This window comes from Phycisphaerales bacterium (assembly GCA_040217175.1).
In the GTDB taxonomy this organism is placed as follows: domain Bacteria; phylum Planctomycetota; class Phycisphaerae; order Phycisphaerales; family UBA1924; genus JAHCJI01.
In genome coordinates this window covers 1432393-1547094 of record JAVJNT010000002.1, presented here as the reverse complement: position 1 = coordinate 1547094, position 114702 = coordinate 1432393, and the positions used below count along the sequence as shown (strand labels likewise).

The following is a 114702-nucleotide window of genomic DNA, read 5'->3' as shown; positions in this document are numbered from 1 at the left end:
TGCGCAGCTTCCTGACGGCCCTGGGCATCATCCTGGGCGTCGCGGCCGTGATCTGTATGGTGTCCATCGGCGAGGGCAGCAAGCAGGAGGCGTTGCGCCAGATCGAGCAATTGGGCGCCCGCAACATCATCATCCGCAGCCAGCGGCCGCCCGAGACCCAGCAGCAGGGCCAGGAGCGGTCGTTCGTCGTCAATTACGGCATCACGTGGAACGACCTGCGGATCATCTATGACAACTTCTCGGACGATGCGCGCATCGTGGCGCTCAAGGAAGTCGGTTCGGAGATCATCCGCGGACCGCAGAAGCAGACCAGCCAGGCGTACGGCGTCGACCCGCTGCTGGCGGAGGTCGCCAACCTGCGCGTAGCGCGCGGCCGGTACCTGACCGAGAGCGACAACGCCGAGCGGGCGATGGTGTGCGTCATCGGCAACGAGGTATCGCGGCAGCTCTTCCCGCTCGAAGACCCGCTGGGCAGCACGATCCGCATCGACGACAAGGCGCTTCGGATCGTGGGCGTGCTCTCGCCCGTCGGCCTGGCCGGCGGCGCTGGTTCGGCCCTGGTCGGCCGAGACCTGAACCAGGACGTGCACGTGCCCATCGAGACGGCGCGGTACGTCTTCGGCGACACCGTCTTCCGCCGCACCAGCGGCTCGTTCAACGCGTCTGAGGTGCACGTGAGCGAGCTGTACCTGACCGTGCCCGAGCGCGAGCAGGTCGTAGGCCTGGCCCAGCGCCTGGAGCGGGTGCTCGAGACGCGGCGCGACGGCATGACCGACGTGACCATGGTCGTGCCCTTCGAGCTGCTGGAGAACGCCGAGCGGGCGGCCCTCCGCGGCACGCTCATGCTCATGGCCATCGCGGGCATCAGCCTTCTGGTGGGCGGCATCGGCATCATGAACATCATGCTTGCGACGGTAACCGAGCGAACGCGAGAGATCGGCATCCGCCGGGCATTGGGCGCGACGCGCAAGCACATCGTCTGGCAGTTCCTCGTCGAGACCAGCGTGCTGAGCCTCATCGGCGGGCTCATCGGCGTCGCGATCGGCGTCGGGCTTAGCCTGCTGCTGGGCTGGGCGGTGCCGCTGCTGCCCAACGTGCCGCTCGTCGGCCGGTTCATTCCCTCCGACGCGAGCCTGCCGACGCAACTCGCGTGGTGGTCGGTGATCGTGGCGATGACCGTGGCGGTACTGACGGGCCTGATCTTCGGCCTCTACCCGGCGCGCAAGGCGGCCAAGCAAGACCCGATCGTCGCACTGCGCCACGATTAGCGACGAAGGTCACTCCATGGCGCCCGGCGTCTTCGGTCCAAGCGGCGCCGGAAACCTGCCGTTGCTCTGCTTGAGCAGCTCGAGACGAAGTTCCAGGCGCTGCGCGTCGATGCGGTCGTGCAGCATCGTTAGCAGCGGCTCGGCGTGCCGCGGCAGCTCGTCGGGCATGATGGGCTCGCCGTAGTGGACGCCGATGGGGCCCTTGAACAAGCTCGGCCGCTTTTGCCCCGGCGGGAAGACGTCGAAGACGCCGTCGATGGCGACCGGCAGCAGCGGGCAGCGGGCCTTTCGCAAGATGAGCGCCATGCCGCGTTTCAGGGGCATGACGTGGCCCTGGCGCGTGCGGCGACCCTCGGGGAAGAGCAGCACCGCGCCGCCGGCTTGCAGGCGATCGATCACGGTATTGAGGGCGGCCCGGTCGCCCGTATCTTCCTTGATGGGGAACGCGTTGAACGCGCTGATGAACCGGGAGAACAGCGGGTTCTTGAAGAGGCCCGCGCGCGCCAGGTAGTCCAGCGGTCGATTCGTGATGCCGCCGCCGATCAGCGGCGGGTCGTAGTAGCTCTGGTGGTTTGCCACGACGAGCAGCGGGCCGTCGGCGGGCACGCGCTCGGGGTGCATCCAGCGGACGTCGTGGAAGCCGCGGAAGTACGCGCGCGTGATCGGCTGGCCGATGCGGTAGGCCAGCGTCTTCTGCGGCGGGGCATGTGCGTCCGGCTCGCTCACGGGCCCGGTCCGGCTAGGCGACGCCCACGCGGTCGAGCACGTCGCGCTCCAGCCGATCGACGACGCCGTCGAAGCTCAGGCTGGTGGTGTCGACGGTGGTCGCGTCGTCGGGACAGATCAGCGGGCCTTCGTCGCGGCTGCGATCGAGCTCGTCCCGCCGCGCGAGGTCCTCCATCAGTTGCTCGGCCTCGACGGGGTAGCCCGCCTCGCGGAGCTGGTCGGCCCGCCGCTGGGCACGCACTTCGAGGTCGGCGTCGAGGAAGAACTTCACGAGTGCATCAGGAAAAACGACCGAGCCCTGATCGCGGCCCTCGGTCACGAGGCGCGGGTGCTGCTGGCCGATGAGCCGCTGCTTGCGGACCATGTGGCGTCGCAGCTCGGCGATGCCCGCGACGATCGAGACGGCCTTGGTCACGTCGGGCGTGCGGATGCGGTCGTTGAGCGGCTCGAACTTCTTATGCTCGGTGATCCAAGCCATGATGGCCGGTGGATCGGTGTTCCAGTCGAAGTGCAGGTCGGCCTGGGCGATGACGTCGACGAACTTCGCGATGGTCTCGGCGTCGCCCGCCTCGATGCCGTCGATCATGCCGCGATCGATCGCGATGGCCGCCGCGGCGCGATACATGGCTCCGGTGTCCAGCAGGTCGAGCCCCAGACGCTCGGCGAGGGCCTGGGCGACGGTGCTCTTGCCGGTGCCGGCGGGCCCGTCGATGGTGACGATGATGTCCACGTCGTGGGGGATCACGCTGGCTCGCTTGGCCGAGGGCCGCCGATCGCCTGGAGTGCCTGATTCACCGGGCCGCCCCTCTGGCCCGGAGGCGACCTCGACCGCGACGGCCGCCGAACGGAGCGTATCCCCCTGGCGGCTCATGCCTCGTCTCCGTCGTCGGTGGCCTTCTTGGCGGTCTTCTTTGTGGTCTTCTTGGCGGGCTTCTTCGTCGTCTTCTTGCTGGTCTTCGTCGGGGCCGGCTCGGCGGGAGCAGCGTCATCGGCCGCCGCGTCGCCATCGTCCGAGTCGCGGTCGACGGCGTCGCCCGAATCTCCCTCGTCGTCGTCCTCGCCTTCGTCGTCTTCGCCGCCGTCATCGCTCAGGATGGCGTCAAGCAGCGCGGCGGCGGCGGCGTCCATCTCGTCGTCGAACTCTTCCTCGTCCTGAACCAGGCTGAACGGGCCGCCCTTGCCCTCCATCGCCAGCGCAAAGCCTTCACGGCTGCGACGCAGGCCCATTCGGAGATCGCCCTCGCCGTGGTAGTCGAGGCCCACGGCGCCGTCGTAGCCGACCGCGGCGATGGCCTCGACCGCGGCGGCCAGGTCATAGCCCTGGTGCTCCACGATCGCCCGCTCGTCGTCGAGCTCGCCCTCGATCACCTTGAAGCCAAGCGTCGAGCCCAGCACGGCCGAGGCGTAGGGCGTGACCTTCCGCAAGTACGCGGGCGGGTCTTCTGCCTCGGCGGCGTGGGCGAAGTCGGGCATGGTGCCCACGCGGAAGCCGCCGATCTTCTTGAGCAGCTCCGTCAGGCGATCGGGCGACGAGGTCAGCCCGGGACGCTTGCTCGAGCCGGGCATGATGAGCAGGTTGAGCTCGCGCTGCTCGGCCTCGCCCATGAGGGCCTTGAACCGCTCGGCCACGATCTCGAGCGCCTCGGGGGAGTCGGGTGCGTCGACCGCGACGCTCGCGGCGTTGCAGCCCAGCAGGCTGGCGGCGGCCATGACCCGGCGGATGCGCTCGGCCGCGGCGCTCGCGTCGGCGGCGGCGAGCTTCTGGGGGTCTTCCTCGAGCAGGACGAGGCACGAGCATCGGGCCCGGTCGGCCGCGTCGCGCAGGCGGGAGAGATCGTCCCGGGTGCGGCCGGCCAAGAGGTCTGCCGACAGCATCAGCCCGTGCAGGCCCAGTTGCTCGTGGGCGAAGCGGGGCAGGTCGGTCAGTGGCAGGCTTGCGTCCTTGCCGGCGAGCATGGAGCGCAAGGAGCGGGCGGCGAGGGCGAGCAGCATCGGGGCACTGTAGTCGCCCGATCGGCGGGCATCCCCCGTCGCAACGCCCGAGGGTGGCTTCGGGAGCCTTCGCCCATAGCATTGCCGTCCCGGCGGATCGCCCATCGACCAAGGGCGACCGCCACGTCGATCCGCACGCCCTGCCCGAGGACTTGTTCACCATGGCCGCACCCGACGACCGCCGCTACAGCGACTCCCACGAATGGCACAAGCTCGAGGGCGACACGGTGGTCATCGGCATCACCCAGTTCGCCGTCGATCAGCTCACCGACGTGACGTTCGTCGAGATGAAGCCGGCCGGCACGAGCCTGGGCAAGGGCGACGCCGTGGGCGAGGTCGAGTCGGTCAAGACCACCAGCGACATCTACAGCCACGTCGACGGCGAAGTCGTCGAGGTCAACGACGCGCTGGGCGACAACCCGGGCCTCATCAACGAAGACTGCTACGGCAAGGGCTGGCTGGTGAAGGTCAAGGCCAGCGACGCCGGCCAGCTCGACGACCTGATGGATGCTGCCGCGTACGCCGACAGCGGCGGCGCATGAAAGACCCCCGGCCGGCGGCCCAACAAGTAGCATGATCCGCTGCCACGGACTGCACAAGCGATACGGCCTTGGCGGGCGCACGGTGCACGCCCTGCGCGGGCTCGACCTGTCGATCGACGGGCCGGGCTTCTTCGCGATCATGGGCCAGAGCGGCAGCGGCAAGAGCACGCTCCTGCACCTGTTGGCCGCGATGGATTCGCCAGACGAGGGCGAGATCGAGGTCGCCGGCGTCCGGGTCGATCAGCTCGGCGAGCGCGAGGCCAACGCGTACCGGCGCAAGTCGATCGGCATCATCTTCCAACAGTTCAACCTCATCCCGACGCTGACGGCGCGCGAGAACGTGTCCCTGCCCGCCGCGCTCGCGGGCGAGGACACGCCCCAGATGCGCGAGCACGCCGCGAGCCTGCTGGACCGCCTGGGCGTGGGTGACCGCGGGGACCACCGGCCCGATGCGCTCAGCGGCGGCGAGCAGCAGCGCGTGGCGATCGCGCGGGCGCTGCTGTTCTCGCCCCGGGTCATCCTGGCCGACGAGCCAACCGGGGCGCTCGACTCCCAGACCGGCGAGAAGCTGTGGAACCTGCTGGGCGAGGTCGCGCGCGAGCAGCAGGCGACGGTGCTCATGGTGACGCACGAGCCGGCGGCAGCGTCGCACTGCCAGCGCATCTTCGTGCTGCGCGACGGCCAGATGGACGGACACATCGAAACGGAGGGGCTCGATGCGGCCGGCGTGGCGGCTCGCTATCACCAGCGCGTGGCGCAGGCGGGCTAGGACCGCGCTGCTGACCGCGGCGGTCGCGCTCTCGGCCGCGCTCATCGCCGCCGTGGCGTGCGCGCTGTCGTCGGCCAACAACGCCGTCGGGGCGCGCATGGACGCGACCTTCGGCGCTGCCCAGCTCCGACTGGAGCCGACCGGCCGCGGCGGGATGATGCCCGCCAGCGCGCTTGACGCCGTCCGCGCGTGGCCCGAGGTCGAGGCCGCCGCGCCGCGGCTGTCGCGAGACCTGGCGCTCCAGATCACCCGCGAGGTCTACACGCCGCGCGAGGACGACCCCGAACGCCGCTACTTCCGTCGACAGGCCAACTTTCGCGTCAACGCCATGGGCATCGGCGTGGATCCGCAGGCCGAGGCGCGGCTGCGGCCGATCCGCATCATCGCCGGCCGCGCCCCCGAAGGACCAAACGAGATCGTCGTCGACGCGACGCTCGCGGGGCGATTGACCTGGCAGGGCAGCCTGGAGCAGGTGCGCAAGCTCGGCGTGTTCGACCGAGCCGACCCGCTGATTGTGCGCACGGGCGAGGATCCGGTCGACCCAGCCCCGACCGATGCGCCGACGAACGAGGCCGAGGCCGAAGCGTTCAACGACCTGCAGGGCCTGCGGCTGGGCGACACCGTGAGCGTGCGCCGGCTGTTCGGCTCGAGCGAGCTCACCGTCGTCGGCATGAGCGAGCCGCCGCCGCTGGGCGGAAGGCCGCAGGCGTTCCTGACGCTCGAGGGCCTGCGTGCCGCGACCGGCCGCGGGGCCGACGAGCTCACGCAGGTCGACATCACCGTGAGGCCCGAGTTCGACCCGCAGGCCGTCGTCGAGGCCCGGCAGGCCGACGCGCCCGAGGGCGCGATGCTCCAGACCACCGAGCGCATCACCAGCGGCCTGGACCGCAACATGAAGAGCGGGCAGTTCGGGCTCTCGCTTGCAATCTTGCTGGCACTGCTGTCGGCGGCGTTCATCATCGTCACCGGCTTGGGCGCGGGCGTGGTCGAGCGGCAGCGTGAGCTCGGCATGCTGCGGTGCATCGGCGCGTCGCGCGGGCAGATCGCCCAGGCCCAGCTCGTCGAGGGCATCCTCATCGGCGTGGTCGGCGCATGCGTCGGCGTACCGCTGGGCGTGGGCGTGGCGGCCGCGGGCGCGTGGTACTTCCGGGAGGTGCTGCCCAGTGGCCTCGCAACGCCGCCCGGCATGCTGGCGCTGGCGTTCTTCGGCTCGATCGCCGCGGGGCTGCTCGGCGCGACGTGGCCGGCGGTGCGCGCGAGCCGTACGAGCCCGATGGGTGCACTCTCCAGCCGGGCGGCCTCGCCGCGACCGCGCACGCTGGTGGTGCTGACGGTCGCCGGGCTCGCGCTCGTGTCCGTCCAGGCCATCGCGGTGGGCGTGCCAGACGATGGGCAGGTCGTGTTCTGGAGCTATGCGACCTTTGGCCTGCCGGCGATGTTCGTGGGCTACTTCCTGCTCGGCCCGCCGGTGTTGCTGCTCGTGGCAGCGCTGTTCGCTGGCCCGCTATCGAAGCTGATGGGCCTCCCGGGCAAGGTCGTGCAGCGGAGCGTGCGGTCGATGCCGTATCGGCTGGGCTTCACTTCCGGCGCGCTCATGACCGGCCTGGCGCTCATGATCTCCAACTGGATCACGGGCGGGGCGATGCTGCGCGACTGGCTGGGGCAGATCGACTTCCCCGATGCGTTCGTGAGCGGCATGCGGCTGACCGAAGAGAGCCGCGACGCGCTCGAAGACCTTCCCTTCGTCGAGCGCACCTGCGCAGTCACGCTCTTTCCGGTCGAGACCGACGCCTTCGGCATCCGCGCGTTACAGACGTATCAGACGACGTTCGTCGCCTTCGAGCCCGAGCCGTTCTTCGTGATGACCCGACTGGTGTGGGTCGAGGGCGATGCCGATGAGGCCAAGCGCCGGCTGGCCGAGGGCGGGGCCGTCATCGTGGCGCGCGAGTTCAACGTCGCCCAGGGTCTGGGCGTGGGCGATACGTTCACCTGCACCGTGCAGGGCCAGACGCACGACTTCGAGGTCGTGGGCGTCATCGCCAGCCCGGGGCTGGAGGTCGTGGGCCAGTACTTCAACGCGGGCGAGGATCTGGCAAGGCAGGCCGTGCACGCCGTGTTCGGCACGCGGCGCGACCTGGTCGAGCGGTTCGGCGTGAATGCCATCCACCTCATTCAGATCGATCTCGACGAAGAGACGAACGACGAGGTCGCCGTCGCCGAGATCCGCGACGTCTTGTTCGGCAGCGGCGTGCTCGACGCGGGCAGCGGGCGGCAGATCAAACGAGAGATCGAGACCGTCGCGGGCACGACGCTGGCGGTGTTCTCGGCCGTCGCCGTCATGGCGATGCTGGTCGCGTGCTTTGGAGTCGCGAACCTCGTCGTCGCGGGCATCCATGCCAGGCGCTACGAGCTGGGCGTGCTGCGCGCGATCGGGGCATCACGCGGCATCGTGGCGCGCCTCATCCTTTCCGAAGCGATCCTCATTGCCCTCGCGGCCATCGTGCTGGGCACGCTCTTGGGCTTCCAGGCCGCATGGGCGGGGCAGCGGCTCTATGCGTTGCTGGTGGGGCTCACGCTGTCGCTGCGGCCGCCCGTCGGGCCGCTCGCGTTCAGCTGGGCGGTCACGATGGTGCTGACGCTACTGGCCGCGGCGCCGGCGGTGCTCTCGCTCGCGCGACGCCGGCCGCTCGAACTCTTAGGAGCGCGCGGTGGCTGACGGCCGATACCATCATCGGTGAGCGAGACCAAGGCAACCACGGCGACGACCGAGCGGCCCACGAGCTATCCGAAGGACAAGATCCGCATCGTGCTGCTCGAGGGCGTGCACGACAGCGCCCGCGAGCAACTGCAGGCCGAGGGCTTCGCCGTCGAGTGCCTGCGCGATGCCTGCACCGGGGCGCTCATGGCCGAAGCGATCCGCGGCGCCCACGCCATCGGCATCCGCAGCAAGTCGCAGATCGACGCCGGGGCGCTTGATCAGGCGGGCTCGCTGCTGGCTATCGGCTGCTTCTGCATCGGGACGAACCAGGTCGACCTGGGGGCCGCGGCGGCGAGGGGCGTTCCGGTCTTCAACAGCCCCTTTAGCAATACCCGCAGCGTGGCAGAACTGGTGATCGCGGAGGTGATCGCGTTGCACCGGCGCTTGCTGGATCGCTCGACGCAGATGCACGCCGGCCGATGGCGCAAGACCAGCGCGGGCAGCCACGAGGTCCGCGGCCGCACGCTGGGCATCGTGGGCTACGGCCGCATCGGCTCGCAGGTGAGCGTGCTGGCCGAGGCGATGGGCATGCGCGTGATCTTCCACGACGTGCGGCCCACGCTGGCCTTGGGCAACGCGCGACCGGCGGCCTCGCTCGACGACCTGCTCCGCGAGAGCGACGTCGTGACCCTGCACGTGCCGGCGACCGACGGGACCGCCAACCTGATCGGCGGACGAGAGCTCGGCCTGATGCACGGTGGCGCGATGCTGCTCAACAACTCGCGCGGCAGCGTCGTCGACATCGACGCGCTGAGCGAGGCGTTGCACGGCGGGCATCTCGCCGGAGCCGCGGTCGACGTGTTCCCCCAGGAGCCGTCGAGCAACGACGAGCCGTTCGCGAGCCCGCTGCAAGGGCTCGACAACGTGATCCTGACGCCGCACGTCGGCGGCTCGACGGGCGAGGCCCAGGAGGCCATCGCCCAGGACGTCGCCACGAAGCTCACGAGGTTCATCAACGTCGGCTCGACAACGGGTGCCGTCAACGTGCCGAACGTCGAACTGCCCGCACAAGCGGTGAATGACCGTGCCCGGCCACACCGCATCCTGCACTTCCACAAGAACGTGCCGGGCGTGCTCGGCAAGCTGCACCAGGCGCTCAGCGCCCACGGCGCGAACGTCAGCGGCGAGGTGCTCGGCACGAACCAAGACCTGGGCTACGTGGTCGTCGACGTCGACCCGGGCGACTCGCGGCCGGTGGTCGCCGAGCTCGAGGCCATCCCCGAGACGATCCGGGTGCGCGTGCTGTGGTGAGGTGGGAAAGTGGCGAGGGAGGGACTCGAACCCTCGACCTCCGGGTTATGAATCCAGCGCTCTAGACCAGCTGAGCTACCTCGCCGAAGTGCGGCCACGCCCTCTACGGACGCGGCGGGTCGGGATGATAGCGGGGCTCGCTCGACCGTGCCGAGCGATGATGGCCTCAGCTCGTGCGTGGCTGGCCGTCGCCGGGCGTGTGCGGCGGCGTCTGCTGCTGGGGCACGGGGTCGGGCCGTCCGACGTCGCCCGCGGGCGGCTCGTGGAAGGCATCGTCGCGGTAGGCCGTGCCCTTGGGGGCCTCGAGCTCTGGGGCTGGGCGGCCCTGGTCGCGCGAGTCGGGCTTGCGAGACTCTTCCTCGATGTCGTCGGTGATGCCCTTGACGCCCCGCTTGAACTCGATGATCGCCTTGCCCACGTTGCGGCCCACGTCGGGCAGCCGGCGGCCGAAGAGCAGCACCGCGATGACCAAGATGGCCCCGATCTCGGGCCAGCCCAGCGGACCGATCAGGGCGAGGGGGAGGTTCAAGATGGCGTCACTGGGCATAGCGGTCCTCTTGGCAATCCAAGCCGTTCGGGGGCTGCAAGTCAACCGGCAGCGCCCCTGACGACCCTGCGTACGACTGCATAACGCGATGCAAACAAGGAACTTGCATCGAAGCCGCGCTCAGAGCCCCAGACGCCGGAGCACGTCATCGAAGATGGCCCGGGCCGCGACCTCGTCGCCGGCGGGCTCGAGGGTGATCTTGACCCCCACCGCCGCCGGCGTCAGGGTGGTGCGAACGACGACGCGTCGGTACCCGCCCATGACCGTGTCATCGGGCCCGCGGGCGGCCAGGTATCCGCGGTCGGCGGTCGTCTCGTCGGCCACCACGGCGTAGCCGCGGGCCTGCAGGGCCTCGACGGCGGCGTAGTGGGCCCCGGGCACGCCGACCGCGTCGGGCACCTCGGCCGATAGGGTGCGGCCCTGCCACGTCGCGACGGTGCGGCTCTCGCCTTGGTACCGCTCGGACGATTGGCAGCCGGCCGCGAGCGCGAGCACGGCTAGGAGGAGGGAGGCGGCGTGTCTTGCTGTGGGAGCCATCGGTCCATGTCCAGATCGGCCGGGTCGATGGACAGGCCGGAATCTTTGAGGAGGTCCTTCACGTCGGCGGGCAACTCGTCGTCGGCCGGCGGCGGCGGCGGGGGCGGCTCTACGCGAGGCTTCGGTGGAGGTGGCGGTCTGTCCTTCGATGCGCTCGGCTTGCCGTTGGCACCCAGCAGATCCTTGGGGATCTTCAGCCGCTCGTGGGCGTGCGGGCTGCTGGCACGCTTCCGGGCCTGCTCACGCTGGCGTTCCTCGTCGAGGCCGCGCTGGGCGGCGCGGGAGACGTCCGAGACGGGCCGCTCGCCCGGCGGGGCCTCTTCGGCCATCGAGCCGTAGCCGAAGAGCGACATCCAGTAGCCGACCGCGTATTCGTTCAGCGGCACCTGCGTGGCGTACCCGGGCAGCGGCTTGGCCCTGGGCTTGCTTGCGTCGCTGGCCAGGTGCCGAAGGAATGCCTCGCTCGTGATGCTCTGTGCGCGTCGTCGCCGGGCGGCCCTGATGAGCCGGCGATCCGTCGAGACGACCAGCAGTCGCCTCGGGGCCGTGTCGCGCGCGAGCAGCAGCTCGATGACGTCGTCGGCCTCCTGGTTCGCCCCGGCGTAGACGACGTCGAGCCCCGCGACTTCCTTGCCCGAGGGTGCGGTGTTCGTCGCTTCGGGCGCGCCCGTCTCGGAAGCGAGTGCGGCGTCGTTCGCGCGGCTCGGTCCCACCCCGTCGCTCACCAGCACGGCCCGCCGCCGGCCGTACCGGCTCGTCGAGATCAGCCGCGCGAGGCCCGGCAGGTCGAGCCCGGCCCCGTCACCCATCATGTGCTGCGGCAGCACGCCGGTCACGTAGAGGACGTTTGACGTATCGACGAGCAGCATTGTTCAGGCCGGCTGCCCGCCGAGGACCCGACGCGCGTGGTCGGCCACCAGCTCGCGCCATGCCGCGGCGTCGAGCTCGCTGGCCCGCTTGCTGGGCACGAGCGAGGCGATGCGGGCGATCGTGTCGTCGAGCTGACGGCCGCGGCGGAGGGCCTCGGCGTAGGGCACGTTGGTGAAACTCACCAGGTTGTACAGCGGCGTGGCACGCTCGGGCATCTCGTCGCCCAGCTCGGCGTGGACGGCCTGCTCGACCTTCTTGTGGTACAGGAACTTCTCGTCGGCGACCTTCTCGCGCATCTCGACGAAGTTGGCGATGGCCATGTCGGCGATGGCGTTGGCGTTGTCGACGCGGGCCTTCCAGAAGGGGTCCATGACGCCCTCGATGTCGCCGCCCGCGCTCTCGATCATTTCCGCGAACACGCGGCAGTCCTCGAAGGCCGCGTTCATGCCCTGGCCGAAGAACGGCACGATGGCGTGGGCCGCGTCGCCCAGGATGAGGCTCTTGCCGCGACGCCAGGGCCGGCAGCGCACGGTGACGAGGCTGCTGGTCGGGTTCGCACGGAAGTCTTTGACGAGCGTCGGCATGAGCCAGCGCGTGTCGGGGTAGTGCTCGTCAAAGAACAGCCGCAGGGCGTTGTCGCTGAGCGCTTCGACCGCGTCGAAGCCGTGGGTGCCGGCGTAGGGCCAGAACAGCGTGCACGTAAAAGACTTGTCGGGGTTGGGCAGCGCGATCATCATCGAGGCCCCGCCGCCGCGGCCGGCCCAGATGTGCAGGCCCTTGGGCTCCATCGCGAAGCCGCCAAACTCGTCCGCGACGCCGTCGGGCAGGTCGGGCAGGTCCTGGGGCGCCGGTATGTGCAGTTCCTTGTAGCCCGCTTCGAGGTAGCTCTGGGAGTAGTCGAAGCGGTCGGTGACCTGCATGGCCTGCCGCACCGCGCTGAACGCGCCGTCGGCGCCAATGAGCACGCGGCCCTGCAACGTGACCTCGCCATCGGGGGTGTCGAAGGTCGCGCTGGCTTCGTCGAGATCGACGTTCGTGCAGCGGTGCTCAAATCGCAGCTCGACGCCGGGCGTCTGCCCTGCCGCGTCCAAGAGCGCAACGTTCAGACCGCCGCGCGAGACGCTCAGGATCGCGTCGGCCGGGTCCTGGCTGTAGGGCTGGTAGACGGTGCCCTCGCCCGTCGCGTCGGTCAGGCTCTCGGGGTGCATGATGCGGCCGGGCATCGGCAGCGCGTCGGCAAGGACCTGGTCGGCGATGCCCGCGGCCTTGAGCGCCGTGATGCCGCGAATGGACAGCGCGAGGTTGATCGACCGCCCGCCGACGTAGCCCTTGGCCCTCGGATCGCCCCGCCCTTCGGCGACGACGACGCGGAAGCCCTGCCTGGCAAGCAGGACGGCGAGGAGCGAGCCGGCGAGACCGGCGCCGATGAGGAGGACGGGCTTGTCGGAATCGACCATGATGAATGGTAACGGCAGCACCGTTGCGAAAGGCGATGGCCCCAGGGTCTCCCCCGGGGCCATCATGTGGTCGCGTGCGGCCTATAAGCCGAGTTCTGTACCCATTCCCGGTGCGAACGGCCCTCCGGGGTGGGCGACGGCCATTTCTCTGGCCACGCCGTTGCCGGCGTGATCGGAGCCGGAGCTCCAGCGGTCTACCCGCCGCCTGCCGCCCGGGCCGGGCGTCGATGACCGAGATCATCGCGACGGCTGCGTGACCTTGCACGCGGTGGGGTTTGCCGTGCCCCGATTGTCACCAATCGGGCGGTGCGCTCTTACCGCACCATTTCAACCTTACCTGTGCGCCGCAAGCGGCGCCATCGGCGGTGTGTTTTCTGTGGCACTGTCCCTCGCCGGCTCGCGACCTGATCGAGATCCGACGGGTGGGCGTTACCCACCACCGTTGCCCTGTCGTGCTCGGACTTTCCTCGAACGACGGGATCGCTCCCCCCGCCCGCGACCGTCCGGCCGCACCACTCGTACACTGCATGGTACGCCGGCGGCTCGCGGAGGCTTCGCGTGGAAGAAACATCAGCCGATTCCCGAGCCAACTCGATGGCCATCTGGGCCACGCCCGAGCAGGCGCCGCTGCTGGCCGCGCTCGCCAATGAGCTCGACGCGAGCGTGACGGCCGCGGCCTCGCCCGTCCGCGCTCACGGCACGACGCTGGCCGACGAGCTCGGGGCCACGTTCGCCGGTGACCTGCTCGACCTCTTGAACACCGACGCCCGCGTCGTGCTGCTGGCGACCGCGTGCGATGGCTACGGCGATGCGCTGCCGCAGGCCATCGCAAGGGCCGCTGCCGAGGGCAAGCGCATCGCGACGCTCTCGCCGCTGCCCATGCCGCCCAGCGACGCGGCCGAGGCCTGGCACCGGCCGATCCAGGGCCGCGTGCCCACCGAGGCCGTCCGCTTCGGGCCATTGCTCCGCCACGGCCTTGCCGCGCAGGAAGCGGAGGAAACGCTGGTCGCCTTCGGCGAGATCCGCAGCGCGATGTTCGCGGGCTTCCGCGACCCGACCATGGCCGGAGAGGGCGCGACGGGCGCGCTGCTGGTCGACGCGCTCGACCTGCTCGTGGGCGTGCTGGGCGAGGCCGAGCGCGTGGAGGCGGCGCTGAACGGGCCAATGAAGCCGAGCGCGAGCCTGTCGCTCGGCGCGCTCACGGGCGACCTGACCGCCCACGCCCGCTTCGAGGGCGGTGCCGCGGCGTGCATCATGCTGAGCGACCGGGCCGGCGGCTGGCAACGCCGGGCCACGCTGCTGGGCGAGGCGGGGAGACTGGAACTTGGCGACGACGGCCACCGCTGGATCGACCCGACGGGCAAGACCATCGACAGCACCGAACGCAGGGCACGATCGAAGGCTGAAGCCCAGCACCGCACCGCGCTCGATGCGCTGGTCGCGTTCGTCTCGCCCCTCCTCGACGGCCGCGCCACGCCCCCGCTGGACGCCCAGCACCTGGGGCCGATGGCGGCGGCGGTGTTGCTGAGTGCGCGGACCGGGCAGGCGGAGAGCCCGAGTACGTTGCGGGCGATGGCTTAATCCACCCGCGTCAACCTCGCATACTCCAGGATCAGCGTCTTCACCCCGATGCCCGTGAACTCCACGCGCGCCCGCGCGCCGGGGCCCGTGCCGCAGCTCAGGACCTTGCCCACGCCGAACTGGGGGTGGCGAACGCGTGAGCCGACCTTGAGGGCGGCGGTCTTGGGCTCGTCGTCTTCGCCCCAGGGGTCGAAGTCGGCGCCGCCTCCACCGCCGTAGTCGCTGAAGTCGTCGGCGCGATCGCTGAACTGGACGTGGCCGTCGCCCTCCTGGCCGATCTCGCTCAGGAATCGGCTGGGGATCGTGCGCTCGGGTACGCCGCGGACGGCGCGCACGCGGGCGCTCGTGATCAGCAACCGCTTCATGGCTCGCGTGATGCCGACGAACGCGAGGCGGCGCTCCTCTTCGAGCTCGGCCTCGCTCTCGCGGGCCCGGCTGTGCGGCAGCGTGCCTTCTTCGAGGCCGATCATCGCGACGGCGGGGAACTCCAGGCCCTTGCTGGCGTGCAGCGTCATGAGCGTCACGGCCCCACCCGCCGCGTCGACGGCGTCCTGGTCGCTCACCAGCGCGACGGTCTCGAGCCAGGCGCGGAGCATCGCCAGCAGCGGCGGCACTTCCGCGTCGTTGCCCTGGCTGGCTTGCTCGGCGTCGGTGAAGGCGAACGGATCGCCCGCCGGGTCGTACTCACGCTCGAACTCCGCTGCTCCCGTGATCAGCTGGTCGAGGTTGTCCAGCCGGCTCTCGTCTTCCTCGCCGCCCGACTTGGCGCGTGCCTCGTACATGGTGCGCAGGCCGCTGTCGTCGATGACGCGCGCCACGAGGTCGGCCAGCGTCGCGCTGACTTCGGCACCCATGAAGCTGCCGTGCCCGGTCCAGCCCTCGATCATCTGCACGAACTCGCGGCAGCTCTTGCCCGAGCGAGCCGTGACCTCGGGGTGCTTGTCGGGCTCGCGGAGCATCTCGAACAGCGGAACGCCGGCCATGTTCGCCGCGGCGTCGAGCTTGTTCAGGCTCGTCTTGCCGATGCCGCGAGTAGGCGTGTTGACGATGCGAAGCAGCGAGATGTTGTCCGCCGGGTTGGCAACCACCCGCAGGTAGGCGATGGCGTTCTTGACCTCTTCTCGGTCATAAAAGGCGGTGCCGCGGGCGATGCGGTAGGGCACGGCGTGCGATCGCAGCGCATCTTCCATCACGCGGCTGAGCGCGTTGGTGCGGTAGAAGACCGCCATGTCGCGCCACTCGAGCCCGTCCTCGGCGCGAGCCTTGAGCCAGTCGGCAACCAGCTCGGCCTCGTGACGCTCGTCCTGGCACAGCACGGCCTCGACCGCGTCGCCGCCCTCGCGCTTCGTGAACAAGTCTTTGTGCTTGCGGCGGACGTTCTTGGTGATCAACGTGTCGGCGGCCTTCAGGATCGGCGCCGTGCTGCGGAAGTTCTCGCCCAGCGGGATGACCTCGCACGCCGGGTACTGCTGCTCGAACTCCAGGATGTTGCTGATGTCGGCCCCGCGCCAGCCGTAGATGGACTGGTCGGGGTCGCCCACGACGCAGAAGTTCGGGCCCGCCTCGCCGCGGCCGTCCTGGCCCGCTTCGCCGGCCAGCAACGCGGCGATCTCGAACTGGGCGCGATTCGTATCCTGGTACTCGTCGATCAGCAGGTACTGCCAGCGCTCGCGGAGCTCTGCTCGGGCCGCGTCGCTCTTCCTCAAGAGGCGCGCGGTCAGCAACAGCAGGTCATCAAAGTCCACCGCCCCCGCGGCCCGCATCGCCTGCTGGTACGCCGAGTAGATGCGCGCCACCTGCTTGCTGTAGAAGTCCATCGCGTTGGCGGCGTACGCGTCGGCGTCCTGCAACTCGTTCTTGGCTCCGCTGATGGCGTTCAAGACGCTCCTCGGAGCCCAGTTGCTCGTGTTGAGGTTGAGGTCCTTGATGGTCCGCTTCATGAGCGCGACCTGGTCGGACGTGTCGTAGATCGTGAAGTCGGGCTTCAGGAACTCTAGTGCCGGGTCGTCGGCGTATCGGCGGAGGAGCCGCGCGCACAGGCTGTGGAAGGTCCCGATGGTCAGCCCGCGCGTGCGCCTCGGGTCGTACCCCGCCTGCCCCGGCTCGGCCCCCTCGAGCAGCACGCCCACCCGCTCGCGCATCTCGGCGGCGGCCTTGTTGGTGAACGTCAGCGCCAGGATCGACCACGCCGGCACGCCCAGCCGGATGAGGTGCCCGATGCGCCGCGTGATGACCCGCGTCTTGCCGCTGCCCGCCGCCGCCAGCACGAGCACGGGCCCCTCGGTGGCCAGCACGGCCCTCCGCTGGTTCTCGGTCAGGTCTGCCAGCAGCGGGTCTGCGTTGGGATCGGCATCGGCATCGTGCCCTGACCCGTAGGTGTGCGGGTCGTAGGGGTTGTGGTCGTGGGGCTGGGCGTTGGGCTCGGTCATGGCGCCTTCCGTGGCGTGGGGCTGGGTCATGGTTCAGCTTACGTCACCTCGTGCCCCCGGGTTGTCGGCTCTCTTCAGTGGATACTCGTAGACAACCACCGCCGGGTCCTCGCTACCGCCGCGCTCCTGCAGGATCTTCCGGTACACCGCTCGCGCCGCCGCGTTGTCGTGCTCGGTCGCCAGCCACGCCTGGCGATAGCCGCGTTCGGCCAGCAGTCCGAGCATGCGTCGCACGAGCGCGGTCCCGATGCCCCGGCCGCGATACGCCTCCAGCGTCGCCAGCTCGTTGATCCACGCCTGCGGCGGCTTGTCGGGGTGCAGATAGCCGTTAGCGCTCACGAACGCGATCGGTCTGTCCGTCGCTGCATCGATCGCCACGATGATCTCGTGCCGCGGATCACCGAGGAACGCCGCCGTCTGCTCCGAGTCGATCGGGAAATCGAACAGCCCCGGCGGTGCTCGGTGCAACACCGAGGCGTCGCCGGGGCCGAGGATCTGATAGTCGATGCCCATGCACCATCGTTGGACGGTGCGGGTCACGCCGTCTCAGGAGCAGCCGGCGTCGAAGGCGTTCTGGAACGCCAGGAAGTCGAACAGCGTCAACTCGCCATCCTGGTCGAAGTCGGCCCGGGCGTCGCCCGAGTCGAACGCGTTCTGGAAGTCGAGGAAGTCGAACAGCGTCAACTCGCCGTCGCCGTCGAAGTCGGCCGGGCACGGGCCGGCCTGGCCGCCGGCGAACTCGATAGCACCGAGGTCGACGATCGGGGCGGTGCCGGCGCCGGTGTCGGGCGTGGCGGGGTCGTCGACGAAGCGGTCGCCGCCGAAGAGATCCATCGTGACGCCGCTGGGAACGGCCGCGTTATCGCCCGCGTCGATGGCGGGCGAGCCGGGCAGCGGCGCGAACGAGTCATCGAGCTGCGGATCGGCGAAGATCACGCCATCGCCGATCGTCTCCGAGGCGGTGCCGTCGATGACCGAGAAGGCCACGTCGACGATGCCGGGCCCGCCGATCTCGATGCTTCGCGGGTCGATCTCGTTGCCGGTGAAGACGCTATTGCGCACGACGGGCCGCGACTCGCGCTGGGCGAAGATGCCCCAGTCCTCGTTGTTGACGATCGTTGAGTTGACGATGATCGGCGCCGAGGCGTTCGTGTAGATCGCACCGGTGCCCGTGAGGCTGTCGGCCACGAGCGTATTGACGACCTCGAGCGTGCCGCCGCCGGCGATGTACAAGCCGCCACCGAAGGCCGCCTTGCTACCGATGATCCTCGCCGAATCGATGCGTCCGTTCACGTTGCTGGTGTAGATCGCGCCTCCGGCGAGCGTTCTGAAGATCCGCGTGGGCACGCTTGCCGCGCCGCCGCTATCGATGATCTCGCCGTCGCCGTTGTCGATCATCTCCAGGCCCCGGGCGTCGAGCGTCGCGCTGTTGACCGAGACGGCCCCGCCCTGGCCGCGGCCGAGATTGCCCTGGAACGTCGCGCCATCGATGGTCAGGCTGCCACCGAGCACGTAGACGCCCGCGCCGCCGTTCGCGGCCGAGTTGCCCGTGAAGGATCCGCCACGGATGGTGACGTCGGTGACGAGTGCGTCGATTCCCCGATTGGTGTTGGCCACGAAGGCCGAATCAATGACGACCAGCGAGCCGCCGTTCGCATTAATGGCACCACCGAACCCGGCGCCGGTGAACGTGAAGCCCTCGATCGTGACGCTCCCGACGGTGGTCAGGATGGGGTCGCCCAGGCCCGCGCCGTCCAGCGTCGTCGCGTCGGCGCCGTCCTCGGAGCGGAGCGTAATGGTGGTGTCGCCAACCGTCAGCGCCTCGTTGTAGACGCCGGCCGCGACGAGCACGACGTCGCCGCTCTCGGCGCGATCGATCGCCTCCTGGATCGTGGCCGCGTCGCCGGGCACTCGGATGGTGCTCTGCGCTACGGCCGTGCCCGCGGCAAGCAGCATGATCATGGCGGTCGCGGCCAACGGCTTCGTACCCTGCGTTTGCATCTGCAAGTCCTCCCCTGATCCGCCACGCCGGTCGCACGCCAAGCCAACCCATGTGGCCCGGCGCGACCCGCGCTTACGACGGGTCCACCCGAGACCACGCGGTCCGACGACCCGTCTCCGTCATGCTAATAGCGATCGGGGCGCAGCTCCGTCGCCCTACGGACATCCCGCATCGAACGCGTTCTGGAAGGCGAGGAAGTCGAAGATAGTGAACTCGCGGTCGCCGTCGAAGTCCGCCGCCGGGTCGCCAGCGCCGAACAAGTTCTGGAAGAGCAGGAAGTCGGCGACCGAGTGGGTGCCGTCGCCGTCAAAGTCTGCAACGCAGCGGCTCGGATCGCGACCATACAGGACGTACGCCCGACCCGCGTTCAAGACGCCGCCGGCGTCGACGTCGGCGGCCCCGATGATCAGATCGAGCACGCCATCGGCGTTGACGTCGCCGCCGCCGGAGACGTCGCTGCCGGCCGCGTCCTGCGTCTCTTCGCCCTGGAACCGGACCACGCCGCGACCCACGAGCGTCTCGATGTCCACCGATGCGCCAAACCCACCGCCGGAGCGACCCGAGACCAGGTACGCGAAGCCCGTGCGACGAGCACCGTCGTACGAGCCCGCCGCGCCGATGAGCAGGTCGTCCACGCCGTCTCGATCGATATCGCCGACCGATGCGATCGCGTTGGCGAGGTTGGCCCCGCCGCGCGGGCCGACGAGCTTGAAGCCGTTGTCGCCGTCGAGATCCGACAACTCGAACACCGGAGGCAGCCCGCCGGCAACGCCGTAGACCACGTAGCACGCGCCGTTGCCCCTGGCGGTGTCGGGGCCCCAGGCCGCGGCCCCGACGGCGAGATCGTCGATGCCATCGTCGTTGAAGTCGCCCGCCGCCGAGACCGCGCTGCCGCTGGCAACAAACTGGACATCGCCCAGGAGTCGTGCGCCCTCGTCCGCGCCGAGTCGCGGGAGCTCGACCATCGCCGGGAACCCGCCCGCGCGGCCATAGACCACGTAGGTCTGCCCCTGGCCCCCGGCCGCACGCACGTCGGCCTCGGGCGCACCGACGGCCACGTCGTCAACGCCATCGGCATCAACATCGCCCACGCCCGCGACCGACTGGCCCGCGCTCTCGCGCGACGCGCCAACAAGGCGGAATCCGTTCACGCCGTCCAGCATGGTGAGGTCGATCGACGCCGGGAAGCCGTCGCGCGAGCCGTACACGACGTAAGCCTCGCCGACGCCCCGCGGCGCGCCGATGATCAGGTCGCCCAGCCCATCGCCGTTCACGTCCCCGGCCGCCGAGACCGACGAGCCGCTGCCGCCGATGCCGGCCAGCGCGACCCCGTCGCTGCCGTCGAGCTCGGACAGGCGCACGTCGGCCGGGAATCCACCGGCGCGGCCGAAGACCACCCAGGTCACGCCCGAGCGCGAGCCGGCCGCCCCGTTGGCGAAGGGATCGCTGACCGCCAGGTCGTCGATGCCGTCGCCGTTGAAGTCTCCGGCCGCCACCACGACGGATCCGCTGCTGCTATCCGGTCCGATGAGCCGGAACCCAAGGACGCCGTCCAGGTCGCCGGGACGGATCTCTCCTTGCAGCGAGCCGCCGGCGGTCGGCCCGCGACCGAACAGCACGTACGTCTCTCCGCCCGCGCCGGCACCACCGGCGCCGATGGCGACGTCGTCGATCCCGTCGGCGTCGACGTCGCCCACGAACGCGACGGCATCGCCGACGCCATCGCGGGATGCCACGCCATCGAACACCGCCCCGTTGCGCCCGTCGACGCCCGAGAGCTGCTCGATGGGATCGAAGGGCTCGCTGAGCACGCCCTGCGCCCACGCGCCGGACGCGCACGCAACGATCAGCGACCCGACCACAACAAACCCCAACAACCGGCGACCACATCGCGTGTCCATCTGCAACCCTCCCTTGCCAACGCGTTCCGGCGGACTCTCCATTCGAGCATACCACGAACCGGGGCGAATCCCACGATGAACGCACCAAGAGGCGCGTGAAGAATCGACAAAGCGCCCGCTGCTGGCCGCGCGTGCACCGACGATGCCTCAGCACGCCGCCTCCTACGGGCAGCCGGCGCCGAACGCGTTCTGGAACGCCAGGAAGTCGAAGATGTCCAGCACGCCGTCGCCGGTGAAGTCCGCCCGGCACGGCACGCGCACGGCGATGACCGCCGGGTTGCTCGCCGCGCTGCCCGAGGGATTGCTGACGACCACGTCGTAGGACGCGATGTCCTCGGCCCTGGCGTCGATGGTCAGCGTGGGCGTCGAGGCGCCCGAGACGCCGCCGCCGTCAACGAGCGGCACGCCGTCGCGCCGCCACTGGTAGCTCAGTGGCGCCGAGCCGATCGCGCCGACGGCGAACTCCGCGACGCCCCCGCCCGGGGGCAGCAGCACGACGGGCGCCGGCTGCGCGGTGATCTCGGGCAGCACGATGCACCGGTTCAGCAGCACGCTCACGTCGTTGGTGTTGGAGTTGGCCGTGGCCAGGTCGGCGTCGCCGTCGCCGTCCAGGTCGGCGATCGCCACCGACCTGGGCCGGTCGCCGACCGCCAGGGGCACGCCGCGCGCGAACGTCCCGTCGCCGTTGTTTTCCAGCACGCTCGCGGTCATGCCCTCCCGGTTGGCGGTCGCCAGGTCGTTGTCGCCGTCGGCATCCAGGTCGCCGATGGCGATCGATTGCGGGAACACGCCGGTGCCGTAGAACGCGTCGGGCCCGAACGTCCCATCGCCGTCGTTGAGCAGCACGCTGGCGTTCAGGCCGCCCGAGTTGGCCACCGCCAGGTCGCCGTCGCCGTCGCCATCGAGGTCGCCGATCGCCACCGAGATGGGACGGCTGCCCACGCGGTAGCGCGCGTCTTCGACGAACGTCGCGTCGCCATCGTTCAGCAGCACGCTCAGGTCGTTGCTGGCGTTGTTGGCCACCGCCAGGTCGCCGTCGCCGTCGCCGTCCAGGTCGCCGATCGCCACCGCGATGGGCGCGTCGCCGGCGAGCATCAGCGTATCGTCGGCGAAGGTCGCGTCGCCGTTGCTTAGCAGCACGCTCACGTCGTCGCTGATCTCGTTGGCCGTGGCCAGGTCGGCGTCGCCGTCGCCGTCGAGGTCGCCGAAGGCGACCGAGTAGGGCACGACGCCCACGCCCAGGCGCACCTCGGGCGCGAAGGTCTGCGTGAGGTCGCACCCCTGGGCCGCGGCGCTGGGCGCCAGGGCGAGCACGGGCAGCGCCGCCAGGGCTGTGACAACGGTCGGCAGGACGGCGGGCAAAACGGCGGGCAAAACGGCACTGAACGCGGCATGCGCGCGGCACGCTCTCTTCATGCGGCATCTCCTCACGCCACCAGCATACCGGAAGATCGCCACCGACGCAAGGCCAACGAACTGGCGGCGGGCCGCTCCGTGGCGGGGTCTCATCGCTCCGCGCGGGGGGCGACCTTATCGCCTGCGGACGCCGCCCAGGCCCGCCGCCAGCACGAGCAGCGCGCCCACGCCGGGCGCGGGCACGACCACCACCGTCGCGCGCGCCTCGCCGATGATCCGGTCGACGGACGAGCCCGAGAACTCGCTCACGTAGAACGTGGAGCGCGTGATGTCGGTCCGCAGGTCGACGCCTCGGGGCGTGAACTCGTCGACCGAGATGGTCGCGCTCCACACCGCGATCGGGTCGCTCGGGTCGGCGAAGACGCCTGCGGCGGGGAAGTTCAACTGTCCCGACAGCGCTCCGAGCACCGCCAGTCCATCGGGGGTAACGACGCCGTCGCTCGTGCCGGGGGCATCGAAGCCGCTGGCCCGCATCGGGTCCGACCAGCGTGCGTCGAGCGCCGCGCTCGACGCCGGATCGGCGAAGGCGTCGAAGGCCACCCCTGCGACGGCGTAGAGCCCGTCGGGCACGGGTACCCACAGCGTCACCGTCGCGCTGGGCGTCGCCGGGCTCAGGTCGTTGCTGACCTCGAAGAACGCGCCGCCGGTCTGCCCCAGCGCCGGCGCACCAAGAACCACGGCGGCCGTCGCCGCCGCCCCAACTACCAATTGTCCGTGCATCGTCTCGTCTCCTCGTCTCTGGACTCCTGGCGGAGCCTACGCGCGGGTCGGGCGGGGGCGTTTCGGCCGGTGTCCCGCCGGCGCGACACCGGCAACGGCCCCCAGGCCGAGATCCAAGGCAGGCTCGTTCTACGCGGCCGAGACGGGAGGACGGGTGGCGGTGACGGAAGCTCGGATGGCGGTGACGGAAGGACCGTCAGCGGTGACGGAAGGACGGTTAGCGGTGACGGAAGAACGGTTAGCTGTAACGGAAAGACCGTTAGCGTTAACGGAAGGACCGTCAGCGGTGACGGAAGGACGCGTGGCTGTGACGGAAGAACCGTTGGCTGTGACGGAACGACGGGTGGCTGTAACGGAAAGACCGTTAGCGTTAACGGAAGGACCGTCACCGGTGTTCTCGGGCGTGGATGGGCGGCGGAAGGCCGCGGGCGCGGCGCTGCGGGCGGTCGCAGGATGATCGGGGGGCGACTCATCGCGTCCCAAGGCCTTTATCCTTTCATCCGGCGCAATTGGGGAAAATAGTTGCGTCCGTGTTGATTGACTGTGGAGCATTGGTCGATATTGTTCTGACCCGACAGGGTTGACATTTCCCGGCTATCCGAGCGCGTACCTGCCATTCTGGCGGGTGGTGATGGCGTCGATCGGGTTTTGGCAAGCGCAACAGATTACCAACATTGCTGAGAATCGGCCCTCACGAGGCGTGAGGCTGGTCTTGTTGCATGGACGTGCCATGGCCCGGCTCGGCACGCGGCCTGCACGATGGGCTCGCACTCGCTGGCGACGCTGCCGGCGACCGCGGGCCGTAAGGACGGGGCCCGGGCGGGCCAAGGCGGTGGGCCTCTCCGTGGGGGCTTGGCGGCGGGGCTCGGTGGAACCGAACGTCCATGAGGCCCCCACGCCATGAAGATAAGCATCGAACGCCCCGATCCGGGCACCCTGAACGACATGCTCAACCGCATCGTCGAGCGCATCCAACTTACGGACACGCAGCACAATCGAGCCACCAAGGTCTACGAGAAGGTTGGCCGTTGGCTGGACGAGACCGATTCGGAACTCGAGCCCTACGAGCCTCGCATCTACCCCCAGGGGTCCATGCTGCTCCAAACAACGGTTCGACCGATGGGGGAGGACGGCGAGGCGGCCGAATACGACATCGATCTGGTGTGCCAGCTCAACGTCGATGCCGACGCCACGCACGCTAACACGCTCTACAACAGAATCCGCGATCGGCTTGTTCTGCACGACGAGTACGGCGATCTCGTCGAGGAGAAGGGCCGCTGCCTCCGTCTTGGTTTCGAAGACGACCGGATGCACCTGGACGTAATCCCGGCCGCCCCCGATGACCGGGCCCAGAGCGCGACGGGCATCCTGATCCCAGACAAGCGGACGTGGACGCAGCGCAAGCTGCCAAGGGACACGTATAAGGAGACCGATCCCACCGGATTTGCCGAGTGGTTCGACGCGCAATGCGTCGTACGCGAGGCCACTGGACGTTCGATGGCTCAGGCGTCCATGGACCCGGCACCGCACCGGGAGCCGGTGTACGCCAAAGCGCCGCTCCGCAAGATCGTCCAGCTCATTAAGCACAGACGCAACCAGGAGTTCCTCGGCGAGAAGGAGATGCCCTCGTCGATATTAATCACGACCATGGCCGCCCGCGCTTATAGGGGACAGGCCGACCTTGGTGTAGGACTGGTCGATGTGCTTGGCGCGATGGACCACGACATCAAGTCGGCGCACCCGCATCGCGTCGCCGTGCCCAATCCAACCAACGAAGACGAAGACTTCGCCGATGCTATGTCCGATGAGTGCTACGACCGATTCTCGCGGATGATCTCGGACATGCGCTGGGAGGTAGTCGATGCGGCAGGGTCGGGTACACAGCGCCTGAGCATCGAGCCCAAGCTCGCCAAGTTCGCCGGCCAGGGCGTGGTCGCCAAGGCGTACAACGACCTCATGAGTGAACTGAACGAGGCGCGAGACGATGGCCGGTTGGTTGTTGGCGGTGGTGGCGCGCTCTCGATCGGCTCGGGTGCCTCTGCAAGCGGGCACGGCCGGCGGGTTCGTGACAACACGTTCCACAGCAACGGATAGCTCGTGGGCAAGCCCCTGTCCATCTTTGAGCAGGCGCGCCTGCTCCGCGCGCGCTTTCCGGGCGACAAGGTCTGGACCGATCGTTCTGCGAAGGACCGAGTGCTCATTGCCGAATTGCGCCTGCGTCCGGCGGCCTGGTGCAGTTCATACATCGTGCGTGTCGGATACGCGTACGGCATCAGCCCATATGTACTCGTCGTCGACCCCGAGCCGGTCAAGTTCAAACACGGTGAGGTCACGCCACACCTCAACGAGAATGGCACGCTTTGCTTGTACGACCCCGATGGCGACGAATGGGGGCCGGATCGGTCGATCGCGGACACGACCGCGTCCTGGGCTTCGCTGTGGCTCCTCTACTACGAGGACTGGCTCATCACCGGCGACTGGAAGGGCGGCGGGCCGCCCATGCCGGATGAGGTCGTTCGACGGATCACCAAAGCTCATCTGGAGACCGGATCATGACCCAGAAGTTTCGCATCCTCAGCCTCAGCGGCGGCGGCATTCGCGGCGTGTACAGCGCCTCGTTCTTGGCAAAGCTGGAAGAGCTCACTGGAAAGCGGGTGGCAGATCACTTTGACTTGATTGTGGGCACGTCAACAGGCGGGCTGATCGCGTTGGGGCTGGGTCTAGGCCACTCGGCCGCCGACATCCGCGATTTCTACTTTCAACATGGCGAGAAGATCTTCTCCGGTCGCCGCTGGTATCAGAAGCTGGCCAACCCGCTCGGCTTCCGCCGACCGAAGCACCAGCAAGACGAGCTTCGAGAAGCGCTCAAAAAGCTCCTGGGCGAAGACGAACTCCTCAGGGAATCGACCAGCCGCCTGGTCATCAACGCCATGTATGCCGAGGCCAGCAACCCACGATGCTACAAGACACGGCACCACGCCGACTACACACGCGACTACCTGCTGCCCGCGTGGGACGTCGGGCTTGCGACCTCGGCTGCGCCGGTGTTCTTTCCGGCCCATCTGGCGATCGACGGCCGCTACCACCTTGATGGTGGGCTGTGGGCCAACTGCCCGATCGTTGTCGGCATTGCCGAAGCGGTGGGCAAGCTCAACCAACGCCCGCAAGACCTCGACATCCTCCAAGTCGGGACGTGCCACCAAGCGGTCACGGCCAGCCGGTGGGCGCTCAACGGTGGATGGCTTCCGTACCTTTTTCTCGGCCCATCACGGCTGCACGAGATCATCATGGAGGCGCAGCGAAGGGCGGCGATCAACACTGCGGGAATCATGCTCGGACCCGACGCGATCGTCGAGATCGACAAGCAGGTGGAGCGTGGCAGATTCGGGATGGACGACACCAGCGCTGCTTGCCTGCATGGCCTCCGCACACTTGGCGAGACCAAAGCTGAAGAACGCTGCGACGAAGTTGCCGCACGTTTCTTAAACGTCCCCGCCGAACCCCTCGGGGCGGTGCCAGCCAGCCTTGAGCCCGAGCCGGATGGCGCGTCGGAGATGCTGGCCCGATAAGAGAATTTTCACCACAATCCGTACAGACCGTAAAGCCGCCCCGCGAACCACTCGATGAACCCCCTGCGACGGGGACTCTCCCCGCCGCCCGCGCACACGCCGTGGGTTCCGCGTGATGGAAGGGATTCCGATGCCCGTGCAACCTCGCAAGAAGGTCGAAAACATCGAGTTCTTCGAGCAGCGCGCCCCCATCTGGGAGGCCAACGCTGCGACGCTCAACTTGACCACGGAAGAAACCGCCCAGCTCACGAGTCTGACCGGAACGGCGCGCACCCGGTACACCGAGGCCCAGCTCAAGGCCGAGCAGTCCAAGACCGCGACCGCCAACCAGGACATCGCCATCCAGGCCATGCGCGACCTGGGCGCCGACCTCATCAAGAAGATCCGCGTGGCGGCCGAGCAGACCGGCAACCCCGAGCTGTTCACCCTCGCCCAGATCCCCGAGCCCAAGGACCCGGCGTCGATCCCGCCGGTCGACGCCAGCGACGTGGCGTTCGACCTCCTCAACGACGGCAGCCTCGAGCTCACCTGGAAGGGCAGCGTCTCGACCGGCACCACCTACATCGTCCGCCGGGCCATCACCCCCACCGGCGGCAACCAGCAGGCCTACCAGGACATCGCCTTCGCCGACGGCAAGCGCTTCGTCGACAGCACCATCCCCGCCGGCACCGAACGGGCCAGCTACGTCGTCCGCGCCAAGAAGGGCGAGACCGTCACCCCCGGCACCGTGCCCATCACCGTGCGCTTCGCCATCGGCGGCAACGGCCAGCTCGAAGCGAAGGCGGCATGAAGTTTCGACTCGTCGCGGCGGAGCCCCGACGAGTCGAGGTAGAGAAGGCCGTAGGGCTGGTAGATTGAAGGATTAGTAGAGAGGGAAGGGCTGGCTTCGGTCGGCCCTTCCTTTCTTTAGTCGAACCGCAGCGCTTTCACGGGGTCCATCCATGCGGCTCTGGCCGCAGGTACGAGCGCGCCGACCACGCTGGCCACGATGCCGCCCGTCACGATCACCACGAACTTGAACCCATCCAGGTCCGTCGGGATCGTCGTGAAGTAGTAGACGTTGGGGTCCCACACCTGCACGCCAAGCGCCCTTCCGAGCCACTCGTGGATGGGGTTGATGTTCGTGACGACCAGCGCCGCGAGGCCCGCGCCCAGCGCGCTGCCCACGATGCCGATCGCCAGTCCGTAGCCCACCCAGACCGCGGCCACGCCCGTGCCCGAGGCGCCGATCGCGCGCAGCACGCCGATATCCCGCGTCTTCTCGCTCACCATCGCCCAGAAGATCGCCAGCACCAGGAACACGCTGGTCAGGCTCACCACGCCGAAGATGAAGAGGACCAGCGTCGTCTCCTTCTGCACGGCCCCGATGAACATCGCGTTGCGCTGCTCGTAGGTCTGGATCGCGATCGACCGGATGCTCGGGACCTCGCCCGGCCGTGCATCGGCAAACTCGCCGTACACCCGCTCGGCGGCCTCCTGCAGCTCGGCGGTCGTCACGCCCTCGGCCGCGCGCACGAGCACGTCGGTCGCCCGGGCCGGGCTCTCGCCCAGGATCGTCGGCCGCACCGGGCGCTCGACGCCGTCGGGGCCGACCTCGACCGCGAACGGGTTGCTCGCCGGATCGATCCGACGGGCGGCGCCCATCTGCAAGAGGTCCTGCAGCGCCTCGAGCGGCACGAGCGCGAAGGCCGAGTCGTACGCATAGTTGCCCGTCGCCAGCTCGTTGGCGATCGGAAACTCGATGGTCCGCAGGTCGAGCGCGCCCGCGCCGTCCTGGCCGAGCGGCAGCACGGTCAAGCGCACGGTCCGCTCGGGCAGGAACGACCGGTCGATGCGCACGCCCCCGCGCGGCAGCCGCTGCTCGGTGATGCGCGGCACGTAGAAGTTGCCCGGCACGATCCGCCAGTTCCAGCCCGTCGCCGCGATGCCCGTGACCATGGCCGGCTCGCCGCCTGGCGTCCGCAGCGTGCGCCCCTCGGCCAGCCAGCGCTCCAGGTCTCGCTCGTTCTGGGCCTCCATCCTGGGGTCGCGCAGCAGCGGGTCGCCGTTCTCGTCGAGCTCCACCGGCTCGTCGCCGCCCTCGATGGGCCGCCAGTACAGGCTCTGCTCGTACACCGTCGCGTCGGCGTAGCTCGCCGCCTCGACGCCCAGCAGCCGCACGCTCACGGGCCGATCGTCGGGCATGCCCAGGATCGCCAGCGTCTCGATCATGGGCGTGGCGTGCGCGATGGCGGGGTCGGCCTCGAGGCGGTCGACCAGGTCGTCGTAGTAGCCAAAGCCCACGTGCTCCCAGGTGATCCGCAGGTCGCCGTCGGTCTTGCGGCCCTCGTTGACCAGCATCGTGAGGAACCCGCCCATGACCGACCACACGATGAGCTCGGTCGCGACGCTCAGCGTGACCGCCAGCGCCGCCAGCAGGGGGATGGCCTTGGTCGTCAGGTACTTTCGGGCCAGCACGGCGGCGTACATGGGCCCAGTGTAGAGGGGCGCGACGGCCCGGTAACGCGTAACCGAGGCCGCCGATCGGGGGTATGGTGCCCCCATGAAGCCGCTGACACCACCGCCATGCCGACCCGGCCCGCTGCTGCGGGCCGCGCCGCTCGTGCTGCTGGCCGGGCTCGCCGCCTGCGCCACCCAGCAGCCCCACGCCACCGAAGCGCACCCGCCCCGCGCCAGCGAGCCGCCGCGCGCCATCCTCACCGAGACGCCCACGGCCTCCAGCATCGTCGCCGCCGAGCGAACCGGCGGCGTGCTCGCGGTCGATCGCTTCCGGATCGGCAGCACCGCGAGCGACCAGCCCATCTATATGTACCGCGTCAGCCAGGGCGAGGGCGACCCCGACGCCAAGCCCGGCCTGCTGATCGTCGCGGGCATCGACGGCCGGCACACCACCGGCCCGATGGTGGCCCGCGAGCTGGTCGGCGTGCTCGAGCGTGAGGCCGACCTCGCCCACGCGACGGCCTACGTCATCCCCCGCGTCAACCGCGACGCCCGCGACCGCGACGACCTGGGCACGGCTGCCCCCGGCGGCACCCGCACGCCCGAGGACGGCGACCGCGACGGCCGCATGGACGAGGACGGACCCGCCGACCTCAACGGCGACGGCCACAGCACCATGATGCGCCTCGACCGCGCGGTGCCCAAGTACGGCATCGAGCTCACCCACGTCGTCGACCCCGACAATCCCCGCCTGCTCCGCCGCGCCAACGCGAGCAAGGGCGAGGTCGCCACGCACGCGATGCTGCCCGAAGCCGCCGACCAGGACGGCGACGGCAGGATGGGCGAGGACGGCGTCGGCGGCGTCGACCTCAACAAGAACTTCCCGTTCCGCTGGCCCGAGTTCGGCAACGACAGCGGCCTCTACCCGCTCAGCGAGTCCGAGAGCAAGGCGCTGGCAACCTGGCTGCTCGGTAGGCCCAACGTCATGGCCGCCATCGTCTACGGCCCGCACGACACGATCATCAACGTGCCCGCCGCCAGCGGCAACGACCAGACCGGCCGCGTGCCCAAGGGGCTCGAGAGCGCCGACAAGGAGCTCATGGACCGCCTGAGCGGGATGTATAAGGAAGCAACCGGCCTCTCGCAGGCGAACAAGCTCGGCCTCGACGGCTCCTTCGCCGGCTGGTCGTACGCCCACCTCGGGCTGGTAACGATCGCCACCAACCCCTGGCAGCGACCCGAGCAGGCCAAGGACGAAGCCGAGGACGGCGAGGCCGACGCGCAAGCCGAAGAAGTGGCACCGGACGAGCCGCCGTTCGTCATGATCGGCGACTACAAGCTCGAGCTGACGCAGAGCGGCATCCAGGGCGCGATGGCCGAAGTCCAGTCCCTCAGCCCGGAAGAGCAGGCCGAGCGGATGGAAGCCTTCGAGGCCCTGCCCGCCGCGACGCGCGAGCGCATCATGACCATCGCCCAGGGCGCGCCCGACCCGATGGCCCAGGAAGCCCGGCCCGAGGCCAGACGCCCGGCCCGCCGCGCCCGAGGCGGTGGTGGCGGCGGCTCCGACGACGCCAAGTGGCTGGCCTACGCCGACGAGGTCGGCGGGGGCTACGTCGACTGGGAGCGCGTCGACCACCCGCAGCTCGGCAGCGTCGAGGTCGGCGGCTTCGTGCCCGGCTTCAAGCTCAACGCACCCGAAGACGCCGTCGAGGGCATCGTCGAGACCCAGGGCGAATTCGTGCAGCAGCTCATCGCCATGATGCCGCGCCTGGCCATCGACGACCCGGTCGTCGAGCAGGTCGGCGAGGGCGTGTGGCGCATCACGATGGAGATCCACAACGAGGGCGAGCTGCCCACCCGTACGGCGATGGGCGTGAAGGCTCGCCGCCTCGCACCGCTCGTACTCGCACTCGACGTGCCGCAGGACACGCTCCTGAGCGGCTCGACGATCAACCGCGCAAGCAGCATCGCGCCCGGCGGCACCATGCGGGCCGAGTGGCTCGTGCTTGCCAACGAGGGCGACACGCTGAACGCCCAGTTCCGCAGCGAAGAGTTCGGCTCGACCGACATCGAGATCGAGATCGCCCAGACGCAGCCGCAGGGAGGCAACCGATGAAGCAGTTCCCCAACCTCAAGACCGCTGCGATGCTCGCGGCGCTTGCGGCGGCACCGGCGCTCGCACAGACCCAGCAGTCGCCGTCCGCGGCCGAAGACGGCACACACCGCCACAACCCCAACTACACGCTCGATATCGCGTGGAACCGCTACTACGACTTCGAGCAGGTCGAGGACATCCTGCGGCGGATGGCCGAGGCGTATCCCGAATTCTTGGAGCTACGCAGCCTGGGCAAGAGCCTGCAGGGCCGCGACGTCTGGCTGGCCATCGTCAACAACCCGGCCACCGGCGACCACACCGACAAGCCCGCGATGTACATCGACGGCAACATCCACGGCAACGAGGTCCAGGCGGCCGAGACCGTGCTGTACTCGATGTGGAAGCTGCTCGAGAGCCAGGGCACGAACGAGCGTCTCACCGAGCTGCTCGAGAACTCCAGCTTCTACTTCGTTCCCGTGGCCAACCCCGACGGCCGTGCGTGGTGGTTCGACGAGCCAAACTCACCGAACTCCAGCCGCACCAACCAGCGTCCGGTCGACAACGACGGCGACGGCCTGATCGACGAGGACGGCTACGACGACCTCGACGGCGACGGCTCGATCACCCAGATGTGGCGTGAGCGCGTCGGCGGCGGCTGGCGCCGTGACCCGGACGACCCGCGCCGCTTTACCCGCGTGGGCCCTGATCAGCAGGGCGACTGGGAATACCTCGGCATGGAGGGCATCGACAACGACGGCGACGGCCGCATCAACGAGGACACCGTCTTCGCCGACGACATGAACCGCAACTGGCCGGGCGACTGGCAGCCGACGTACACGCAGCGAGGCGCCGGCCCCTACCCCTTCAGCGCGCCCGAGACCCACGGCATCGGCCGCTTCATCATCGACCATCCCAACATCGCCGCCGGCCAGAGCTACCACAATACCGGCGGCATGGTCCTCCGCGGCCCGGGCACGAGCTACCGCGCGAACCTCTACGACCGGACCGACTCGCGCGTCTACGACGCCATCGCCACCGATGGCGCACAGATGCTCCCCTACTACCGCGACTGGGTCATCTGGGAGGATCTTTATAACGTCCACGGCGGTCAGGTCACGTGGATGGCCGAGTCCCTGGGCATCGTCAGCTTCACCAACGAGCTGTGGATCAACGCCAAGCGCTTCCAGGGCGAGGCCGCCCGCGAAACCGAAGACCAGCAGTGGCTCTGGCGAGACCACGTCGTCTTCGGCAACGAGTTCACCGACTACACGGAAGTCGAGCATCCCGAGTTCGGCACCATCCTGGTCGGCGGCAGCAACCGCTGGGGCTCGCGGCAGACGCCGCCCTTCCTACTCGAAGAAGAGGCCCACCGCAACTTCGCCTTCACCATGTTCCACGCCCGGCAGATGCCGCTGCTGCGCTTCGGCCGCGTCGACATCGAGCAACGCTCACCCGGCCTCTGGCAGGTCGACGTCGCGGTGCGCAACGAGCGGCACATCCCCACCCGCCTGAGCCTCGCACGACGAAACAACATCGGGCAGAACGACCTCATGCTCTTCGAAGGACAAGGCGCCGAGGTCGTCGCCGCCGGCCAACTGCGAGACTTCAACGACCGCCAGATGCGTGAGGTCCGCTTCGAGCCGGAGCGCATCCAGCTCAACGAGGGCATCGGCGGCATGGACCAAGCCATCGTGCGCTACGTCGTCCGCGGCGATGAGGGCGCGACCTTTACGCTCCGCTATGAAGCCGAGAAGGCCAAGGACCTCGAGCGCATGTTCACGCTCGAAGCGACGAGCGAGCCCAGCCCCCGCCCGCTCGGCCGCTAATACCTGCCCGGCTCACACCCGTCCAAGATTCCTACCGCCTAGCCGAGCGCGTCAGCGCGCTCGGCTGGGCCGGGCTGCGCACTGCGACCGGTGATCAGCCGGGCGCCGCGGCTCCACGAGACGTAGAGCCATGACCACTCGATGAGTGCGATCAAGCGATTCCGGAATCCGATCAGGAACGCGACGTGGATGACCGACCACAACACCCACGCCACGAATCCGCCGAATCGCATCGGCCCGATTTCCGCCACCGCGTGTGCCCGACCGATCGTCGCCATCGAGCCCTTGTCGAAGTAGTGGAACGCCGGCCGCTCCTCGACCGACTTCCCCCCGACCTCACCGGCGATGAGCTTGCCCACGAAACGACCGGACTGCATCGCGCCCTGCGCCACGCCCGGCACCTGCTCGCCCAGCTTCGGATCTTCGTAGGCCATCAGGTCGCCCACGACGAACACGCTCCGATGCCCCGGCGCGGAAAGATCGGATTTGACTTCGACCCGCCCCGAATCGTCCTTCGGAACGTCGAGGCCATCGACCACCGACTCGGCCTTCAGCCCCGCCGCCCAGAGCACGCAGCGCGAATCGATCCGTCGAGCGTCGTCGCCCTGTCCGATGGTGACGCCCTTGTCATCGATCGTCGACGCCATCGTCCCCAGAACGACCTCGACGCCGAGCTGTTCGAGGCTCCGCTGCGCCCGTTCGGATGAATCCGGATGGAACGCCGGAAGCACGCGGTCGGCCCCCTCCACCAGCACGACCTTGGCCGCGGTCGTGTCGACGCGTCGAAAGTCCCGTGGGATCGACTGCGTGGCGATCTCGGCGATGGCGCCTGCAAGCTCCACGCCCGTCGGTCCGGCTCCGATGACCACGAACGTCAGCTCGGCCTGCCTTGCCGCCTCGTCGGCTTCCACCTCGGCCGCCTCAAACGCCAGGAGCACCCGCCGTCGCATCTCGAGGGCATCATCGATGGACTTCAGTCCCGGTGCGACGGCTTCCCACTCGTCGTGGCCGAAGTAGTTGTGCTGCATGCCGCATGCCAGTACGAGGTAGTCGTACGCCCGCTCGCGGCCGTCGATGGTGATGACCTTCGATTCGGCGTCGACCGACTCGACCTCGCCCATGACCACCGTGCAGTTGCGCTGCCGACGCATGATCCGACGGATGGGCGCCGCGATGTTCGCCGGCGAGAGCGCCGCCGTCGCGACCTGGTACAGCAACGGCTGGAACAGGTGGTGGTTGCGCCGATCGACGAGCACGACGTCGACGGGCGCTCGCTTGAGTGCCCGTGCGCACTCCAGTCCCGCGAAGCCGCCGCCCACGATCACGACCACCGGGCGTTGGTTGTCTTCAGGCATGCACGATCATAGCAAACGCCCGAAGCGCTCCAGCGTTGCGGCCGCCAGCGACCGGACCTCTGCATCGAACGAGTGGTCATCCCGCACGCTGCGGAGCGATTCCAGCATCCTCCGAGCCACCGGATGCCCGGCCCCGAGGCGCCGGATCTCGTTGCCAGCCGCGATCACGGCGTTGCGGTGCATCATGCCCAGCTTCGACCGCTTCATCGCGCTGCCGGCGAACGCGCGGCGCCGCGCGTCCTCGTCCCAACCGAGGACCTCGACCAAGTCGAACGACGACCGCGTGCCTTGGTACGCTTCGTTGGCTTCTCCGTTCTCCGTGTTCCGAGGCGAGTTGTGCGGGCACACGTCCTGGCACACGTCGCAACCGAAGATCCAGTTTCCGATGCCCTGCTGCAAGCCGGGATCGATCGGCTCACGACGCTCAATCGTCAAGTAGCTGATGCATCGGGAAGCATCAACGGCGTAGGGCGTGATCGCGTCCGTCGGGCACGCATCGATGCACCGCGTGCACGTACCGCAATGATCTGGCTCTTCCCGTTCATCGACGTCGAGCTCGAGCGTCGTCAGCACGCCACCCAGCAGCATCCAGCTTCCCATCCTCGGGTGGATTACCAGCGTGTGCTTTCCGATCCACCCGAGCCCGGCCGCCAAAGCCAGCTCACGCTCATGCACCGGCGCCGTATCGACGAACGCCCGCGTGCGCGACCCGGGCCAGCGCTCGGCCAGCTCATCGCACAGGGCGTGCAGACGCTTCTTGATGATCTTGTGGTAGTCGCGACCGCGCGCATACCGGGCGATGCGTCCGTGTCCGTCGGCAACGTCATCCGGCTGCTCATTTCGTGTCGCGTACAGGTCGGCGACCATGATCGCGCACGTCGCGCCCTCGAGCAGCCGCGATGGATCGGCCTTGAGGTCGGCATGCTCAGCGAGGTACGCCATGGAGCCGTGCCTGCCGTCGGCAAGCCACGCCCGCATCTCTGCCTCGTGCTTCATGCGCTGAACGGGTGCGATGCCAGCCAGCGCGAAACCCAGATCGCGGCAGTGCTGCAGCACAAGGCTCGTGCGTTCGCGGCGGTTCGTGGCGTCAGACCGCCCCGGCCGCCTGCCGCGCACCGGGCTTGCTGCCGGTCGCGCCCATCCAGCCGTAGATCGTGCGGATCGCCTCGGGCAGCACGTCGTCGGCCGGTGCGAGCGAGTCGTTCCAGGCACGATCCCACTCGTAGCAAAGCCAGCCATCGAAGTGGCCGTACGACCGCAGCGCCTTCACGAAGCCCTCGGCGTCGCTCTGACCACTGCCCAGCGGCACGCACCCGTCGCTGCCCACGTCCTTGAGCCGGGCAAACTTCATGCGGCGGCCGAGCGTGCGAACGGCCTTGGCGTAATCATCACCGGCCGCGTGCCCGACCGCGTTGTTGTAGCACGCGGCCATCTGCGGGCTGTCGACCATGTCGACGATCTCGCGCAGGTCGTCGGCCGTCCGGAAGCTGCCGCCGTTCTCGAGCACGACGGTCACGCCGCGGTGCCGAGCATGGTCGGCGATCGCGCCGAGGCGGTTCGCGATCAGCCGGACCGAGGTCGTCCGCTTCTCGCCCTCGGGCACCTCGAACCCGAACACACGCAAATACGGCGCGCCCACCATCGCGGCGTAGTCCACCATGCGGGTTGCATGCCGCGTCACGCGCTCCTGGTCGAACAGGAACGTCCGACCCACGACGTGCGGCCGGATCGGGTGATCGAGCGAAATCGACGTTGCCAACCCGCAGACGTCGACGCCGAGGTCGCCGAACGTGCTGGCAACCTTTCGAGCGCTGGTCATGAGCGGGTCGCAGACGAACGTGCGGGAGTCGTACCCGAAGGTCCGCAGGTCCACGCCATCGAACCCGAGCTCGGCCGCAGTGCGGGCCACGCGCTGCAGGGTCCACGTGGGGCAGGCAACCGTACTGAACGCCGTGCGAATCATGGAGCGGTCCTCGTGCCGGATCGCCGGCGGTCCTGGGGCAGACAGCTAGGGACAACACGTACGGCGTCGTCCCGATAAACACCTGGTGAACCGCACGCCGGCAAGGATCGTACGACCCACCCCAGCCCGGTCAACGACGATGCGGACCGAGGGACGGGGCGACTTCTTCCAGTTCTACGGGCGCACGGGCGAGCATTCGTCCGATGATCGGCCCCACCGATGGCCCAGCGGCAACCGGGAACGCAAGCTCGTTCAGCCGCGCCCCGCGACACGACTCCACCGATATGCGCTCGACCACCCGCAAGGACGCACTCGCCCGTATGAGCATGACTCAACGCACCACACGCACGACCAATGACGACCGCATCGCACTCCGCACGGTGCTCTTCGGTCTTCTTGCGCTCGGCGGCGCCTGCGTGCTCGGTGGTTGCTCGTCGAGTCCGCGTCCCGATGGCCCCCCGAAGGCCCGGGCGTACGCCCCCATGGTCTGGCAGGCCACGCCCCCGGCCCTGAACGAGCCGCGCGTCGCCCGCGACGGCCGCTGAGCAGATTCGCTCAGGTCGTCTCGGTCGGCAGCCCCGCCTCGGTCCAGCCCCGGTAGCCGCCGTCCATCGAGACGACGTTGCGATACCCCATCTTCTGCAGGTTGTCCGCCGCCAGGGCCGATCGGTAGCTCCCGCCGCAGTACAGCACGATCTTCGCGTCCGGGTCGGGCAGCTTCGCCTCGGCGTCACGCTCGATCACGCCCTTGCCGATGTGCCGGGCGCCGGGCAGCCGACCCTTCGCAAACTCGCTCTCTTCACGCACGTCGACCAGCTCGAACGCTTCGCCGTCGGCCCGCATGTTTTCGACGTCGCGGATGGTGCACTCCTCGATGCGGCTGCGAGCATCGTCCACGATCGCCAGAAACTTCGCCGAGTGCTTCATTGCGCTGCTCTCCTGGCGGGCCATCGCCGCCCGCGGGCGCGGCCGCGTCGCTTGCAGTGGGCGGCCCGCCCCAATACGCTACGGCGCGATGAGCCCCTCCGTCCGCCTCCAGCCGCGCTTCGCCCGCCGAGAGACTCCGGCGCGATGAGCATCCCCGTCGCCATCGCCGGCGCGACCGGCTATACCGGGCTCGAGCTCATCCGCCTGGTGCTGGGCCACCCGCGGCTCGAGCTCGCGGGCGTCTTCGCGTCGCCGGGCGGCCAGAGCGTCGGCCAGCGCGTCGGAGACGTCTTCCCCGACCTCCGCGGCCGGACCGACGCCGTCTTCGCCTCGGGCGAGCCCGACGCCATCCTCGCCTGCTCGCCGCAGGTCGCGTTCCTCTGCACGCCGCACGAGGCCAGCGCCAGCCTCGCGCCCGCCCTGCTCGGCCCGTGCCCCGTCGTCGCCGACCTCTCTGGCGCGTTCCGCCTGCCCGCCGCCAGCTACCCCGCCGCTTACGGCTTCGAGCACCCCGCGCCCGACCTACTCGAAAGCGCCGCCTACGCCCTGCCCGAGCACAACCGCGAAGCCATCCAGCAAGCCGACCTGCTCTCGTGCCCCGGCTGCTACCCCACCGCCAGCCTGCTGCCGCTCAAGCCCGTGATCACCGGCGGCCTGCTCGCCCAAGGCCACGCGATCGTCATCGACGCCGTCAGCGGCATCAGCGGCGCCGGACGCGCGCCCAACCAACGCACCGTGTTCGGCGAGGTCAGCCTCGGACCCTACAACGTCTTCGCCCACCGCCACCAGCCCGAGATCTCGACCCACGCCGGCGTCCGCGTGCTCTTCACGCCCAGCGTCGCGCCCTTCTTCCGCGGCATGCTCGCGCTCGTGCACGTCGACCTCGTGCCCGACACCACCGAAGCTAGCCTGCGTGCGTGCCTCGAGTCGGCCTACGCCGACGCCCACTTCGTCCGCCTCTTGCCCAAGGGCCAGTGGCCGAGCGTGGCGGGCGTCGAGCGCACCAACTACGCCGACATCGCGCTTGCGTACGACGCCGAGTCGCATCACGCCGTCCTGGCCTGCTCGCTCGACAACTTGCTCAAGGGAGCCTCGGGCCAGGCGCTGCAAGCCGTCAACATCCGCCTGGGCCTTGACGAACGAGCCGGCCTGACCTCCGACCACGCCACGACGCCAGAGGAGATCGCATGAACGCAGTCGTCGTCAAGGTCGGCGGTCGCGGCGTCGACGCGGCCGCCGCCCGCGAGCCCATCATCGACGCCATTGCCAAGCTCGCCGTCCACGAGCGCCTGGTCATCGTGCACGGCGGGGGCAACGCCATCGACGACCGGCTCGAGCGGCTGGGCATCGAGGCACGGCGCGTGCAGGGCCTCCGCGTCACCGACGACCAGACCATGCGCGAGATGGTCGCGGCCGTGGGCGGCAACGTGAACCACGCCCTTACCGGCGCTCTCCTCTCGCGAGACGTCACCAGTGCCGGACTCACCCTTACCGGCGCCGGCATCCGCTGCCGCCTGCACGAGCCCGTCGAGGGCGTCGACCTGGGCCGCGTGGGCATCGTCGAACCCAGCGAGGACGCCCACGACGTCGACGGGCTGATCGCCCTCATGGGCGCTGGCGTGCTGCCGGTCGTCTCGTGCGTGGGCGCCGACGACGACGGCCAGCCCCTCAACGTCAACGCCGACGACGCCGCCGCGGGGGTGGCCGTCGCGCTCGGCGCCAGCCAGCTCGTCCTGCTCACCGACACGCCCGGCGTGCTCGACGCCGACGGCGGCCTGATCGAGCAGCTCGACCGCGCCGAGATCGAGCGTTTGATCGACTCGGGCATCATCGCCGGCGGCATGATCGTGAAGGTGCGCGCCGCCGTCGACATGGCCGCCCGACTGCACGCGCCCGTGCGCATCGCCGCCTGGGCAGATGCCGACGCCGACTGGTGGCGAGACCCCAGCGCCCCCGGCGGCACCATCATCCGCGACGGCAAGCCCGCCTCGCTCGGGGCGGGCAATGGCTGACGCGCCGGCAGCCATGCCCAAGAGCCTGCTCTCCTCGGCCCAGCTCGACGCCGACGCCATCCGCGCCGTCATCGACCTGGCCGACGAGATGCGCGCTGCCTGGCCCGCGCCAAAGCGCACGCTCGAGAACAAGGCCGTCGCGCTCGTCTTCGAGAAGCCCTCCCTCCGAACGCGCACGAGCTTCGACGTCGGCCTCTCGCGACTGGGCGCCGACGTGACCTACCTCGACCAGTCCGCCTCGCCCCTGGGCGACCGCGAGTCGATCGTCGACTTCACGCGCACGCTCGAGCGATACGCCGACGCCATCGTCGCCCGCGTGCGCCGCCACGTGGTCTTGCAAGAGATGGACCGCGTCTCCCGCGTCCCCATCGTCAACGCCCTGAGCGATCACGAGCACCCGTGCCAGGCCCTGGGCGATGCCATGACCATCCGTGCCGCCTGCGGCAAGGTCGAAGGCGTCCGCGTGGCCTACATCGGCGACGGCAACAACGTCTGTAATTCGCTGGTGCTCACCATGGCCGCGCTGGGCGCTCGCGTCACCATCGTCGCGCCCAGCGCCTACGAGCCGCAGCCGGCCGTGCTCGCGCTCGCCCGAGAGCGCGCCGAACCAGCCGGCGGCGCGGTCGAACTCGCCACCGATCCGGCCGCGATCGAGGGCCACGACGTGGTCTACACCGACACCTGGGTCTCGATGGGCAGCGAGAGCGAGCGCGACGAACGCGTCGAAGCCTTCCAGCGCTACCGCGTGACCGCCGCCGCGATGGCCAAAGCCTCCGAGGGCCGCGAGCCAGCGAAGTTCATGCACTGCCTGCCCGCCTTCCGCGGCGTCGAGGTCGACGACGAGGTCATCGACGGCGAATCCTCGCTCGTCTACGAGCAGGCCGAGAACCGCATGCACGCCCAGAACGCACTGCTGACCATGCTGCTGGGCAACCAGCGCGAGAACGGAGCCAACCCATGACCCAGCGCAAGGTCGTCCTTGCCTATTCCGGCGGCCTCGATACCTCGGCCATCGTGCCCTGGCTGGTCGAGACCTACGGCTTCGAGGTGCACTGCATCGTCGCCGACGTCGGGCAGGGCCAGGACGAGCTCGAGGGCGTCATCGAGAAGGCCCGCAAGACCGGAGCCGAGAGCTGCAAGGTCGCCGACCTCAAGCAGGAGTTCGTCGACGACTACGTCTTCCCCACGCTCATCGCGGGCTGTCAGTACGAGACGACCTACCAGCTCGGCACCGCCATGGCGCGCCCCGTTATCGCCAAGGCCCAGGTCGAGTACGCCCTCGAAGTCGGCGCCGACGCGGTCTGCCACGGCTGCACGGGCAAGGGCAACGACCAGATCCGCTTCGAGGCCGGCTACGCCGCGCTCGCGCCGCACATGGAGATCATCGCGCCCTGGCGCATCTGGGACCTGCACTCACGCGAAGACCTGCTCGAGTACCTCGCCGCCCGCGACATCAAGAGCACCGCCAGCGCCACCAAGATCTTCAGCCGAGACCGCAACCTCTGGCACATCTCCCACGAGGGCGGCCCCATCGAAGACCCGTGGAACGCTCCGCCCGCCGACGTCTGGATGATGTCGCGGAACATCGAGGACGCGCCCGACCAGCCCGAGCACGTGAGCCTGACCTTCGAGGACGGCCGGCCCGTCGCGCTCAACGGCAACACGCTCGGCGGGGTCGAGCTCATCGAGCAACTCAACGACATCGCGGGCCGCCACGGCGTGGGACGCGTCGACATCATCGAGAACCGCTGCGTGGGCATCAAGAGCCGCGGGCTCTACGAGACCCCCGCCGGAACTGTCCTCGTCAACGCCCTCCGCGGCCTGGAAGAGCTCGCCTTCGACCGCGACGTCCGCCGCTATCGCGAGCACATGGCCACGACCTTCGGCGAGCTCGTCTACTCGGGCAAGTGGTTTACGCCGCTGCGCCAGGCCATCAGCGCCGCGGCCGAGTCGATGGCCTCGCGCCTCTCGGGCGAGGTCTCGGTCCGCCTCTTCAAGGGCCACGCCACCGTCGAGCAGCGCCGCTGCGACGCGGCCATCTACGACCCGGGTCTTGCCTCGTTCAGCGACACGCCGCTGTACGACCAAAAGCACGCGGGCGGGTTCATCCGCCTGTGGACGCTCACCCAACGCGTCGAGGCCCTGCGCCTGCAGCGCGACGTCAAGGAGCCCGAGGCCCCGGCCCGGATCATCCCGTGAGTGATTCCGCAAAGCCCGCGTCGATGTGGGGCGGCCGATTCGACGAGCCGCCGGCCGAGTTGTTCAAGCGGTTCAACGACTCGCTGCCCATCGACTGGCACATGGTGCAGCAGGACATCGCCGCATCGAGCGCCTGGGCCCAGGAAATCCGCGACGTCGGCGTGCTGACCGAGGACGAGTGCGAGCGCATCACCGCAGGATTGCGCGAGATCGCCGAGCACGCCGCTTCGCTGCCGGGCGCGCCCGTCGAGTCGGGCCTCGAAGACGTGCACACCTGGGTCGAGCACGAGCTGGTCCAGCGTCTCGGCGACCTTGGCAAGAAGCTGCACACCGGCCGCAGCCGAAACGACCTGGTGTCCACCGACTTCCGCCTGTGGACGCGCCAGTGCATCGAGGTCCGCCGGCGTGAGCTGACCGACCTCCGCCGCGCCCTCATCGACCTGGCCAAGAAGCACGCCGCCGACCCGATGCCCGCGTACACCCACCTGCAACCCGCCCAGCCCGTCACCATCGGCCACTGGGCGCTCGCCTACGAGGCCATGCTCGCACGCGACAGCGCCCGCCTGCACGATGCGCTCGACCGCGTCGACGAGTGCCCGCTCGGCTGCGGCGCCCTTGCCGGCACGGCCTACGACATCGATCGCCACCGCCTCGCGCGCAATCTCGGCTTTGCGCGGCCCAGTACGAACAGCCTCGATGCCGCCAGCGACCGCGACTTCGCGCTCGAGACCCTCGCCATCTTCGCCGGCTGCGCCATCCACCTGTCGCGCCTGGCCGAGGACATGATCATCTACAACAGCGCCGAGTTCGCGCTGGTCAAGCTCAGCGACAAGGTCACCACCGGCTCGTCGCTCATGCCCCAGAAGAAGAACCCCGACGCGCTGGAGCTCATCCGCGGCAAGGCCGGCCGCATCGCGAGCGCCCACAACCAGATGCTCATCCTCCTGAAGGCCCAGCCGCTGGCGTACAACAAGGACAACCAGGAAGACAAGGCCGCCCTCTTCGACGCCGCCGCCGAGCTGAGCATGTGCCTGCGCATCGGCGCGATGGTCGTTGAGACGACTTCGTTCGACCTCGAGCGTTGCCGCGCCCGCGCCGCCGCCGGCTACGCCAACGCCACCGAACTGGCCGACTACCTCGTCGCCAAGGGCGTGCCCTTCCGCGAAGCCCACGAGGTCGCCGGCAAGGCCGTCCGCGCAGGCCTTCAGGCTGGGCTCCCGTTGGAAGAACTCTCGCTCGAGCAGCTGCGAGCGATCCATCCTCGGATCGACGACGACGTCTTCGGCGTGCTCACGATCGAGGCCACGCTGCAGAAGCGGTCGGCCTTTGGCGGCACGGCCCCCGCTCGCGTACGCGAGTCCGTCGCCGCCGCCCGGGCCCGTCTCGGCCACGAATCAGGGGATGCCGAGGCCGGCTAGATGCACGTGCTGACACCCCCAATCGGGGTGGTATCGATAACCGGCGGACTTTACGCAGATGCGCTCAGCGTAATCCTCCCAGAATACCTATTTACCCAAAAGAATGCAGGAAAATTCAACGGTTTTGGGCCAAAGGCTCGTTACTCTGTGCGATTGCCGACCGGCGTCCGCAGAGACGCTTTCGATGCGAACGAAAACCTGACCTGCGCCGATGGCTCGGAGGCCCGACGCACAGGCCCACCAGGACTACTCCCCCGATGCTGTCAGAAACATCTGCGTTGCGGGGGCGGGCGGCCTGCCTAGCTGCCACGCTCCCGCTGGCCTGTCTATCCGCTTTCGCCCAGCCCGCCATCGACGCTCGGCACGATCCCCAGACCCTCCAGCTCCGCTACGCCGCCTTCGATCCCGCGGAGGTCATTCCCGCCGTCCCGCTCGAGCTCCGCGCCGAAACACCGGGCGCGTACATCGTGCAGCTGCGCGACCGCGCCACCGACGCGTCGCGCGCCGCGATCACCGAAGCCGGCGGCCGCATTGGCCGCTTCCTTCCTCACAACGCGTACATCGTGCGCATGGACGCGCCCACCGCCGCCCGCGTGCGCACGCTGGGCGCCGTCCGCTGGGTCGGGCCTTTCCACCCCGCGTACAAGCTCGACGAGCCCTTGCTCCAGGCCATCACGATCGGCGGCAGCTACGCGACGCCCGCGCGATACTCCATCCAGATGCTTGGCCGCGGTCCGGCCGACCAGCACGCCGTGGCCGACGCCATCGCCGAGCTCGGCGGCGTCGTGCATGGTTTTGAGCCGCAGGGCTACCGCATCGAGGCGACGATGACCCTCGATGAGCTCGCCGCCGTCGCGCACCGCCCCGAAGTTCTGTTCATCGATGCGAAGGGCGCGCCCGAGACCGACATGGACATCGTTCGCCTGTTCAGCGGCGGCGATCGCTTGCATGGTCTGGGCTTCTCGGGCCAGGGCGTTCGTGGCGAGGTACTCGACGGCGGCCTGCGCACCAGCCACCTGGACTTCCAGGCCAGGCCCCCCATCATCCATACCGCCAATGGGCCCGTGACCGCACACGGCACTGCGGTCTACGGCATCGTGTTTGGCGACGGCTACGCCGACGAGCGGTACGCCGGCATGCTGCCCGAAGGCCAGGGCATCTTCGCCAGCTACCCGGAGCTTGGCTTCCTTGGAGCCGGGCCGGGGCGCTACGAGCACACGGCCGAGCTGATCGACCCCGAGGGTCCCTACCGCGCCGTGTTCCAGACCAACAGCTGGGGCGACCCGCGCTCGACGAACTACACGACGATCTCGGCCCAGATGGACGACATCGCGTTCCACAACGACATCCTCATCACCCAGAGCCAGTCGAACTCGGGCGACCGGCGTTCGCGCCCGCAGGCGTGGGCCAAGAACATCGTGTCGGTCGGGGGCATCAACCACGAGAGCACGCTGACCCGCGTGGACGACTACCACTGGGCAGCCAGCACCGGACCCGCCGCCGATGGGCGCATCAAGCCCGACTTCTCACACTTCTACGACCGCATCGAGACCACCAGCAGCGCCGGCCCGCGAGAGTACACCGTCTTCAACGGCACCAGCGCATCGACGCCCATCGTCGCGGGCCACTTCGGGATCCTCTACCAGCTCTGGAGCGAGGGCATCTTCGGCAACGCCGTCGATGCCGCCGGCGACGTGTTTACGAGCAGGCCCAGCGCCACGACCGCCCGAGCGCTCATGGTCAACACGGCCCGGCCCTGGCCCATCAGCGACGACATCGCGCGAGACGAGCAGGGCTGGGGCCCTCCGAGCGTCTCGAGCCTGTACGACGCACGCGATTCTCTCTTCGTGGTCGATCAATCCTGGACGCTGCTGCGACGGGGCGACCGCGCCGAGTTCGCGGTGGGCATGCCGCCGCAGGGGGCACCTCTCCGCGTGACCATGGCCTACCTCGATCCGGCGGGCAACCCGGCGTCGACTGTCCATCGCATCAACGATCTCGACCTCCGCGTAACCGCGCCCGACGGCACGGTCTACCACGGCAACGTCGGCCTGCACGACGGGCTGTACTCAATGCCGGGCGGCGACCGCAACCAGGTCGACACCATCGAGAACGTGTTCATCGAGCGAGCCGACGCGGGCGTGTGGACCGTCGAAGTGGTCGCGCAAGAAATCAACGAAGACTCGGATCTCTCGACGCCGGGCATGGACGCCCACTTCTCGCTGGTCATCCAGGGTGGTGGCGTTGCCCCCATCTGCGGGGTTGACTTCGACAAGGACGGTAGGCTGACCATCTTCGACTTCGTGGGCTTTCAGTCGGCCTTCACTGATGGCGACCTGGCCGCCGATTTCGATCGCGACGGCGTGCTCACGATGTTCGACTTCATCCTGTTCCAATCACGCTTCGTCGTCGGCTGCTCCTGACGAAGCGGCATCGAAGCCCAAGAACGGACCCGCCCCGCATCGGCTGACGCCGGTGCGGGGCTTCGTACGTCCTGCCCTCCATCGAAGCAGACGCCGGAGCGCCCGCGAGGATCACTTCGCTTGCGCGATCTCGCCCGTGCTCGACGCACCCTTGCCGAGGGCGATGGCGTCCAGGACCGTGCGACTGGTGTAGTTGTTGGCGACCCAGGGCGAGTCATCGGGGATGCCCGGGCCGTAGACGGCCAGCACCGGCGGGGCATTCTGGTTCAGCTCGTTCATCAAGTCCCAGGCCGGCAAGCCGCTGCTGGTCAGGTCGGCCTTCACCATGACGACGTCGTCTTCTCGCAGGCGTGACAGGACCGGATCGACGCCCAGCACGCCGCTCTCGAGCGCGCGACAGGTCAGGCACCAGTCGGCCGTGAACTTGACGACGATCACGTAACCTTCTTCGCGCGCTCGGGCCATGAGCTGGGGCGAGTAGTCGACCCACGTGCTCGTCAGGATGACGCCGTCGCCGTCGCCCGCTGCCTCGGCGATGCGCGCCTCACGCTCGAGGTAGTCGGCCTTCGCGCTGTCGGTCACGTCGTATGCGAACAGCACCGCACCAGCGGCGAGCGCGAGCCCAAGCACGCCGAAGATGCCTCGCTTCGGCACGCTCTTGGTGATCTGCATGGTGCGAACGGCGAGCCACAGGCAGCCGATCGCGACAAACACCGCCGCGGCCCACCAGTGCAGCTGGCGTCCGATCCACGGCATGTCGAGGATGAGCGCCTGCAGGCCCGACGCGACGAAGTACGCCGCCGCGCCCAGCAGCAGCAGCCCCATGACCTGCTTGACGAGCTCGCTGGCCGGCCCCGTGCGCGGAAGCACCTCGACCCACTTGGGGTTCAGCGACAAGATCAGGTACGGCAACGCCATGCCCACGCCCAGAGCGCCGAAGATCAGCATCGTGACGACCGGCGGGATGACCGTCGAGCTCGCCAGCAACGCGCCCGCGACCAGGCCGAAGCACGGCAGGCCCAGTACGCCGGTCATGACGCCGAATACGAACGAGCCCCAGGGCGAATCGGCCTTGGGATTTACCTTGTACACGGATTGTGGCAGCTGGACCGTGAACAGGCCCATCAGGCCGATCGACATGATGGCGATGATGACGCCCACGGCGAACGTGAACCACCAGATGCCGAAGATAGCGCCCACGGCCTTGCCCAGCAGCGCGGCCGGGATGCCAAGCGCGATCCAGAAGCCGATGACGCCAAGCGCCATCCAGATGCCCAGGACCAGCGTCTTGCCGGGCGAGCCCGCGTGCTGCGACAGCGTCATCACCTTGATGGGGATCACCGGCAGCACGCACGGGGTCAGGTTCAGCACGAAGCCGCCCACCAGGCCCAGCAGTACGACGACGGCGATGCCGCCGGCCGAATCGGGGCTGGGTACGGGAATGAATCCGAGGAACTTGTTGCGCGTGTCGGCAGCGCCGGCCTGGGCGGGAGCCGCGGGTTCGGTTGTGGGATCTTCATCGGCGGCGGCCGGCTCTTCGGCCCCGGGCGCGCTGCTGCCCGCGACGGCAAGGCCGATGGCCGCATCGATGGTCTGTGGCTCGAGGCTTGCGGCTTCGGCCGGAACTTCACCCGAGCCGAAGGCCGCCAGGCTCGCAGAGACGTCCACGTTCTCGGGCGGGTAGCACACCGTGTCGTCGCAGGCCTGGTAGCTCACGGCGAGGTCGAGCGTGCGGGCCTGGCCGGCTGCCTCGCGATCGATCAGCACCGGAATGAACGCGACCGCCCGGCCCGAGTAGACGGGCACCTCGATCGGATCGCCCATGCCGCTCGGGTCGGGCACCGGGTAGGGCTTGGGGTTGGGCCACTGGATCTCGCCCGTGCCCAGCACGCCCGGGCTGGGCTGGAGCGTCGCTTCGGTTCGGATGGCAAAGGACGCGACGTCCTCGGGCAGCACGTCCTGGTCGGCGCTGGGCCAGCTGTGCAGGGCCGGTGGGTGGTCGAGCGTGACGGCCACGAACGCCACGAGCGGGCCTTCATCGGCCTGCCGGGGAGACCACCACGCGGTCGCCGACACGGCAACATCGCCGCCGAAGCCAACGGGCTGGGCGGCCGCCGCGGGCGAAAGGAGTCCGAAAAGCAGGGCGATGAGGCCCAAGATGGTCGCGTGCCGCATTCGAGCTCTCCGGGGCCGTGCGGGCCGTGGGACGGGGTCTTTGGAGCGTGCCCAGTGTAATCCGCCACCGCGCGGGCGTGTTCCCGGATGCCACCGGCGATTCTGGCCCGCCGCTTGCGGCTCGTTCCTCAAGCCTCGCCCGCCGCGGGACCGATCCCTGACCGATCGCCGCTTGATCAACGGGGCCGGTGCCGCCCCAGTTCTGTCATTCGACCTCGCTTGAGAGCCCCCATGGACGTGCTGGACCAGAACGAGGTCGATGCCCTGCTTGCCGCGGTGAACTCCGACGCGGTCGAGCAGGAGCCGCCACGGGCCCAGATCTTCAGCCGGCACCTCCGCGACTTCGACGAGATCGAGGTCCGCACGTACGACTTCAAGCGCCCCGAGCGCGTCAGCAAGGACCAGATGCGGGCCCTGCAGACGCTGCACGAGCAGTTCGCGCGGAACTTCGGTGCGTCGTTATCGGGCTTTCTACGAACCATCGTCGAGGTCAAGCTCGCCACGTGCGAACAAATGACGTACGGCGAGTTCATCAGCGCCCTGCCCAACCCCACGAGCTTCAACCTCATCGAGAGCAGCATCCTCGAGGGCCAGATCTGCATGGAGCTGAGCCCGCTCATCATCTACCCGATCATCGATCGCCTGCTGGGCGGCACCAGCCAGGACCTCTTCATCCCTCAGCGGCCCATGACCCTCATCGAGAGCCGGCTCATCAGCAACGTGACCAACCGCGGCCTGGGCGCCCTGAGCGAGGCCTGGGCGGGCGTGAAGGAGATGACCTTCGAGATCAAGGCCACCGAGAGCAACCCGCAGCTCGTCCAGATCGTGCCGCCCAACGAGGTCGTGGTGGTCGTGGGCTTCGAGATCAAGATGTCCAACCGGGCCGGCACCATGAGCCTGTGCATCCCCTACAACGTCATCGAGCCGGTGATCACGGCCGTGAGCGCCCAGAACTGGTTCTCGTCGAGTCAGTCGGCCAAGTACGCCAGCATGGAGCGGGCCGTCAGCGGCACGCTCGCGGGCGCCAGCGTGTCGGTGGCCGGCGTGCTGGCCCGCACCACCATCAGCCTGCGCGACCTCGCGACCATGTCCGCCGGGGATCTGATCATGACCGAGACCCCCGCCACCCGGCCCATGGTGCTGGCCGTCGAGGGCGAGCGGACCTTCCTGGCCCACATCGGCCAGCACCGCAACAAGCGGGCCCTCCGAGTCGTCCGAGCCACGACGCAGACCGACCGGGTGTAGGCCACCTCGACCCCGGACGCCGCAAGTTTGGATCGTGCGAAGCCCGCCGGCTCTGGTTGACTCTCGCGGGCCCCGATCGCTACCATCGTGCTGCTATGAGCCACGCCGGGACTCATGTCGGACCCCCGCCCACGCCCGTTGTTGGTGTCGGAACGGGTAATGGCATGGCCCGGGCCTGGAAGGGTTGCTGCCGATGATGTGAGGTTTCGGCACAATCTGCACGCCAGCGACGATCGGGATGGCCCCTCGTCGTGCGGCTTGTGGCCGGGTCATGGGCGCGTTCAGCGGCTCGTGGCCCGGGTTGTTGTTGGCAGAGCGAACAGCGCTGCCCGAATGGTTTGGTTGGATTGGTCTCGACAAGCTGACAGCACGGACAAGGACGCCCCTCGCGGCGTCGGAGGAAGCGGACGTTGAACGGCCCCGAAATGCTCAGGATCTTGGATTCGATCGCACGCGACCGCAAGGTCGAGCGTTCGGTGCTGGTTGCCGACCTCGAGCAAGCCATGGTGAGCGCGGCGCGCAAGCACTTCGGCTCGCTCGATCTCGAAGAGTTTGCCTGCTCGGTCGACCAGCTCAGCGGCGAGATCGCCTTGACGCGTCACGGCGAGCCGGTCGAGCTCAATCCGCAGGACCTGGGCCGCATCGCCGCCCAGACCTTCAAGCAGGTCATGATCCAGAAGTTCCGCGAGGACGAGCAGACGAGCTTGTATGACCGCTACCACACCCGCGTGGGGCAGATCGTCACCGGCACCGCGCAGCGCTACGAGCGCGGCGGGCGCCTGGTCGTCTCGCTCGACGCCGGCGAGGGCGAGATGCCGCGCCAGGAGCAGATTCCTGGCGAGCAGTTCAGCCCGGGCGACCGCGTCCGCGCGATGATCCTGGACGTGAAGCGTGACGGCTCGGCCACGCGAGTCGTGCTCAGCCGAGGCCATACCGACTTCATCAAGCGGCTCTTCGAGGTCGAGGTACCCGAAGTTGCCGAGCGCATCATCGAGGTGAAGGCGATGGCGCGCGAGCCGGGCCAGCGCACCAAGATCGCCGTGAGCAGCATCGACAGTCGCGTCGACGCCGTGGGCGCCTGCGTGGGCGTGCGCGGCAGCCGCATCAAGAACATCGTCGACGAGCTCAACGGCGAGAAGATCGACATCGTCCGCTGGAACGAGAGCAGCCAGATCCTCATCCAGAACGCGCTCAAGCCCGCCGAGGTCGCCGAGATCAGCCTGTGCTTCGAGCTCGGCCGCGCGACCGTCGTGGTGCGCGAGGACCAGCTCAGCCTGGCCATCGGCAAGCGCGGGCAGAACGTGCGCCTGGCGGCCAAGCTCACCGGCTGGGACGTGGACATCCTCACGCCCGAGGAGTTCACCAAGAACCTGGAGATCATGTCGACCACGCTCCAGCAGGTCGACGAGATCGACGAGCAGATGGTCGACCGCCTGGCGGCGCTGGGCATGATCAGCGTGTTCGACGTCGAGGAGATCGGCGCCGAGATGCTGGCGACCGAGCTTGAGCTGAGCCCGGAGGTGGCCGCCAAGGCCGTCGAGCTGGCCAGCGACCGTGCGAAGATCGTGGCCGAGGAGCAGGCCCGCGAGAAGGAAGAGGCCGAGAAGCGCCGCCAGGAAGAGCAGGCCCGGATCGCCGCGGGCGAGGACCTGCTGGGCCCCGAGGGCGCGCCCGACGCCGACAGCGCGGCGGCCGCGATCCTCGGTGGATCGGGTGGTGGTGCCACAAGCGACGCAACGGAAGGCGACGCGGGCGGCGCATCGGATAGTGGTGGTGAACAGGCCTCGTCCGAGGATGCGAGCGAGTCTGCCGGCAGCGGCGACTCGACGCAAGCCGAGGGCGAGGGGAACGACAGCAACGGCGACAGCCGGGCCGCGGAGATCCTCGGCGGCTGATCCAGTGGTGCAGCGCGTCCGCGGGGCCTTGCCGGTGTGTTTGGCGGGGCTCGGGCGCATGGAGTGACGTTTGGCAAAGCGTGTGTTCGAGATCGCGAAGGAGCTCGGGGTTGCCTCGAAGGCCGTGGTGCAGAAGTGCCGCGACGAAGGCATTCCCGAGTCGAACATCAAGAACCACATGTCCACCGTGTCGGTCGGGCTCGAGGCAACGATCCGCGAGTGGTTCGCGGGTGAGGCTGCGCCCTCGGCGACCGCGGTAGAGACGTCCGAGCGCGTCGACCTGGAGAAGGTCCGCGCCAAGCCCCGCGCCCGCAAGGCCGCCGCCAAGAAGATCGGCAAGGCAAGCAAGGCCAGCAAGCCGGACGAGACCGAGAGCACCACGGGCACGGCCGTCGCCGAGCCGCCCAAGCGTGCCAGCCGGGCCACGCCCGCCGCGCCCTCGGCAGACGACGGCAACGACGCGAGCGTCAAGGAAGAGCCCCCGGTCGAGGCACCCAAGCCCGAGGCTCCGGCCAAGGCGGCCGAAGCGCCCGTCGAGCCGGCGAAGCCCGCCGCGACGGAGGCCCCCGCCGCCGACGAAGCACCGGCAACCGGCGACGCGGACGACGACGCATCGGGCAACGGCCAGCAGGCCGCCGCGGAGGCGCCCAAGTCTCCGCCCAAGCCCGCGCCGCAGAACGTGCCGACGCGGCCGACGGTCGTCAAGCCCGCCGGCCCGATGATCGACCAGCACGAGAAGACGCCGGTGAAGCTCAGCGGCCCGAAGATCGTGCGCGTCGAAGCCCCCGAGCAGGTCGACACCCGGCCGCGCGGCCGCGGTGGCCCGCGTGGTGGCGGTGGCGGCGGATTCGGCGGGCCGGGTGGCCCTGGCGGCCCGATGCCCCCGATGGACGGCGGCGGCGGTCGGCGCGGCGGGCCCAGCTCGCGGCGTCGCGGACGCAACGAGCCCCAGCAGGGCGGCAGCGGCATGTGGCGCGAGCAGGACCTCATCGAGCGTGAGGCCAAGCTGCAGCAGGCCGGCGGCTACCTGCGCAAGCGCCGCCAGGACCTGGCGCGCGGCGCGGGCCAGCAGGCCCGCCAGCAGAGCCCGGCCCAGCAGGGCGGCACGGTCAAGATCACCGCGCCGTTCACGATCAAGGACCTGTCGGCCGCGACCGGCGTGAAGGGCGCCGAGATCGTCAAGAAGCTGTTCATGCAGGGCATCATGGCCCAGATCAACAGCGGCATCGAGGTCGAGAAGGCCCAGGAAATCATGATGGACTTCGACATCGAGCTCGAAGTCACCGCCGCCAAGAGCGCCGAGGAAGCCGTTGCCGCCCAGTTCGAGGAGCGGACGACCGTTGATGAGCGGTCGCGTGGCCCCATCGTCACCATCCTGGGCCACGTCGACCACGGCAAGACGAGCCTGCTGGACAAGATCCGCGACGCGAACGTGGCCGCGGGCGAGGCCGGCGGCATCACGCAGGCTACCAGCGCCTTCCGCGTGCCCGTGCACGTGGGCGACGACACCGACCGCGAAGAGAAGCAGGTCGTCTTCATCGATACGCCGGGCCACGAGGCGTTTACGTCCATGCGCTCGCGCGGCGCCAACGTAACCGACATCGTGGTGCTGGTGGTGGCGGCCGACGACGGCGTGATGCCCCAGACCATCGAGTCGATCAACCACGCCAAGGCGGCCGGCGTGCCGATCGTCGTGGCGCTCAACAAGATCGACCGCCCGCAGGCAACCGATGCGAAGATCCAGGAGATCCTGGGCCAGCTCGCCCAGCACGAGCTGAACCCCGTCGACTGGGGCGGCGACGTCGAGGTCATCCGCACCAGCGCCCACACGGGCCAGGGCATCCAGGAATTGCTCGAGACGCTCGACTTCCAGGCCCAGCTCCTGGAGCTCAAGAGCGACTTCGGCGGCAACGCCCGCGGCACGGTCATCGAGAGCCAGATGGAGCCCGGCCGCGGCGCCGTCATGAACGTGCTGCTGCAAGAGGGCGCGCTCAACGTCGGCGACTTCATCGTCGCAGGCCGCGCGTTCGGCCGCGTCCGCGACATGACCGACGACAAGGGCCAACGCATCCGCGAGGCCCACCCGCCCATGCCGCTACAGGTCACCGGCATCGACGAGTTGCCCGACGCGGGCGACAAGTTCTTCGTGGCCAGCAGCCTGAAGGACGCCCAGAACGCCGCCGAGCAGCGCCGCGCTCGCGAGCGCGAGGAGCAGCTCGCCCAGCCGGCAATGACGCTCGACCGCATGTTCAGCCAGATGGCCGAGGCCGAGCTGAAGGAGATCCTGGTCGTTCTCAAGGCCGACGTGCAGGGCTCGGTCGATGTGCTCAAGAGCGAGATCGAGAAGGTCTCGACCGAGGAGATCAAGGTCCGCGTCATCCACGCGGCCGTGGGCGGCGTGACCGAGAGCGACGTGCTGCTGGCCGAGGCGTCCAAGGCCGTCATCGTCGGGTTCAACGTCATCCCCTCGGGCAAGGCCCGCAAGCTGGCCGACGGCAAGGGCGTGCAGATCCGCACGTACGACGTCATCTACCACATCACCGAGGACATGCAAATGGCCGCCGAGGGCATGCTCGACCCCGAGCTGCGCCAGGAGGTCCTGGGCCACGCCGAGGTGCGTGCGGTGTTCAAGGTGTCGAAGGTCGGCACGATCGCCGGCTGCTACGTCACCGACGGCGTGGTGCAGCGCGACGCGCTCATCCGCGTCACCCGCGGCGACATCGTCATCGAGAACGATCGCAAGCTGAGCCAGCTCAAGCGCTTCAAGGACGACGCGAAGGAAGTTCGCGCGAACATGGAGTGCGGCATGAAGATCGACGGCTACGACGACATCAAGGAGGGCGACATCCTCGAGTGCTACAAGCAGGTCGAGGTGAAGCGGACGCTGTGATGGGGAAGGCACGAAGGGACGAAGGGACGGAGGCACGAAGGGCAGAGCGCAAGGTCGATGCGTTCTCTCCTTCGTGCCTGCGTGCCTCCGTGCCTTCCTGCCTCTAGCTCATGGTCATCGGTGTCCTCCAGTTCGAGCTGTTCGTGCCCGGCGCGGAGTCCCTGAAGGACAAGCGGGCCGTGGTACGGTCGGTGCGCGACAAGCTGAGCCGCGAGCTGCGCATCAGCGTGGCTGAGGTCGGGGCCCACGACAACCCGACGGTTGCCATGATGGGCGCTGCGCTCGTCGCCACCGACGGACCTCGCGCCCACGAGCTGCTCGACAAGGCGTGGAACCGCCTCAAGGAACTCCGCGACGGGCAGATCGGCAGCGTACGACGCGAGATCGTGGTCCCGACGCGTGAGGAAGATGCGCCGCCCGGGCTGGATGAGTCCGGGCCGGATGCAGAGGCATTGGGGCAGGAGATGCTCGAGCACTTCAGCCACTCCGACGCGGCCGAAGGGAGCGAGACGGCATGAGCACCAAGACCGACCGCCTGGCATCCTCGCTCGAGAAGGGCGTGCAGCAGGTGCTCGCCCGGGGCCTGCAAGACCCGCGCGTCCGTGGCCTCATCACGGTCACGAGGGTCGACGTCACGCCCGACAGCAAGCAGGCGACCATCGGCATCAGCGTGCTGCCCGTCGAGCACCAGAAGCTCACCGTCCACGGCCTGCAGAGCGCCGCACGGCATATCAGGCGCGAAGTCGCCGAGCTCATCCGCACGCGCACCATGCCCGAGTTCCGCTTCGTCGAGGACTCGAGTCTGAAGAAGCAGGCAGAGGTGCTCTCGACGCTGGCCAAGGTGCGCGAGGAGCTCGACGAGAAGGGTGACGGCGAAGAAGCCGACAGCGACCAGTCCGCAAACGCGCCCGATTCGACGGACCCGCAGCCATGAACCACCCCGTCGCCGAGACGCAGCGTGTGCTGGAATCGTGGCTGGGGGGCGTGCCCTTGCCGCCCTCGCCCGATGCCGCCGCGCTGCTGCCCGGCTCGACCGACATGGCGACGGCCGAGCTCGTGTTCTCGCTGCTGGCGTGGGAGGCGGGCGTGCCCGCGGCCGTCAGCGCGGCCCGCCGGCTGGCCGACCAGTTCGTCGACCTCAACGAGGTCCGCGTCGCGCTGGAGGAAGAGGTCGAGGACACGGTGGGCATGACCGACGAGCACGCAATGAGGCGGGCCCGTGCGATCCTCGACACGCTCAACGCCGTGTTCGATCGCGAGGACGCCGTCAGCATCGACCGCGTGGCCCGCGCCGGTGCCCACGAGGGCGGGCCCTACCTCGAGGGCATCGAGGCACTGCCGGCATTCGCGATCGATCGCGTACTACTGCTCGCCTTTGGCGAGCACCGCGTGCCGGTGGACGGCCGGTTGCTGGGCGTGATCGTGGAGCGCGGCGTCGTGCCCGCCGAGACGAGCACGGCCGACGCCGCCGACCTGTTGGCCCGGTGCTGCTCGACGGGCGAGGCCAGGGATCTCTACCTGCGCCTCGAGGCCGCCGCCGGCCGCGTGGCCCGCGTCTGAGCGACACTACAATCGACCGCACGCACGGGCCGGGTCTCGCATCGGCCGCAGAACATCGTCATTTGATCGGCACTGGGCCGGGGAGACGCACGTGGCCGGACACAGCAAGTGGGCGAACATCCGTCACCGCAAGGAGCGGCAGGACAAGAAGAAGGGCAAGATCTGGAGCAAGTGCTCCAAGGCCATCATGGCCGCGGCCCGCGCGGGCGGGGGCGACCCCGACACGAACTTGGCGCTGCGCTACGCCATCGACGAGGCCCGCTACGCCAACATGCCCAAGGACACGATCCAGCGGGCCGTCGACAAGGGCAGCGGCGCCGCCGACGGTGCGGGCTTCGAGGAGATCGTCTACGAGGGCTACGGCCCCGGCGGCGTGGCGATCATCGTCGACACCCTGACCGACAACCGCACGCGGACCGTGAACGACCTGCGCTACGTCTTCAGCAAGGGCGGGGGCACGATGGGCAACGCCGGCAGCGTCGCGTTCATGTTCGAGACCAAGGGCCGCATCTACATCGAAGCGTCGAAGACGAACGAAGAGCAGCTCATGGATGTCGCGCTCGAGGCCGGGGCCGAGGACATCGAGGCCCCAGAAGCCGATGGGGATGAAGAGGGCTACTGGGTCATCACCACCGAGCGTACCGACTACCACGCCGTCCGGCAGGCGCTCGAGCAGGCCGACATCGAGGTCAGCGAGGGCGGCATCGACAAGATCCCAAACGTCATCGCCAAGCCGACCGAGGAAGAGGCCCAGAAGCTGATGAACCTCATCGACGCCATCGAAGACAACGACGACGTGCAGAAGGTGTACCACAACCTGGACGAGGACATGGCGGCGGGGGCGGCGGGGTAGGCAGGATCAACTCGCTCGGGGGTCGCGTCACGTGCGGAAGGTTGTTGACGCAATCAAGTTTGCAGCCACCGCTCGCTCGTGGGACGCGGCTGTGTGCGTGCTCCGCTTAATCGCCATTATCCTCGTTGTACGGTTCTTCTGGCGGATGGGCCAACCGATCTGGGACGCTGACATCCGAGACGAGTACGCCGAATCATTGCTCGGAGTACCCGGCGTGCTTTGCATCATCGCGTTGCTCCACCTGCTCGTCTTGGCTGCGCTCGTATGGGTGATCTATCGCAGGCTCCAGCCGCTTTTGCGTACACAACATGACTAGCTCGCACCCACGCCTATCTCTCAGTCCGCCGCTCACGCCTACACCGGCAACGAATACGACCGCCCGTCTGACCTAGCCTTTCTCATGGCCAAGAAGCGACGATCAGCGTCGGAGCCCGCCCCGAAGCTGCTCACGGGCGGCAACCCGCAGATTCCCAAGGCCGATGGTGATGCGCCGGTGCAGGCGTACATCGCCGCGATGCCAGGATGGAAGCGGTCGATCGGCGAGCAACTGGATGCGCTCGTCGAGCACGTCGTGCCCGACGTTCGCAAGGCCGTTCGCTGGAACACGCCGTTCTATGGCGTCGAGGATCGCGGCTGGTTCATGGGCATCAACTGCTGCACGAAGTACGTGAAGGTGTCGTTCCTGATGGGGGCCCACCTTCAGCCGCAGCCACCGGTTGGCTCGAAGCACCAGGACGTTCGGTACGCCCACGTCTTCGAGGGCGAACCGATCGATGAAGCGCAGTGGACCGAGTGGATCCGACGGGCGGCCGCGATGGACGGCGAGCACCTGTTCTAGAACGAGCTTGATCCTTACGACTGCTCGGCCAGACGCTGGTTGTCCTCGAGATCTTCTTCGAGGTCCTCGACCTGGGCCTGCACGAGACCCGCATACGCCCCGCCCCGCGCGAGCAGCTCCTCGTGCGTGCCGACCTCGGTGATCTGGCCCTTGTGCAGCACGACGATGGCGTCGGCGTGGCGGATGGTGCTCAGGCGGTGGGCGATGACGAAGGTCGTGCGTTCGCTCGTGAGCTGCCGCAGGGCACGCTGGATGAGCCGCTCGCTGTGCGTGTCGAGGTTGCTCGTCGCTTCGTCGAGGATCAGGACCTTCGGATCGGCCAGCACGGCTCGCGCGATGGCGATGCGTTGCTTCTGCCCGCCGCTGAGCCGCACGCCGCGCTCGCCCACGATGGTCTGGTAGCCCTCGCTCAGCTCCTCGATGAACTCGTCGGCGCTCGCGATGCGCGCGGCCTCGCGCACTTGGTCCTCGGTCGCCCACCGCCGGGCGTAGGCGATGTTGTCGTAGATGCTGCCGTCGAAGAGGAAGACGTCCTGCTCGACCACGCCCAAGAGCGCCCGGTACCGATCGACGTCGATCTCGCGGAGGTCGACGCCGTCGAGCAGCACGCGGCCCTTGCTCGGGTCGTAGAACCGCGCGACGAGATTGCACAGCGTCGTCTTGCCGCTGCCGCTGCGCCCAACGAGCGCAACGGTCGAACCCGCCGGCACGTCGAGGTTGATGTCCCTGAGGACGTACTCGGGCTCAATATTTTCGTCGGACTTCTTCTTGCTCTTCGGATACGCGAACCACACGCCCTCGAGCGCGATCCGGCCGTGCACGGCCGCGGGCATGCTGGTCGCCTCACCCCGCGTGTCGGCGAACTCGAGCGGTTCTTCGAGAAGGTCCAAGGATCGATCAAGACCAGACAGCGCGTTCTGGATCTGCGTCGCGCTGGCCGCCAGGGCCTCGATGGGCCCAAGGAGATAGAGCAGGTACACCGAGAACATCATGACGTCGCCGATGGTCATCGTGCCGCCCAGCACGGCCGCCCCGCCGTAGAGCAAGACGCCCGCCGACGCCGCGGGGATCATGACCGACCAGACGAGCTCGACGCTCCGGCTCCACCACCACGCCCGAAGCTCTTGTCGAGCCATCAGGTGCACGCCGCCGGTGAAGCGCGAGGCCTCCTGCTGCTCGCGGTGGAAACCTCGGACGACGCGGGCGCCGCCGAACGCCTCGGTGGCGTGCGCATCGATCTCGCTGCGCGTCTTGCGCACGTCGCGGTAGATGGGTCTGATGCGCCCGATCCAGGCTCGATGCGTTATCCACACCACCGGCAGCAGAAAGATGGCGCCCACGAGCATCCGCCAGTCGACCACCGCCATCGCGATGAGCGCACCCAGGAGCGTGACGGCGGCGCGCCAGGGGTTGTAGATCATGCCGAACAAGAGCTCGGCCGCGGCGCCCGCGTCCTCGCGCAAGATGCTCGAGACGCCGCCCGAGCGCATGGCCTGCACGCGATGGAGCGGCAGCCGTGCCGCGTGCTCGAACACGCGGCGTCGCAGCATCGCCTGGACGCGCTTGGTCATGCGGGTCATCTGCCAGCGGCCCCAGATGCCGAAGGCCACGCCCAGCACCGCCACGAGCATCATCGCGCCGCACAGCACCATCAGCGCCCGCCACCGCAGGGACGTCAGGCCGTCCTCGTCGAGCGTACCGAGGTGCTTGAGCGCCCGCTCGCGCTGGGGTTCTGGCAGCGTCTCGGCAAGCCCCATCAGGCCCGGTTCGGTGCTCAGGATGAAGTCGAGCGCGATCTTGGTCGAGAGCGGCAGCAGCAGCCCCAGGCCTGTCGCGATCGTCAGCGTGACGAGCGAGGCGACGACCATGCGGCGGTGGCCGCGGAGCAGGCCCCAGAACTCGCGCGCGAGCGTGCCGAAGCCGCGCGTGCGCTTGCCCTTCTTGGCCAGCGGATCGTCGGTGGGCTGGTTCGCCTCCTCCCGCCGCTCGCGTTCACGCTGGATGTAGTGCCGGTACCGCCGGCTGCTGACTTGCTGGTTCCTCGCCACGCACCATCGTATGGCGGGGGATAACAGTTTCTGAACGCGGGCCGCATAGGGTTGGCGGATTCACCATCCGACCCGCGACCACCCCGAGAAGGCATTCGCAGGAGGTTTCCATGGCCGATTCGTCCAAAGCCACCCCGCGCCGCAGGGGCCTCGCCCTGCACTGGCAGATCATCATCGGCCTGGTCGCCGGCATCGTGGTGGGCCTGATCATCAACCTGGCGTGGACCACCGGCACCTGGAACGCCATGGGCGTCGACGACGTGCCGGCCTTCCTGGCCAAGGACGCCAGCGCCCTGCTGGACGACGGCGTCACGCCGGCCAACCAGGACGCCAACTTCCTCGCCCACGCGTCCCGATTCGTCCGCAACTTCAACCTCTTCGTCGGCGACCTCTTCATGCGCAGCCTGCGCTTCATCGCCGTGCCCATCGTGCTGTTCAGCCTCATCGTGGGCGTCAGCACGCTGAACAACCTGACCAAGCTCAGCCGCATCGGCGGCAAGACCATCGGCATCTACCTCGCCACCACCGCCGTGGCGATCTCGCTGGGCCTGATCATCGCCAACGTCGCGCGCCCGGGCTCGTTCGTGCCCCAGGAAACACGCGACCGCCTGCTAGCCGACTACAGCGCCCAAGCCCAGGGCGGCGTCGATCGCGCCACCGCCGCCGAGGGCCTCAACGCCTGGGACCGCATCGTCGACCTCATCGCCGCCAATCCCTTCGCCGCCATCGCCGAGGGGAACATGCTGCAGATCGTGTTCCTCGCGCTGCTCATCGGCATCGGCCTGAGCCTGATCCTGCCATCGGAGGCCAAGCCCGTCGTCGACTTTTGCGACGGCATGACCAAGGCGGTCATCAAGCTCGTCGAGCTCCTCATGCTCACCGCCCCCATCGCCGTCTTTGCGCTCATCGTGAAGGTGGTGGCCGACCTGGGCCTGGAAGTCCTCGGCGCGCTCGCGGTCTACAGCCTGTGCGTCGTGGGCGGGCTGGCGCTCATGGTCTTCGCCGTGTATCCGGTGGTGCTCAAGGTCTTCACCGGCGTGGGGCCGGGCCGGTTCTACCGGGCCATCGCCCCCGCGCAGCTCCTGGCCTTCAGCAGCGCGAGCAGCAGCGCCACGCTGCCGGTCACGATGGAGTGCGTCGAAAAGCGGCTGGGCGTCAACGACGAGGTCTCCAGCTTCGTGCTGCCCCTGGGGGCCACCATCAACATGGACGGCACGGCCCTCTACCAGGGCGTCGCCGCCGTCTTCATCGCCCAGCTCTACAGCATGAACCTGGGCCTGGGCGACCAGCTCGCCATCGTCGGCACCGCCACGCTGGCGTCCATCGGCACCGCCGGCGTGCCGGGCGCGGGCGTCATCATGCTGGTGATCGTGCTGCAGAGCGTGGGCGTGCCGCTGGAGGGCATCGCCGCCATCCTGGGCGTCGACCGCCTGCTGGACATGTGCCGCACCACCTGCAACGTCACCGGCGACGCGATGGTCGCGACGGTGGTGGCGGGGACGGAAGGGGAGTTGGCGAGCGCCGAGGAGGTCGAGCGGCGGTTGGTGGAGGAGGAAGAGCGGGGGTTTGATGAGTCGCCGCCGAGCGGTTCCTAAAACTCGGCTCTTGTCCGGAGCACTTACTCAGAATTCTCACGCACGTATCGACTCACTGAATCTGACAGAGACTCTTCCGCCGCGGCTTCGAATGGCGTTCCGGCAAGTCTGAAGTAATCACTGTCCAACGCGCGGAGTTCTGAGAGGAGCTCTTCCATCTCATACATGATCTCACGTCGATCCTCGGTATCGCGCGGGTACTCACCGCCCAGCTTATCCATTGAGGCTTGCAGCAGTCTTGCCAAGTCCAATCGACCAATGGCGACAAGGCCTGTCACCGCGCCAGGAGCCAGCACGCCCGAGTGATTGTACAAAAACTGATGTATGCCGCCATTGCATACTTCAGAATCGCACCTCAGCACGCATACGACATTGCGAACTGCTTCGGGGAAGTTGGCCAGGTCAGCATCGACATCATTCGGGTCGAGACTCAGGTCCATGGCAGACCGAGCCACGCGGATCATTGACCACAACCCATCTTCTGTCATGCCACTCTCCCCCATGGCTCATTACCACTCCGGCCCGCCCGCATACCGCCCGTAGATATCCGCCATTGCCTGCACCATCTCGCCCAGCGTGGCGTTGGCCAGGGCGCCGTCGATGAGGTGGGGCATGACGTTCTCGCCCTTCTGGCAGGCCGTGCGGATGGCGTCGAGGGCGCGCTTGGTCTCGTCGGCGTTGCGGTTGGCCTTGAACGCCGTCAAACGCTCGAGCTGGGTCTCCTCGACCTCCGGGCCGATCTGCAGGATGTCGATCGGTCGGTCCTCGTTGTCTTCGACGTACTCGTTGACGCCGACGATGATGCGATCGTGGGCCTCGCACTCCTCGCTGAAGCGGTAACTCGCCTCGGCGATCTTGCGGCGGAAGTAGCCCTGGTGGATGCCCTCGACGACGCCGCCGTAGCCGCCGGTCGGCTTGCCGCCGTCCTGGCCCTTCCAGATGCCGCCGCCCATCTCGTCGATCTCGCCGATGTAATTGAGCGCCTGCTCCTCGACCTCGTCGGTGAGCGCCTCGACGAAGTAGCTGCCACCCAAGGGATCAACCGTTCGCGTCACGCCGGTCTCGTGGGCCAGGATCTGCTGCGTGCGCAGCGCGACGGTGACGGCCTGCTCGGTGGGCAGGCCCAGCGTCTCGTCCATGCTGTCGGTGTGCAGGCTCTGGCAGCCGCCCAGCACGCCGGCCATGGCCTGGTAGGCCACGCGGACGATGTTGTTCAGCGGCTGCTGCTCGGTCAGGCTGCAGCCGGCCGTCTGCACGTGCGTCTTCATGAACCAGCTCCGCTCGCTCTGCGCGCCGTAGCGCTCGCGCATCATGCGGGCCCAGATGCGCCGTGCCGCGCGCAGCTTGCAGACCTCCTCGAAGAACTCGTTGTGGCTGTTGAAGAAGAACGAGAGCCGAGGCCCGAACTTGTCGATGTCCAGCCCGCGCAGGAGGCACGCCTCGACGTACTCCATGCCGTCGCGCAGCGTGAAGGCCAACTCCTGCGGGCCGGTGCTGCCGGCTTCGCGGATGTGGTAGCCGCTGATGCTCACCGAATTCCACTTGGGCATGTGCTGGGCCTGGAACTCGATCGTGTCGACGACCAGCTTCACGCTCGGCTCGGGCGGATAGATGAACTCGTTCTGGGCGTGGAACTCCTTCAGGATGTCGTTCTGGAGCGTGCCGCCCAAGTCAGCAATATCGAAGCCGCGCTGCTTGGCCATCGCCAGGTACATGGCCCAGATGACGCACGCCGGCCCGTTGATCGTCTGGCTGACCGTGACCTGGTCGATCGGGATGTCGGCGTACAGCCGGTGCATGTCCTCGATGGTGTCGATCGCCACGCCGCACTTGCCGACCTCGCCGACGCTGAGCGGGTCATCGCTGTCGCGGCCCATCAGCGTGGGGAGGTCGAACGCGGTCGACAGCCCGGTGTTGGCCTTGGTCTTGGTCGTTTTGCCGGCCTGTAGCAGGTACTTGAAGCGCCGGTTGGTGTCGTCGGCCGAGCCGAAGCCGGCGAACTGCCGCATCGTCCACAGCCGGCTGCGATAGCCCTGCGGGTACAGCCCGCGCGTGTACGGGTACGAGCCCGGCTCGGCGATGTCGCGATCGAAGTTCTGCAGCGACGCCGGGAGATTATCGGGCCCGTACTTCTCGTCGAGCACGATGCCCGAGATGGTGACGGCCACCGGATCGACGCCGGCCGGCGTGCCGTCGGCGTTCAGGCCCGAGCCCGTGATGCTGGTGTTGGCGGTGGTCATGGTCGTCTCCTGGGCCCGAGGGGGCATGGGGCAGGCGGGCCCGGCTGCCAGTGGTGTGCGTGATTCGGCCTTGAAGTATACGTCCGGGGGGCGAAACGCCCAAAGCGCGCGACCTGCGCGATGGGGCTTTTCCAGACGCAACAACGCTCGTCGTTCGGACGTAATCCATGCGGTCCATCCAGGAGAAGCTTTCAAGATGCGTACCACCCTCGCCGCCGCGTTGCTTTGCACCCCCGCCTTCGCCCAGGACGCCCTCTGGATCAACCACGAGGGCGACGCCGCACTCGAGGCCACGGGCTTCGCGTCCAGCGCGGTTCGCATGCCCGACTCGCTGCGGATCGCCGCCGACGACTTCCAGATCGGATGGGCCACCACTACGAGGATCACGGAGATCGTCTTCTACTCGGTATGGATCGACCCGCCGGTCATCCTGGGCGGCGACTGGTACCTCTACGTATTCGACGACGGCACCGGCGGGCCGGGCGACCTCATCGTCGGCGAGGCCGACGCGACCATCACGGTCGAGCCCAGCGGGCTGGTGAGTTCCACCTTCGGCACCATCTATCGCAATTCGATTACGGTCGACGTGCAACTCGAAGAGGGCTGCTACTTCCTGGCCTTCCGCACGCACTGCGCTCCGGGCGCCGGCAAGCCCGTCAACGCCCCGCTCCACCCCGAGTGGACCAACGGCAACGCCACCGCTTTGTGGAACTTCTCGGTGACCGAGGGTGGCGACGTGCTCGACCCGTGGCAGCCCATGACCGTCTTCCATCCGACGCGCAAGGAGTGGGCCTTCGAGCTCTACGGAACGGTCGGCCTCGACTGCATCGCCGATCTCGACGAAGACGGCGCCCTGACCATCTTCGACTTCCTGATGTTCCAGAACCTCTTCGACGCGGGCGACCCCACCGCCGACTTCGACGGCGACGGGTCTTTGACCATCTTCGATTTCCTTGCGTTCCAGACGGCGTTCGATCGCGGCTGCGAGTAAGCCCTAGCTGTTCGCGAGCGAAGCCGTCAGCTGTCGCAGCAGCTCGCACGCGTCTCCACCCAGACGTTCCGATACTTCTTGCTGCGCTGCCCTCCAGTGCGGTAGCGCGTCGACGAGCAACGCCCGCCCGTCGTCGGTCAGCGAGTACCGTCGCACCCGCTTGTCCTGGTCGCACTCGGTTCGCTCGGCCAGCCCGCGTTCGACCAGGCGGTCCAGGTTCCGGCTGAGCGTGGTCGCGTCGGTGTACGTCGCCTCGGCGAGTTCGCTCTGGCTGGGACGGCCGAGCTTGGCGATCATGCCCAGCAGCGACATCTGGGTGCCACGGAGCCCGACGGCGCGCAGCCGCTCGTCGAAGACCGACGCCACTAGCCGGTCGGCCTGGCGAATCGCCGAGGCCAGGCACCCGGTGAAGGTGTCGGCCAGTTCTCGGTCTTGCTCGGGGGTCGGCGTGGTCATCGGAGCCTCTATCGGATGAATCGATGCAGATGCAAATATGTTCCGGCTCGCTCGCCGCGGATGTGGGCGACGTGCAACGTGTTGATCTGGGGCGTTGCCGCGAAGCACCATCGCTCGTCTGATAAGCCCGAATCCGGTGCCCGCGGCACGTCCGGCACGCGGTTATGGCCGCTCTGGCACCCTTGGCACCGGGGTTGAAGGTCTATCTTCGAACCGTCCCGGGTGCGGGCCGGCGACAAGAGCAGAAAGGCCGAAAACCATGAAGAGCGTCCTTAAGGTCTCCGACAACGGCAAGCGGGTCATGCTCCTTACGGTCCTCAGCTTCATCGCCCTGATGTAAGCAAGAAGCGGTGCTGGCTGCGGCCAGAACCGTGGACCTGCCATACTGCGCACAATGAAAAACCCGGGCTCGCGCCCGGGCTTCGTTGCGTTCCTGATGAGCTCCTACGAGATCAGAACTCGATCTTGTTGGTTCCCATCGCGTCGTGGTCGTCCATGCCGCCGCGCTGCGGGCTGGCATCGGCCGAGTAGGAGCCGTCGCCGGCGTCGCCCCACTGGGCACGCTTGAGGCTCAGGCCGATCTTGCGATCGCTGATGTCCACGCGCAGGATCTTGACGTCGACCTCGTCGCCGGCCTTGACGACCTCTTGCGGGTCCTCGACCTTGTGGTCGGCCAGCTCGGAGATGTGCAGCAGTCCCTCGAGATCGTCCTCGAGCTCGACGAACACGCCGAAGTTGGTGATCTTGGTGACCGTGCCACGGACGACCATGCCGGGCTGGTAGGCGCCGGGAATGGCGTTGAGCCACGGATCCTCGGTGAGCTGCTTGACGCCCAGGCTGATGCGTTGCTTCTCCTGGTCGACGTCGAGCACCACGCACTTGACCATGTCGCCCTTGGCGACGATCTCGTTGGGGTGGGTGACCTTCTTGGTCCAGCTCATGTCGCTGACGTGCAGCAGGCCGTCGATGCCCGGCTCGATCTCGATGAACGCGCCGTAGTTGGCCAGGTTCCGCACCGAGCCCTCGATGATGGTGCCGGGAGGATACTTCTCGGCCACCAACTCCCAGGGGTTCACCTCGGTCTGCTTCATGCCGAGGCTGATCTCCTGCTTGTTCTTGTCGATGTCCAGGACGACGACGTCGACCGGCTCGCCCACGCTGACCACCTCGCTGGGGTGGTTCACGCGGCGCGTCCAGCTCATCTCGGAGATGTGGACCAGGCCCTCGATGCCGTCCTCCAGACGCACGAAGGCGCCGTAGGACATGATGTTGACCACCTCGCCGGCGATGCGGCTGCCCACGGGGTACTTGGCCTCGATGGCCTCCCAGGGGCTGGGGTCCTTCTGCTTGAGGCCCAGGGCGATCTTCTCCTTCTGCATATCGATGGAGAGGACCTTGACCTCGACTTCCTCGTCGACCTTGAGCATCTCGCTGGGGTGGTTCACCCGGCTCCAGCTCATGTCGGTGATGTGCAGCAGGCCGTCGATGCCGCCGAGGTCGATGAAGGCGCCGAAGTCCGCCAGGTTCTTGACCTGGCCCTTGACGATCTGGCCCTCGGCGAGCGTCTCGAGCAGGCGCTTCTTGGCCGCGTCGCGTTCCTGCTCGATGAGGCGGCGTCGGCTGATGACGATGTTGCGACGCTCGGTGTCGATCTTCAGCACCATCGCGCGGACCGAACGGCCCACGAAGTCGCGCACGTCGTGCGGACGGCGGACATCGACCTGGCTGGCCGGCAGGAACACCGGCACGCCGATGTCCACCAAGAGGCCGCCCTTGATCTGCTTGACGACCTTGCCCTCGACTATGTCGTCTTCCTTGGTGTTGTCGACGATGCGGTTCCAGGCGATCTGGCGATCGGCCTGGCGCTTGGACACCTCGACCACGCCGCTGGAGCCCTCCAGGCTCCGCAGCAGCACGTCGACCGTCTCGCCGATCTTGGGCTCTTCGTCGAACTCCTCGCGGGGCACCAGGCCCTCGCTCTTGAGCCCGACTTCCACCACGACGTCATCGCCGGCAAAGCCAATAACCTTGCCCTTGATGATCTTGCCCGGCTCGAGGTCGGAGATCTGGTTGTCCAGCAGGTTGTCCATGTCGCCGCTGGCGACCGCTTCGCCCAGCGCTTCACGGACCATCGCTTCGGCCTCGCTGTCTTCCAGGCCAAGCGATGCGATCAGGGTTTCGTCCACCATAAAGTTGCGTCTCTCAAGTCGGTCGTGCTCGTCGATCTCGGGCCGCCGGGCCCCGCGATCAATCGACACGCCGCCGTACCGGCTCGCACGCCCCGCGGGCGAATCGCTCGAGTCGGCCCGCCCGAGGGCGGCTCTTGGCTCGTTCTGGGTTCCGGGGCGCCACCACAACGCCTGCGTACGACATCCGGACCGGCGGAACGGAACAGGATACTAGGCGCCGGCCCCATGGGCAGGCTCCCCATCTTCGTTCGGACGCCGGCCGGATGCAGCCGCAGAAAACCGCGCCCGCCGGGCCCCGACCACTCCGATAATGCCGCCTTCCGAGAGCGCTTTTTCGCCCCCTTCCGGCTAGCCTTACGGCTCAGCTCGACGCTCGGGCCGCGGCCGGCGGGAAGACCCCAGCCGGCACGCCGCCCGCGATGGCTGGGGCCTTGCCAGTGCCGGGCGGAATCGGCCGATATGCAAGGGAGATGGAGGCACGCGAACGAACGGAATGGCCGTTCGTTCGTAGCGTGGCAGATAGAAACGGGCCGCGGGAACCGATCCTGCGGCCGTCGGGGTTGGCGGACCCCAGCACCGGATGGAACCGCCGATTTCACCGTGAGGCAGCCGCAGCAATGACAACGATCGCGACGCAGACCCAAGGCTCCGCGGGGGCTCCCGCCCTGGACGAGGAGAACCGCAACCCGGTGTTCGACGAGCTTGGGTTTCCCAAGGATCCCAACAACCTGTACACGCAGACGGTCGGCAGCATGCTGCACGCCGCCGACATGCTCGACCTCCAGCACCGCGTCAAGATCATCCTGGCCCAGCCCAAGAACGAGATCATGGTGCACTTCCCCGTCCGCCTCGACGACGGGCACCACCACCTCTTCAAGGGCTATCGCGTCCAGCACAACAACGCGCTAGGCCCCTTCAAGGGCGGCCTGCGATTCCACCCCGACGTCCACCTCGATGACGTCAAGGCGCTCGCGCTGCTCATGACCATGAAGTGCTCGCTGGCCCGCCTGCCCCTGGGCGGCGGCAAGGGCGGCGTCAAGGTCGACCCCCGCAAGCTGAGCCCCGACGAGATGGAGCGCGTAACCCGCCGCTTCACCAGCGCCATCATGAACGACATCGGGCCGGACTACGACATCCCCGCCCCGGACGTCGGAACCAATGCCCAGCACATGGCCTGGATCGCCGACACGTACCAGATGTCCAACAGCAAGAGCGCCTACGACGGCATGCGCGTCGTCACCGGCAAGCCCGTCGAAGTCGGCGGCTCGGTCGGACGCGAGAAGGCCACCGGCCAGGGCGTCGCCGACGTCATGGCCGAGATCCTCCCGCAGATCAAGATCCCCATCGAGGGCCTGCGGTTCAGCATCCTGGGCTTCGGCAACGTGGGCTCGTGGGCCGCCCGCATCCTCCAGGACATGGGCGCCACGCTCATCGCCGTCATGGACCACTCGGGCGCCCTGCGCTGCGACACCGGCATCGACGCCCACGCACTCAGCGAGTACAGCTACGAGCACTACGGCATCGCCGGCTTCGAGAAGTCCAAGGCCGCCACCCAGAGCGGCAAGGACGGCAAGGGCGCCGACGCGATCTCGAAGGAAGACTTCTACAGCACGCCCGTCGACGCGTTCATCCCCGCCGCCCTCGAGCAGATGATCGGCCCGCAAGAGGCCGAGATGCTCCAGTGCCGCGTGGTGGCCGAGGGTGCCAACGCCCCGTGTACCCCCGCCGCCGACCGCGTGCTGCAGCGCCGCGGCATCGAGGTGCTCCCCGCCATCCTGTGCAACGCCGGCGGTGTGACCGTGTCCTACTTTGAGTGGGTCCAGAACAAAGCCTGCCAGATCTGGGACGTCGAGACGGTCGACCGCGAGCTCAACAAGGTCATGTGCATGTCGGCCCGCCGCACGCTGCTGGCCCGCCAGCGCTACGAGTGCGACATGCGGACCGCCGCCTACCTGGCCGCCCTCGATCACATCGGCCGGGTCTATAAGACCCGCGGCATTTTCCCGTAAGCTACGATCGAATCCGAACCGAGCCGCGTGCGAGAGCACGCGGCTCTTTTTTCGTTGGCTACAGCACGCCCGCGAGCGCTGCCCGCACCTGCGAGATCGTGTCGCCATTCGGGTCGACGCGCACGGCCTGCCAGCCCATCGCCCGGGCGGCCGCAACGTTTGCCTCGAGATCATCGAAGAACGCGATCTCGGGACCCGACGCCCCCACCGCTCGCTCGAGCGCTCCATAGAACCCGGCATCGGGCTTGGCCGCGCGGTGCTCGTGGCTGGCGAGCTGGTGCTCGAGCGTGCCAGCGGCGGCGAACTCGCCGCGACGCATCCAGTGCCGGGCATTGGTGTTGCTTAGCAGCGCGCTCGTCAGCGTCGCATGGCAAGCCAGTTCCTCCGCCAGCTCCTGCGCCCCCTCGTACTCGTGGAGCAACCACGCGTCGTGCAGCCGCTGAATGTCGTCGGCCGAGTACCCCGGCGAGAGCGCGGCCACCGCCGGGAAGTAGGCCTCGCAAGACAGGTGCCCGAGCTGGTACGCCTCGGCCAGCTTCCGCCGCTCGGCGCGCACGCCGTCGCCGACCGGTGCCTCGGGAAGCGGCAGCCCCGCCGCGACGCAGGCCTCTTCCCACCCGTTGCAGATGCGCAGCAACACGCCGCCCCAGTCGAGGCAGACCACGCGGACCGACTCGGGTCGATCAATGCTCACGAGCCCTTCGCTTGGTCGGGCTTCATGACCTCGGCCATCGCTTCGGTCGCGAAGCTGCCCCGCGGGAGTTCGAACCCACATCGCACGTACGTGCCGTGCGCGTCGGCCCCGCCCTCGACCTGCGGGTACCGCAACGGCACACGCAGCGGCCGGCGGTCGCCGTCCATCGAGCCGCGGTGACGCTTGGCGAAGCGCTCCAGGTGCTCGGGCGAGAGACCGAACCGCTCGAGCGCCTGCCGCTCGATGCGGGCCGGCTCGCCCGAAGCGAGCCGCATCGAAGGCCCCCACAGCGGGCCCGTCGGGCTGATCTCCAGCCGCTCCAAGCGATCCTTGAGCTCCTGGCTATCTGCCTCCTCGGCGCTCACGACGAAGGTCGTCCGACCCGCCTCGTGCACGACGGCGACGTCGCCCTCCATCAGCGTGTCGAGCGTGCCCTGCCGCATGCGCTCGCGGAGCACCTCGTTGAAGATCGCGCTCTGCAGGGCGCTGACCATGAAGGCCGTCTCGGTGCGCCCCAGCCGCTCGATCGCGCGCGCGAGCGACTTGCCCTGCACGAGCGCGCCGAGCACGCGTCGCTCGCCCTGGGCGCTGTGGGGCAGCTTCGTCAGCGCGGCATCCAGGTCACCGGCCGCGTACGCCGAGCGAGACTCGTCCGTCCCCCCGTCGGGCGTCGGGCCCAGCAGCAGGTCGCATGCTTCCTGCGCCTCGCCCAGCACCATCGCCCGGCCGACGCGGTGGTTCGTGTTCCACTGGCCGAAGCGCTGCTCGCCGACGGTGTTGGCCATGCCCTTCTTCTCGAGGATTGCCAGCGTGCGGTGGGCGTGCAGCACGCCCTGGGGGTGTACGCCCCGCACGCGGATCGAGAACCCGTTGCCCGCCAGGTGCCCGCGCCGCAACTTGCGGTCGTGCAGGTCGAGCCACAGGATGCGCACGCGGTCGTCGCGCAGGTCGGGGAAGTCTTCGGGCCGCTTGCCGGGCACGTGCACCGTCACGTGCTGGCGCGTGATGGCCGTCTTGTCCTTGAGTCCCGCGTAGCCGACGTCGGCCGGCCGCACGCCGAAGTGCCGCGCGAGGATGCCGATCATGTAGGAGGTCGACAGCCCCTTCTTCTCGACGAACATCATCAGGTGCTCGCCCTCGCCCGAGGGCTGGTACAGCGGCAGCTCGTCGACGAGGAAGTCGTCCTCACGCTGCTTGAGCTCTCCGCCGATGCCCGGCACGCCTTCGCTTCGATAGAGCGTCGCGGGCGTCTCGCCCGCGGTCGGCCCGGGCGGCATGCCGGCGTGGTGGGACAGCTTCAAAAGGGCGGCCCCTGGTCTTCGTCGCCCTCGTCCTCGTCCTCGTCGTCGGCCTCGAACTGGTCCTCGAGCGGGTTCACGCTCGTCGCCTGCGCGAGCACGTGCTCGGCCACGTAGATCGGTACGCTCAGCCCGATGCCCAGCGCGATGGCGTCGCTCGGCCGGGCGTCGACCTCCACGATCTCGCCGTCGCCGTCGCGGATGCTCAGCACGGCGTAGAACGTCGCCTCGGCCAGGTCGGTGATCGCCACCGACTCGAGCGAGGCGTTCAGCCCGTCGAGGATGTTCGCCAGCAGGTCGTGCGTCTGGGGCCGCTTCACGGGCACGCCGCTCAGCCGCCGCTCGATGGCCTGCGCCTCGGGCAAACCGATGACGATCGGGAAGGTCCGCAGCTCGTCCTGCGGGGTGCCGTTGTCGGACATCTCCCGCAGCTCGATGACCTGGTAGTCGGTCAACTCGCGGATGAGGATGCGCGACAACTCCATTCGTACCGTCATCGGCGGCTCCCTCGGCCCGGCCGCCTCGCCGGAACCGACAGGAGATCGAAGGCCCGCCGGGCCGCACCGTCAACGCGCTGGCGGGCTCCCTCTACGATCCGCCCGTGCTGAAGACCCGCCGAACCAGCGCCGAGCCGCGCATCGAGATGGCCCCCATCATCGACGTGGTCTTCCTGCTGCTGACGTTCTTCGTCTTCTCCCTCGTGCTGCTCTCCAGGGTGAGCGTGGCCGACCTCGACCTGCCTGCCATGGGCGCCGGAGAGCAGCGCCAGGGCCCCGAGGCCATCGTCGTGGCCGTCGACCGCCAGGGCATGGTCTTCGTCGACGGACAGGCCGTGGGCCCCGCCTCGGCCCAGGGCGAGCCGCTGGCCGAGTCGACCCGCACCGCCCTGCTCGAGGCCATCTCTCTGGCTTCGGGGCCCGGCTCCCAACCAGACGCCCAACCAACTCCCCAACCAGGAGCTCAGCCAGTACTTCAACCCACCATCCGCCTCGAGATCGACGAGCGCGGCGTCTCGGGCGCCCTCCTCCGCGTGCTCGACGCCCTGCGGACCCAGGGCTACGAGGCGGTCGAGCTCGTCGGCATGCCCGCCGATCGGCCCGCCCCCGCCGGCGATCCCTGATCGCGGCCCGTTCGTAGCATTCGCCGCACGTGAGCCAGGCCGACCGACCAAGCCCGTCGCCGCTGCCCCGCTGGGCCATCGCGATACCCGCGAGCCTGCTGTGCCACGCGCTCATCGCGGTGCTGCTGCTCCGTGCGGGCGTCGATCCCACGAGCATGGCCAGCGCCGCCGAACGCATGTATCCGCTCGAGATCCCCGTCAAGCTGGGCATCGAGCGCAGCGACGCCGTCACGCCCAACTGGCTGGGCTTCGCAACTCCTACGCCCCACGTGGCCGACCCCGCGCCGACCGAGCAGAGCCCGCTGACCCGGGCCCAGGGCGACCAGCGGGACAACTTCGCCAGAGCCATGGCCGCGTCGATGCAGGCGAGCACGAACCAGGCGCTGGCCGAAGCACGCCAAGTGCTCGACGCGTTCCGCGAGCGCCTGGCCCGGGCCCAGGCCGAAGCGCGCGTGCTCGCGCAAGAAACCGCCGAGCCCGAATCCCAGTCCGTCGAGCAACCCGCCGTCGAGCAAACGCCTTCGGAAGCAACGCCCGCCCAGGACGACGCCCTCGAAGGCAGCCCGGGCATCCAGGACACCCGATCGGCACCGCCGTCCAGCAAGCCCATCGAGATGCGCCGGCTCGAGCTCGGACGCGTGATCTCGGCCGAGGGCCTGAAGATCAACACGACGCGCATCCACCTCACGAGCCTGCAGCGGGCCTTTCGCGCCGACCGCAGCCCGCTGGTGGAGATCTTCTTCGCGCACGATGGTCGTGTCACGCGGGCCCGCATCCCCTCGGGCCGCGGCTCGGGCTTTTCCGATATCGATCAGGCCATCATCAACGCCATCTACGAGTGGACGGCCGAAGGCAAGCCGATCGAAGAGATGCAGCCGGGCGATGCACCACTGCTCATCCGCATGAGGATCTTGATGTGAACAGCGCGCTGCTCGGCCTGGTCGTAGCCCTTGCGTCGATTCAAGACGGCCCGGTGCCCCCGCAACGCATCGATCCGGCTACTGCGCCGACGCCACCGTCGACCGATCCGGTTCAACCCACCGATGGACGCGCTGCCGAAACCGAGCAACCCCGGCAAGGCTCGCCGCAGGCGGCCCCGCGACAGGCCGGCCGCATCGACTTCCGCCAGCCGGCATCGAGCTCCATGCGCACGCACCAGCCCGCGTCGATCTTCACCGACGAGGCCTACCGGCGTGCCCGGGTGCGTTGGCTCTTGATGGCGGCGCTGGAACGGAACTCGTAGGCCGAGACGATTCCCGAGGGCTCACTCTCCGAGGAGGGCGCTGATCTCGTCCTCGACGGGGTTGGACACCTTGCGCGTGGGCTTGGACTTCTTGTCGTCGTCCGCCTCGCTGGCCGCATCCACGTCATCGTCGTCGTCGACGCTGGTGTCGGCGGCGTCGAGCTTGGCGATCTGGGCGTCCAGCTCGGCATCGGCCTGCTTTTCGGCTTCGTCGTCCTTGGCCTTCTTCCGCTTGGCGGCCTCGACCTTGTTCTTGTCGGGCGCCAGCACGATGCTGGCCTGACGCATGACCCACCGCGGCGCCATCTCGACCTTCGAGATGTCGCCGAGCTGCTCGACGATCTCGGCCAGTCGCTCGAGACCCAGCTCCTTGTGCACCATCTCGCGGCCGCGGAACCGCTGGGTAATCTGCACCTTGTGGCCCTGCATCAGGAATCGCCGCGCCTGGTTCACGCGGATCTGCACGTCGTGCGGGTCGATCTTGACCGATCGGCCCAGGCGCACTTCCTTGATCTCTTGCTGGTTGGCTGTCTTGTTGTCCTTGCGCTTGGACTGGTCGTACTTGTACTTGCCGTAGTCCATGATCTTGCAGACCGGCGGCCGGCTGTCGGCCACGATCTCGACCAGATCAAGGCCCGCCTCTTGGGCCATACGCATCGCGTCGCGCGTGTCCACCACGCCAACCTGCTCGCCCTCGGCCCCGATCAGCCGGATGGGGCTGATGCGGATCATGTGGTTGACCCGGGTGCGTTGCACGGGGCCGGCGTCGCGGTAAAACCTTCGTCCTCGGATGGGTGTTCTCCTTCGGGTCGCCAGCGCATCGCCGGCGTCGTGCTCACGCCGAAACCACTCCGGCGATACCTATCTACTTGGCCCAGTTCGCCCCGCTCTCCCTCCAGAGAAAGCGGCGACCGGTCAATCGCTCACGCGGGGGCTGTCGCCCTCGGCGGCGTCCTTCGGGCCGGGCCCGGGGCCCAGTCCAGCATCGGTTCGAGTTGGGTGCCGCTCAAATCCAGCGGCTCATCGTGGCTGCCACGCCATAGAGAATACCAGATCGATCCACCCCGAGCAAGCCAATTTGTGCGGCTTCGTCCCCACAAACTGCGAACCAGGCGAACCGCGGGGATGTTCCCATGCTGGGCACTTCCACCCAAGCTGGCCACCACTCTCCAACTGGCAGGGGTCAAGCCATCTGGACCAGGTTGATCACCAGGCTGATGGCCAAGAGCACGCCCAGCGCGATGAGCAGCGGCGTACGGAAGTCGCTGCCGCCCGATGCGGGCTGGGCCGGCTGCATTTCTTCAGGGGCCGCAACGCTGGCGGTCTCGAGGTGGCTCAGCGACGCCAGGTCCGCCTCGTTCAGCCCCCGGTGGGCCAGCGGCGGGGCCTTGCCCTTCGTCACCGCGTCGAGGTCGTCCATCAGGTCCTTCACGCTGCGGTACCGCTGCTCGCGCTTCTTGGCGAGCATCATCTCGATGACCTCGCTGATGCCGCCGCTGAGCCGCGGGTTTGCCTGGTCGGGCGGCACCACGTCGGCCTTCAGGTGCTTGTGCATCACGCTCGTCGGGTTCTTCCCGTCGAACGGGACCACCCCTGTCACCATGTGGTACAGCGTCGCACCCAGCGAGTAGATATCCGCCTCGGCGCCGACGTTCGTCTCGCCGCGGATCTGCTCGGGGCTGATGTAGAACGGCGTGCCGAATGCCTTGCCCGCCTCGGCCTCGGCGGCTTCCTTATCGCTCATGGCGCGAGCCAGGCCCATGTCGGCCAGCTTCACCACGCCTTCCTTGGTGATCATGATGTTCTTGGGCTTCACGTCGCGGTGGATGATGCCGCGGTCGTGCGCATGACCGAGCGCCTGGGCGACCTGGCGGACGATCTCGATGGCATCGGCCTCGCCGAACCGCTTGTTCTTCACGATGTCTTCGTACACCGTGCGACCGTTCACGTACTCCATCACGAAGTAGTGGTACTCGCCGGCCTTGCCGACGTCGTAGGCCTGCACGATGTGCGGGTGGTTGAGCTGTGCCGCGGCGCGTCCCTCGGCGTAGAACCGCTCGATGAACTGCGGGTTCTGGCTGAACTTCCGTGGCAAGACCTTGATCGCCACCAGGCGATCGAGGTTGAGCTGCCGCGCCTTGTACACCGTGGCCATCGCGCCGGCGCCCAGCTTGCCCAGCAGGCGATAGCCCGGGATCTTCTGACCGCTGCGTTCGGCGTCGAGGATTGCCTTGAGCCGCGCGATCTGCCGCTTGGTCACGAAGTCCTGGTCGACGAGCTCGACCGCGAGCGATCGCTGGCCCGCCTCTTCGGCGGCCTCGGCCTCGCGGAGCCGGTCCTTGCAGAGGTCCACCTCTTCGCGCGTGGCCAATCCATAGTCGACCACGAGCCGGCCGAGCGCCGTGTCGACGTTCGAGCCACCCTTGGCGACCTCGGCCAGCGCGGCGTCGGGATCATCGGGCGTCGAGACCCCGCTCAGGGGCGTAATGCCCGAACGGTCCATCGCCGACAGCGCCGCCGTCCGGCTGCCCGACATCGCGCCCGTGCCCGACAACTGGCCAGTGCCCGAAGACGAGGCCTCGGGTGACTTCCTGGCGGGCGTTGGGGTTGGGTCGGCCATCGTTATGACTGGGCGTTCGTCGAAACTCTCGATGCTGCCCCGCTCGGGGGGAGGGGAACATAGCGGCGCGGCCGCGCACGGACAAATCCCCGCCGGAGCACCGCAACAAGGCACGGCCCCGCAAGGCCCGCCAAAGCCGTTATCGACGCCACCGGAGCGAAGCCGCAGCGGGGCTGCCCGAACCGAACAAGATTCGGTTCCCGCCGGGCTGACGATTCGCACCAGATCGCCGGAAGTTCGCGCCCGGTTCGGCATTTCCCGACCCGGACTCGGAACGACCCGGGCCGATAAGGACGGCCGCATCCAGATCATCCCGCTGGGTCGGCGCTACCGGCGTGCCAGGAGCTTCCCATCCTTCCAAGCCGGGAACTCCGCCCGCCATTCCCGAAAAGCCGCAACGTCCAGGTCGACCGTCAGCACGGCCTCCTCGTCGCCCAGCTCGCCGATCACCTCGCCCCGGGCATCCACCGCGATCGTGCCGCCGGCGTAGGCCAGGTGCGGGTCGTTGCCGCGGCGATTGACGGCGAGCACGAAGGCCTGGTTCTCGATGGCTCGTGCGATTGCCAGCGTCCGCCAGTGCGACTGCCGGGCGGCCGGAAAGTTGGCGATGCAGGTGAACATCTCGGCCCCCTTCTCAAGCCCCATGCGGTAGAGCTCGGGGAATCGCAGGTCGTAGCAAATCGTCGGGCAGACCACCAGCGATTCGTCGCCGGACTGCCATCGGAAGGTCTCGACGTGGCGCCCGCCGACGAATCGCTCGCCCTCGCGCCCGTAGGTGAATGGGTGGATCTTGGCGTAGTCGCACAGCAGCCTTGGGTCGCCGCCGTCGCTGGACGGTCCGAAGACCGCGGCGTGGTTCGTGGCCTTGTCACACCCACCGTTTGCGCAGCCGCCCACGGTGCGCCCGCCCATGACCACGGCGCCCAGGTCGTCGGCGAGCCGGGCGAGCCATGCCTGGGTCGCGCCGTCGTCGGCCGTGGCCTCCGTGTTGAGGGAGAACCCGCTGTCGAACATCTCGGGCAGCAGGACGAGGTCGCCCTGCCCGACGTCGACGGCGTCGAGCAGCCGCAGCACGCGATCGAAGTTGGCCTCGCGGTCTTCCCATACGATGTCCAGTTGGACCAGATGCGCACGCATGACGGGAGCATAGCGGGACGGGAACCAGCGCCCGCCCTACCGCCCCTGCGCCTACTCCTGGCGAGCGGCAGCCCGAGGCGACGCGAGCTGCTCACCGCCCTCGGGGCCGACTTCGTGGTCGTGGCCTCGAACGTCGACGACGGCGAACTCGTTCCGCCAGTCGGAGCCTCGGCCATCGCGTGGACCATGTCGATGGCCTACCTGAAGGCCCGGGCTGCCGTGGAGTCGCTCGATGCGTCGCACGCTGGTCTGGTCATGGGGGCCGACACGGCCTGCGACCTGGACGGGCGGATCATCGGCAAGCCGACCACCGAAGCCGAGGCCAGGGCCACCCTGCGGTCCATGGTCGGCCAGACCCAGCGCGTGGTGACGAGCATCGCCATCCTCGACCCCCGCCGCACCACGAACCGCCTGCTGCTCGCCGACGTCGCTGAGGTCACCTTCGGCACGATCTACGAGGACGCCATCGACCGCTACCTCGTCACCGGCGGCTGGCAGGGCAAGGCCGGCGGCTACAACCTCACCGAACGCGTCGCTGACGGCTGGCCGCTCTCGGTCAGCGGCGATCCGGACACGGTCGTTGGCTTGCCCACGCGCCGCCTCGCCGAGTGGCTCGCGCATGCGGCGGCGTGGGAGGCCGGCTCTTGAACGGCATCGCGCCCATGTGGGTCTCCGGGCCGCTCGCCATGCTGACGCTCGTGGTCGTCGCGGCGCACCTGCTGGCGATGCGCGGCGCCGACATGCCCGAGAGCCGGCGTCGCATCCGCACCGCCAACGGCTGGCTCATCCTCGTGACGACGCCCGTGCTGGCCATCGCCTTCTCGGTGATCTCGCCGGCCAACCCGCGGCAGTTCGCGCTCGTGTGGGCCGTCGCGATCGCGCTCCTGGGGTTCGTCATCCTGATGGCCTTCGTCGATATGGCCAACAACCTTCGGCTGGCGCGCCACCAGCGCCGCGAGCTCGGTCGATCGGTCGGGCGGCACCTGGGCCAGCACCTGGCGACTCACCGGAAGGACGAAGATGCCCCGTGACGCCCGCGCCCCGAGCGGGCCCATGCCGGGCGTCCTGCGACCGCTGGCGCCGCTGGCCGAGCGCGTGTACGCCCGCGCCATCGCGCGTCGCAATGCGCGCTTCGACGTGCGCCAGCGGGCCTCGGCCTTCTCGCCGGGCGGGCTCACGGTCACGATCGATCGCCCGGTGATCTCAATCGGCAACCTCAGCGTGGGCGGCACGGGCAAGACTCCGGTCGTGCAACTCGTGTGCCGGTGGCTGCGCGACGCGGGGCGGAACCCCGCCATCGCCATACGCGGCTATGGCTCTCGAGATGGCTTGAGCGACGAGGCCGAGTTGCACCGCGAGGCACTTCCGGGCATCGCCATGGCCATCGGCCCAAACCGCGTGCACGAACTCATCCGGCTCTTCGGCAGCGAAGAGGGCGACGACGTCGACGTGGTCGTGCTCGACGACGGCTTCCAGCACCGCCGGCTCGCGCGGCAGCTCGACGTCGTGCTCATCGACGCGACCCAAGACGTGTTCGCCCAGCGATTGCTGCCCGCCGGCTGGCTGCGCGAGCCGGTCGCGAGCTTGGCGCGTGCCCACGCGGTCATCCTGACCCATGCCGACCGTGCCAACGCTTCCGACCTGACACGCACCGAAGCCGAGCTCAGGCGCCGCTTCCCGCACCTCGTCCTGGCACGAGGCTCGCACGAATGGACCGGCTTGCACGTGACGAGCAACGACGGCGACCACGCCGAACAGCTCCACTGGATGCAGGGCAAGAACTACGCCCTGGCCTGCGCCATCGGCAAACCCGATGCGTTCATCGAGCAGGCGACCAAGGCGTTCGGCCCGCCCGCCCAGACGCTGGCGCTGCGAGACCACGATCCCTATGCGCCCGCAACGGTCGAGCGCCTCCGGCGCATGGCCGATGGTTGCAGCGCGTTGCTGGTGACGCAGAAGGACTGGACCAAGCTCGCGCACGTGCCGGGTGATTCGTGGCCCTGCCCCGTCACGCGCCCGATCCTGGAGATGCGCCTGACCGCCGGCGTCGACCTCGTGCGAGATGCCGTGCTCGCCGCATCGTTGTGGCAGGATTCTGCCGCCGAAGAGGCGTGAGCGTCCAAGACTGAACGTCGATTCATGCCACGTTCACCGGAGGGCCACGGCTGGGCTCTATTCATTCATGAGTGACGCGAGTGACACAGATGTCATCACGCGTTGCGAACTCGAAAGGAGCTTACCCATGACCGTCATCACCGGACTGTTCGACACGCCGCAAGACGCGGCCGCAGCCGTGCACACGCTGGAAGCCCGCGGCATCTCCGAGAGCGAGATCAGCATCATGGCCGGCGAAAACTTCAAGAAGGAGGCGTTCGCCATCGATTCGCACTCCAAGCTGCCCGAGGGCGTCGCCATCGGCGCGGGCGCCGGCGGAGCCGTCGTCGCTCTGGCGGCCGGCCTGACCGCCGTAGGCACCGTCGCGACCGGCGGCGCGGGCTTGCTGGTCGCGGGCCCGGTCGTCGCGGCGCTCGCGGGTGCGGGCGCCGGCGCTGCCACCGGTGGCGTCATCGGCGGCGCGATCGGTGCGGCCATCCCCGAGCACGAGGTCAAGCACTACGAAGACGCCGTCCAGGAGGGCTCGGTGCTCGTGGGCGTGCACACCGACGACTCCGACCACAAGGACATCGCCAAGCAGACCTTCAAGGACTGCAACGCGGACAAGGTCTCGACCGCCTGAGTCGCACGGCAGATTCCACGAACGACAACACCCCGGCGTCGCATGACGCCGGGGTGTTTGTTGATCTCAGTAAGTCAGGCCAGCGAGGTCATTCGAGCACGATGATCTCGACGCGGCGGCTCGCCCGCTTCGTGCCCTTGGGCTTGGCGGGGCCGTATGCCGCCGAATGGACGCGGTCGTTGCTCAGTCCCTTGGAGACCAGGTAGCTCTCGACGGCCATGGCGCGCTCGGCGCTCAGCCGCTCGTTGGTCTTCCAGTCGCTCTTGCGGATCGGGTCGTTGTCGGTAAAGCCCGCCACGCGGATCTCGGCGTTCGGATACCGCTCGCGGATGACGCGAACCACCCCGTCGAGCACGCCGCGTGCGTCACGCTTGATCGTGACCGAGCCCGAGTCGAACAGCACCTCGCCGGCGATGTCGACCACGACCTCGCCCGCGCGCCGGCTGACGCCCGCGCCCAGGCCCTCGAAGCCGGTCATGTCGCCCGGGGCCGGCTGGGCGGCGAGCTGCGATGCCAGGTCGCGGTTCTGCTCGTCGAGGGCGCGATACCGCGCCTCGGCGTCGGTGAGCGCCATCTCGAGGCTCTCGTTGATGCGGCGGAGCTCCTGGTTCTCCATCACCAGCGGGTCGTCCGGGTTGGGGCCGTTGCTCGCGCAACCGACCGTCGCCAGCGCCACGCTCAGCAGCACCAGCACACAGGCCACGCGAGAGATCGAAGTTCGAAGCGAGACGCACATGGGCATGCCTTGGATCCTCCAATGCCGATGCGAAGCGAGACCGAACGCGGTGCCAGCGCCCCCTCCGTGAGGGCTCGGCCGACGCGCTGCAACCTTATCGGCGAGAGCACCCGAAAGTCTGTGAATCCGGCCGAAAACCGACTTCCGCCAACAAACGACAGCAGCGACAATTGCCTACGGCAGGTTCACCGGCTGACCCGTCATGCGGCTCAATCCGAACTCGACCGCCGGCTTGGCGAGCAGCACGAGCACCGTCGCGATCGCCAGCGACGGGCCATCGCTCCTGGCGTTGCGGGCGAGACCGTCGCAAAGGATGGTCGGGAGATAAGGAGCTATCGCTTATGCCCCATCCCTCGTCCGGAAGGCTAGGCAAATCATTTGGAGCGAACTCTCAATCGTGGACACGGGAGCCTGCCCGGTGATCAGAATTCGTAGTGAGTACCGCGCTTGGGAGAGGAACGGAACTGTCAGAAGGAGGTACCAAATCGGCACCGCGCCCGTTGTCGCCGTTGCCAACAACACCGGCACGGGAAGTTGCCAGAGCATACAAGAGCACAGGCAGAGCCACTTGGGGCCCCAACTCGTACGTGATTTTGCGGAGGGCATATCACTTACCCTCCCCTTGCGAGGCCGGAAGTTTCGTATCCAGCTCGTCTAGCGCAGACAACGCTTCGCCAACGAGCTTTGTCCGGCGTTGATACTCGTTGCGCATCTCCGTGAGGAGCTTGGGAAGGAGTTTTACAGCCTGGCTTTTCTGGACCAACGAACATTGAGACAGCTCTTCCCAATGCTGGTAGTGCTGTCGAACAGGTTGGCTGCGACGGGAAGAGAAGCGACCAAGCAAGAGTTCCTCGTACTCACTACGCTCGCGTTCGTGCTCACCTTCTTCTACGAAAAACAGCTTCCACTTCTTGCCGTCTCGTTTGAAGCCCACGCCTCGGCGATGGGGCCCCAACAAATCCTCCGAAACGCAACCATCGAGCCGGTCTACGACGAAGTGATCGCACTTTTCACTAATGGCCTCGAAGCGCTTTTCGGCATCGAGAATGCGTTCGGAGAGTTGGGTGCCGAGCAAATGCAACTCGGGCTTGGCGGGGAGGATGACGTCCGTCATGTGAACTCCTACGGCTTTCATGGGCCGCAATCAGGTTCGTGACTCCCGCTGTCGCGAAAACAGCGATGAGCATGGCAATTGTGACAGGGTAAACCGTCGCAACTTCGCCACGAGTGGCTAAGCCATGGCCGATTAAGCTATGTCACTGTAGCCGGAACTCCCACCGCCTGCAAGTTCGGTCGCTGGTGGCCCCGCATCGAATCTAGACGACTACGGCAGGTTCACCGGCTGGCCCGTCATGCGGCTCAATCCGAACTCGACCGCCGGCTTGGCGAGCAGCACGAGCACCGTCGCGATCGCCAGCGACGGGCCGTAGGGCATCGCCCGGCCGACGCCTCGGCTGAGCGACAGTCCGTAGAACGTCAGCACGATGCCGACGAACGCGGCGGCGAAGAACGCCAGCACCGCATCGATCCAGCCGACGCACGCCCCCACCGCCGCCATCAGGTGCACGTCGCCCAGGCCCATGGCCTCCTTGCCGAATCCCAGGCTGCCGAACAGCCGGATGGCCCAGACCACGCCGCCGCCCACGAGGTAGCCCAGGAGCGAGCCGCCCAGCGCGTCGAGCCACACCGGGCAGAAGCCCTCGAACCCGCTGGCCGCGATGTATCCGCCGAAGGCCAGCAGCACCGGCGGCGCGAGGAAGGCCATCTCCTTGATCATCTCCCGGCGTGCGTGCGGGTACGCGATCCAGACCTCCGCGTCGCTCGTCGAGTCTTCTGCGCTCGCCTTGGGCGCCGGCACGAACACCCGCAGCGGCACGCCCGCGATGATCGGCCCCGCCGCCGCCCCGATGATCACGCCGATGCCGGGCGCGTAGCCCAGCACGCGGGCGACGATGCCACCCGCAATTGCGGATGCGAGCACGGTGATGGCGATGATCGCCGGCCCACGCAGCCAGCCGGTCTGCGGCCGCCACTGGCCGGTCTCGGAAGCATCGATCTCTTCGAGCGTGGGAAGCGGCGGCAGGCCCTGCTCCTTGCGGTGCGCCTCTTCCCAGTCCATCGCGTCGGCGAAGCTCCGGCCGATGAGCTTGAGCTTCACAAGCAGCAGCGAAACACCGATGCCCAGCACGCCGCCCACGCCGATGCCCAGGCTCGCCCGGCCGTACGTCGGGATGGGCCATCGCCACCCGTCGTCGCCACTGGGCATCGGATACTCGAGGCCCTTCAGCGAGAGGAACACGCCGTAGCCCGTGTGGATGAGCACGCCCGCAGCCGTGGCAAACCACGGCAGCACGAGCGGGATCATCGTGGTCTTCAGGTCGGTCAGCGTCATCGCCAGCAGCGAGCCCAGGAGCAGGAGCACGATGGCGAGCATCGGGGCAGACTGCGTCGGCACGCCGTTGAACCGATCGATGGTCGCCCAATCGGGACGCAGCGTGGCGAGGTCGAGCCCCAGCACCTCGAAGCCCGCGCTCGTGCCGCTGATGGCGGGGATCAGGTACCACGCGACGTAGAAGAGCGTGAACAGGCTCGCCGCGAACAGCTCGACCAGCGGATACTCGGGCGAGATGGGCGTCCGGCAATACCGGCACTTCCCACGCAGGAAGAGCCAGCCGAAGATCGGGATGTTGTCCTTCCAGCGGAGCTTGGTCTCGCACGCCGGGCAGCGCGAGGGCGGCGTGACCACGCCGATGCCGCGCGGCAGCCGGTACGCCAGCACGTTGATCAACGAGCCCACGCACGCGCCGAAGGCGAACACGAACAGCAGGGTGGCCACCCGGGGCAGGATGATGACGAGGTCTTGCAAGCGGCGTGGGCTCCGGCAGGGCTATCGGCCAGTTCGGTCCGGCGAGTCAATCGGCCTTGGGCTTCGCCGTTCCGGCATTCTCAGCCTCGAGCTTGCCCGTGACGTCCTCGATGCGCTGCTCGGCGTCCTTGAGCATGCTGCGGCACCTCGCGAGCAGCCGCACGCCCTTCTCGTACTCGCCGATCGACCGTTCCAGCCCGCTCTGCCCGGTCTCGATGCGCTCGATGATGGCCTCGACCTCCGACAGCGCCTCCTCGAAGGTGGGCTCGGGCTGCTCTTGCTTGGGCTTCTTGTCGGCCATGGTCATCAACCTTTCGAGTCGCCGAAGAGGCCGAGCTGGGGCGGCTCGTCCCTGGTTGCTGGCTTGCGTGCCGTTGGCTTGGGCTTGGCCGGTGCCTTCTTCTCGGCGGCTGCCTTCCCGTCCACCGTCGAGCGTACACGCCCATCGGCCAGCGTGGTGACGAGCTCGTCGCCCGCCGACACGCCCGAGGCCGACCGCACGAGCCGCCCGTCCGCCAGCGTGGTATAGGAATACCCCCTCGCCAGCACCGCCTGGGGCCCCACCGCCCGGAGCTGCCGCTCGTGCCCGTCAAGCTTCCTGAGTTCGCCTTCGAGTCGCCCCGACATCGATCGCCGCAGGCGATCGGCGGCGTGGTCGAGCCGCTGGGCGCGGCGGGCCAGCTCGGCCGCGGGCTTGTGCGCGTCGAGGCGGGCGCTCAGCCGCTCGAGCCGTAGGGCGGCGTGGTGCATGCGCGCCCGCGTCCGGTCGTGCAGGCGATCGGCCGTTCGTTCCATCGCGGCGCGCGCGTCGGCGGTGATGCTCTGCGGGCTGGCGATCGGCCGGCGTCGCGACAACGCCTCGACCGCGCGCCGCGCGTCGGCCGTCCGCCGGAGCAACGCCCCGCGCATCCGGCCCTTTGCAATGTCGACCTGCTCGAGCAACTGCGCACCGTCGGGCGTCAACCGCATCGCCGCCTGCGTCGGCGTCGCGGCCCGCACGTCAGCCACCAGTTCGGCGATCGTCGTATCCGTCTCGTGGCCGATCGCCGCGACGACGGGCACCGGACACTTGAGGATCGCCTCGGCCAGCGCGCGATCGTTGAAGGCCCACAGGTCCTCGGCCGAGCCGCCGCCGCGGGTGATGATGACCGCGTCGATGCCGAGCATGTGGTGCTGCCTCGAGAGCGACACCAGCTTCGCGCGCAGCTCCGCGGCCGCGGTCTCTCCCTGCACGCGCGCATCGACGAACGCGACTTCGACCGAAGGGCACCGCCGCCGCATGGTGTCCAGCACGTCCTGGAGCGCGGCCGAGCTGCGGCTGGTGATCACCGCCACTCGACGCGGAAACGCCGGCAGCGGCCGCTTGCGTACGTCGTCGAACCAGCCCAGCCCGCGGAGCTCCTCGCAGAGCTGCTTGAAGGCAAGGTCGAGCGCGCCGGCCCCCACCGGCTGGGCGTTCGTGCCGATGAACGAGAGCTTGCCGGCCTTGGCGTAGAACTCGAGCGAGCCGGTGACGACGACCTCGAGCCCGTCGCGCAGCACGACCCGATGCTTGCGCACGACGTTGGCGAACAGCACGCACGACACGACCGCTTCGCCGTCCTTGAGATCGAAGTACAGGTGGGTGCGCTCGCGCAGGCCGCTGACCTCACCCACCACGCGCAACGGGCTGGCTACGCCGCGGCGGATGGCGCCGTCGACGAGCGCCGCCAATTCGCGCACGCGCATGGGCGCGTTGGCGGGCTTCGGCGTAGCCGGCGCCTCGGGCGTGCGCGGCTTGGCGGCCATCTTGGAAGGGTCGAACAGCGGGCGAGACATCGGTTGATTATCGCACCCAGAAAAAAGGAAGGCCCCGCCACGCGGCAGGGCCCCCCAGGCAAAGAAGGAGAACGCTTGGGATTCGATCAGTCGGCGGACGCGACCGTCGCCTCCTGAGTCGGTTGGGCGGCGGCCCGCACCGTCGCCCGATGGGCCTTCATTCGTTCGAGGGCCGCGGCGAGACGCGCGCGATCGGCGGCCGGCGCCTGCACGCGGAAGCCGCCGCCCCCGCTGGCGCCCTCGGGCATGCGGATGGTGGCGCGCGGCACGATGGCGGCGCGGTCGGCGCCGACGCGCTCGCCGGCATGCGAGGTGACCGCTGCATTCTCGCGCAGCCAGGCGAGCCTTGCCTCTTCGAGCCGATCGGCCACGTACCGCTGGGCGCGGACGAAGCCGTTGGTCACGCGGGCGTAGTTGCGGATGGTGCCGTCGACGCGGATCTCGAAGCGGGCCGGGTCGTTCTGCCGCTCGTGCGGGTTGATGACGAACCGCTGGAACGGCTGCAGCCGATCGAGCGTGGGCACCTCAACGACGATGTGGGTGGTTTCCTGGGTCTCGCTCGACGTCGCGGCGGCCTCCACCGTGCGGACGTCGCTGACCGGGTGCAGGCCCTGGGCAAGGGCCGAGCCGGCCGTCGCGCTCAGGGCGAGCAATGCGATAACGGTTCGATTCTTCATTTCTTCACTTCTCCCGCTCTACCACCCTCCGGGTGGCCGTGGGCCAGTCGGACCCCCTGCACACGTCTATTCAAACGCATAAACCGTCCTGTTGCAAGGCTTTATGCGCGCAGTCCAGAAAATCACTCAAGCGGCGGCCGGCTGAGCGATCGGGACGATCGTTATCCGGACTTGGTCGAAGTCATGCCTTCGTAGATCGCTTCGACGGCAGCGACGTGGGCGGCCCCAACGTGAAACTGCTCGATGGCGTCCAGGCCCTTGGACCGGCGCTCCTCGGCCAGCCTCGAATCCTCGAAGACGCGGCGGAGTTCTTCGACCCAGCGGTCCGGGTCGCCCGGGTCGAGCTGCGTCACGCCGTAGTCGGTGCCCAGCTCGTCGATGAGCGGATCGGCCACCGCGGCGACGAGGATGCCCTGGGCGTGGGCGTCGAGCACGAGGCTGCGGTGCTCGTGCAGCGCGTCGGGCAGCAGCAGCGCATCGACGCGCAGGGCGGGCTCGCGGTGGGCCTCGACCGAGGGCACGAAGCTCACGTGCTCGGCCATCGCCAGCCGCTCGACGACGGTGCGGAGGTGGGCGTGGTGGGCCGCGTCGGCATCGGCAAAGATGAGCGGCGGCTGGTCGCCGTCGAGTCGCACGCGAGAGAGGGCCTCCATCGCGTGGGCCCAGCAATCCCGGTCGTGGCCCGTGCCCGCGAGCAGCACGGCGGGGCGGTCGCCCGCGGCCATGGGCTTGTCGCCCTCGGTGGCTGCCTCGGCGTGCACGCCCCACCGGACGAGCCGGAGGTGGCGGCTGTCGAGCTTGCGCAGGCAGCGGCGCTCCAGGCCCGGGCTGGGCACGCTTGCGAGCACGCGGTCGTCGACGCTGTCGAGGTGGGCCCCGCCCAGCGCGTCGGCCAGGCGAGCGCTGTAGACCTCGAGCACCAGGCCGGCCCCGAGAAGCCCGGCCGTCTCGAAGGCCAGCGGCCAGGCCTGGCCACCGAACACGTGCACCACGGCGATGCCGTCGCTACCGGCGGACTCGAGCGCCTGCTGGGCCAGGTCTCGCGCGCGGCGGCCGAGCGGCGGCAGCGGGCCGTGGGGCGTGTAGCCGATGGCCTGGGAGAACACGCGGCCGTCGAGCAACTCGGGCAGCGTATCTGGCACGGCGTGGAAGACGCGTGTGCCGCCGGTGACGAGGCCGACCTCGAGCCGCGCTAGCAGGTCACGCTCGCGCGAGGCGAAGTCTTCGTCGGCCAGGATCATGACGGCGGGCATGGCGCCTCGCTTGCGCGCAAAGGGGGCGGTCAGGCGGTGGCGGCGGCCTCACGCTGCGCGCGGTAGTTGAGGTCTGGCGGACGGCTCTCGTGGTCTCGCACGGCGCGCGTGCGCCAGACGCCCACCCAGTGGCCCTTGTCGACTTCCTGCAGGTAATAGTCGCCCGCGGGCTCGTCCTTGGCGGCCAGGTCGGCCGGCGGCTTGTGCCAGGGCCACCATGGACGCACCCCCTGGGCGGCCTCAGGCAGGCGCTTGAACTGCGACTCGTCTTCGACGACTTCCTTGATGGTGACGAGGCGATCGAGCCGGCTGCCGATCTTCGGGATGCTCGCGAGCAGGCCGCGCGTGTAGGGGTGCATGGGATTGTCGAACACGCTGAAGACCGTCCCGTACTCGACGACGCGGCCGGCATACATGACGCAGACGACGTCGGCGTTCTCGGCCACGACGCCCAGGTCGTGGGTGATGAGCATGACGGCCATGTCCATCTCGTCCTTGAGCGAAGAGAGCAGCTCGAGGATCTGGGCCTGGATCGTCACGTCGAGCGCGGTCGTCGGTTCGTCGGCCAGCAGCAGACGCGGGCGGCAGGCGAGGGCCATGGCGATCATGACGCGCTGGCGCATGCCACCGGAGAACTGGTGCGGATAGGCCTTGATGCGCTTCTCGACCTCGGGGATGCCCACCGATCGCATGGCCTCGAGGGCGATGTCTCGGGCCTTGCTGCCGCTGACGTCCTGGTGCAGCAGGATGGCCTCCATGATCTGGTCGCCCACGGTGTAGACCGGGTTGAGGCTCGTCATGGGCTCCTGGAAGATCATGGCGATGTCGTTGCCGCGGATCTCACGCATCTCCTTCTCGCTCAGCCGCAAGAGGTCGATGGTGTTGCCGTCCTCGGTTCGGAAGAGGATCTGGCCGCGGTCGAACCGGCCCGGCGGACGTGGCACGAGCTGCATCGAGCTCATGGCGGTCACGCTCTTGCCGCAGCCCGACTCGCCCACCACCGCGAGCGTCTGGCGCGGATAGATGGTCATGCGCACGCCGTCGACGGCCTGGATGCGCGGCCCGTTGCCGTTGTCGAACGACACGGCGAGGTCGCGCACCTGGATGATCGGCTTGGCGTTGGGATCGACCTGGCCGGCCTTGGCACCCTTCGCGCCGCTGGCGGTCGTGCTGGTCGTTGTCGTCGCGTCGGTCAAGTCGAGGCTCCGTTGTCTCTGGGCTCGGGCGCGTTGGGCGTTTGGCGCGTCACACGCGGGCCTTCTTGAGCTTGGGATCGATGGCGTCGCGGAGGGCCTCGCCGATGAGGTTGTAGCTCAGCACGGTGAGGAAGATCGCAAAGCCGGGGAAGATGGCCAGCCACCACATGAACTTGCCGACCTGGTTGGTCGCGTCGCTCAGGAGTGCACCCCAGCTGGGCTGGTTGGGGTCGCCCAGGCCCAGATAGCTCAGGATGGCCTCGGCCAGGATGGCCGCGGCGATGGCGAACGAGGCATCGACGAGCACGGGCGTGACGCCGTTGGGCAGCATGTGCTTGAAGAGCACGCTGCGGAGCGGCAGGCCCACCGAGCGGGCCGACTGCACGAAGTCCTGGTTGCGCAGCTTGTAGAACTCGGCGCGGATGAAGCGCGCACTTCCCGTCCACGTCACGCAGCCGATGATGGCCATCATGACGTACACGTTCTTTGGCAGCACCGCCGCCGCCACGATGAGCAGGAACAAGAGCGGGATGGCCATGAAGACCTCGACGATGCGGTAGAGCACGATGTCGACCCAGCCGCCGAAGTAGCCCATCAGCGCACCGACCACCACGCCGATGACCACGGCGATGCTCGTGCTCACGAGCCCGATGGAGATCGATAATCGGCAGGCGTGCAGCATGCGGCTGAGCACGTCCTTGCCGTCCGAATCGGTGCCGAGCGCGTAGCCCGGCGCGGGCTTGGCGGTGAGCAGTTCGTCGATGTCGCCGACGGTCATGCCGGGATCGTCGGCGGCGGCGGCCAGGACGGCGGCGAAGGCCTCGTCGGCGGTGATCGGAAGCGTGTCCTCGGCGAAGCCGAGCTGGGCCTCGATGGCGGCCATGACCTCGTCGTCGAGCGGCATGTCGGCAACGGCGACGCCCGAGTCGAGCGAGCGCTGGCTGAGGCCGACGTCTTCGAGGCCCTTGAGCACCTGCGAGTAGACCGTGCTGCCCGGCGGGAGCAGGTCGACCGCGGTGCCACCCTGGCGCGGCGACCAGGGGATGACGGTGTAGACGGCGCTGATGCGCTCCTGGTTCTGCTCGAAGGCGTAGCGGAAGCTGGGTGGCGGGGTCGTCCAGCGGGCGGCCATGAGCCCGAACATGACGAGCCCCACAAGCGCGGCGATGCCCGCGCGGCCGCGGAGCTTGTCCAGCGGGTGGGCCACGACGAACAGCGAGCTGGCGACCACCGCGATGATGAGCGAGGCGATGACCTCGAAGTAGGGCTGCCGCTCGAAGGCGCGCAGCCACGGGGCCGCGTCGCGGTTGGCGGCCTGTCCGCTGACGATCGAGTGTACCAGCATGATGAGGCCGGCCTGCAGCGATACGGTCAGCAGCACCTTGGCGCGGTCGCCCCGGCCGCCGCCCCACTTGGGAATGAGCAGGACGAGCCCGGCGATGGCGCCCACGAGCAGCGTGAGATCGACCACGGTCAGGTACTCGAGCAACGGCGATCGCACGGGCGCGTCTTCGTTTGCGTTGGCTGCGAGGCCCAGGAGCGCACCGATCGCGACGATCCAGAGCAGCGGCGTCATCCACGCGCGGATGCGGTGGGACAGGTTGAACGCGCCCGCGACCCAGACAAGGCCGGCGGCCGCGGCGATGTCGACGGCGATCTGGAATGCGTAGTTCGTGACCTGGCCGTCCTGCGGATTGCCCAGCAGGAATTGGGTGAAGGTGAAGAGTTGCGTGCCGAGCTCGTCCTCGGTCTTGCCGACGAAGAACTGGGCGAAGACGCGGAGTGCGAAGACGAGGGTGACCAGGCCGGCAAGGCCCGCGAGCAGCGGCATCGGCTGCTTGCGGGGCGCCACGATCCACGCAGCCGACCAGATGAGCGTGAAGAGGATGAGCCGGGCGCCGTCGAAGCTGGTGATGGCCTCGCCCAGCCCGCCGAAGAGCGCGCCGACGGGGCTGGTGTTCGGCTCGGCGACCATCAGGATCGGGTGGCCGTTGGCGACAAGCGGCGCGAAGACGGCAAAGAACCCGATGAGCGCCACCCACGCGATGCCCAGCACCGCGCCCGGACGCTTGAAGACCTGCTTCCACGCCTCGGTCCAGAAGCCCTCGGCCGGGCGGTGACCGATGCCCTGCATGAGGTGCACGCCGGTGACGGAGGTGAGCTCATCGCCTCCGTCGAAGTCGCCCGGGGCGCGCATCTCCTTGCCCGGGTCGTCCATGGGCCCGGGCACGCCGCCGGCTTCGCTCGAAGTGGTCGGTTCGTTCTTCATCAGTCGTAGGAGATCCGTGGGTCGGCCATGGCGTACAGGATGTCGGCCAGCAGCAGGGCCAGCATGTTCACGAGCCCGACGATGAGCGCGTTGGCCAGCAGCAGCTCGCGGTCACGCAGGCCGATGGCCTCGATGATGAGGCTGCCCATGCCCGGCACGCTGAAGATGCGCTCGATGACGACCGACCCACCCAGCATCGCCGGGAAGATCGAGACGAACATCGTGATGATCGGCAGCAGGCTGTTGCGGAAGACGTGGCGGAAGACGACGTCCTTGCGCGACACGCCCTTGGCCTTGGCCGTGCGGACGTAGTCGGCGTTGAAGTTCTCGAGCATGGCGGCGCGGGTCTGCTTGCTGAGGATCGCAAAGCCCGTGTAGACCAGGCACGCGACCGGCAGCACGAGGTGCCAGAGCGTGTCGATGATGTAGCCGCGCTGGAACTGGCTGGTCGTCGTGCCGTCGGCCAGCGTGACCTCGACCGACCCCGGCAGCATGGTCATCGTCTCGGACTCGGGCGAATGCAGGCCCGTGACCGGGAACCAGCCCAGCCAGTCCTTGCTGGCCAGGAAGCCGACCGCGAGCACGCCCGCCCACACGACGGGGATCGACCAGAGCGCGACGTAGAAGGCGCCCAGGCCCACGTCGAGCAGCGAACCCTGCCGGCTGGCGGCCAGCACGCCCGATGGGATCGCCACGATGTAGATGATCGGCACAGCAATCAGGTTCAGCATGAGCGTGACCGGCAGCGCTTCGGCGATCAGCGTCGACACGGGCCGCGAACGCGCAAAACTGAGGCCGAGGTCGGGGGCCGCGATCGAAAGCAAGCCGGGGATGATCGGTACGCCAGCCTGGCGGAACATCTTGGCGTCGAACACCGCCTGCGATCGGGCGGTCGCGTTGAGCAGCCGCTCGTAGTCGCGGACCATATCGGCGGCGCGTGCCTCCGCCGCGGCCCACAGCTCGGCATCGCCCGCCTCGAAGGCCGAGCGTGTAAGGCGCTGCGCCGCTTTGGGCTTGATCTGGCCTCGATCCTCGACGGCTTCGGGATGGCCGATGTCCTTGGCGAGGTCGCCCATGGCGATCTCGAATCGCGTGCGCGAACCGAGGTAGGCCGCGCGGACCTGGGCGTAGTCGCCGGCCGAGCGGCGATAGATCTGGCTTCGCAGCTCTTCCTCGTCGGGCACGGCGACGGCGTCTTCGGGTTCGGCCGTCGGCAGCCCGTCGGCGAACCACTGCCACAGCGGCGGATCATCGACCGGCTTGGGCTTGCTGAAGCGCTCGCCGCTGGGCGTGAACTGGTCGCGGGCGCCGAACTTCACGGGGCTCACCCGGCCGAGCCACCGAACGTACTGCAGCATGATGGGCGCGTCGAGGCCGTAGCGGTCTTCGAGGTAGGCGCGCTGCTGGGCGACGCTGCCCGAGTCCATCTGCCCGCCGCCGGAGACCTGCAGCGCGGCGCCCACGCCGCCGGGGCTCATCGCCACGAGCAGGAAGATCAGCAGGGTCATGCCGATCACCGTGGGGATCATGAGCAGCAGGCGTCGGATGATGTAGGTCGTCATGGGCAGGGTTGCTCAGGAACGAGGAAGGGAACGGCGCGGGGCGATCCTTGGAGTGGCTTCGTGGCTGGCTTCAGTTCTGCGCCGGCAGGCTCTCTCGCCCGACCCAGAACTCGTTGTACTGCAAGCCCGAGTTGTACTCCTGGACGTTGCCCGACCGCTTCGTGGTGAAGCGGATCCACGGGATCTCGTTCATGAACGTGTAGGGCTGCTCTTCGTGGTAGACCGAGTGCAGCTCGTGCCAGACGGCCATGCGCTCGTCGAAGTCGAGCGTCTGGCGGCCCTGCTCGATGAGCCGATCGGCATCGGGGCTGTTCCACTGGATGAAGTTGTCGCCCTGGTTCTCGATGTTGTCCGAGTGCCAGATCTGGTACGGGTCGTTCTCGGGGGCCGAGGCCGACCAGGCAAAGGTGATCGCATCGAAGTCGCGGCGGTTGAGGATGTCCACGAGCACCGACCAGTCGATGGTGCGCAGCTGCATGTCGATGCCGTAGCGCGCGAAGTCGGCCTTCATGAAGTTGGCCATCTGCAGCGTCGAGTCCGAACCGTTTGAGAAGGTGAACTCGAAGGTGAAGGGGTTGCCGTCCTCGTCTTCGAGCATCCCGTCGCCGTCGCGGTCCTGCCAACCGGCCTCGACCAGCAGCGCGAGGCCCGCCTCGGGATCGTGCGGCCATGGCTCGATGCTGGGATTGGACTGCGGGGTCGAGCTCAGGAACGGGCCCGTCGCGGGGCGCACGAGGTTCTTGGAGATGTCTCGGCGGATGCGATCGCGGTCGATCATCATCGTCATGGCCTTGCGCACGCGTGCGTCGTGGAACGGCGTGAGCTTGTCGCCGTTGCGCGGGCCGCACTGCCAGGCGATGAACGAGTAGCCGCCGCGCATGTTGTACCAGATGCGCGGGTCGTGCTCCTTGAGGAACTCCTGATCGGTGCGCTGCTCGACGAACTGCTGGGCATTCGGACGCATCATGTCGCCACGGCCGCTCGTGTACGCGATGAGCTTCGTCGTGTAGTCGCTGATGACGGTGATGCGGTAGCTATCGAGCGCGGGCATGGGCCCCCAGTACTGCTCGTTGCGAACGAGCACGATGTCGCTGGGCGGCGTCCACTGCGAGTCGGGCGAGACGGTCGCGAAGCGGAACGGGCCCGAGCCGACCGTCAGGGCCGTGCTCTGGTTGTACCGCGTGGGGCTCTCGATCCACTCCTGGTAGATGTGCTTGGGCAGGATCTTGAAGCCAAAGGCCTGCTGCAGGTTGTCGAAGCGCGGCGTCTTGAACGTGAAGTGCACGACGCGGCTGGTCTCGGGATCGCCGATGACCTCGACCGTTTCGATGGCGTTATACACGCTGCGGAAGCGTTCGGCCTCGATCTGCATGTTGAACAGCAGGTCGTCGTGCGTCCAGCGGACGTCCTCGGCCAGCACGGGCGAACCGTCGCTGTAGCGGGCCTCGTCGCGGATCTTGACGCGAAGCCAGGTGCCGTCGGCGGGGTACTGCCAGGCCTCGGCCAGCAAGCCGCGCACCTTCAGGGTCTTGGGGTCGTACCAGCCCAGGCTCTCGCAGACCAGATCAACCACGCGGCGGCCGTAGACGTCGGCGTAGGTGTAAGGAGTGAGCTTGGGCGGCTGGCCCTCGTAGATCTCGGTAAACTCGCCGCCGGGGACGAAGTCTTCGTCGGCTCGCGGATCGGTGGTGAAGGTCCAGGGCTCGCTGAAGGTGATCTCGACGCCGTCCTTGGCCCACTCCGTGCTGGCGGGGGTCGTCGAGGTGGTCGCGGGGCTGCCGCCGGGCATCGGAGCGCCCTGGCCGGCGATGACGACGGGCCGGCGGGTGACCTCGGTCTCGAGCCGCACGATCTGCTTCTCGAGGGCCTCGAGGCGGTCGTTGGCCTGCTGGGTAAGGTCCCAGCGGCGGTCATCCTGGTAGATGGCCACCCAGATGCTGACGAACAGCCCCAGGATGAGCGCGATCACGATCAGGTCCTTCAGACCGAAGTTGTTCTGCATTTCCAACCCTCGGCGGATCTTCCACCCGTCAGGCGTGTTGGGGAGTCACGGCCGGGCGCAACGATAAACGGCCACCAGCACCCTTCCGCTAGTGTAGCGTGCAGGTGTTACGGAGCCGTGAAGGCGTTGGATCGCCCTGGGGTTGTTCGGAATGTCCGCATGAAGGGAGCGCGGCGCACGGGGCGTGCGCACGGGCGCTACGGGGTAGCCCGAGTGGGCGTCGCGATCAGGCGGCGCGCGGGCCGTCGTCGTCGTCGAGGTCGAAGCGGTCGATCAGGTCGCGCAGGTTGTCGAGGCGACGCTGGGTTTGCTCCAGCGCCGCGGTGACCTGCTTGACCGAGTCGTCGGCCTCTCCCACGGTCAGACGAAGGGGGGCAGCCGGTGCCGGAGGCGTCTTGGTGCGCTTCCTGGTCGGCTTGGGGCCTTCGGGCGGCGTGGAATCAGTGATCGTAAGCATCGCTATGGCATCGGCTTAGCGACGCGCGGGCTTTGCGCCGAACGCAGGTGTTTCGCGCTCGCAGGCGGAATTGGGTCCGCCCAGTCCGCACGACCCGCCCGGATTCTCCGGATCGGAGCGTTATCGGGAGGCCGCGGCTCGGCGCTCTGCCCTGGTGCGGATCTTGGGCTCGGTGCCCGCCAGGATGCGGCGGAGGTTGCCTGCGTGGCGGGCGACGACGAGAACCGCGAGCAGGCCGGCGACCGCCAGCATGGGGTAGACGGCCGGCCGCAGGCCACCATGAACGAGGGCCGGCACCGCGGCCGCCCAGACCGACACGCTGATGGCAGCGCACACGGAGGCAAGGCCGACGTAGCGGGAGATCTTGAGGACCAGCAGCCACACCAGCAGCCCGCCAAACACCGCGACGGTGAGCACCCAGAACACGCCTAGCAGCGCCCCGAGGCCCGTGGCGACGCCCTTACCGCCGCGGAAGCCCAGGTAGGGCGAGAACATGTGGCCCAGCACGGTGGCGACGGGGGTGAGCAGCCAGACCCAGACGGCGATCGGTCGCGCGCCAAGATCGCCAAGCGTGCCGAGGATCAGGCCAGCAGCCAGCGTGGGCAGCAACCCCTTCAGGACGTCCAGGGCGAAGCAGAGGTTGCCCGGCCCCGGTCCGAGAACGCGTTTCACGTTGGTCGCGCCGATGTTGCCCGAGCCGGCCTTGAAGATGTCCACGCCCCTGGCCCGTGCGATCAGGTAGCCGAAGGGGATGGCCCCGATGAGGTAGGCGGCGGTGGCGAGGACGACGGCGGTGACCACGTGGCGAGGGTATGGGGCCGGTTTGGTGCAAGTAGCGTTGGCGGATCCGTGCTTCTGGAGTAGGCTTGGAGAACACCTGTACGGGAGGACGAGAGATGGACACGCGGATCTTCACGGCGGCGGTGCTCGGGCTCGGTTGTGCGGCCCTGGCCCAGGACTCGGTCTCGATCGATCTTGCGGGCGTCCGCATCGAGGACGGCCGCGACGTCTCGCGCAGCAGCGCGCCCGACACGATCGACCCGGCCACGCGGTACCGCTACGAGGTCTCGGGCATGGTCCAGGGCCGCGGTATCGTGCTGGGCTCGCTCTTCCCGGACCCGACGCCGCTGGCCGACGCGCTCGAGCAGCTCGCGCCCGGGGCGTCGGACTTCCTGACCGGCGAGGTCGAGAACCCCGACGGCAGGCACCCCTTCCAGGTGCTGGGCGAGACGTTCGAGGGCGAAGAGACGCTGGTGGGCATCACCGTGCGTTTCGCGGCGACGTTCGACGCGGGCATCGGGGCGGACAACGTCGCGTTCTTCAACATCCGCGACGTCACGCTTTCGCCCAGCTTCCTGGTGGGCTCGCTGACCTTCACCGAGGGGACGGCCATCATCGATCGCATCGAGGTCGTGTGCCGGGCCGACATCGATGGCGATGGCAGCCTGACGCTCTTCGACTTCCTCGCGTTCCAGAACCTCTTCGACGCGGGCGACCTGGGTGCCGACTTCGACGGCGACGGCGAGCTGACGCTGTTCGACTTCCTGGCGTTCCAGAACGAGTTCGACGCGGGTTGCGAGTAGCGGCCGGCCGGCCCTCCTGGGGGACGCATGTTCGCCAGCATGATCGAGCGGATCTTGCACGCCCCGTCGGTGCACACCGGGGTCGCACGGGGGCTGGTCTTCGTCGCGGTGGCGATGGTCGTGTTCGCATTGTTCGATCGCGTAGCGCGAGCGGCGATCGGGGCGCGTCGGCGGTGGTGCCCGAAGTGCCGGTATTCGCTCGACGGGCTGACCGTCGACGATGATCGCTTCTTGTGTCCCGAGTGCGGCTTCCGCAGCACGCCAACGCGAACTGGCCGACTCGAGCGATACGACTGGCAGCCGCGGAAGCGAATGCTGGTGATGGGAGTCGTGCTGCTCGTGGCTTCAGCGTTTTCGTGGTGGTGGTTCGAGCGCACCGTGCAGCCGCCACCGCTGCAGGCAACGCGGCAGCTTCCGCCGCCACCGTTCCCGCCGCCACCACCACCGCCGCTGATCCTGGGCAATCCCGGGTAGGCTGAGAGGGGTTCCCAAAGAAACAGCCCCGGACGGGAGCGTCGCGGGGCGTTCTTGATCAGTCGTCTGAAACCAAGGTCAGGAAAGAGCGTCGTCTTGCTGCGAGAGGATCGCGATTAGCGGCGACGACGGTTGGCGGCGGCAAGGCCAGCGAAGCCAAGCAGCGCTGCCGTCGCGGGCGCGGGCACCACGCCCTCGACCAGGGCGTCACCGACGTCGGCGCCGGTGAGGTCGGAGGCGGCCAGGCCAGCGTCCGACAGGAAGGTGGCGAACTCGTTGGAGACGAGCAGGTCGGCCTCGATCAGCAGGCCATCGGTGGTCGCCGAGAGGTCGCTGGGAGCGGCCACGTCGAACAGGATGGCGGCGATGCCGGTGGTGCTCTCGACGAAGAAGCCGCTGCGGTCGCCGCCAACGCGGCCGGCGTCGAAGCCGATGGTGAAGTTGCCCACCTCGACCGAATCCATGTTGAAGAAGACGCTGCCCGTGTGCTCGATGGCGCCCGAGAAGGTGGCCAGGTCGGGTCCGTAGCTGAAGGTCGTCGGCAGCGAGGCGGCGTCGCGGGCGTTGATGCCGAAGGCAACGCTGGAGTCGCCCAGCGAGCCGGGGGCGATCACGTCGGGCGAGACGCTCGACAGGTCGAGGCTGGCCGCGGCGGACAGGGTGTCGGTGTCGAGCAGCACGCTGGTCTGCCCCCCGATGACGTCGATCTGGGCGGACGCGCCTGCGGCGACCGCCAGGGCCGCGGTGGCGGCCGTGAATGCAGTAACTCTCATGGTTTTCCTTCTCCCCGTGGCGGCGCGCAACCTGCGAGCCGTCCACGAAACTGCGACCACCCCATGTGGTCAATAGCCGACGCTTCGAGCGTCTGAGAAGTCGGTTTCAAGAAGTTCTCGAAAGCGCGGGCACATCGTGATGCTCCGCGGGCAAGTCCGCTTGGGAAATCCACGAACTGTTCGGAACAGAACCCGAGCGGTTAGTAGATCGGCGTGAAGGGCAGGATGATGGAGATGAGGATGAGCAGGATGATGACCCACTCGAGGGTCTCGAGCCGGCGCGTGCCCGCGACGCCCTCCATCTTGTCATACAGGTTGTCGACCGCCTCGAGCTTGCGATGGACGCTGCCGTGCCACGCGGGCAGGTCCAGCCGGCCGGCGGCGACGCGGTAGAGCCGTGCCAGGTACTGGTTGCCCAGCAGCTTGATGGCGTTGTTGACGCCCTCGAACATGACGGCGGCGTCCGTGTGGGCGGCGGCCACGCGGCCCAGGATGCGGCCGGTGGCGAAGCCGGGCCAGATCCGCCGCTTCACGATGGCGTTGAGCGTTTCGTCTGCGTGGTCGAGGATGGCGTCGAGCTCCTGGTCGAGCACGCGGAGCTCGAGCAGCTCGACGTTGGCGTGCTGGAGCACGGCGATGACGTCCTGGGGCTCTCGGTCGAAGAGCACGGCGGCGTTCCAGTCGATGATCGCCAGGTCGTTGTCGGTGTAGGCGATGCGCCCGCCCAGCGTCCGCTCGGCCTGCTGGTCCGAGACGGGCTGGCGTTCGGCCTCGAGGGCCATGGCCAGGTCTGTCCGGAAGTCGCGGGCGAGTTGCTCGGGCGACGCGTCCTCTGGCCACTGCTCGATAGAGAAGGCGGTGTAGTCCTCGACGGCGTCGCTGAGGTTCGGGCGTTCGATGGCGCCGCCGATGGCCTCCATGATGCGCGTCAGGTGGGCGCGGGCATCGGCCTCGAGCCCCGTGTTGTCGTGCAGGGCGCAGGCGAGGTCGGGGAGGCGGTCGAGCGTGGCGGGCAGGGGCGTCTTGTAGGTCAGCAGCGCGGCGCCGAAGTCGTAGAGCAAGAGCTCGACGCTGGCGTCGGTGGTCAGGGCAGGCTCGCCGTCGAGCACGGGGATCTCGCTGCCCGAGAGCACGAGCATGAGCGGCGGCGGGCTGTAGTCGAACCACACCGGCGCGGGGCGGCGGGCGCGGACGACGCGGCGACGCGTTGCTTCCCGGACCCACGGCTCGGCCTTGTCGAGGTCGACCTGGAAGCCGATGTCGAAGGCCAGCATCGTCCAGGCCCAGCCCGAGATGCGGACGGGTGCGTCGGGCGTTGCCGGGGCGGCCGGCTGGACGTGTTGGAGTGCGGACGGGTGGGAACTGTCGGTGGGGTTTGGCATGGGGTCCGTCGGTTTGGGAAGAGCGCGAGCGCGCAAGACGATATACAGTATCGACACCACGCCGGGCGCGGCGTCGCACGACGCGACGCCCGCGGCAAGGCCCGGCTCGTGGATGGGGTTCTCGACTCCGTGGAACAACCCGACCTCGGCACGCCCGCGCACTCGCGGCTGCTGGACATCGACATCCTTCCCCAGCCTGACGACGAGACCTGCGGGCCGACCTGCCTGCACGCCGTGTACAAGTTCTGGGGCGACCAGCGGCCGTTGGAGTCGGTCATCGACTCGGTGCGGTCGCTCAACAAGGCGGGAGCCGGGCGCGGAACGCTGGCCGTGATGCTGGGCGTGCATGCGCTGAAGGAGGGCTATTCGGCCTCGCTCTACACGTTCAACCTTCAGATGTTCGACCCCACGTGGTTCGACGACGAGGGGCGGGCAGACTCGCACCAGTTGAGCGAGAAGCTCGCGGCACAGGTGGCAGCCAAGAGCTACGAGGACATGCGCTTCCCGGTCGCGACCGAGAGCTACCAGGAGTTCCTGCGGCTCGGCGGCACCATCCACTTCGAGGACCTGACGAGCGAATTGGTTTCGGGCTTTATCTCGGCCGGCCGGCCCGTGCTGACCGGGCTCAGCGCGACGTACCTCTACAAGTGCGCGCGCGAGTTCGGCCCCAAGGACGACTACGACGACGTGCGCGGCGAGCCCAGCGGACATTTCGTGGTGCTGCACGGCTACGACGAGGCAGCGCGCATGGTGCGCGTGGCCGACCCCCTGGCCGACAACCCGGGCTTCGAGGTGCAAGGCTACGACGTGCCGCTGGCGCGGCTGGTGCCGGCGATCATGTTGGGCGTCTTGACGTACGACGCGAACCTGCTGGTGATCGAGCCGAAGCAGGACGGTCCCGCATCATGAAGCCGCTCTTGATCGTGGATGCGCCCAAGCGCTTTCCCATGGACGTGCCGGGCGCCGAGACCGTGTCGGCGTATCAGTACCTGACCGACCCGCAGTTCGCGCTCGGGCGTGGACGGAAGGTGTTCAACCTGTGCCGGAGCTTGCGGTACCAGGCGTCGGGTTACTACGTGTCGCTGCTGGCCGAGGCTCGGGGTCATCGCTGCCTGCCGTCGGTGGCGGCGATCCAGGACATCCGTTTAGCCGCGGTGGTTCGCCTCGCGGGCGACGACCTTGACGAGTTGATCCAGCAGAGCCTGCGGCGGATCAAGAGCGACGAGTTCGAGCTGAGCGTGTACTTCGGGCACAACACCGCCGAGGGCCACGACAAGCTGGCGCTGGCGCTGTTCAACGCCTTCCCCGCCCCGCTGCTGCGGGCGCGGTTCGAGCATAACGGACACTGGCGGCTGGCGTCGGTGCGCGTGCTCGGGCTGGCCGAGGTGCCCGAGAGCCACCGGGCGTTCGTGGTGCAGCAGGCCGAGCGATACCTGCGGCGTGCACCTCGCAAGGCCAAGGAGGCCCCGGCGGCGCGGTTCGATCTTGCCATCCTGCACGACCCCGACGACGCGATGCCGCCCAGCGACAAGAAGGCGCTGGCAAAATTCGTCGAGGCGGGCGAGAAGATGGGGATTCGCTGCGACCTGATCGACAAGTCGGCGGCGGGGCGCATCGCCGAGTACGACGCGCTGTTCATCCGCGAGACGACCTACGTCGACCACTATACCTATCGCATGAGCCGTCGCGCGGCGGCCGAGGGCATGGTGGTGATCGACGATCCGCAGTCGATCGTGCGGTGTACGAACAAGGTGTTCCTGGCCGAGACGCTGGGGCGGCACAAGATCGCCGCACCGCGCACGCTGGTGCTGACGCGCGACAACGCCGTCGAGGGGCTGCGGTCGCTGGGCTTCCCGTGCGTGCTGAAGCAGCCCGACAGCTCGTTCTCGGCTGGCGTGTCTCGCGTGGACAGCGAACACGGGCTCGAGGCCGTGCTCGATGCGCAATTCGAGCACACCGACCTGATCGTGGCCCAGGAATACCTGCCGACGGACTTCGACTGGCGGATCGGCGTGCTCGCGGGCCGGCCGCTGTTCGCGTGCCGCTACGGGATGGCGCCGGGACACTGGCAGATCGTGAATCACCAGACCAAGGCCAAGTCGAAGGCCAAGTACGGCGACTGGCAGACCATGCCCGTCGAGGACGCGCCCAACGACGTGGTGAAGCTTGCGGTCAAGGCGGCTGGATTGATGGGCAACGGGCTGTACGGCGTCGACCTGAAGGAGGTCGGCGGCAAGCCGGTGGTCATCGAGGTGAATGACAACCCGAACGTCGATTCGGGCGTGGAGGATCAGGTGCTAGGCATGGAGTTGTACCGCCGGATCATGGAGCACTTCTTCTGGGAGCTCGAAGCGCGATGAGCAACGCCACCCAAGCCTGGCGCAACTCGATCGGCCTGTTCGGCGCCTACGGCATCGAGCTGGAGTACATGATCGTCGATGCGGACACGCTCGACGTGCGGCCCGTTGCCGACGACTTGTTCGCCGCGATGAACTCGGGTGACGCGGCGGTCGGCGAGGCCGAGCCCGATGGGCCCGATGGCCCGGTGAGCTGGTCGAACGAGCTGGTGCTGCACGTGCTGGAGCTCAAGACGCAGAAGCCCACGCCGTCGCTCGAGGGGCTGGCGGGGCACTTCCAGCGGCACGTGGGCATCGCCAACGAAGCGCTCGCGAAGATGGGCTGCCGGCTGCTGCCCACGGGCGCGCATCCGTGGATGGATCCGCTCAAGGACACGAAGCTCTGGCCGCACGAGTTCACGGAGGTGTACCGCGCCTATGACGCGATCTTCAACTGCCAGGGTCACGGCTGGAGCAACCTGCAGAGCACGCACCTGAACCTGCCGTTCGGCGACGACGAGGAGTTCGGGCGGCTGCACGCGGCGCTGCGGCTGGTGCTGCCGCTGGTGCCGGCGATCGCGGCGAGCTCGCCGATCATCGAAGGGCGCTGGAGCCCGGTGGCCGACCAGCGGCTGGAGTTCTACCGCAACAACTCGAAGCGCGTGCCGCTGATGGCCGCCAAGGTCGTACCCGAGCCGGTGTACACGCGCGAGGGCTACGAGCGAGACATCCTGGGCAAGCTCTACGAGCAGCTTGCGCCGCTCGATCCGGCGGGCGTGCTGCGGCACGAGTTCGCCAACGCGCGCGGCGCGATGGCTCGGTTCGACCGCGGCGCGATCGAGCTTCGATTGCTGGACATCCAGGAGTGTCCGGCCGCCGACCTTGCCGTCGTTCGATTGGTCAGCGAGCTGGTGCGGGCCCACGTCGAGGAGCGGTGGATGCCCTACGAGCAGCAGCAGAGGGTCTCGACCGATGCGCTGCACGACGTGATGCTCGACACGATCCGGACGGCCGAACGCACCCGCATCCGCGAGCGCTCGCTGCTGGACGCCCACGGCATGGGTGGTTCGCTGGTTTGGGCCAAGGACCTGTGGCAGCGCGTGGCCGAGGAAGTGATGCCCAAGGACCACGAAGACACGGCCGTCATGAACCGGCTGCTGGCGGCCGGCACGCTGTCGACACGCATCGGCGGGTCCGTCAAACGCTACCCCACGCGCGGGGAGCTGCGCGAGGTCTATCGCCAGCTGGCCGACTGCCTGCGCGACGGGACGCTCTTCCGTGCGTAGCGAAGATGGATGGCGGCCGGACGTGGTCGTCCTGTCGTGCGAGCACGGGGGCAACGAGGTGCCGCCCGCGTACGCGCACCTGTTCGAGGGCGCCGAGGACGTGCGGGCGAGCCACCGCGGGTGGGACATCGGCGCCCTGGGCGTGGCCCAGCGGATGGCGTGCGTGACGAGCTACCCGCTGGTGGCGTGCACGTTCACGCGGCTGCTTGTTGAGCCCAATCGCTCGCCCGACTCGGGCGACGTCTTCAGCCGCTTTACGCGGGACCTGGACGACGCGGCCCGGTCGACGATCATGCGTGACTACTACGACCGCCACCGCGGCTCGGTCGAGCGGATGCTGCACGATGCGATCGCCGCGGGCCGGCGTGTGCTGCACGTGGGCATCCACTCGTGCACGGATGAGCTCGACGGCCGCGTTCGCGAACTGGAGGTCAGCCTGCTCTTCGACCCGGACCGTGGGAGCGAGGCGTCGGTGTGCGGGGCGTGGAACGCCGAGCTGGCGCGGCTTGAGCCGACGTGGCGGCTGCCTTTCAACGAGCCCTACAAGGGCACCGACGACGGGCTGACGACGTGGCTGCGCGGGAAGTTCCCCGCCGACTCGTATGCGGGCGTGGAGGTCGAGGTGCGACAAGGGCTGATCGGCGGCGTGAACGCTCGGCGGCGCGTGGGAAGCGTGCTGGCCCGAGCCCTCGCGGCGGCGCTGCCGGCGTAGACTGGCTCATGATCCACCCCGCCCCGACGACGAAGATCGCCCCCGGGCTGGCCCGGGCGACGCTGAAGGAAGCAGTCGCCGCCACCGCGACCAAGCCGGCCCACGTCCGGCTGGCCTTTGCGAACACCAGCTACGTGCTGTACCTGCTGCCAACGGCGCCGGTAGAAGCCGAGGCGGGCGACAAGGTCTTCGGCACCATCCAGGCGCGGGCCCGGCGGGTCGACGCGATTCCGAGCGGCGGGCGGTACGTCGAGCCCGTGGTCGGCCGGCCGAGGCAGGTCCAGGGACGGATCGTGGGCCACGGCAAGGACACCATCATCGTCGACGCGGGCGTGCCGCTCCATTGCACGCTGACCGACGATCGCCAGCATGCCCAGGATTTCAAGATGGGCGACATGGTGACGTTCTCGGTGCTCGATGGCGCGAGCTTCACGCCCAAGGCCGACGCCTGAGGCCCGACGCGTTCGTTGGGAAGAGGGGTACGGCCCATGCGTGAAACGCCCGGCAGCGACCGACCGGATCTCGAGCCGATCCCGCAGAGGGGCCAGTCGATCCCGCCCAACCTGCCCGGTGAGATCACCGAGGCCGCGCACGCGCCGGCCCCCGCAACGGCGAAGTCCGTTCCGGCGATGGCGGCGCCGCCCGTCGAGCGCGACAACCCGCTGACGCGGTCGTGGGCCGGCATGCTGGGCATGGGCTTCCTGGCGTTCATGCTGCTGGTGTGCCTGGTCGGATTGTTCTGGACGCTTGCGCCTGCCTCGACGACATACCCGGGCGTGAGCGCGGGGGCCGACGGCGCGGTCACGATTGCGCGATACAACGCCGGTAGTGCCGAGTACGGACGGCTGCCGCCGTGGTGGGCGGTCGGCGAGGAGAGCAGGCTGAAGCTCAACGCGCTGGTGCCGGCCGAGGCGGTCGTCGAGGTCGTGGCCCAGTTCGGCGTGACCGAGCGCGAGGCTCGGCAGGCGACCGAGGGTGATCTGGCCGACGCGATGGCCGACTATTGGGTCTACGACGGCAACCGGCTTGCGATGCTGCTTGGTACCGACGTGCTGGGCCGGAGCCTCTTGTACCGCGTCATGACGGGCGGGGGCATCTCGCTTGGTATCGGGCTGAGCGCCGCGCTCATCAGCGTCTTCATCGGGACGCTCTACGGCGCCATCAGCGGATACGCTGGGGGCAAGACCGACGCGGCGATGATGCGCATCGTCGACGTGCTCTTTGGCCTGCCGTACATCCTGCTCGTGGTGCTGCTGGCCGTCGCGAGCGATGCGGCGATCGACGAGTACGTGAACCAGCAGAAGGCGCGGAGCTCGTGGGCCGAGGCCCGCCAGGCCGAGGTCGTGGGCACCGACGCCAGCGATCGGGACAAGGCCGCGTGGCGTGGGGAAGCGTTCGACGCCGACGCAGCGCTCGGCGAGCTCGCGAATCAGCTCGGCTTGCGGGAGACCGTCGACGGGGTGGTCGAGGCAGCCGCGGCCGCCGGCGCCATCGACGACGAGGCGAACCCCGAGGACGCCCCCGTTCTCACCAACGGTGCGGTGCTCGACGCGATGGCGCTCGAGGCCCGCCCGCCGCGGCGCCTGGCCGACTCGACGATGCTGCTGCTCGACCTGGTCGTGCTGCTGCTGGCCATCGGCGGCGTGAGCTGGCTGACCATGGCGCGTGTGATCCGAGGCCAGGTGCTGAGCCTGAAGAGCATGCCGTACATCGAGGCCGCACGCTCGGCGGGCGCTCCGACGCGGCGGATCTTCTTCGTGCACCTGCTGCCCAACCTGCTCGGGCCGATCATCGTGTATGCGACGCTGACGGTGCCGCTGGCGATCCTCCAGGAGTCGTTCCTGAGCTTCCTGGGGATCGGCGTGAAGCCCCCGCTGCCGAGCTGGGGCAACCTGGCGGCCGACGGGCTGAACGAGTTGAATCCGTATGAGAGCCTGTGGTGGCTCATCCTGTTCCCGTGCCTCTTGCTGGGCGCGACGCTGCTGGCGCTGAACTTCGTGGGCGAGGGGCTGCGCGAGGCGTTCGACCCCAAGCGCGGCCGGCGGTAGTTACTCGCCGCCCGCGAGCGCGACGCCCTCGACCACCATCTCGACGTCACGGCGTTCCAGGCCGTGCACCACGATGACCTCGACGCGCAGCGGCGGCTTGACGCGTGGATTGAACGCGACGTTCAGGTCCGGCACGGACACGATGAACTGGTCGCGTGTTTCGGTCTCTTGGGCGCGACTCAGGATGCTCAGGACGTGGCCGTTGGCATCGCGGATGGCGACGACGGGCACCAGCGGCGTGGTCTCGAGGCTGGCCTCGTCTGCATCGCCTGCATTCACGCGATCGATGAAGTACTCGAGGCTCACGCGCAGGTACTTCGTGCCGTTGACGTCGCGGTCGTCAACGTTGCGGACCAGGAAGCGAACGCCGGGCACGAGTTCCTTGTGTTCGGACATCGCCTCGAGCGGCATGCTGAAGCGCTGCACCGTGCTGGCGTGCACGACGTCGAGGTTTACCACCATGCGGTCGATGTAGTCGGGAACGGCTTCGAGTTGCGCGTGGGCGCTGAAGGTGCTGGAGATGCCACGGATGGCGGCGAGTTGCTCGGGCGGCAGGTGCGGGTGCGACTGGAAGAAGGCATTCGGATTGCCCAGGAGCAGTTGGCCCATCTGCTGGCGCTCGCGGACGATGCCCTGGGGCGAGCGTCGGCGAGAATCGCTCACCTCGACGTCGCGGCCGTCTCCCTTCAGCGAAACGACTTCGGCCCAGACCACGGCGGTTGAGCCGGTGGGTTGGTCGCCGGGTGTATCGCCGGCGGCGGGCGCAGCCAGCGGCGTGATCTTGCCATTGATGGTCAGCGAGCGCGACACGCCCGGCGAGGGGTTGGGCAAGCCCACGACTTTGACATTGGCCGAGAGGCTCTCGATCTGGAGGCGAGAGCCGCCGATCTCGACGGGCGGGGCAAGGTTCGTCCGATCGGCGGCGTCTTGCCCGAGCCCCAGTACAGCAAGGCCCAAGCCTCCTGCGACGACGACGGCGATGATCCGCTGCATGGCGTGCCTCCCACGATTGGAGTCGATGTCATCGTTCAGCATACTCGGAGAGACGCGCTCGGCGAGGGCGTTCTTTCATCTGCTGGCCGGCTTGTGACCGGGCGGTGACCCGTACGTAGCCCACCGGCGGCTGGCGATGATCTCGACGGAGTTCTTGCGACGATTCGGCCCGATCCGTGGTACATTGTGCACGGAGGTGGCATGCCATGACGCCAAGAGATTGTTCCGTGGGTCCGTCGCTCTTGTGTGTCGTCGTTGCGACGGCCGCCGTCGTGCAGGCGCAGGACTGCCGCTGGGCGCCCCTAGGCGCCGGTCTGACCGAGGGCTTCGATCCCTCGCCCCGGGCGATGCACGTGTTCGACGATGGCACGGGCGAGGCCTTGTACGTTGCGGGCGACTTCCAGCGAGCGGGCGGCGTCCGCGCCCTTGGCATCGCACGGTGGGACGGCACCCAGTGGTCGGACCTCGACGGCGGGACCTTCTTTAGCGGACCGAACGCGCTCTCGAGCTTCGACGATGGATCCGGACCGGCCCTGTATGCGGCGGGCGACTTCTTCCAGGCAGGCGGTGAGCCGGCCGAGAAGATCGCCCGATGGACGCGTGCGAGCGGCTGGGAGCCCGTCGGCGGCGGGCTCGACACCGACGGTGGTCCTGCTCTTTCGCTGGCGACCTTCGATGATGGCACGGGCGAGGCCCTCTACGTCGGCGGCGTCATCGAGACCGCGGGCGGCATGCCGGTTCAAAACATCGCCAGGTGGGACGGCGACGCGTGGTCGGACGTCGGCGGCGGCATCCTCGGCTCGGTGTTTGCGCTCGAGGTCTTCGACGACGGCTCGGGGCCCGCGCTGTACGCCGCCGGGCGCTTCTCGACCGCCGGGAGCGAAACCGCGTTCAACATTGCGAAGTGGGACGGCGTCCGGTGGACACCGGTTGGCACGGGCCTGACGAGCTTCGACGGGCGACCGGCCGTGATCGCGCTGGAGATTTACGACGACGGGACCGGTCCGGCGCTGTACGCCGGCGGCAAGTTCGATCGCCCCGGCGGCGGCAGCGCCGAGCAGTTGATCAACATCGCGCGGTGGGATGGCACGCGATGGTCGGCCGTCGGGGCGGGTGTGCCGGGCTGGTCGCCCACGCTGCGCACCGTGCAGACGATGGCCGTGCACGACCGGGGCGGCGGGGCATTGCTCTACGTTGGCGGCTACTTCGACGCGATCGAGACCGGACCGGCGAACAACCTCGCGACGTGGGATGGGCAGCGGTGGGCCGCCGTGGGCGACGGGCTCGACAATGCCGTGTTCGAGCTGGCAGTGTTCGACGCGGGGGACGGGCCCGAGCTCATCGCCGGCGGGAGCTTCATGGAGATCGACGGCGTTACGGTGAATTTCATCGCGCGGCTCGACGGCTGCCTCGGAGACTGCCGCGCTGACGTCTTTCCCGACGGAGTGTTGAACCTGTTTGACTTCCTGGTGTTCCAGAACCTGTTCGACGCCGGCGAGCTCGCGGCCGACTTCGACGGCGATGGTCGGCTGACGATCTTCGACTTCCTGGTGTTCCAGAACGAATTCGCGGCGGGATGCTGAGCGGCGGCGACGAGGCGGCCGAACGCGACGACTGCTACCTCCGCCGCCGACCGAGCGCGAGCGCGCCGATCCCCAGTACGATCGCGCCGGAAGGCGCCGGCACGACGATCACCGCGTGAGCCTCGATGAGGTCGTCCAGCCGCGATTCGCTCCTTGGCGTATCGCGGTCGAGGTAGACGTCGAATCGTCGGGTCCGCGTCTCGATGTCCAGCAGCACGCGGCCCGAGAGCGTGCCATCCCAGGTGAACTCGAACGTGTGGAAGGCGATTGGGTTCTCCGGGTCTGCGATGATGCCCGCGATCGGGAAGTGGATTTGCCCGGCGAGGATGTCCGAGATGCCATCGGGCCCGGCCGTGCCCGGGCGAGTGCCGGGCCCGTCCCTTGGGCGCACGAGCGTCGGGTTCGAGAGGTCGCCCTGCAGGACGTTGGCCACGACGTCGACGGCGACGCCGCCCATGGCGTAATCGCCGGCGGGGAAGCTGGCCAGGAGCGTGATGGCCGTAGTCTCGCCGGGCATCAGCGTCGGGTTGGCGATGTCGATGTGGATGGCTTGGGCCAAGTCGCCCGGGGCGGTCGCGGCGAGGCCGACGAGGGCCAGCGTGGCCGAGGCGTATCGGGTCGCGAGCGTCATGATCTTTCTCCTCGTGCTGGCCGGAGCTTCAAAGAGGCCGATCGGTCCAGCATACCAGAAACCTGGCGGCGACGCAAGGGGATGTGCCGGGCGCAGGGTGCCGATGCCGGGGCTTCGATGCGTCGTGCTCCGCCCGCTCCCCATACACTGCCCTGTCATGTTCAAGATCGACCTGCACACCCACATGCTGCCCGCCACCATCCCCGACTACGCCGCCAAGTTCGGCTATGGGGGGTGGGTGAACCTGACGCCGATCCCCAGCGACGACCCGGGCCAATTCGCCGGCGGGGCCCGGATGTCGATCGACGGCACGTTCTTCCGCGACGTGAAGCCGAATTGCCTGCACGCCGAGCCTCGCCTGAAGGACATGGAGCTGCACAACGTGCAGGTGCAGGTGGTCTCGACGGTGCCCGTGATGTTCGGGTATTGGGCGAAGGCCGAGGACGCGTTGGAAGTGTCGCGGTACCTCAATGACGATCTGGCCGAGCGATGTCGCGAGCACCCCGACCGGTTCATCGCACTCGGCACGCTGCCGATGCAGGACCCCAAGCTCGCGATCGCCGAGCTCGAGCGGTGCATGAAGGACCTGGGCATGGCCGGCATCCAGATCGGCAGCCACATCGAACGGCCCGGCGCGCCCGACTGGAACCTGTGGGAGCCGGCGCTGCTGGACGTGTTCGCCGCATGCCAAGACCTGGGTGCCTCGATCCTCGTGCACCCGTGGGACATGATGGGCCGCGACCAGATGGGCAAGTACTGGCTGCCATGGCTGGTGGGCATGCCCGCCGAGACGGCGCGGGCCGTGTGCGCGATGGTCTTCGGCGGGGTGTTCGACCGCCTGCCCGATCTTCGCGTGTGCTTCGCGCACGGCGGCGGCTCGTTCCCCTACACCATCGGCCGCATCGAGCATGGGTACAACAGCCGGCCCGACATCGTGGCCGTCGATTGTGCGCAGAATCCGTGGAGCTACCTGGCCGACTACGGCCAGCCCGCGCGGTTCTGGGTCGACTCTGCGGTGTACAGCCGCAACGCGCTTCGGTACCTGGTCGCGATGATGGACGAGCGTCGCGTAGCACTCGGCAGCGACTATCCGTTCCCGCTGGGCGAAGCCCGGCCCGGCGCCATGGTCGACTCGATGTACGACCTGACCGACAAGACCAAGCGGCAATTGCTGAGCGGCTCGGCCCTTGAGTTCCTGGGCATGGAGGCCGAGCGATTCCCGGGGTTGCTCGAAGAACGCAAGGCGGCGCGCGAGCGGCCGGCGACCTTTCCCGCGGAGACCGGCAAGTGAGCGAAGCCCACCACGACGGCTTGTTCGATGAGGCCCGGAAGCTCGACGCGTCGGATCCGCTGAAGCGTGAGCGTTCGCTGTTCGCGATCCCCAAGGACGATTCGGGTAACGACGTTGCCTACTTCACCGGCAACTCGCTGGGACTCATGCCCCTGAGTGCTCGCGACGCGGTGACGCAGGAACTCGACGACTGGGCGACCCTCGGCGTCGATGCGCACCTCAATGGGAAGCACCCCTGGTTCAGCTACCACGAACGCTTCCGCGAGACGGGAGCGAGGTTGGTCGGCGCTCAGCCGGGGGAGGTCGTCATGATGAACGGCCTGACGGCCAACCTTCACCTGATGATGGCCAGCTTCTACCAGCCGCAGGGCGAGCGTACGAAGATCATGGTGGAAGACGCGCTCTTCCCGAGCGACGACTACGCGGTGGAGAGCCACGTCCATCATCGCGGGCTCGATGCCAAGACCAACATCATCCGCCTGCGCCCTCGCCAGGGCGAGGACACCCTGCGGACCGACGACGTCGTCGGCGCGATCGAGGACGCGGGTGACACGCTGGCGCTCGTCATGCTCGCCGGCGTGCAGTATCGCACGGGCCAGTGGTTCGACATGCCCGCCATCACCGAGGCGGGGCACCGGGCTGGGGCGCGGGTCGGCTGGGACTGCGCGCACGCGGCGGGCAACGTGCCGCTGCAGCTGCACGACTGCGGGGCCGACTTTGCCGTATGGTGCAGCTACAAGTACTGCAACGCCGGCCCGGGGGCGATCGCCGGTTGCTTCGTGCACGAACGGCACGCCAGGAACGCCGGCATCCCACGCCTGGCCGGCTGGTGGGGCAACGACCCGACCACACGCTTCAAGATGGAGAGCGGCTTCGTGCCCCGCGAGGGCGCCGACGGCTGGCAGCTCTGCAACCCGCCGATCCTCGCGATGGCCCCACTCGCCGCGTCGCTGGAGATCTTTGACCGCGTGGGCATGTCGGCGCTCCGCGAGAAGAGCCTGGCGCTCACCGGCTTCCTGGAGCGATCGATCACCGCCATCGCGCCTGCAGCCCGCATCATCACGCCCGACGACCCGGATCAGCGCGGCTGCCAGCTCTCGATCTCGTTCGGCGACCGGGCCAGAGACATCCGCGAAGCGCTGCAGCAGCACGGCGTGGTCGCTGACTTCCGCGAGCCGGACGTCATCCGTCTTGCGCCCGTGCCCCTGTACAACACGTTCGAGGACGTGGCGCGTGCGGCGACCACCATCGCGCGCGTGACATCGCCGGCGAACGCCTGATCTCTTTTGGGTCACTCGGACTCGGCGACGATGAAGAAGCGGTCGACCTCGACCTCGTGCCGAGCGGTCGGCTCGTCTGACCGATCGAGCGTGACCAGGCCGTACCGACCCTCCATCGTGCCCCAGCTCGAGCGGAGCGGGCAGTAGCTGGCATACTCGAAGTGGCCGCCGGGCCTGAGGATGGGCTGCTGGCCCACGAGGCCTTCGCCCCGCACGACCTCGTCGACGCCGTGCGCGTCGATGATGCGCCACTGGCGGTCAACGAGCTGGATGGGAGGGGCTTCGGAGGGCGCGTCGTATTCGACGAGCACGCGGTAGCCGAAGACGTGCATGGGCTGGCCTGGATCGCTGCGCGCCGGCAGGTACTCGGGCCGAACGCGGATGCGCACCCAGCCGTCGCCGGCTTCCGTTGGGACGCGCGTGGTCGTATCGGAGCCATGGCGTCCGGGCTCGACGCTGCTGGTGGTGTGCGATCCAATCGGGTCCATCGGCGGCGGCCTCCCCTTGCAGGCCCGTGGCCCGCGAGCGAGTCGTCGCATGAACCCTAGCGCGCGACTAGCGCCGCGGTGGGCGACCCTCGGCCCGGCTGCGCGCTCGCAGCCGCGCTTCGGCCGATAAGCGGCGATCGGAGGCGCCACGACGCGGCGTCTCGGCGTCGGCGCCCTTGACGCGCACCGCCCTGGACTTGCCATTCTTCCGACGGCTGCGCTTGCGCGAGCCGTCCTCGCCTGGTCCTTGAGGCGCCACGATGTCTCCCTCCTGCACGCCGCCGCCGTTGGTGGCTTCGATCTGCTCGATCTCAGGCTCGGTGCCGGACAGGTCGAGTACGCCGGCGAACTGCTCGAGGCTGCCGCGTACGCCGGCCATCTCGCGCGACAACTCGGCGCCGGCGATGCGCAGGAGCGCCGCCAGTGGCTTGGGCATCCCGTCCTCGTTCTCGCGCAGGTCGAGCAGTTCGGTCCAGGGCTCGAGCGCCGCAGCCAGTTCGGTCAACCGATCGGCTACGCCTTCGGCTGCCTCGCGCTGGGCCTCGCATGCACCGAGTACGGTCTCGGCGCGCTCGATGAGCCGGCCCAGCGATCGCTCGGCCGACGCGACGCGCGCTTCGATGCGCTCGATCGGCACGCTCGCCAGCCGCTTGCACTCGCGGTCGACGTCGGCGAGTCGATCCTTCAGCCGGCCCGCGACGGCGTTGCGATCGACGCCCTCGGGCACGCCATCGCCGATGCCAACACCCGCTTGCACCTGGGCCTCGACGCCGGTGAGTCGCTCTTCGAGGCTTGGAACGGCCGAGACCAGCGCCGCCATCGCCGACTCCACGCGTCCCAGGGCCTCGTCGAGCGCCGCGCCTTCGGGCCGCTCCTCTCGTGGAAGCCCCGCCGGCTCGGCGGATTGGTGATCGGCAGCGCTGGACTCGGCCGTGGGTTCGGCTTCATCGACGTCGACGTGGGTTTCGTCGTGGCCGTCGTTCTCGTCCTCGTCGTCGCCGGTCTCGATGAATCGCGAGAAGCTGCCGAGCAAGCCGCGCGTCAGGGCGTCGACCTCGTCGGGCTCACCCTCGACGGTGACCCCGACGCGTCCGGCGATGGCATCCTCCTCGCACGAGCACCCTTCGCAGGTGTCCCCGCAGGCATCCTCTCGGGTGTCCTCGTAGGCGTCTTCGCGGGTGTCATCGGCCACGGTGTGTTCTTCGATGCTGCTCATGGCTTGCTCCGGTCTGGCGTGTCCTCTCGCCCAGTGGATCGACCGTCCGCAAACCCGAGTTCAGTCCAATATGGCCGAGGCCGAAAAATCGCGCCAACCGTCATAAGCCGCATTCCTACGATGTCAGAATGACTGAAACCATGACAAAATCCGGACAAACGACCGCTCCATCGCCCGCGACCCGCCTCCGAGCCCTCATGAACGCCGGCTGCGTCATGGCGCCGGGGGCCTTCAACGGCCTGACCGCCCGGGCCGTCGCGCGGCACGGCTTCGAGGCGGCGTACGTGTCCGGCGCGGCCACGAGCGCGGCCGCGGGCGTGCCCGACGTCGGCCTGCTGACGCTCGACCGGTTCGTTGCCACCGTGCGTGAGGTGGTCGACGGCTCGAGGCTCGAGGCCGGCGGAGCGGCGCTGCCGGTGATCGCCGACGCCGACACCGGCTTCGGCGAAGAGGAGATGACCCGCCGGACGGTGATGGAGTACCAGCGTGCCGGTGCGGCGGGACTGCACCTGGAAGACCAAGTGTTTCCGAAGCGCTGCGGGCACCTGGACGGCAAGACGCTGCTGCCGGTCGAGCAGGCCGTGAGCAAGATCGAGTGGGCGGCGCGGGCGACGCTCGAGAGCGGCGACCCGGACTTCATCGTCTGCGCGCGCACCGACGCCCGTGGCGTGAGCGGCATGGACGACGCCATCGACCGCGCCATCCGGTACGTACGGGCCGGCGCGAGCATGGTCTTCCCCGAGGGCCTCAAGGACGAGGGCGAGTTCGAGGCCTTCGCCGGCGCGATGCGCGAGATCGAGGTCGGCGGCGCGGGCCGCCCGCCGTACATGCTGGCCAACATGACCGAGTTCGGCAAGACACCGATCATCCCGCGCGATCGCTTCGCGCAGCTGGGCTACCACCTGGTCATCTTCCCCGTCTCGACGCTGCGCATCGCGATGGGCGCGGTCGACCGGATGCTGGCTGGACTTGCCAAGACCGGCAGCGTCGATGCAAGCCTGGACGCCATGCAGACGCGGGAAGAGCTCTACGACCTGCTCGGCTACACGCCCGGAGAGCCCTGGGCGTTCAGATAACTACGGGTGCTCGGCCCACCACTTCTCGAGCAACGCTTCGGCGGCTCCGGCGTAGACCACCTCGAGCAGGTCCTTGGGCAGATTGAAGCCCCGGAGCCTGGGTGAGCTCATCGAGTCGTAATTTTCGGGGTCGATCATCGCCAGGTCGGGGTCGGCTATCGGGCTCTGGCCTTCGTACTCGCGCTCGTACATCGTCCTTAAGGCCCAATACCGGCTTGCGTAAAGGTCAAAGGCCTCGGCCTCGCCGCTGGCCTGGTGGGCGCCAAAGCGGCTGTTGGCGTCGTCGCTGGTCTCGAAGTGGTCGTCGAGCGTGACGATGTCGGATCCGAAGAGGACGCGGCCGCGCCACTTCTCAAGGAAGGCGATGAACTCGTCGCGCGGGTGCTTGCTGAGCTCGCGCACCATCCACTTCGTCGCCGATGAATCGAGGTGGATGTTCGGGTGACGCGTGAGCAACCCGTCGAGGAACACGAGGTCCTCGGGCCAGCCGCCCATGTGCGCGACGAGCCAGGGTACCGGGAAGTCGTCGGCCATGCGCTCCAAGGGCTCGTAGTGCTCGAGCTTCGTGCCGTACTTGCCCGCGTCGGCGTACTTGGTGGCAAACCACGTGTCGGGGTCGGCGATGTGGGCCTGGAACATGTAGCCCATCTCAACCGCCTCGGCAGCCAGGTCTCGCCGCAGCGGGCTGTCGATGCGGATGATGTCGGCGTCGGCCACCGGGTCGAGCATGTCTCGCAGCCGCGGGGCGGCCCAGAACTTGATCATCCGCGAGCCGAACTCACCGTGGAAGCGTCGCATGTTCTCGAAGAAGCCCTCGCGCATCGCACGACGCCGGTCGTCGGCCATGTACTCGGGGATGGCCACGAATCGGATCTTCTCGCCCAGCGCGTCGCGCATCGCGGCGGCCTGGGACATCTGCGTCTGCGAGTACACGCGCTTCACGCCGTAGGCGTCCATCGCACGCTCGTAGACCCTGACGGCCTTCGAGCCGTTGATGTGGGCGTGGCTGTCGATGATCGGCACGACGGGCGGGCCGAAGCGCTCGGCCTCGGCCTGGTAATCGAGCCCGAGCAGGTTGGCCGGGGTCGCCCGTACAGTCTGTGATGCATGCGGCTGGGTCATCGTCCACTCTAAACCCCCGCGAAGGGACCGAAGATTCCCCGGGATCGGAATCTGGGGATCGCCCGCGCATCGTCCTCGCGCACGACTGGCTGGTGGGCCTGCGTGGCGGGGAACGCGTGTTGCACCACGTCGCGCGAGCTGCGTCCGGGCTGGGGCACGTCGAGGCCCTCCTGACGATGTTCGACGACGGCGGGCCGCTGACGCCCGAGCTCGACGCCCTGCCGCGGCAGGTTGCGACGCTCGGAGGCTTGCCCGGGGCGCTCCGGGCCCGACGTTGGATGCTGCCGTTGTATCCGGCGATGGTCGGGCAGCTCACGGATCGGCTGGCGATGATGCACCGCCGGCGGGGCATCGACCTCTTGGTCTCCACCAGCTCGGCCGCGATCAAGGGTCTGTGCCCGCCGCCCGGCGTGCCCCACGTGTGCTATTGCCACAGCCCGGCGCGGTACTTGTGGTCACAGGCCGACCAGTACGGCGGAACGCTGCAACGCCTCGGCCTGCGCGTGTTCGGCCGGTCGCTACGCGCATGGGATCGCTCGACGGCGGCGCACGTCAGCACCTTCATCGCGAACTCGACGCACGTTGCCGGGCAGATCGAACAGGCCTACGGCAGGGAGGCGACGGTCATCCATCCGCCCGCGCGAACGGCGTTCTTCACGCCCAGTGACGGGCCGCGCGGCCAGCACTGGCTGGCGGTCGGCGCCATCGAGCCCTACAAGCGGTTCGACGTCGCGATCGAGGCGGCAAGGAAGGCCGGGGCTCAGCTC

Annotated in this window: 100 protein-coding genes, 1 tRNA gene and 1 other RNA gene (2 of these 102 cut by a window edge); 50 read left to right on the top strand and 52 right to left on the bottom strand. The window is 68.5% G+C overall.

The genetic code is table 11. The features are described 5' to 3' along the window. Positions 1 to 1268: the 3' portion of an ABC transporter permease gene (locus RIA68_13830; GenBank protein ID MEQ8318521.1), read on the top strand. Its footprint begins 58 nt before the window's first position; only the last 1268 of its 1326 coding nucleotides appear in the window; its start codon lies beyond the left edge, outside the window; its stop codon occupies positions 1266 to 1268. Between the two features lie 9 nt (positions 1269 to 1277). Here RIA68_13830 and RIA68_13825 read toward each other — a convergent pair whose 3' ends face one another. The 3 genes from RIA68_13825 to RIA68_13815 are packed head-to-tail and all read right to left on the bottom strand — an operon-like array spanning position 1278 to position 3986. After that, a complete protein-coding gene (locus RIA68_13825; GenBank protein ID MEQ8318520.1) occupies positions 1278 to 1994 on the bottom strand; it encodes a lysophospholipid acyltransferase family protein in 717 nt (238 codons plus the stop codon). Between the two features lie 13 nt (positions 1995 to 2007). Beyond that, positions 2008 to 2865: a (d)CMP kinase gene (gene cmk, locus RIA68_13820; protein ID MEQ8318519.1), complete on the bottom strand. Its 858-nt coding sequence runs from the start codon at positions 2863 to 2865 to the stop codon at positions 2008 to 2010. Further along, positions 2862 to 3986, bottom strand: coding sequence for a TIM barrel protein (locus tag RIA68_13815; GenBank protein MEQ8318518.1), 1125 nt, complete (start codon positions 3984 to 3986; stop codon positions 2862 to 2864). The genes cmk and RIA68_13815 overlap by 4 nt, the downstream gene beginning before the upstream one ends. A gap of 161 nt (positions 3987 to 4147) precedes the next feature. On the opposite strand from RIA68_13815, the gene gcvH reads away from it, so the two are divergent. Genes gcvH through serA form a run of 4 tightly spaced genes read left to right on the top strand, consistent with a single transcriptional unit; the run spans position 4148 to position 9306 of the window. Further along, positions 4148 to 4528: a glycine cleavage system protein GcvH gene (gene gcvH / locus RIA68_13810; protein MEQ8318517.1), complete on the top strand. Its 381-nt coding sequence runs from the start codon at positions 4148 to 4150 to the stop codon at positions 4526 to 4528. A 31-nt stretch (positions 4529 to 4559) separates the two neighbouring features. Then, positions 4560 to 5297 carry an ABC transporter ATP-binding protein gene (locus RIA68_13805; GenBank protein ID MEQ8318516.1) on the top strand — a complete coding sequence of 246 codons (738 nt, stop codon included), beginning with the start codon at positions 4560 to 4562 and terminating at the stop codon, positions 5295 to 5297. Further along, entirely contained in the window at positions 5245 to 8013 is a 2769-nt protein-coding gene (locus RIA68_13800) for an FtsX-like permease family protein (GenBank protein MEQ8318515.1), read from the top strand. The genes RIA68_13805 and RIA68_13800 overlap by 53 nt, the downstream gene beginning before the upstream one ends. A gap of 18 nt (positions 8014 to 8031) precedes the next feature. Next, positions 8032 to 9306, top strand: coding sequence for a phosphoglycerate dehydrogenase (serA, locus tag RIA68_13795; protein MEQ8318514.1), 1275 nt, complete (start codon positions 8032 to 8034; stop codon positions 9304 to 9306). 10 nt (positions 9307 to 9316) lie between these two features. On the opposite strand, the gene RIA68_13790 is transcribed toward serA, so the two are convergent. The 6 genes from RIA68_13790 to rnpB all read right to left on the bottom strand — a co-directional run bounded on the left by RIA68_13790 (position 9317) and on the right by rnpB (position 13232). Next, positions 9317 to 9391 (bottom strand) — tRNA-Met (locus tag RIA68_13790). A gap of 81 nt (positions 9392 to 9472) precedes the next feature. Next, on the bottom strand, positions 9473 to 9853 hold the full coding sequence (locus tag RIA68_13785) for a twin-arginine translocase TatA/TatE family subunit (GenBank protein ID MEQ8318513.1): 381 nt from the start codon (positions 9851 to 9853) through the stop codon (positions 9473 to 9475). A 120-nt stretch (positions 9854 to 9973) separates the two neighbouring features. Then, entirely contained in the window at positions 9974 to 10348 is a 375-nt protein-coding gene (locus RIA68_13780; protein ID MEQ8318512.1) for a hypothetical protein, read from the bottom strand. A gap of 2 nt (positions 10349 to 10350) precedes the next feature. After that, complete coding sequence (locus RIA68_13775) at positions 10351 to 11259, bottom strand: NYN domain-containing protein (protein ID MEQ8318511.1); 909 nt, start codon at positions 11257 to 11259, stop codon at positions 10351 to 10353. A gap of 3 nt (positions 11260 to 11262) precedes the next feature. Continuing rightward, positions 11263 to 12717 carry an NAD(P)/FAD-dependent oxidoreductase gene (locus RIA68_13770; protein MEQ8318510.1) on the bottom strand — a complete coding sequence of 485 codons (1455 nt, stop codon included), beginning with the start codon at positions 12715 to 12717 and terminating at the stop codon, positions 11263 to 11265. 67 nt (positions 12718 to 12784) lie between these two features. Further along, positions 12785 to 13232: RNase P RNA component class A (rnpB, locus tag RIA68_13765), an RNA gene on the bottom strand. Positions 13233 to 13275: 43 nt separating this feature from the next. On the opposite strand from rnpB, the gene RIA68_13760 reads away from it, so the two are divergent. Beyond that, positions 13276 to 14298 (top strand): hypothetical protein, encoded by a 1023-nt coding sequence (locus tag RIA68_13760; protein MEQ8318509.1) that lies wholly within the window; start codon positions 13276 to 13278, stop codon positions 14296 to 14298. Here the strand turns inward: RIA68_13760 and RIA68_13755 are convergent. The 6 genes from RIA68_13755 to RIA68_13730 form a co-directional block, all read right to left on the bottom strand. Further along, complete coding sequence (locus RIA68_13755) at positions 14295 to 16757, bottom strand: UvrD-helicase domain-containing protein (GenBank protein ID MEQ8318508.1); 2463 nt, start codon at positions 16755 to 16757, stop codon at positions 14295 to 14297. The two genes, RIA68_13760 and RIA68_13755, sit on opposite strands and share 4 nt — an antisense overlap. 3 nt (positions 16758 to 16760) lie before the next feature. Further along, the gene (locus RIA68_13750) at positions 16761 to 17240 is read right to left on the bottom strand and encodes a GNAT family N-acetyltransferase (protein ID MEQ8318507.1); all 480 of its coding nucleotides are present in this window, start codon (positions 17238 to 17240) and stop codon (positions 16761 to 16763) included. A 33-nt stretch (positions 17241 to 17273) separates the two neighbouring features. Continuing rightward, positions 17274 to 18728, bottom strand: a complete 1455-nt coding sequence (locus tag RIA68_13745) for a right-handed parallel beta-helix repeat-containing protein (GenBank protein MEQ8318506.1) — start codon at positions 18726 to 18728, stop codon at positions 17274 to 17276. A 156-nt stretch (positions 18729 to 18884) separates the two neighbouring features. Next, positions 18885 to 20630, bottom strand: a complete 1746-nt coding sequence (locus RIA68_13740) for an integrin alpha (protein ID MEQ8318505.1) — start codon at positions 20628 to 20630, stop codon at positions 18885 to 18887. 162 nt (positions 20631 to 20792) lie between these two features. Then, positions 20793 to 22046: an FG-GAP-like repeat-containing protein gene (locus RIA68_13735; GenBank protein MEQ8318504.1), complete on the bottom strand. Its 1254-nt coding sequence runs from the start codon at positions 22044 to 22046 to the stop codon at positions 20793 to 20795. A 114-nt stretch (positions 22047 to 22160) separates the two neighbouring features. Further along, on the bottom strand, positions 22161 to 22766 hold the full coding sequence (locus RIA68_13730; GenBank protein MEQ8318503.1) for a hypothetical protein: 606 nt from the start codon (positions 22764 to 22766) through the stop codon (positions 22161 to 22163). A 900-nt stretch (positions 22767 to 23666) separates the two neighbouring features. Here RIA68_13730 and RIA68_13725 point away from each other — a divergent pair. The 4 genes from RIA68_13725 to RIA68_13710 all read left to right on the top strand — a co-directional run bounded on the left by RIA68_13725 (position 23667) and on the right by RIA68_13710 (position 27125). Beyond that, positions 23667 to 24860 (top strand): nucleotidyltransferase, encoded by a 1194-nt coding sequence (locus tag RIA68_13725; protein MEQ8318502.1) that lies wholly within the window; start codon positions 23667 to 23669, stop codon positions 24858 to 24860. A gap of 3 nt (positions 24861 to 24863) precedes the next feature. Further along, positions 24864 to 25322: a hypothetical protein gene (locus RIA68_13720; protein MEQ8318501.1), complete on the top strand. Its 459-nt coding sequence runs from the start codon at positions 24864 to 24866 to the stop codon at positions 25320 to 25322. Continuing rightward, on the top strand, positions 25319 to 26335 hold the full coding sequence (locus tag RIA68_13715) for a CBASS cGAMP-activated phospholipase (protein ID MEQ8318500.1): 1017 nt from the start codon (positions 25319 to 25321) through the stop codon (positions 26333 to 26335). Before RIA68_13720 ends, RIA68_13715 begins: the two co-directional genes overlap by 4 nt. A 130-nt stretch (positions 26336 to 26465) precedes the next feature. Then, the gene (locus RIA68_13710; GenBank protein MEQ8318499.1) at positions 26466 to 27125 is read left to right on the top strand and encodes a hypothetical protein; all 660 of its coding nucleotides are present in this window, start codon (positions 26466 to 26468) and stop codon (positions 27123 to 27125) included. A 116-nt stretch (positions 27126 to 27241) separates the two neighbouring features. Here the strand turns inward: RIA68_13710 and RIA68_13705 are convergent, their stop codons facing one another. Beyond that, positions 27242 to 28804: an FtsX-like permease family protein gene (locus tag RIA68_13705; protein MEQ8318498.1), complete on the bottom strand. Its 1563-nt coding sequence runs from the start codon at positions 28802 to 28804 to the stop codon at positions 27242 to 27244. A 73-nt stretch (positions 28805 to 28877) separates the two neighbouring features. On the opposite strand from RIA68_13705, the gene RIA68_13700 reads away from it, so the two are divergent. Both RIA68_13700 and RIA68_13695 read left to right on the top strand, forming a co-directional pair. After that, positions 28878 to 30890 carry a M14 family zinc carboxypeptidase gene (locus tag RIA68_13700; GenBank protein MEQ8318497.1) on the top strand — a complete coding sequence of 671 codons (2013 nt, stop codon included), beginning with the start codon at positions 28878 to 28880 and terminating at the stop codon, positions 30888 to 30890. After that, positions 30887 to 32695, top strand: a complete 1809-nt coding sequence (locus RIA68_13695) for a M14 family metallopeptidase (GenBank protein MEQ8318496.1) — start codon at positions 30887 to 30889, stop codon at positions 32693 to 32695. The genes RIA68_13700 and RIA68_13695 overlap by 4 nt, the downstream gene beginning before the upstream one ends. 38 nt (positions 32696 to 32733) lie before the next feature. Here RIA68_13695 and RIA68_13690 read toward each other — a convergent pair whose 3' ends face one another. The 3 genes from RIA68_13690 to RIA68_13680 are packed head-to-tail and all read right to left on the bottom strand — an operon-like array spanning position 32734 to position 35959. Next, on the bottom strand, positions 32734 to 34050 hold the full coding sequence (locus RIA68_13690) for an NAD(P)/FAD-dependent oxidoreductase (GenBank protein ID MEQ8318495.1): 1317 nt from the start codon (positions 34048 to 34050) through the stop codon (positions 32734 to 32736). Between the two features lie 6 nt (positions 34051 to 34056). Next, entirely contained in the window at positions 34057 to 35106 is a 1050-nt protein-coding gene (gene queG / locus RIA68_13685; GenBank protein MEQ8318494.1) for a tRNA epoxyqueuosine(34) reductase QueG, read from the bottom strand. A gap of 31 nt (positions 35107 to 35137) precedes the next feature. Next, on the bottom strand, positions 35138 to 35959 hold the full coding sequence (locus RIA68_13680; GenBank protein MEQ8318493.1) for a sugar phosphate isomerase/epimerase family protein: 822 nt from the start codon (positions 35957 to 35959) through the stop codon (positions 35138 to 35140). 374 nt (positions 35960 to 36333) lie between these two features. Here RIA68_13680 and RIA68_13675 point away from each other — a divergent pair, with 374 nt between their 5' ends. Then, complete coding sequence (locus RIA68_13675) at positions 36334 to 36558, top strand: hypothetical protein (GenBank protein ID MEQ8318492.1); 225 nt, start codon at positions 36334 to 36336, stop codon at positions 36556 to 36558. 10 nt (positions 36559 to 36568) lie between these two features. Here RIA68_13675 and RIA68_13670 read toward each other — a convergent pair whose 3' ends face one another. Continuing rightward, positions 36569 to 36940: a rhodanese-like domain-containing protein gene (locus tag RIA68_13670; GenBank protein MEQ8318491.1), complete on the bottom strand. Its 372-nt coding sequence runs from the start codon at positions 36938 to 36940 to the stop codon at positions 36569 to 36571. Positions 36941 to 37084: 144 nt separating this feature from the next. Here RIA68_13670 and argC point away from each other — a divergent pair, with 144 nt between their 5' ends. From argC to RIA68_13640, 6 genes are all read left to right on the top strand, one after another. Then, on the top strand, positions 37085 to 38131 hold the full coding sequence (argC, locus tag RIA68_13665) for an N-acetyl-gamma-glutamyl-phosphate reductase (GenBank protein ID MEQ8318490.1): 1047 nt from the start codon (positions 37085 to 37087) through the stop codon (positions 38129 to 38131). After that, the gene (argB, locus tag RIA68_13660) at positions 38128 to 38952 is read left to right on the top strand and encodes an acetylglutamate kinase (protein MEQ8318489.1); all 825 of its coding nucleotides are present in this window, start codon (positions 38128 to 38130) and stop codon (positions 38950 to 38952) included. Before argC ends, argB begins: the two co-directional genes overlap by 4 nt. Further along, positions 38945 to 39913, top strand: coding sequence for an ornithine carbamoyltransferase (gene argF / locus RIA68_13655; protein ID MEQ8318488.1), 969 nt, complete (start codon positions 38945 to 38947; stop codon positions 39911 to 39913). Before argB ends, argF begins: the two co-directional genes overlap by 8 nt. Next, positions 39910 to 41151 carry an argininosuccinate synthase gene (locus RIA68_13650; protein ID MEQ8318487.1) on the top strand — a complete coding sequence of 414 codons (1242 nt, stop codon included), beginning with the start codon at positions 39910 to 39912 and terminating at the stop codon, positions 41149 to 41151. Before argF ends, RIA68_13650 begins: the two co-directional genes overlap by 4 nt. Beyond that, on the top strand, positions 41148 to 42569 hold the full coding sequence (gene argH, locus RIA68_13645; GenBank protein ID MEQ8318486.1) for an argininosuccinate lyase: 1422 nt from the start codon (positions 41148 to 41150) through the stop codon (positions 42567 to 42569). The genes RIA68_13650 and argH overlap by 4 nt, the downstream gene beginning before the upstream one ends. A gap of 257 nt (positions 42570 to 42826) precedes the next feature. Next, positions 42827 to 44992, top strand: coding sequence for a S8 family serine peptidase (locus RIA68_13640; GenBank protein ID MEQ8318485.1), 2166 nt, complete (start codon positions 42827 to 42829; stop codon positions 44990 to 44992). A 111-nt stretch (positions 44993 to 45103) separates the two neighbouring features. Here RIA68_13640 and RIA68_13635 read toward each other — a convergent pair whose 3' ends face one another. Continuing rightward, a complete protein-coding gene (locus RIA68_13635; GenBank protein ID MEQ8318484.1) occupies positions 45104 to 47167 on the bottom strand; it encodes a cytochrome c biogenesis protein CcdA in 2064 nt (687 codons plus the stop codon). A 231-nt stretch (positions 47168 to 47398) separates the two neighbouring features. On the opposite strand from RIA68_13635, the gene fliM reads away from it, so the two are divergent. The 8 genes from fliM to RIA68_13595 all read left to right on the top strand — a co-directional run bounded on the left by fliM (position 47399) and on the right by RIA68_13595 (position 56448). After that, entirely contained in the window at positions 47399 to 48412 is a 1014-nt protein-coding gene (fliM, locus tag RIA68_13630) for a flagellar motor switch protein FliM (GenBank protein MEQ8318483.1), read from the top strand. A gap of 425 nt (positions 48413 to 48837) precedes the next feature. Then, complete coding sequence (nusA, locus tag RIA68_13625) at positions 48838 to 50307, top strand: transcription termination factor NusA (protein MEQ8318482.1); 1470 nt, start codon at positions 48838 to 48840, stop codon at positions 50305 to 50307. A gap of 70 nt (positions 50308 to 50377) precedes the next feature. Continuing rightward, entirely contained in the window at positions 50378 to 53197 is a 2820-nt protein-coding gene (gene infB, locus RIA68_13620; protein MEQ8318481.1) for a translation initiation factor IF-2, read from the top strand. A gap of 110 nt (positions 53198 to 53307) precedes the next feature. Beyond that, a complete protein-coding gene (locus tag RIA68_13615) occupies positions 53308 to 53715 on the top strand; it encodes a DUF503 domain-containing protein (protein ID MEQ8318480.1) in 408 nt (135 codons plus the stop codon). Further along, positions 53712 to 54131 (top strand): 30S ribosome-binding factor RbfA, encoded by a 420-nt coding sequence (gene rbfA, locus RIA68_13610; protein MEQ8318479.1) that lies wholly within the window; start codon positions 53712 to 53714, stop codon positions 54129 to 54131. The genes RIA68_13615 and rbfA overlap by 4 nt, the downstream gene beginning before the upstream one ends. Beyond that, on the top strand, positions 54128 to 54757 hold the full coding sequence (locus tag RIA68_13605; protein MEQ8318478.1) for a hypothetical protein: 630 nt from the start codon (positions 54128 to 54130) through the stop codon (positions 54755 to 54757). The genes rbfA and RIA68_13605 overlap by 4 nt, the downstream gene beginning before the upstream one ends. 91 nt (positions 54758 to 54848) lie before the next feature. Beyond that, positions 54849 to 55610, top strand: a complete 762-nt coding sequence (locus tag RIA68_13600; GenBank protein ID MEQ8318477.1) for a YebC/PmpR family DNA-binding transcriptional regulator — start codon at positions 54849 to 54851, stop codon at positions 55608 to 55610. Between the two features lie 400 nt (positions 55611 to 56010). After that, complete coding sequence (locus RIA68_13595; GenBank protein MEQ8318476.1) at positions 56011 to 56448, top strand: DUF1801 domain-containing protein; 438 nt, start codon at positions 56011 to 56013, stop codon at positions 56446 to 56448. A 14-nt stretch (positions 56449 to 56462) separates the two neighbouring features. On the opposite strand, the gene RIA68_13590 is transcribed toward RIA68_13595, so the two are convergent. Beyond that, entirely contained in the window at positions 56463 to 58496 is a 2034-nt protein-coding gene (locus RIA68_13590; GenBank protein MEQ8318475.1) for an ABC transporter ATP-binding protein, read from the bottom strand. Between the two features lie 110 nt (positions 58497 to 58606). Between RIA68_13590 and RIA68_13585 the strand changes: the two genes are divergently transcribed. After that, positions 58607 to 60091 carry a dicarboxylate/amino acid:cation symporter gene (locus tag RIA68_13585; GenBank protein MEQ8318474.1) on the top strand — a complete coding sequence of 495 codons (1485 nt, stop codon included), beginning with the start codon at positions 58607 to 58609 and terminating at the stop codon, positions 60089 to 60091. 23 nt (positions 60092 to 60114) lie between these two features. Here the strand turns inward: RIA68_13585 and RIA68_13580 are convergent, their stop codons facing one another. Together RIA68_13580 and RIA68_13575 are read right to left on the bottom strand one after the other, a co-directional pair. Further along, the gene (locus RIA68_13580; protein ID MEQ8318473.1) at positions 60115 to 60579 is read right to left on the bottom strand and encodes a DUF4375 domain-containing protein; all 465 of its coding nucleotides are present in this window, start codon (positions 60577 to 60579) and stop codon (positions 60115 to 60117) included. A 21-nt stretch (positions 60580 to 60600) separates the two neighbouring features. Beyond that, positions 60601 to 62331: a methylmalonyl-CoA mutase family protein gene (locus RIA68_13575; GenBank protein MEQ8318472.1), complete on the bottom strand. Its 1731-nt coding sequence runs from the start codon at positions 62329 to 62331 to the stop codon at positions 60601 to 60603. Between the two features lie 196 nt (positions 62332 to 62527). Between RIA68_13575 and RIA68_13570 the strand changes: the two genes are divergently transcribed. Next, on the top strand, positions 62528 to 63322 hold the full coding sequence (locus RIA68_13570; GenBank protein ID MEQ8318471.1) for a GC-type dockerin domain-anchored protein: 795 nt from the start codon (positions 62528 to 62530) through the stop codon (positions 63320 to 63322). 3 nt (positions 63323 to 63325) lie between these two features. On the opposite strand, the gene RIA68_13565 is transcribed toward RIA68_13570, so the two are convergent. After that, complete coding sequence (locus RIA68_13565; GenBank protein ID MEQ8318470.1) at positions 63326 to 63778, bottom strand: MarR family winged helix-turn-helix transcriptional regulator; 453 nt, start codon at positions 63776 to 63778, stop codon at positions 63326 to 63328. A gap of 452 nt (positions 63779 to 64230) precedes the next feature. Continuing rightward, on the bottom strand, positions 64231 to 65967 hold the full coding sequence (locus tag RIA68_13560; protein MEQ8318469.1) for a 30S ribosomal protein S1: 1737 nt from the start codon (positions 65965 to 65967) through the stop codon (positions 64231 to 64233). A gap of 617 nt (positions 65968 to 66584) precedes the next feature. On the opposite strand from RIA68_13560, the gene RIA68_13555 reads away from it, so the two are divergent. Beyond that, positions 66585 to 67976 carry a Glu/Leu/Phe/Val dehydrogenase gene (locus tag RIA68_13555; GenBank protein MEQ8318468.1) on the top strand — a complete coding sequence of 464 codons (1392 nt, stop codon included), beginning with the start codon at positions 66585 to 66587 and terminating at the stop codon, positions 67974 to 67976. Between the two features lie 58 nt (positions 67977 to 68034). Here the strand turns inward: RIA68_13555 and RIA68_13550 are convergent, their stop codons facing one another. The 3 genes from RIA68_13550 to RIA68_13540 are packed head-to-tail and all read right to left on the bottom strand — an operon-like array spanning position 68035 to position 70465. Beyond that, positions 68035 to 68670, bottom strand: a complete 636-nt coding sequence (locus tag RIA68_13550) for an HAD-IA family hydrolase (protein MEQ8318467.1) — start codon at positions 68668 to 68670, stop codon at positions 68035 to 68037. Beyond that, positions 68667 to 69971 (bottom strand): tRNA pseudouridine(13) synthase TruD, encoded by a 1305-nt coding sequence (gene truD, locus RIA68_13545; protein ID MEQ8318466.1) that lies wholly within the window; start codon positions 69969 to 69971, stop codon positions 68667 to 68669. The genes RIA68_13550 and truD overlap by 4 nt, the downstream gene beginning before the upstream one ends. Beyond that, positions 69968 to 70465: a bifunctional nuclease family protein gene (locus RIA68_13540; GenBank protein ID MEQ8318465.1), complete on the bottom strand. Its 498-nt coding sequence runs from the start codon at positions 70463 to 70465 to the stop codon at positions 69968 to 69970. The genes truD and RIA68_13540 overlap by 4 nt, the downstream gene beginning before the upstream one ends. Positions 70466 to 70569: 104 nt before the next feature. Here RIA68_13540 and RIA68_13535 point away from each other — a divergent pair, with 104 nt between their 5' ends. From RIA68_13535 to RIA68_13525, 3 genes are read left to right on the top strand one after another with little or no spacing between them, the layout of a single operon-like run. Further along, positions 70570 to 71088, top strand: a complete 519-nt coding sequence (locus RIA68_13535) for a biopolymer transporter ExbD (protein MEQ8318464.1) — start codon at positions 70570 to 70572, stop codon at positions 71086 to 71088. A gap of 29 nt (positions 71089 to 71117) precedes the next feature. Then, positions 71118 to 72008 (top strand): hypothetical protein, encoded by an 891-nt coding sequence (locus tag RIA68_13530; protein MEQ8318463.1) that lies wholly within the window; start codon positions 71118 to 71120, stop codon positions 72006 to 72008. After that, a complete protein-coding gene (locus RIA68_13525; GenBank protein MEQ8318462.1) occupies positions 72005 to 72331 on the top strand; it encodes a hypothetical protein in 327 nt (108 codons plus the stop codon). Before RIA68_13530 ends, RIA68_13525 begins: the two co-directional genes overlap by 4 nt. A gap of 21 nt (positions 72332 to 72352) precedes the next feature. On the opposite strand, the gene infC is transcribed toward RIA68_13525, so the two are convergent. The 3 genes from infC to RIA68_13510 all read right to left on the bottom strand — a co-directional run bounded on the left by infC (position 72353) and on the right by RIA68_13510 (position 76088). Further along, complete coding sequence (infC, locus tag RIA68_13520; protein ID MEQ8318461.1) at positions 72353 to 73087, bottom strand: translation initiation factor IF-3; 735 nt, start codon at positions 73085 to 73087, stop codon at positions 72353 to 72355. 427 nt (positions 73088 to 73514) lie between these two features. After that, the gene (locus RIA68_13515; protein MEQ8318460.1) at positions 73515 to 74951 is read right to left on the bottom strand and encodes a serine/threonine-protein kinase; all 1437 of its coding nucleotides are present in this window, start codon (positions 74949 to 74951) and stop codon (positions 73515 to 73517) included. Positions 74952 to 75278: 327 nt separating this feature from the next. Beyond that, entirely contained in the window at positions 75279 to 76088 is an 810-nt protein-coding gene (locus tag RIA68_13510) for a nitrilase-related carbon-nitrogen hydrolase (protein ID MEQ8318459.1), read from the bottom strand. On the opposite strand from RIA68_13510, the gene RIA68_13505 reads away from it, so the two are divergent. From RIA68_13505 to RIA68_13490, 4 genes are all read left to right on the top strand, one after another. Beyond that, positions 76077 to 76736, top strand: a complete 660-nt coding sequence (locus RIA68_13505; GenBank protein ID MEQ8318458.1) for a Maf family protein — start codon at positions 76077 to 76079, stop codon at positions 76734 to 76736. The two genes, RIA68_13510 and RIA68_13505, sit on opposite strands and share 12 nt — an antisense overlap. Continuing rightward, on the top strand, positions 76733 to 77119 hold the full coding sequence (locus RIA68_13500) for a hypothetical protein (GenBank protein MEQ8318457.1): 387 nt from the start codon (positions 76733 to 76735) through the stop codon (positions 77117 to 77119). Before RIA68_13505 ends, RIA68_13500 begins: the two co-directional genes overlap by 4 nt. Then, on the top strand, positions 77109 to 78203 hold the full coding sequence (gene lpxK, locus RIA68_13495) for a tetraacyldisaccharide 4'-kinase (GenBank protein ID MEQ8318456.1): 1095 nt from the start codon (positions 77109 to 77111) through the stop codon (positions 78201 to 78203). Before RIA68_13500 ends, lpxK begins: the two co-directional genes overlap by 11 nt. Before the next feature lie 127 nt (positions 78204 to 78330). After that, entirely contained in the window at positions 78331 to 78825 is a 495-nt protein-coding gene (locus RIA68_13490) for a hypothetical protein (protein ID MEQ8318455.1), read from the top strand. A gap of 88 nt (positions 78826 to 78913) precedes the next feature. Here the strand turns inward: RIA68_13490 and RIA68_13485 are convergent, their stop codons facing one another. The 13 genes from RIA68_13485 to plsY form a co-directional block, all read right to left on the bottom strand. Further along, on the bottom strand, positions 78914 to 79567 hold the full coding sequence (locus RIA68_13485) for an OmpA family protein (protein ID MEQ8318454.1): 654 nt from the start codon (positions 79565 to 79567) through the stop codon (positions 78914 to 78916). Positions 79568 to 80168: 601 nt separating this feature from the next. Beyond that, on the bottom strand, positions 80169 to 80675 hold the full coding sequence (locus RIA68_13480; protein MEQ8318453.1) for a hypothetical protein: 507 nt from the start codon (positions 80673 to 80675) through the stop codon (positions 80169 to 80171). A gap of 210 nt (positions 80676 to 80885) precedes the next feature. After that, positions 80886 to 82427, bottom strand: coding sequence for a prepilin peptidase (locus RIA68_13475; GenBank protein ID MEQ8318452.1), 1542 nt, complete (start codon positions 82425 to 82427; stop codon positions 80886 to 80888). 46 nt (positions 82428 to 82473) lie between these two features. After that, on the bottom strand, positions 82474 to 82728 hold the full coding sequence (xseB, locus tag RIA68_13470) for an exodeoxyribonuclease VII small subunit (protein MEQ8318451.1): 255 nt from the start codon (positions 82726 to 82728) through the stop codon (positions 82474 to 82476). A 5-nt stretch (positions 82729 to 82733) separates the two neighbouring features. Beyond that, the gene (gene xseA / locus RIA68_13465; protein ID MEQ8318450.1) at positions 82734 to 84245 is read right to left on the bottom strand and encodes an exodeoxyribonuclease VII large subunit; all 1512 of its coding nucleotides are present in this window, start codon (positions 84243 to 84245) and stop codon (positions 82734 to 82736) included. Positions 84246 to 84331: 86 nt separating this feature from the next. Then, complete coding sequence (locus RIA68_13460; GenBank protein MEQ8318449.1) at positions 84332 to 84922, bottom strand: hypothetical protein; 591 nt, start codon at positions 84920 to 84922, stop codon at positions 84332 to 84334. Positions 84923 to 85083: 161 nt separating this feature from the next. Next, the gene (locus RIA68_13455) at positions 85084 to 86175 is read right to left on the bottom strand and encodes a glycosyltransferase (protein ID MEQ8318448.1); all 1092 of its coding nucleotides are present in this window, start codon (positions 86173 to 86175) and stop codon (positions 85084 to 85086) included. Between the two features lie 29 nt (positions 86176 to 86204). Then, positions 86205 to 87371, bottom strand: a complete 1167-nt coding sequence (locus RIA68_13450; protein ID MEQ8318447.1) for an ABC transporter ATP-binding protein — start codon at positions 87369 to 87371, stop codon at positions 86205 to 86207. Between the two features lie 49 nt (positions 87372 to 87420). Then, on the bottom strand, positions 87421 to 89640 hold the full coding sequence (locus RIA68_13445) for an ABC transporter permease (GenBank protein MEQ8318446.1): 2220 nt from the start codon (positions 89638 to 89640) through the stop codon (positions 87421 to 87423). Then, positions 89640 to 91202, bottom strand: a complete 1563-nt coding sequence (locus tag RIA68_13440) for an ABC transporter permease (protein MEQ8318445.1) — start codon at positions 91200 to 91202, stop codon at positions 89640 to 89642. The genes RIA68_13445 and RIA68_13440 overlap by 1 nt, the downstream gene beginning before the upstream one ends. A 70-nt stretch (positions 91203 to 91272) precedes the next feature. Then, the gene (locus RIA68_13435; protein ID MEQ8318444.1) at positions 91273 to 93204 is read right to left on the bottom strand and encodes an ABC transporter substrate-binding protein; all 1932 of its coding nucleotides are present in this window, start codon (positions 93202 to 93204) and stop codon (positions 91273 to 91275) included. A gap of 226 nt (positions 93205 to 93430) precedes the next feature. After that, positions 93431 to 93661 (bottom strand): hypothetical protein, encoded by a 231-nt coding sequence (locus RIA68_13430; GenBank protein MEQ8318443.1) that lies wholly within the window; start codon positions 93659 to 93661, stop codon positions 93431 to 93433. Between the two features lie 120 nt (positions 93662 to 93781). After that, entirely contained in the window at positions 93782 to 94462 is a 681-nt protein-coding gene (plsY, locus tag RIA68_13425; protein ID MEQ8318442.1) for a glycerol-3-phosphate 1-O-acyltransferase PlsY, read from the bottom strand. Positions 94463 to 94557: 95 nt separating this feature from the next. On the opposite strand from plsY, the gene RIA68_13420 reads away from it, so the two are divergent. Together RIA68_13420 and RIA68_13415 are read left to right on the top strand one after the other, a co-directional pair. Then, positions 94558 to 95244 carry a GC-type dockerin domain-anchored protein gene (locus RIA68_13420; GenBank protein ID MEQ8318441.1) on the top strand — a complete coding sequence of 229 codons (687 nt, stop codon included), beginning with the start codon at positions 94558 to 94560 and terminating at the stop codon, positions 95242 to 95244. Positions 95245 to 95271: 27 nt separating this feature from the next. Further along, positions 95272 to 95718, top strand: coding sequence for a hypothetical protein (locus RIA68_13415; GenBank protein MEQ8318440.1), 447 nt, complete (start codon positions 95272 to 95274; stop codon positions 95716 to 95718). A 116-nt stretch (positions 95719 to 95834) separates the two neighbouring features. Here RIA68_13415 and RIA68_13410 read toward each other — a convergent pair whose 3' ends face one another. Further along, positions 95835 to 96491 (bottom strand): PEP-CTERM sorting domain-containing protein, encoded by a 657-nt coding sequence (locus tag RIA68_13410; protein MEQ8318439.1) that lies wholly within the window; start codon positions 96489 to 96491, stop codon positions 95835 to 95837. Positions 96492 to 96691: 200 nt separating this feature from the next. After that, positions 96692 to 97873: a hypothetical protein gene (locus RIA68_13405; GenBank protein MEQ8318438.1), complete on the bottom strand. Its 1182-nt coding sequence runs from the start codon at positions 97871 to 97873 to the stop codon at positions 96692 to 96694. A 129-nt stretch (positions 97874 to 98002) separates the two neighbouring features. Between RIA68_13405 and RIA68_13400 the strand changes: the two genes are divergently transcribed. Genes RIA68_13400 through RIA68_13375 form a run of 6 tightly spaced genes read left to right on the top strand, consistent with a single transcriptional unit; the run spans position 98003 to position 104255 of the window. Further along, positions 98003 to 98782, top strand: coding sequence for a C39 family peptidase (locus RIA68_13400; protein ID MEQ8318437.1), 780 nt, complete (start codon positions 98003 to 98005; stop codon positions 98780 to 98782). Next, complete coding sequence (locus RIA68_13395) at positions 98779 to 100233, top strand: RimK family protein (protein ID MEQ8318436.1); 1455 nt, start codon at positions 98779 to 98781, stop codon at positions 100231 to 100233. Before RIA68_13400 ends, RIA68_13395 begins: the two co-directional genes overlap by 4 nt. After that, the gene (locus tag RIA68_13390; protein MEQ8318435.1) at positions 100230 to 101495 is read left to right on the top strand and encodes a glutamate-cysteine ligase family protein; all 1266 of its coding nucleotides are present in this window, start codon (positions 100230 to 100232) and stop codon (positions 101493 to 101495) included. The genes RIA68_13395 and RIA68_13390 overlap by 4 nt, the downstream gene beginning before the upstream one ends. Then, positions 101488 to 102207 carry an N-formylglutamate amidohydrolase gene (locus tag RIA68_13385; protein ID MEQ8318434.1) on the top strand — a complete coding sequence of 240 codons (720 nt, stop codon included), beginning with the start codon at positions 101488 to 101490 and terminating at the stop codon, positions 102205 to 102207. Before RIA68_13390 ends, RIA68_13385 begins: the two co-directional genes overlap by 8 nt. Before the next feature lie 8 nt (positions 102208 to 102215). Further along, positions 102216 to 102659: a hypothetical protein gene (locus tag RIA68_13380; GenBank protein MEQ8318433.1), complete on the top strand. Its 444-nt coding sequence runs from the start codon at positions 102216 to 102218 to the stop codon at positions 102657 to 102659. 36 nt (positions 102660 to 102695) lie between these two features. Continuing rightward, on the top strand, positions 102696 to 104255 hold the full coding sequence (locus RIA68_13375) for an ABC transporter permease (GenBank protein ID MEQ8318432.1): 1560 nt from the start codon (positions 102696 to 102698) through the stop codon (positions 104253 to 104255). Here RIA68_13375 and RIA68_13370 read toward each other — a convergent pair whose 3' ends face one another. After that, a complete protein-coding gene (locus tag RIA68_13370) occupies positions 104256 to 105248 on the bottom strand; it encodes a hypothetical protein (protein MEQ8318431.1) in 993 nt (330 codons plus the stop codon). A gap of 206 nt (positions 105249 to 105454) precedes the next feature. Between RIA68_13370 and RIA68_13365 the strand changes: the two genes are divergently transcribed. Further along, positions 105455 to 106831 carry a GC-type dockerin domain-anchored protein gene (locus tag RIA68_13365; protein MEQ8318430.1) on the top strand — a complete coding sequence of 459 codons (1377 nt, stop codon included), beginning with the start codon at positions 105455 to 105457 and terminating at the stop codon, positions 106829 to 106831. A 34-nt stretch (positions 106832 to 106865) separates the two neighbouring features. Here RIA68_13365 and RIA68_13360 read toward each other — a convergent pair whose 3' ends face one another. Then, on the bottom strand, positions 106866 to 107462 hold the full coding sequence (locus RIA68_13360; protein ID MEQ8318429.1) for a hypothetical protein: 597 nt from the start codon (positions 107460 to 107462) through the stop codon (positions 106866 to 106868). Positions 107463 to 107619: 157 nt separating this feature from the next. Between RIA68_13360 and RIA68_13355 the strand changes: the two genes are divergently transcribed. Then, complete coding sequence (locus RIA68_13355) at positions 107620 to 108753, top strand: amidohydrolase family protein (GenBank protein MEQ8318428.1); 1134 nt, start codon at positions 107620 to 107622, stop codon at positions 108751 to 108753. Continuing rightward, positions 108750 to 110033 carry a kynureninase gene (gene kynU / locus RIA68_13350; protein ID MEQ8318427.1) on the top strand — a complete coding sequence of 428 codons (1284 nt, stop codon included), beginning with the start codon at positions 108750 to 108752 and terminating at the stop codon, positions 110031 to 110033. Before RIA68_13355 ends, kynU begins: the two co-directional genes overlap by 4 nt. Before the next feature lie 11 nt (positions 110034 to 110044). Here the strand turns inward: kynU and RIA68_13345 are convergent, their stop codons facing one another. Continuing rightward, entirely contained in the window at positions 110045 to 110521 is a 477-nt protein-coding gene (locus RIA68_13345) for an ApaG domain (protein ID MEQ8318426.1), read from the bottom strand. A 67-nt stretch (positions 110522 to 110588) separates the two neighbouring features. Then, on the bottom strand, positions 110589 to 111737 hold the full coding sequence (locus RIA68_13340) for a hypothetical protein (protein MEQ8318425.1): 1149 nt from the start codon (positions 111735 to 111737) through the stop codon (positions 110589 to 110591). Positions 111738 to 111865: 128 nt separating this feature from the next. Between RIA68_13340 and RIA68_13335 the strand changes: the two genes are divergently transcribed. Beyond that, positions 111866 to 112813, top strand: coding sequence for an isocitrate lyase/phosphoenolpyruvate mutase family protein (locus RIA68_13335; GenBank protein ID MEQ8318424.1), 948 nt, complete (start codon positions 111866 to 111868; stop codon positions 112811 to 112813). Here the strand turns inward: RIA68_13335 and RIA68_13330 are convergent, their stop codons facing one another. Beyond that, positions 112814 to 113935 carry an amidohydrolase family protein gene (locus RIA68_13330; GenBank protein MEQ8318423.1) on the bottom strand — a complete coding sequence of 374 codons (1122 nt, stop codon included), beginning with the start codon at positions 113933 to 113935 and terminating at the stop codon, positions 112814 to 112816. On the opposite strand from RIA68_13330, the gene RIA68_13325 reads away from it, so the two are divergent. Beyond that, positions 113917 to 114702: the 5' portion of a glycosyltransferase gene (locus tag RIA68_13325; protein MEQ8318422.1), read on the top strand. It continues 453 nt past the right edge of the window; the window shows 786 of its 1239 coding nt (coding positions 1–786); its start codon is at positions 113917 to 113919; its stop codon lies beyond the right edge, outside the window. The two genes, RIA68_13330 and RIA68_13325, sit on opposite strands and share 19 nt — an antisense overlap.

What these genes read in the sequence shown, in the direction of transcription:
- RIA68_13640 (MEQ8318485.1), top strand. Translation starts at nt 42,827, where the DNA reads ATGCTGTCAGAAACATCTGCGTTGCGGGGGCGGGCGGCCTGCCTAGCT.
- xseB (MEQ8318451.1), bottom strand. Translation starts at nt 82,728, where the DNA reads ATGGCCGACAAGAAGCCCAAGCAAGAGCAGCCCGAGCCCACCTTCGAG.
- RIA68_13735 (MEQ8318504.1), bottom strand. Translation starts at nt 22,046, where the DNA reads ATGAAGAGAGCGTGCCGCGCGCATGCCGCGTTCAGTGCCGTTTTGCCC.
- RIA68_13410 (MEQ8318439.1), bottom strand. Translation starts at nt 96,491, where the DNA reads ATGAGAGTTACTGCATTCACGGCCGCCACCGCGGCCCTGGCGGTCGCC.
- RIA68_13510 (MEQ8318459.1), bottom strand. Translation starts at nt 76,088, where the DNA reads ATGCGTGCGCATCTGGTCCAACTGGACATCGTATGGGAAGACCGCGAG.
- RIA68_13365 (MEQ8318430.1), top strand. Translation starts at nt 105,455, where the DNA reads ATGACGCCAAGAGATTGTTCCGTGGGTCCGTCGCTCTTGTGTGTCGTC.
- RIA68_13445 (MEQ8318446.1), bottom strand. Translation starts at nt 89,640, where the DNA reads ATGAAGAACGAACCGACCACTTCGAGCGAAGCCGGCGGCGTGCCCGGG.
- RIA68_13725 (MEQ8318502.1), top strand. Translation starts at nt 23,667, where the DNA reads ATGAAGATAAGCATCGAACGCCCCGATCCGGGCACCCTGAACGACATG.
- RIA68_13805 (MEQ8318516.1), top strand. Translation starts at nt 4,560, where the DNA reads ATGATCCGCTGCCACGGACTGCACAAGCGATACGGCCTTGGCGGGCGC.
- RIA68_13555 (MEQ8318468.1), top strand. Translation starts at nt 66,585, where the DNA reads ATGACAACGATCGCGACGCAGACCCAAGGCTCCGCGGGGGCTCCCGCC.
- RIA68_13710 (MEQ8318499.1), top strand. Translation starts at nt 26,466, where the DNA reads ATGCCCGTGCAACCTCGCAAGAAGGTCGAAAACATCGAGTTCTTCGAG.
- RIA68_13745 (MEQ8318506.1), bottom strand. Translation starts at nt 18,728, where the DNA reads ATGCAAACGCAGGGTACGAAGCCGTTGGCCGCGACCGCCATGATCATG.
- RIA68_13585 (MEQ8318474.1), top strand. Translation starts at nt 58,607, where the DNA reads ATGGCCGATTCGTCCAAAGCCACCCCGCGCCGCAGGGGCCTCGCCCTG.
- argB (MEQ8318489.1), top strand. Translation starts at nt 38,128, where the DNA reads ATGAACGCAGTCGTCGTCAAGGTCGGCGGTCGCGGCGTCGACGCGGCC.
- RIA68_13580 (MEQ8318473.1), bottom strand. Translation starts at nt 60,579, where the DNA reads ATGACAGAAGATGGGTTGTGGTCAATGATCCGCGTGGCTCGGTCTGCC.
- RIA68_13815 (MEQ8318518.1), bottom strand. Translation starts at nt 3,986, where the DNA reads ATGCTGCTCGCCCTCGCCGCCCGCTCCTTGCGCTCCATGCTCGCCGGC.
- RIA68_13650 (MEQ8318487.1), top strand. Translation starts at nt 39,910, where the DNA reads ATGACCCAGCGCAAGGTCGTCCTTGCCTATTCCGGCGGCCTCGATACC.
- RIA68_13770 (MEQ8318510.1), bottom strand. Translation starts at nt 12,717, where the DNA reads ATGGTCGATTCCGACAAGCCCGTCCTCCTCATCGGCGCCGGTCTCGCC.
- RIA68_13405 (MEQ8318438.1), bottom strand. Translation starts at nt 97,873, where the DNA reads ATGCCAAACCCCACCGACAGTTCCCACCCGTCCGCACTCCAACACGTC.
- gcvH (MEQ8318517.1), top strand. Translation starts at nt 4,148, where the DNA reads ATGGCCGCACCCGACGACCGCCGCTACAGCGACTCCCACGAATGGCAC.
- lpxK (MEQ8318456.1), top strand. Translation starts at nt 77,109, where the DNA reads ATGCCCCGTGACGCCCGCGCCCCGAGCGGGCCCATGCCGGGCGTCCTG.
- RIA68_13370 (MEQ8318431.1), bottom strand. Translation starts at nt 105,248, where the DNA reads ATGCAGCGGATCATCGCCGTCGTCGTCGCAGGAGGCTTGGGCCTTGCT.
- RIA68_13670 (MEQ8318491.1), bottom strand. Translation starts at nt 36,940, where the DNA reads ATGAAGCACTCGGCGAAGTTTCTGGCGATCGTGGACGATGCTCGCAGC.
- RIA68_13330 (MEQ8318423.1), bottom strand. Translation starts at nt 113,935, where the DNA reads ATGACCCAGCCGCATGCATCACAGACTGTACGGGCGACCCCGGCCAAC.
- RIA68_13435 (MEQ8318444.1), bottom strand. Translation starts at nt 93,204, where the DNA reads ATGCAGAACAACTTCGGTCTGAAGGACCTGATCGTGATCGCGCTCATC.
- RIA68_13560 (MEQ8318469.1), bottom strand. Translation starts at nt 65,967, where the DNA reads ATGGTGGACGAAACCCTGATCGCATCGCTTGGCCTGGAAGACAGCGAG.
- RIA68_13440 (MEQ8318445.1), bottom strand. Translation starts at nt 91,202, where the DNA reads ATGACGACCTACATCATCCGACGCCTGCTGCTCATGATCCCCACGGTG.
- RIA68_13800 (MEQ8318515.1), top strand. Translation starts at nt 5,245, where the DNA reads ATGCGGCCGGCGTGGCGGCTCGCTATCACCAGCGCGTGGCGCAGGCGG.
- RIA68_13690 (MEQ8318495.1), bottom strand. Translation starts at nt 34,050, where the DNA reads ATGCCTGAAGACAACCAACGCCCGGTGGTCGTGATCGTGGGCGGCGGC.
- RIA68_13565 (MEQ8318470.1), bottom strand. Translation starts at nt 63,778, where the DNA reads ATGACCACGCCGACCCCCGAGCAAGACCGAGAACTGGCCGACACCTTC.
- RIA68_13505 (MEQ8318458.1), top strand. Translation starts at nt 76,077, where the DNA reads ATGCGCACGCATGACGGGAGCATAGCGGGACGGGAACCAGCGCCCGCC.
- RIA68_13570 (MEQ8318471.1), top strand. Translation starts at nt 62,528, where the DNA reads ATGCGTACCACCCTCGCCGCCGCGTTGCTTTGCACCCCCGCCTTCGCC.
- RIA68_13340 (MEQ8318425.1), bottom strand. Translation starts at nt 111,737, where the DNA reads ATGAGCAGCATCGAAGAACACACCGTGGCCGATGACACCCGCGAAGAC.
- RIA68_13785 (MEQ8318513.1), bottom strand. Translation starts at nt 9,853, where the DNA reads ATGCCCAGTGACGCCATCTTGAACCTCCCCCTCGCCCTGATCGGTCCG.
- RIA68_13420 (MEQ8318441.1), top strand. Translation starts at nt 94,558, where the DNA reads ATGGACACGCGGATCTTCACGGCGGCGGTGCTCGGGCTCGGTTGTGCG.
- RIA68_13775 (MEQ8318511.1), bottom strand. Translation starts at nt 11,259, where the DNA reads ATGCTGCTCGTCGATACGTCAAACGTCCTCTACGTGACCGGCGTGCTG.
- RIA68_13695 (MEQ8318496.1), top strand. Translation starts at nt 30,887, where the DNA reads ATGAAGCAGTTCCCCAACCTCAAGACCGCTGCGATGCTCGCGGCGCTT.
- RIA68_13395 (MEQ8318436.1), top strand. Translation starts at nt 98,779, where the DNA reads ATGAAGCCGCTCTTGATCGTGGATGCGCCCAAGCGCTTTCCCATGGAC.
- RIA68_13700 (MEQ8318497.1), top strand. Translation starts at nt 28,878, where the DNA reads ATGAAGCCGCTGACACCACCGCCATGCCGACCCGGCCCGCTGCTGCGG.
- RIA68_13515 (MEQ8318460.1), bottom strand. Translation starts at nt 74,951, where the DNA reads ATGGCCGACCCAACCCCAACGCCCGCCAGGAAGTCACCCGAGGCCTCG.
- RIA68_13595 (MEQ8318476.1), top strand. Translation starts at nt 56,011, where the DNA reads ATGGCCAAGAAGCGACGATCAGCGTCGGAGCCCGCCCCGAAGCTGCTC.
- RIA68_13380 (MEQ8318433.1), top strand. Translation starts at nt 102,216, where the DNA reads ATGATCCACCCCGCCCCGACGACGAAGATCGCCCCCGGGCTGGCCCGG.
- RIA68_13615 (MEQ8318480.1), top strand. Translation starts at nt 53,308, where the DNA reads ATGGTCATCGGTGTCCTCCAGTTCGAGCTGTTCGTGCCCGGCGCGGAG.
- RIA68_13575 (MEQ8318472.1), bottom strand. Translation starts at nt 62,331, where the DNA reads ATGACCACCGCCAACACCAGCATCACGGGCTCGGGCCTGAACGCCGAC.
- RIA68_13490 (MEQ8318455.1), top strand. Translation starts at nt 78,331, where the DNA reads ATGACCGTCATCACCGGACTGTTCGACACGCCGCAAGACGCGGCCGCA.
- cmk (MEQ8318519.1), bottom strand. Translation starts at nt 2,865, where the DNA reads ATGAGCCGCCAGGGGGATACGCTCCGTTCGGCGGCCGTCGCGGTCGAG.
- RIA68_13355 (MEQ8318428.1), top strand. Translation starts at nt 107,620, where the DNA reads ATGTTCAAGATCGACCTGCACACCCACATGCTGCCCGCCACCATCCCC.
- RIA68_13455 (MEQ8318448.1), bottom strand. Translation starts at nt 86,175, where the DNA reads ATGCCCGCCGTCATGATCCTGGCCGACGAAGACTTCGCCTCGCGCGAG.
- RIA68_13480 (MEQ8318453.1), bottom strand. Translation starts at nt 80,675, where the DNA reads ATGACGGACGTCATCCTCCCCGCCAAGCCCGAGTTGCATTTGCTCGGC.
- RIA68_13485 (MEQ8318454.1), bottom strand. Translation starts at nt 79,567, where the DNA reads ATGCCCATGTGCGTCTCGCTTCGAACTTCGATCTCTCGCGTGGCCTGT.
- RIA68_13345 (MEQ8318426.1), bottom strand. Translation starts at nt 110,521, where the DNA reads ATGGACCCGATTGGATCGCACACCACCAGCAGCGTCGAGCCCGGACGC.
- RIA68_13705 (MEQ8318498.1), bottom strand. Translation starts at nt 28,804, where the DNA reads ATGTACGCCGCCGTGCTGGCCCGAAAGTACCTGACGACCAAGGCCATC.
- RIA68_13675 (MEQ8318492.1), top strand. Translation starts at nt 36,334, where the DNA reads ATGAGCATGACTCAACGCACCACACGCACGACCAATGACGACCGCATC.
- RIA68_13540 (MEQ8318465.1), bottom strand. Translation starts at nt 70,465, where the DNA reads ATGACGGTACGAATGGAGTTGTCGCGCATCCTCATCCGCGAGTTGACC.
- argC (MEQ8318490.1), top strand. Translation starts at nt 37,085, where the DNA reads ATGAGCATCCCCGTCGCCATCGCCGGCGCGACCGGCTATACCGGGCTC.
- RIA68_13605 (MEQ8318478.1), top strand. Translation starts at nt 54,128, where the DNA reads ATGAACCACCCCGTCGCCGAGACGCAGCGTGTGCTGGAATCGTGGCTG.
- RIA68_13415 (MEQ8318440.1), top strand. Translation starts at nt 95,272, where the DNA reads ATGTTCGCCAGCATGATCGAGCGGATCTTGCACGCCCCGTCGGTGCAC.
- RIA68_13460 (MEQ8318449.1), bottom strand. Translation starts at nt 84,922, where the DNA reads ATGAAGAATCGAACCGTTATCGCATTGCTCGCCCTGAGCGCGACGGCC.
- RIA68_13430 (MEQ8318443.1), bottom strand. Translation starts at nt 93,661, where the DNA reads ATGCTTACGATCACTGATTCCACGCCGCCCGAAGGCCCCAAGCCGACC.
- RIA68_13755 (MEQ8318508.1), bottom strand. Translation starts at nt 16,757, where the DNA reads ATGACCCAGCCCCACGCCACGGAAGGCGCCATGACCGAGCCCAACGCC.
- RIA68_13390 (MEQ8318435.1), top strand. Translation starts at nt 100,230, where the DNA reads ATGAGCAACGCCACCCAAGCCTGGCGCAACTCGATCGGCCTGTTCGGC.
- RIA68_13375 (MEQ8318432.1), top strand. Translation starts at nt 102,696, where the DNA reads ATGCGTGAAACGCCCGGCAGCGACCGACCGGATCTCGAGCCGATCCCG.
- argF (MEQ8318488.1), top strand. Translation starts at nt 38,945, where the DNA reads ATGGCTGACGCGCCGGCAGCCATGCCCAAGAGCCTGCTCTCCTCGGCC.
- fliM (MEQ8318483.1), top strand. Translation starts at nt 47,399, where the DNA reads ATGGACGTGCTGGACCAGAACGAGGTCGATGCCCTGCTTGCCGCGGTG.
- RIA68_13335 (MEQ8318424.1), top strand. Translation starts at nt 111,866, where the DNA reads ATGACTGAAACCATGACAAAATCCGGACAAACGACCGCTCCATCGCCC.
- xseA (MEQ8318450.1), bottom strand. Translation starts at nt 84,245, where the DNA reads ATGTCTCGCCCGCTGTTCGACCCTTCCAAGATGGCCGCCAAGCCGCGC.
- RIA68_13715 (MEQ8318500.1), top strand. Translation starts at nt 25,319, where the DNA reads ATGACCCAGAAGTTTCGCATCCTCAGCCTCAGCGGCGGCGGCATTCGC.
- RIA68_13360 (MEQ8318429.1), bottom strand. Translation starts at nt 107,462, where the DNA reads ATGACGCTCGCGACCCGATACGCCTCGGCCACGCTGGCCCTCGTCGGC.
- RIA68_13635 (MEQ8318484.1), bottom strand. Translation starts at nt 47,167, where the DNA reads ATGCGGCACGCGACCATCTTGGGCCTCATCGCCCTGCTTTTCGGACTC.
- nusA (MEQ8318482.1), top strand. Translation starts at nt 48,838, where the DNA reads ATGCTCAGGATCTTGGATTCGATCGCACGCGACCGCAAGGTCGAGCGT.
- RIA68_13750 (MEQ8318507.1), bottom strand. Translation starts at nt 17,240, where the DNA reads ATGGGCATCGACTATCAGATCCTCGGCCCCGGCGACGCCTCGGTGTTG.
- RIA68_13730 (MEQ8318503.1), bottom strand. Translation starts at nt 22,766, where the DNA reads ATGCACGGACAATTGGTAGTTGGGGCGGCGGCGACGGCCGCCGTGGTT.
- RIA68_13740 (MEQ8318505.1), bottom strand. Translation starts at nt 20,630, where the DNA reads ATGGACACGCGATGTGGTCGCCGGTTGTTGGGGTTTGTTGTGGTCGGG.
- rbfA (MEQ8318479.1), top strand. Translation starts at nt 53,712, where the DNA reads ATGAGCACCAAGACCGACCGCCTGGCATCCTCGCTCGAGAAGGGCGTG.